The sequence below is a fragment of the Sphaerisporangium sp. NPDC004334 genome, assembly GCF_053602655.1.
Window position 1 is genome coordinate 111,976 of record NZ_JBSGDZ010000004.1, and the last position, 114,647, is coordinate 226,622.

Sequence of the window (114,647 nt, forward strand, 5' to 3'; positions counted from 1 at the left end):
GGGCCGGGTCGGCCGCCGGGTCGGCGCGCCAGGACGCGTACACGACGCCCGCGCCGAGCAGCGCCACGAGCAGGCTGATCACCGCCGAGGACCACTCGACCAGGCCGGCGCCGGCGAACCCGAGCAGCAGAGCCGGGACGACGAGGACGCCGATCGGCCACAGCATCGACGCCGGAGCCTCACGCCCGTCCCAGACGTGGGCCACGCCCGGCTCGGGCTCCGGCAGCGGGACGTGGCGCACGCGGCTCGCCCCGAAGAACGTGCGGAGCCACGCGCGGGTCGCGTACGCGCCGGTCACGGCCACGGTCACCAGGGCGCAGGCGTACAGCAGCCACGCGGCGGCGTCGGTCAGCGGCGCGGCTCCGGTGGCCGCGTGCTCGATGGCGGCGAGCACGGCGTCCTTGCTGAAGAACCCGCTGGCGGGCGGCAACCCCATGAGGGCGGCGAAGCCGATGGTCATGGCCGGGAAGGTGAGGGTCATGGACCGTCGCAGCCCGCCCATGTCGCTCATCAGGTTGGAGCCGACGGCGTGGATCACCGCTCCCGCGCACAGGAACAGCAGCGCCTTGAAGGCGCCGTGGGTGACCAGGTGGAAGATCGCGGCCTGGTCGGACCCGGCGGCCAGGGCGCCCGCCATGTACGCGAGCTGGCTGATCGTCGAGTAGGCGAGCACCCGTTTCAGGTCGTCCTGGGCCAGGGCGGCCAGCGCCGCGCCGAGCATGCCGAGGGCGGCCATCACGGCGAGCAGGTCCAGCGAGGGACGGGCGCCCAGGAACGCCGGATACAGCCGGGCGACGACGAAGATGCCGGCCGCGACCATCGTGGCGGCGTGGATGAGCGCGCTGATCGGCGTGGGGCCCGCCATCGCGTCCGGCAGCCAGGTGTGCAGCGGCACCTGGGCGCTCTTGCCGGCCACGCCGAGCAGCAGGAGCAGCGTCGCCGCGACCAGCGTGCCGGTGGACATGTGGGGCACCCGGTCCAGCACCGTGGAGACGCGGAAGCTCCCCGCGGCCAGGCCCAGGGTGAACAGGCCGAACAGGAAGCCGACGTCGCCGACCCGGGTCACCAGGAACGCCTTGACCGCCGCCCGCGAGTTGGCGCGGTCCTCCCACCAGTGGCCGATGAGCAGGTAGGAGCACAGGCCCATGACCTCCCAGCCCACATAGAGCACCAGCAGGTCGGCGGCGTAGACGACCAGCAGCATGGCGCTGGTGAACAGGCTGATGAACGCGCTGTAGGAGGGGTAGCGGCGTTCGTCGCGCATGTACCCGGTCGAGTAGATCTGCACGGCGAGCGCCACGCACCCCACCAGCACCGCGATGACGGCGGCCAGTTCGTCGACGCGCAGGCCGATGGTGATCGGGGCGGCTCCGGTGCCGACCACCGACAGGGTGCTCTCGATGGCGCCGGCGGGCTGCCGGGGGCCCTCGTGCATCGGGACGTAGGTCGTGAAGCCGGACGGCAGGTCGCCGAGGTAGGTCACCAGCACCCAGACGGCGAGCACGGTGGCGAGCGCCGTGGGGGCGACGGCGAACCACGCCGCCCTCCGGTACACGGCCCGATCGACCGTCCCGGGCGGCCGGCCGCGGCGGGGCAGGCGGGTGCCCAGCAGACCGGCCACCGCACCGAGGAAGGGCAGCACCACCGCCACCGCCGCGAGCCCGGGCAGAGCGTTCATGCGCCACCGCCCACGACTCCGGCGTCCGCGGCCCTCATGCCGTGCCGCCTCGGGCTTGGATGTGACCGCAGCTCAGCCCGCACGGCCCCGGCGCTCATGCCGCACCGCCTCGGGCCGGGATGGTCTCGGCGTCGTGCGGGCGGTCCTGTGAGCCGGGGGCCGGGTCCGGGTCCGGATCCGGATCGGCCAGGTCGCGGAGGCGGTCGATCTCGACCGTGCGCCGGTTGCGGAACACCGCCAGGACGATCGCCAGCCCGACGCCCAGCTCCGCCGCGGCGATCACGATGACGAACAGGGTCAGCACCTGCCCGCCGTGCAGGGCGTCCTTGAGCCAGACGTCGAAGGCCACGAGGTTGAGGTTGACGGCGTTGAGCATCAACTCCACCGACATGAGCACGAGGATCGTGTTGCGCCGGGCCAGCACGCCGTACACGCCGATCGAGAACAACAGCGCGGCGAGCACGACGGGATAGACGACGTGCACGTCAGTCCTTTCCGCCGATGTCGGTACGGGAGAGCACGATCGCGCCGATCAGCGCCGCCAGCAGCAGCACGGAAAGCGCCTCGAAGGGCAGCACCCAGGTGCGGAAGATGCTCGCCCCCAGTGGCTTCGCGGCGCCCTCGCCCGGCTCCAGCGGGGCGTAGGCGGTGCGGAAGCCGTCGATCACGGTGGTGACCAGGACGGCGGCCGTCGCCACGGCGACCACCGCGGCCACCGTCTTGTTCCCCGAGTCCAGGTCGGTGGACGGGCCGATCGGCGCGCGGGTCAGCATGACGCCGAACAGGAGCAGCACGACGACCGCGCCGACGTAGATGAGCACCTGCACCCAGGCCACGAACTCGGCGGTGAGCACCAGGTAGCACCCGGCGAGCGCGCCGAAGGAGACGACCAGCCACAGGGCGGCGTGCACGATCTGGCGCGTGGTGACGACGAGCAGCGCCGCCCCGGCCGCCACCACGCCGAGCAGAAGGAAGACGATCTCCTGCCCCGTGGGGGGCCACAGGCCGGGCGGCGCGAAGCTCACGACTCCCCCACCGTCCCCGTATCCGGCCGCCCGTCGGACGGCCCTGGCTCCGGTCGCGCCTCGGACGCCCCTGGCTCCGGCCGCCCGTCCGACGGCCCTGGTTCTGGTCGCACCTCGGACGGCTCCGGCTCCGGCCGCCCTTCGGACGGCCCTGGCTCCGGTCGCGCCTCGGACACCTCCGGGCGCTCCCCTGTGCGCGGCGCCGCCTCCGGTCTCCGTCCCGGCTCTCGGCTGGTCCGCGGTCCCGGCTCGGAGCCGGTCTCCGGACTCGGAGGCTCCGCGGCCTCTTCCCGGGCGGCGGGGGGTGGGACCGCAGGGGGTGGGGCTGCGGAGGGTGGGGCGGCGGGCTTCTTGGGGAGCGCGCCCGGGGGCCTGATCGCGCGGACGGCGGCGTGCGCCGTACGTCCCGGCGACGCCCCGCCCGCCGTGGCCCCCGGTCCGGCGGCCCCGGGCTGAGCCTCGGAGGCAGCCGCGGGCCGAACCCCTGACGCGGCGGCAGCGGGGGCGCTGGACGGGGCCGCGGGCGGGGAGCCGGAAGAGGTCTCGGACGGGGCGGCGGCACCGGCCGAGGGCTGGGCGGGGCCGGAGGCGGCGCCGGGGCGGTCGAGGGCGGGGCCGGAGGCGGCGCTGGGACGGTCGGGGGCGGGGCGGGAGGCGGCGCGTTCGGCGGCGGCGATCTCTTTGGGGGGCTCGGCGTTCGGCTCGTGCGCGGGCGGGATCGGCACCGTCTGCGCCCACTCGCCGAGCCGGTCCTTCTCGTGGAGGAGGTTGCGGATGTCGTACTCCGCGTACTCGAACTCGGGCGACCAGAACAGGGCGTCGAACGGGCACACTTCGATGCAGATGCCGCAGTACATGCACAGGGAGAAGTCGATCGCGAAGCGGTCGAGCACGTTGTGGGCCCGCGGGCGTCCCCCCTCGGGGGCCGGCGCGGTCTCCTTGTGGGAGTCGATGTAGATGCACCAGTCGGGGCACTCCCTGGCGCACAGCATGCAGACCGTGCAGTTCTCCTCGACCAGGGCGATGACCCCGCGGCTGCGGGCGGGCAGATCAGGCTGCACTTCCGGGTACTGCCGCGTGTCCGCCCTGTTCAGCATGTGGCGGAAGGTGACGGCCAGACCCTTCGCCAGCCCTTCTCCTGGTATACGAGCCACGGTTCAACATCATGGCGCACATACGCTCCCCCGTGAATGCACGAGCCCCGGCCATCTCCGGGTTTTCCACAATCATCACGATTTCGGGGGACTAATCGGCCTGGGCATGTGGTCCTTGTGGCCGATGCGGGAGCCTACCGAAGGCCGTATTGTTCGCCGTATGCACCCCACCAACGGCCACGGGGGCCCAGGATCGGGGCCACCGGGAGGCTCTTCCCCCCAGCCTGGTGATCAGAATGGGCCGACGGTGCCACGTCCCCACCAGCTGGATCCGAACGGCCCCACGGCCCCCCGGCCCCGCCAGGCGGCCCGGCCGTTGCCGGAGCAGGGACGGCCGCACCAGGAGCAGGGACGGGCGCACCAGGAGCAGGGCCAGCCGTGGCCCGGCCAGGACCGGCCGCGCCCCGCGCAAGACCCCCCACAGAGGCAGGGGCCCGCACAAGGGCAGGGGCCCGCGCGGGGTCAGCGTCCCCGGCCCGAGCAAGGACGTCCCCCGTACGCCCCGCCGAACCCACGGCCGGCCGCCGACCCGTTCTTTCCGCCTCATCTCGACCAGCACGGCCTGGCCCCCTACTCCCGCCCGGCGCCCCCCGGCCCATACGGCGCGCCGGGGCCCGCCGGCCCGCACGGCCACCCCTACCAGCCGCCGTTCCCGCCCCGCGTCCCACCGCCGGCGCCGTCGGGCAACAGCGCCGCGAGCGTCCTGTGGGCCCTCGCGCCGCTGCTGACCTGCGGCGCCGCCACGCCGTTCACCATGGCTTACGCGGCGGCGAAGCTGCGCAGCACGATGCTGGCGCTGTCCGCGGCGATCTACGCCATCGGCATGGTCGCCGTCGTGGTCGGGCTGGCGGACAACGGCTCCGACTTCGCGGAGGCCCTCGCGGTCATCGGCTCGACCGGCAGCTGGCTCGTCGGCACGATCCACTCGCTGGTCATTCGCAGGAAGGTCTTCGAGCGCACGGAGACCCCCAACGACCATGCCGTGGCCTTCGCCCAGCACCGCCGCGAACTGCGCCAGCAGGCCCGCGAGCTGGTGGAGCGCGACCCGTCGCTGGCCCGTGAGCTGCGCATCGGGCGTCCCGACCTGCCCCGGCAGTACGACGACGGCGGGCTGGTCGACGTCAACCACGCGCCCGTGAACGTGATCGCCGGCCTGCCGGGCATGACGCCCGAACTCGCCGAGCGCGTGGCCGAGGTGCGGGCGAACGTCGGCGGGTTCATCTCGGCCGAGGACATGTCCATCGCCGTCGACCTGCCGCCCCGTCTCACCGCCGAACTCCTGGAGATGACCATCTACCTGCCCTGACCGGCAAAAACCTGCACAAGCCCGTCTATCCCCGTAATCTTCGCGATATGCACCCAGGCAGGCCCGCGCAGACCACCACCGCGATCAGCTTCGTATGGGCGCTGGCTCCGGTGTTCACCTGCGGATTCGCGACGCCCTTCACCATCGGGTACGCGGCCTACCGCAAGCGCGCCCCGATGATCGCGGTGGCGGCGATGCTGTACTTCCTCAGCCTCTTCGTGATGTTCGTGCTCATCGTCGCCTATGACAGCGTCGACAACTACCCCGACTGGGCGGGCCTGCTCATCGTCGTCGGGCTGTTCACGAACTGGATCGGCGGGCTCATCCACTCACTGGCCATCCGCACCACGGTGTTCGCCCCCAGGGTCGCCGCCGCCGCGCCCTACCCGCCGCCGCGCCGGGACCACCACCCCGCGTACGCGCAGGGGCCCTACCCGCAGCGCCCCGCCTCCGGGCCCTACCCGCAGCAGAATCACAACCCCCACCAGCATCCCGGCCAGAACCACGCCCAGAGCCGGCCCCACGCCCAGCGGCGGCCCGAACCCCCCTACCACCCCGGCGCCGTCCCCCCGCGTCATCCGGGCCAGGACTCCCACCCGTGGTCCCAGCACCAGCGGCCGCAGGACCAGCCGCAGCGGCCGCCGCAGGACCGGACGCGCTTCCTGACGCAGCAACACCAGGGACCGGCGGACCGGGCGCCGCAGAACCAGGGAACGCACGACCGGGGGTCGCAGGACCGAGCGCCGCAGAACCTGGCGCCGCAGGACCAGGGGCGGTATCCGCTGGACGGGCGGCCTCAGGACACCCCGCCCTCCGTACCCCCCTCAGCCGTGAACGCGCCCGTGGCGGCCCAGGTCACGGCCCCCGGCCCGTCCGGCTCGCGGGACGTCTCGACGATCCCCACCCAGGCGCCCGGCCCGCTGCCCGCCGGTGAGCCCGCCCGCATCGGCCGCTACCGCCTGATCGGCAGCCTCGGGCAGGGCGGCCAGGGCTCGGTGTACCTGGGCGAGACGCCCGACGGCACCCGGGTGGCCATCAAGATCCTGCACGCCCGGCTGGCCGCCGAGAACGGCGCGCAGCAGCGTTTCCTGCGCGAGGTGGAGGCGGCCCGTCGCGTGGCGCCGTTCTCGACGGCCCGGGTCATCGACGCCGACGTCGCCGACGAGCGGCTGTTCATCGTCAGCGAGTACGTCGAGGGCGCGTCGCTCGAGCAACTGGTCCGCGACCGCGGCCCGCGCGGCCACGATGGCCTGGTGCGCCTGGCGCTGGGGACGGCAGGCGCGCTCGCCGCGATCCACCGGGCCGGCATCGTGCACCGCGACTTCAAGCCGAGCAACGTCCTGATCGGCGCGGACGGCCCGCGCGTGGTCGACTTCGGCATCGCCCGCGTGCTGGACAACGCCACCGCCACCGGTAGCGGGGTGCTGGGCACCCCGGCGTACATGTCGCCGGAGCAGGTCTCGGGCGAGCGCGTCGGGCCGGAGTCGGACATCTTCAGCTGGGCCGCCACGATGGTGTTCGCCGCGACCGGCCGCCCGGCCTTCGGCGAGGACAACATCGCGGCGGTGTTCCACCGCATCTTCACCAAGCAGCCCGACCTGTCCGCGCTGCCGGAGGCGCTCGCCCGGGTGGTCGGCACCTGCCTGGACAAGCGGCCGGAGAACCGTCCCAGCGCCTCGGACGTGATGCTCGCGATCGTGCAGTGACCTGCGGAGGGCCGACCGAGGGACGACGCCGGCGGAGGAGGTAGATTGCCGTTCGCGCTGTTCGTCGTGTTCCGCCTACCGGAAGAGGTGTGAGGGTCATCTCTCAGCAGCCCGTCGATGCGACGCCCGACGCCGCCGCCCTGCACGAGGTCGTCCCCGGCGTGCTGGCCTGGGTCCAGCCGGACGGGACGTGGTGGCTGAACAACGCCGGAGTGGTGACGGGCGACGACGGCGTCGTCCTGATCGACACCTGCGCCACCGAGGGGCGTACCCGCCGCCTGCTGGACGCCGTGCGCGGGGCCACCGGCGACGCCCCGGTGCGCGTCGCCGTCAACACCCACCAGCACGGCGACCACGCCTACGGCAACAGCCTGCTGCCCGATTCCACCGTCATCGTGGGGCACGAGGCGATGCGCGAAGGGCTGCGGGTGGACCCGATCATCGACGGGTGCCCGCCGATCTGGGCGCCGGTGCCCGACTGGGGCGGCGTGAGGCGCCGGTTGCCGTCCATCACGCTGCGCTCGGAGCTGACGGTGTTCACCGGCGAGCGCCGGGTGGAGCTGCGCCACCCCGGATACCCCGCGCACACCACCGGCGACGTGGTCGCCTGGCTGCCGGAGGAGCGGGTGCTGTTCTCCGGGGACCTGGTCTTCCACGGACTGACGCCGCTGGTGTTCATGGGGTCGGTCGAGGGGGCGCTGCGGTCGCTGGACTGGATGGCGGCCTTCCGGCCCGACCATGTCGTCCCCGGGCACGGCCCGCTGGTGGACGCGCGGGCGCTGCCGGAGGTGCTGGCGGCCCACGAACGGTACTACCGCCTGGTGCTGGACACCGCCGACCGCGGGCGCAGGGACGGGCTGACGCCGCTGGAGGCGGCCAAGCGGTGCGACCTCGGCGAGTTCGCCGGGTGGGCGGACTCCGAGCGCCTGGTGCTCAACCTGCACCGCGCCTACCTGGACGCGGCCGGGGGCGGCGAGCTGGACCTGCTTCGGGCGTTCGGCGACGCCATCGCCTTCCACGGCGGCCCTCTGCCGACCTGCGTCTGATCGGGCGCGACACCCCGTGTCCGGGGCACGACGGGCTCAGCCGGTCGTGCCCGTGGCGGGGTGCAGACCGCCGGCGAGGAGCTGGAGCACCTCGACCAGGTCGCTTCCCGTCGGGACCGCCCGCGGGTCCACCAGCCACTGCGCCGCCAGGCCGCTGAGCATGACCTGGTAGAGCGCGCCGATCTTCTCGGCGGTGTGCTCGTCCGCGCCCACGCCGAGGTCGCCGATCAGCTCCGCCAGGCCGAGGCGCGCCTGCCGCCCGGACTCGGCGAACGCCTGGCGCAGCTCCGGGGTCTTGTCCATGTGGGCGACCAGCTCGAACTGGACGGCCCACAGCGGCCGGTTCTCCTCGAAGGACCTGACCACGGCCGTCCAGGCCGCCTCGAACCGCTGCCGCGGGGTCGCGGCCGGGTCCACCTGCGCCGACAGGATGCGGCCGAGATCTTCGCCCCACTCTTCGAGCGCCTGGAGCAGGGCCGCGTTGAGCAGCGCCTCCTTCGAACCGTAGTGGTAGCCGATCGCCGCGAGGCTCACCACTCCCGAAGCCGCGGCGATGTCGCGCGCCGTCGTGCGCGCGTACCCCTTCTCGTACAGGCAGCGCTTGGCGCCCGCCAGCAGGTCTTCTCGATTGCCCATGGCACCGAGTCTACACGCGTCTCATACATATGTCTCGTACATATGTATTGCACATCTGACTGATACAGATGTACTGTTCGAGCGGAACAGCACGCCGGGCCCGCACAGGGCCCGACGGACGAACGCCGAGGCCCGCGCCGAGCGGGAACGGCCGAGCCGATGGAGCCCCCCATGAAGAACCGCACCGTCCTGATCTCCGGCGCGGGCGTCGCCGGCACCGCGCTGGCCTACTGGCTGCGCCGCCACGGCTTCGCGCCCACCGTCGTCGAGCGCGCCCCCGCACTGCGGGACGGCGGCTACAAGGTCGACCTCCGCGGCGCCGCGGTGGAGGTCGTCCGGCGCATGGGCGTGCTCGACCAGATCCGCCGCGAGCGCACCGACGTCCGGCAGGGGTCGTTCGTGAACGCCGCGGGGCGGCGGGTGGCGAGCATGGAGGGCGACGACTTCGGCGGCCGGACCGGCGAGGACGCCGAGATCCTGCGCGGCGACCTCAACCGCATCCTGTACGACCTGACCAAGGACGACGTCGAGTACCTGTTCGACAGCTCGATCGCCGCCGTCGCCGACACCGCGGGCGGGGTGCGCGTCACCTTCGACAGCGGTGAGACCCGCGAGTTCGACCTGGTGGTGGGCGCCGACGGCCTGCGCTCGGTCACCCGCCGCCTGGTCTTCGGCCCCGAGGAGGACTACGTCCACGACCTGGGCTACCACGTCTCGATCTTCAGCGTCGGCAACCACCTCGGCCTCGACCGCGAAGAGGTCACCTACGTCTCCCCCGGCCGCACCGCGCTGATGTACAGCACCGCCAAGGACACCGGCGCCAAGGCCATGTTCCTGTTCGCCTCCGGCCCGCTCGACTACGACCGCCGCGACCGCGAGCGCCAGCAGAGCCTCCTGGCCGCCGCCTACGCCACCGACACCTGGGAGGTGCCCCGGCTGCTCGCGGCGATGAGCTCCGCGCCGGACTTCTACTTCGACTCGGTGAGCCAGGTGCGCATGGACCGCTGGTCGAAGGGCCGCGTGGTGCTGCTCGGCGACGCCGGATACTGCGCCTCCCCGGCCTCCGGCCAGGGCACCAGCCTCGCCCTCGTCGGCGCGTACGTCCTAGCGGGCGAGCTGGCCGCCGCGGGCGGCGACCACGGGGCCGCGTTCGACCTCTACGAGAAGGAGATGCGGCACTTCGTGGAGGAGAACCAGAAGCTCGGGCCGCAGAACGTCAAGCACATGGTGCTCGGCAGCAGGGGGCTGATCCGCTTCCAGATGACGATGCTGCGCATCATGCCGTACATGCCGGGCAAGGACCGCGTCATCGCTAAGATCCTGGAGCCGATCCACAAGGCCGCGAACGCCATCTCCCTCAAGGACTACTGAGGCGGCGGCTCCCGGAACGGCGCGGAGCGGAATGAATGATCTAGTAGTGCCACAAACGCCACCAAAAGAGGGACGAGATGGAACAGCGACGTGTGGTGGTCTCCGGAGGAGGCACCGGCATCGGCCTGGCCACGGCGGACGCCTTCGCCGCGGAGGGAGCCCAGGTGGTCATCCTGGGCCGGCGCGGCGAGGTGCTGAGGGAGGCGGCGGCCAGGCTGAACACCGCCTACGACGCCGACCTGGTGAGCTGGCGGGCCACCGACCTGTCCGATCCGGCGCAGGCGCAGGAGGCCGCCGAGGCGATCGCCATGCAGGGCCCGGTCGACGTGGTGGTCACCAACGCGGGCGGGAACGTCGCCGCCTCCGACGACGGCACGCTGGCCGGCATCGCCGAGGGCTACCGCCGCAACTTCGAGGCCAACGTGCTGACGGCCGTCCTGCTCACCGAGGGCCTGCTGCCGTACCTGCGGCGGCCGGGCGGACGCGTCGTCCACCTGTCCTCGATCGCCGCCCTCCGCGGCCCGGGGTCCTACGGCGGCGCCAAGGCGTCCCTGCACGCCTACACCTACGAGCTGGCGCAGCGCCTCGGGGCCGAGGGGATCACCGTGAACGCGGTCGCCCCCGGGTACGTCGCCGACACCGAGTTCTTCGGCGACCGCGCGACCCCGGAGTTCGTCCGGTCGCGCGTCGACCAGACCCTGGTCGGCAAGCCGGGCACGCCCGCCGAGGTGGCGGCCGCCATCAGGTACCTCGCCTCTCCGGAGGCCGGATACGTCACCGGCCAGATCCTGCACATCAACGGCGGCACCGTCTTCGGCCGCTGAGTACCACAGCCTGATTTCGTGATGCTGGAACCAGCGTCGCCAGTAGTGGCTGCGGCGGGCGCGGGCTTGGCGTTGTCGGCGACGCGCCCTGAACATCCTCTCCGAGCGGCGTCCCCTCAGACCACCTCACCATCGGCCAGGCCTCAACCGCCGCGCACCGGCCGGGCATGGGAACCCTGCGGAGCCGCGCCGCCTGACCGTCAGTCAAGGTGGTCGCGGATCAATCGGGCGTAGGCGTCGGTGCCCAAGCCTTTGGGGTGGAAGGACTCCCGGCTGGCGCACACACCGACGCTCAGCCAGAGCCAGCAGGGGCTGTGTTCGAGATCGCCGGGGTGGTAGTCGCCGTCGCCCTTGGGAGCGATGACGGCGTTGTTGATCCATTCCTCGCCGTTGCCGCACGTGCCGTGGTCGCCGAACCCCTCGATGGCGGCGGCGTAGGAGACACGATCGACGCCCGCTATGTTCAGCACCTCATGGTTCGCGCGGGAATTCAGGTAGTCGACCAGGTACCTCAGGGCCACGCGTTCACCGAGGCTGAACAGCGGGCACGTGTCCGCCGTGCCGAACAGGTACGGATACCCGACGAGCACGATCTGGGCGGTGGGAGCCCGATCCCGGATCTCCTTCACGGTGTTCACCAGATCCGGCATGCTGGCGTCGATCAGGGTCCCGAAGTACTGGCCGAACGCGACCCCGTCGATGTTCTCGGCCCGGCAGTCGAGCTTGGAGACGCATAGCTCGATGGCGTCGGAGAACCCGTCGCCGTCGTTGCCGCCGATGGTGAGCATGACCAGCGTGGTGTACGGGGTCAGCACTCCCGAGTCGACCTGGGAGACCTCGCGAAACTGCCCGTCGCCCCGGGGCCAGGCGCTCGAGGTGTCAGAGCGGACGCCGGAGGTCGTGGCGCCTGAGCAGGCGACGAACCCCAGCTCCACGCCGGTGCTCCAGCCGTCCGACAGCTGGCCGAGCGGAGCAGAGGTGCCGGGCAGCACCAGTTTGCGGCCCCAGGCGTTCGCGCTGCGGCGGCAGGCGTTCCAGCGGGTCTTCCCGTGTTCGGCGTCGCTCTCCGCGTAGTAGTCGCCGGCGCCCTCCCCTGAGGAGTAGGAGTCGCCGAGCACCGCGACCTGGTCGCGCGGTTCGCCGGGCAGGGGCTGGAAGGCCACCGCGTCGAAGGCGACGTCCTCCTCCCCGTAGCCGTCCATGGTGACGCTACTGAGCCGTACCCGTGGCGTGCCGCTGACCGGATGGACGCCGAGTGACACCCACGTGTTGGCCAGCCGCGCCTGCGACAGGTAGCGGATCGGCTTGCCGGCGGCGGAGCGTGTGGCAGAGTCGGGGGCGAAGCCGTTTCCCGTGTCGATCGCGTAGCGTGCCTGCTGGGTTTGCGCGCCGTGGTCCGGCAGGTGCACCAGCACCCGCATCCATCCGCTGAGCGGCCGGTCCAGCGTCCAGGTGCCGGTCACCTTCAAGGTGCCGCCGTTGGCGCCGCTCGTCCTGGTGTGCCCGAAGTAGAAGTGGCCGGCGTAACCCGCGCCGAGCTGGTGCAGGTCGATCTTGGCGGGATAATGGCCGTTACCGTCGCCGGCGAACGACAGGGCGAAGGAGCCCGATGAACCGGGATGGACGCACCCCGCCCGGGCCGGCGGGATCGACGCGGGCAGGTCGTCGACCACCAGGGCGTTGAGCGGCAGCCAGTTCCTGGTGCAGTTCGGCGGATAAGAGTCGCCGTCCTCCTGGTAGGCGTAGCCCGGGTCGAACCGCAGCAGCTCGTTGCCACACGTCGCGTCGCAGTCTCGCTTCCACGTGCTCGGCTGGTGGTACCAGCACTTGGAGTCGGTGCGACCGCACGCGGCCCTCCCCGCGGCGGGATCGCACTCGTTGGTGGCGTCGCAGAACTGGTACACCGGCGGTTTGACCTCTCGCCGGTTCTGCACGGAGGTGATGCTGTCACCAGCCCACCACGCGGCCCGGAAGCCGTATACGAGGGTGCCGGGCGACTCGACCGACTCCAGCGGGTGACCGGCGAATCCCAGCACCTTCTCCGGGTAGGGCCAGTTCTGCGGTTCGGCCGCGTCGGCGTAGGTGTACTCCATGAACGGCCGGCGAGTGACGTCGTACTGGGGGTTGAGCGGGTTGTTAGCCCAGCCGACCCCCCACGCGCCGTTGTTCGGCTGCCCGAACTTGTCCACACCGAACTTGTTCGACTCAGGGTAGTAGCCCGAGTTGTAGGCCCAGATGGCGTAAAACCAGTTCTCCAGCTTGCGGCTGTCGCCGTTGTTGATGACCAGACCGCCCTGACGCGTCTCGTTCCACTTGCGGCCGAGCAGTTGCACGCCCGCGGCGACGTTGGCGGCGAAGTCCAGGGCGATCGCCCGCTGGGTCTGGTAGGGCAGCGCCGTCTCGCCCGGAAGGGTGCGGCCGGCCAGGCGCATGCCGTCGGTCATCTGGGTGACCCCGTAGCCGCAGTCCGCCTTCGCCCAGTCGATGTCCCACGCCGTGATCTCACCGTCGGAGGTGTAGGTCAAGCCGTAGTAGTTGCCGATCAGAGGGTTGGCCGTCACCCCGGGCAGCGCGACCCGCGAGGCCTGCCACAGGTTCGACTCCTGCGCCAGGATGCCGAGCACAACTTGGGCCGGGATGTCGCTGTTCGGCGCGCCCGACAGGGTGGTGCGCGGGAACAATCCCTGCGGGCTGTACTCCGGCATGGCCAGCCCCTTCCAGCCGGCTGGGCGCCGTACGGTCAGCGCGCCGCGCACGGCCTGGTCGGCCGCCCATTCGACCTGCCGCGGTTTGGGCTGGGTGGCCTGGTTGCGGGGGTCGTTACGGGCGACCGAGCAGGTGCGTTCCTGCTCGACCGGGTCGGTCGGGTCGGCGGCCCGGGCCGCCGGGTTCCGGGATGCCTTCGCCTTCAGAGCGAGGGCGGGGTGGGCCGCGCGGCCGGCGACGGACGCCGTGTCGGGCTCGGTGCCGAGGGCCAGTCTGCTCCCGGTCCCGGTGGCGATCATGTCGATCCGCACGTGCCGGGCGGCGGCCGGATCTCCGGCCGGGGCCCGGGGGTCGGGCCGCCTGTCGTGGATCACCTGCGTCACCGCCGCGTGGCCGGCCGAGGACACCCCGGTCCCCTTGGGCACGCCGAGCCGGGTGACCGTCGTCGGCAGCGCCCGCTCGGTGGTGAGATCTCCGGTCAGGTAGACACGTCCCGCCGCGCTCTCGATGCCGATCTCGGTCAGCGGCCCCTGGCCGAGGGTGACCACCGGGGAGCCGGAGGCGGCCGAGGAGAGCCTGCGCACCCGCGCCCCGGCCGGCGTGTGGTCCAGGTAGACGACGCCCTCCTCGGCGTCCACCGCCAGATGCGAGGGCACGGACGTGGCTGAGGCAAGTTCGGTACGGTGCCCTGCCGCGTCCAGCCTCACCAGGCGGAGGCCGTCGGCGGCGACGATGGCCTCGCCCACCGGCACGGCGGAGGTGAGCTGACCGCTCACCTCAAGCGGCCTGCCCGGCATGGCCGTGGTGGCGTCCACCCGGATCAGCCGCGTCCTGGCCATGCGCTCCCCACCGCCCTGGCTGAGCACCGCGCTCTCGCCGTCGCCGCAGCCGGGGTTGTGATACGCGATCGAGGACTGCACGGGAACCTTGCGCACCCCGCCGTCCGTGAGGTCCACCACGGCGGTGAATCCGCCCCGGTTGAACAGGTCGTCCCTGTTGGTGAAGGTCCGGGGCGCGTAGACGATGACCAGGCGACGGCCCGACCGGGTCAGGCAGGCGTTGCCGATCCACTGGTCGGCGTCGAATCCCGGCTCCGACAGGGTCGTGACCGTCCGCCACGCGTACCCCGCCCGCTCCTCGGCGACCAGCACGTGGAAGCCGTCGGCGTCGCCGATCGTGGTCCACGCCCGGTCCTCGGACGTCCGCCACTGCCGGCCGAGGAGCCGATCACGCTGGGAGTCCTCGACGGCGCTTGGGACGGGCTCGGCCGGCACGCCGGGTCCGGGCGTCACGTCCTGCGCCTCCGGCCCGGGCGACGCGGCCCGCGCGGGAGGCGGAGTCAGCAACAGGGTGGTCACGACCAGTACGCGAAGCGCACGCGAGATCCCACGCCGCATCGGAGCCTCCAGGGGTAGGGCCGCCCTCCGCGCGGTGCGCCGGAGGCGTGGGGATCAGGCCCGGTGCCCGGCGCGCGCCGGGCACCGGGCACTCGCGATCAGGCGTAGGACGTGCAGTAGGTCGGTCCCCAGGGATCGCCGCCGATCCCGTAGATGTTCCGCCAGCAGGCCCGGACGTAGCGATACCCGTTGAAGCCGATCATCTTGGTGTAGCCGCTGAAGGTGCCGCTGGCGCCGTTGCCGATGTCCTTCGAGTACCCGCGCAGGTAGTTGTAGTCTCCGTCGTACTCCCGGATGTAGGCCCGGCGGTAGATTCCGCTGTAGGTGTCGACCGTTATACGCGTCCACTGGGCGTTGCACGCGGGTGAGTACCGAAGTTCAAGGGTGATGGCTCCGCCGACGGTGTCGTAGCGCGTCCTGGTGTTCCAGGCATCGGCGCCACATCCCTGGGCCTGCGGGTCCTTGCCGGTACAACTGGAGTTGTTGCACCCGACCGCCTGCACCGAGACGGCCGGGTCGTTCTCCGGGGTCGGGGTCGGCAGGGCGGTCTGCTCCGACGTCGGAGTGGCCACCGGTTCTGGATCCGCGTACGTCGGCGGCGCGCTGATCAGCGCGATGACGGCGGCGATGACAAAGGCCGCTACTCCTGTGGCTCCACGCATCCTCATATCGGCTCGTCGTTCCTCTCGTCCAGCGCGCCTTCGGCCGCTCTTACCGCCAGACGCTACGGACGCCGAGTGACCGGGTCGTCCAACCACGGGTTGGAGTCGGGGGTAAACCTTGGCGGTAGGCGCGCCAAGCCGTGGACGCCGGAGAACAGACCCTGCGGTTGACGACACCAGGCTGCGGGGCCTGCTCAGAGGGAGCGGGTGAGGCGGACTGCTGTCTGGTTGGAACTAGGCCGCTCAGCCCGCCAGCAGGACCTTCACGACACCGGTGAGGGCCAGTTGGACCAGGGCGAGGGGGACCAGGCCGATCCAGGCGAGCTTCTGGAGCTGGTCGGCGCGGAAGCGGGGGAAGCTGACGCGCACCCAGATCACCACGAACGCCAGCGCGAAGATCTTGATCAGCGTCCAGACCGGGCCGGGCAGCAGCGGCCCCTGCCAGCCGCCGAGGAACAGCACGGCCGTCAGCGCCGACAACACCACGATGCCGACGTACTCCGACAGCAGGAACAACGCGAAGCGGATGCCGGTGTACTCGGTCATCGGACCCATGATGATCTCCGAGTCGGCGATCGGCATGTCGAACGGGGGCCTGCGCAGCTCGGCGAGGCCGGCCACGAAGAACACCACCGCGCCGATGAGCTGCCACGGCAGCCACCACCAGCGCCACGCCTCCACGATGCCGGGCAGCGACAGCGTGCCCGCCGCCATCGCCGCCGAGGAGGCCGCGAGCACCAGCGGCAGCTCGTAGGACATGAGCTGGGCCGCCGCCCGCATGCCGCCGAGCGCGGAGTACTTGTTGGCCGACGACCACCCCGCCATGATCGAGCCGAGCACGCCGACGCCCATCACGGCGAGCACGAAGAACACCCCGACGTCCAGGTCGGCGCCGAACAGGCCGGGGCCGACGGGGATGACGGCCATCACCACCAGGTAGGGCACCAGCGCCACCGCCGGGGCGATGGAGAACACCCACCGGTCGGCCGCCGCCGGGATGACGTCCTCCTTCTGGGCGAACTTCACCCCGTCGGCGATGAGCTGCGCCCAGCCGTGGAAGCCGCCCGCGTACATGGGGCCGAGGCGCGACTGCATGTGGGCCATGGCCTTGTGCTCGGTCTGGCCGACGATCAGCGGCAGCGTCAGGAAGGCGATGACGATCACCGCGAGGCGCAGCGCGACGTCCAGCACCTCAGCCATCGCCGTCCTCCCGTCCCTGCGAGCCGGCGGCCGGGCCCGCTTCGGGCCCGGGCCGTTCAGTGCGCTCAGGCCCCGCCGGGGGCCGCCGGGGCGGCGTTTCGCGGACGGCGCGCGGGCCCCGCACCGGCGGGGGCGCGGAGGCGTTCGGCCCCCAGTCGGCGGGGACGCCGGGCGGCAGGGTCTTGCGGCGGCTCGGCGAGCCCGCGCCGGACTCGCCGGGCTCCTTGGCGCCCGGCCACGGCTTGGCGACGCGGGCGGCGAGGATGAAGTCCTTGCGGAGCGGGTGCCCCTCGAAGCCGTCGGGCAGCAGCAGCGGCACCAGGTTGGGGTGTCCCTCGAAGACCACCCCGAACATCTCGAAGGTCTCGCGCTCGTGCCAGTCGGCGCCCCGGTACACGCCCGTGGCGCTGGGCAGCCGCGGGTCGGCGCGCGGCACGCGGGTCCTGGCCAGCAGGTGGACGTGCTCGACGGGGTCGAACAGGTGGGCGACGACCGAGAAGGCGTCAGGCGGTTCCTCCACGCCGGTCAGCCAGTCGAAGAACGCGCACCCGAGGCCGTCGCGGGCGAAGGTGAGCAGGTCGACCCAGTCGCCGGGGGCGACGTCCACGGTGAGCTGCCCGAAGGCGTCGGAGAGCTCGGCGCGGTCGCCGTAGCGCTCCTCGATGGCCGCCCTCACGCCGTGCCGCCCTGCTCGGGGGCGGCGGCGTAGCGGTCGCCGAGGGACTCGCCGGCGATCTTCTCCTGGAGGCGCATGATGCCGTGCAGCAGGGCCTCCGGGCGGGGCGGGCAGCCGGGGACGTAGACGTCGACCGGGATGATCTGGTCGACGCCCTTGGTCACGCAGTAGGAGTCCCAGTAGGGGCCGCCGGAGTTGGAGCAGGCGCCGAAGGAGATCACGTACTTGGGGTCGGGCATCTGCTCGTAGAGACGCCTGACGGCCGGGGCCATCTTGTCCGAGACGGTGCCCGAGACGATCATGAGGTCGGCCTGCCTGGGCCCGTTGGCGAAAGGGATCACGCCGAACCTGATGAAGTCGTGGCGGCTCATCGAGGTGGCGATGAACTCGATCGCGCAGCAGGCCAGCCCGAAGTTGAACACCCACAGTGAGTAGCGCCTGCCCCAGTTGAGGATGAAGCGCATCGGTTTCGGGGCGAGCCGGGACACCGGCCCGACGGTCGGCATCGGGAGATCGCTGGCTGCCATGAGGGCATTGTCTCCTTTCCGGCACCTCCGTGCGAGTGCCCCCCACCTGCGGACGGGAGCGTCCCGCCGCGCGGGCGAGGGCGCGGCCCGTCAGGTCCAGGCGAGCACGCGCTTGCGCCAGGCGTACAGGATGCCGATGCCGATGAAGGCCAGGAAGACGAACATCTCGACCAGCGTGGCCATGCCGAACCCGGGTGCGGCGAAGACGGTCGCCCACGGGAACAGGAAGACGGCGTCCACCGCGAACACGACGTAGAGGTAGGTGAAGACGTAGTACCGGACCTGTGACTGCGCCCAGCCCTCGCCCACGGGGTCCACGCCGCATTCGTAGGTCGTGAGCTTGTCGGGCGTGGGACGGTCGGGCCGCAGCAGCCGGTTGACCAGAAGGCCGCCGGCGAACACGGCGACGCCGATCGCCATCAGCAGCGCCACAACGGCATAAGAGCCGAAATATCCGCCCACTCCGCCTCCTCCTTCGCCTCCATCGCCCGCCCGCAGAGCGCTCGCCCACGGCCTGACGTCGCGAGACCTCCAGCACCGGACAGGAAATAGCTATCCGTCACCCGTCCACTACCCGTCGCGGTCAAAACCCAGTCTCTCATCACCTAAAATCCCAGTAAATGGGTATCTAAGGGTGCCTAGTGTGGCAGTCATGTCCCGTTTGCCCCTTGCCGGAGGTGTCGCGGCCGTCATCGCGATCACCGCCGGATGCGGGATGGCCATGCCCCTCTCCTCCCCCGACCTGCCCGCCACCCTGCCCGCGCAGCCCACGACGATCAACTTCGTCGATCCCGCCTCCATCCCCGGACTGGCCGTCCACACCACCTCCGACGACTCGGCGGGCCGCCGCGTCTTCGCCGGGTACCCCGCGCCGGCCTCGGCCCCCGCCCTCGGCGAGCGGCTCCGGCAGGTGACCGCGGCGGCCGTCCGCCGGTTCGCCGCGCGCCCCGGCGCCCGCCGGGGCGCGGCCGGGCCGTCCGAGCTCAACATCGGCTGGCAGGTGACGGCGGCCTCCGGCGGGGTGTTCGGCGTGCGCCTGCGCACCGGGACCTTCACCGGCGGGACCTGGCGCACCTCGCTGGCCACCTACTGGTACGACGGCGCGGACGGACGCGTCCACGACTCGGCCGACCTGGTCAAGGACGCCAAGGCGATGGACACGCTCGCCACGGTCGTCCGCGCCCGCCTCGGCACGTTCGGCCCGGGGATCACCGCGGGCGCGGTCCGGCCCGACCGCACGCTGTTCGACTCGCTCAACTTCAACCCGCACGGCGACCTGGTGGCCGAGTTCGACGACGGCCGGGTGGCCCCGGCGCGGATGGGGCGCATCGCGGTCGCCGTGCCCGGGCACGAGGCCGCCGCCCTGCTCTCGGACCTCGGGCGCCGCGTCATGAAGGCGGTGGACTCGGCCACGCCGCCGACCCTGGCCGCCTCACCCCCGCCGGAGTTCTCGCCCTCCCCCGGGGACGACGACGGCGGCAACGGTGGCGGAGGCGGCGCCAGCGGCGCCGGTGGCGGGTCCGACTGCTCGGTCACCAAGTGCGTGGCGCTGACCTTCGACGACGGCCCCGGCCCGCGGACCGGCCCGCTGCTGTCCATCCTGGCCCGCTACGGCGCGCGCGCCACCTTCTTCGCCCTGGGCCCCAACGCCGAGGCGCGGCCCGACCTGCTGCGCCGGATCGCCGCCGCCGGGGACCTGATCGCCAACCATTCCTGGACGCACCGCGACCTGACCACGATGGACGTCCACCGGATCTCCGACGAACTGGACCGCACGCAGATCGCCGCCGGCATCGCCACCGGCCGCGCGCCCCGGCTGATGCGGGCGCCGTACGGCGACACCGACGCCAAGGTGGCCGCCGCGGCGCGCGCGCTGAACCTTTCGATCGTCGGATGGAGCGTGGACACCGCCGACGCCAGGGACCCCGACCCGCGGGCCGTCGCACGGCGGGCGGTCGACGGCGCCAGGCCCGGTTCGATCATCCTCATGCACGAGGCCGGCGCGGCCACCGCACGGGCGCTGCCGCTGGTGCTGACGGGGCTGGCGAAGAAGGGGTACGCCTTCGTGACCGTACCCGAGCTGTACGGCTCGCGCCATATGGGACCGGGGCAGGTGTACGCCGGCACGGACCCACCGCCGCGACGTGCGCGAACGCGGCGCCAGGAGCCCCCCGCGACCGTCCCGGACACCGACGGCGCCGCCTCTGGAATCACTCCATGAGGCGAGGCACTCGGAGTCATCGGGTGAAGGGACATATAGTTGGTGAGCGTGACCGGATACGTGCTCTACTCCCGCTTGCACGTTGATCTTTGCAGGCTTGCCGCGGGGCTGTGTACGAGGAACCGCCTCCGGTCGTGACCACGCCCCCCGCGGTGGTCACCGCCCCCGTGTCGATCTGAGCCACCCGGCCCACGGTGCCGGGCGCCTGCCATCGCCCCCGATGTCAGACCTGCTCCGGCACGCCCGAAAGATCGATGCCGTCACCAGGGGATCACGGTCACACCCCTGATCGACGCGCATGCGTAAAGAAGCCCGCGCAGCCCCAAGGGATCTAGCATGGAAATGAATACGTGCCACGAGCGACGGCGCCCAGGCGCGTCGAGGAGGACCGAGCTGTGACCAAGCAGGTTCAGCAACTCGACCGCGTGATCATTCGCTTCGCGGGCGACTCCGGCGACGGCATGCAGCTGACCGGTGATCGTTTCACGGCGGAGACCGCGCAGTTCGGGAACGACCTTTCCACCCTGCCCAACTTCCCCGCCGAGATCCGCGCCCCCGCAGGCACCCTCCCCGGCGTGTCGAGCTTCCAGCTCCACTTCGCCGACCACGACATCCTGACGCCCGGCGACGCCCCCAACGTCCTGGTCGCCATGAACCCCGCGGCGCTCAAGGCCAACATCGGCGACCTGCCCCGCGGCGCCGACCTCATCGTCAACACCGACGAGTTCACCAAGCGCAACCTGCAGAAGGTCGGCTACACCGAGAGCCCGGTGGACAACGGCTCGCTCGGCGAGTGGCGCGTGCACTCCGTCCCGCTGACCTCGCTGACCGTCAAGGCGCTCGAGGGCTTCGACATCTCAAAGAAGGACGCCGAGCGGGCCAAGAACATGTTCGCCCTCGGCCTGCTGTCGTGGCTGTACCACCGGCCCACCGAGGGGACGATCAAGTTCCTGGAGCGCAAGTTCGCCAAGAAGCCCGACATCGCCAAGGCCAACATCGCGGCCTTCCAGGCGGGGTGGAACTTCGGCGAGACCACCGAGTCGTTCTCGGTGTCCTACGAGATCAAGCCGGCCACGCTGGCCCCGGGCCTGTACCGCAACATCTCGGGCAACCAGGCTCTGGCCTACGGCCTGATCGCGGCCTCGGTGCAGGCGAAGCTGCCGCTGTTCCTCGGGTCGTACCCGATCACGCCGGCCTCCGACATCCTGCACGAGCTCTCCAAGCACAAGCGGTTCGGCATCCGCACCTTCCAGGCGGAGGACGAGATCGCGGGCGTCGGCGCGGCCCTCGGCGCGGCGTTCGGCGGCGCGCTCGGCGTCACGACGACCTCCGGCCCGGGCGTGGCGCTGAAGGCCGAGACCGTGGGCCTGGCCGTCACCACCGAGCTGCCACTGATCGTGGTGGACGTCCAGCGGGCCGGCCCCTCGACGGGCATGCCGACCAAGACCGAGCAGACCGACCTGCTCATGGCGATGTACGGCCGCAACGGCGAGTCGCCGGTGCCGATTGTGGCGCCCGCCACCCCGTCCGACTGCTTCGACGCGGCGGTCGAGGCGGCGCGCATCGCCGTGAAGTACCGCACGCCGGTCATGCTGCTCTCCGACGGCTACCTGGCCAACGGCTCCGAGCCGTGGCGGCTGCCCGAGGTGGACGAGCTGCCCGACCTGTCGGTCGAGTTCACCGTGGAGCCGAACGGCGAGGACGGCGAGACCTACCTGCCGTTCAAGCGCGACCCGCAGACGCTGGCGCGTCCCTGGGCCGTCCCCGGCACCCCCGGCCTGGAGCACCGCATCGGCGGCATCGAGAAGGCCGACGGCACCGGCGCCATCTCCTACGACCCGCACAACCACGACCTCATGGTCCGGCTGCGCCAGGGCAAGATCGACGGCATCGCGCAGGACATCCCGCCGCTCGAGGTGGACGACCCCGACGGCGACGCCCGCGTGCTGGTCATCGGCTGGGGCTCGACCTACGGGCCGATCGCCGCGGCCGTGCGGCGGGCTCGCGCGTCCGGCGGGAAGATCGCGCAGGCGCACTTCCGCCACCTGAACCCGCTGCCCGCCAACACCGGAGAGGTGCTGCGCTCCTACGACAAGGTGCTGCTGCCCGAGATCAACCTCGGCCAGCTCGCCCTGTTGCTGCGGGCGCGGTTCCTGGTCGACATCATCAGTTACAACCGCGTGCGCGGTCTTCCCTTCAAGGCCGAGGAGCTGGCCGGAGTGATCCAGGACGTGATCGACAGTGAGTGACATCGCGACGAACGGGCACACCGCGGACCCGATCGGCCGTGGCACCGGGCTCACCCTCATCCCCCGGGCCACCGAGAAGCAGACCCTGAAGGACTTCAAGAGCGACCAGGAGGTGCGCTGGTGCCCGGGCTGCGGTGACTACGCCATCCTCTCGGCCGTCCAGGGCTTCCTGCCCGAACTCGGGCTCAAGCGCGAGAACATCGTGTTCGTCTCGGGCATCGGCTGCTCCTCCCGCTTCCCGTACTACCTGAACACCTACGGGTTCCACTCGATCCACGGCCGGGCGCCGGCGATCGCGACCGGTCTGGCCGCCTCCCGCCCCGACCTGTCGGTCTGGGTGATCACCGGGGACGGCGACGCGCTGTCGATCGGCGGCAACCACCTGATCCACGCGTTGCGCCGCAACGTCAACCTGAACATCCTGCTGTTCAACAACCGCATCTACGGGTTGACCAAGGGGCAGTACTCGCCGACCTCCGAGGTCGGCAAGATCACCAAGTCGACCCCGATGGGTTCGCTGGACAAGCCGTTCAACCCGATCTCGCTCGCCCTCGGCGCGGAGGCCAGCTTCGTGGCGCGCACCCTGGACTCCGACCGCAAGCACCTCACATCGGTGCTGCGCGAGGCGGCGGCGCACCGCGGCACGAGCCTGGTCGAGATCTACCAGAACTGCAACATCTTCAACGACAACGCGTTCGAGGCGCTCAAGGACCCCGAGGTGCGCGACGACATCACGCTGCGCCTGGAGCACGGGCAGCCGATCGTCTCGGGCTCCAAGGCCGTGCGCCGCGGCCCGGACGGGCGCCTCGCGGTCGTCGACCGGGCCGGCGTGCCCGAGGACGAGATCGTGGTGCACGACGCGCACGACCCCGACCCCTCCGTCGCCTTCGCGCTGTCCCGGCTGGACGAGCCGGCGTTCGAGCACGTGCCGATCGGCATCTTCCGCTCGGTCGACCGCCCGGCGTACGACACGCTCATGAGCAGGCAGCTTCACGAGGCCGTCTCCGACCAGGGCGCCGGCCGGCTGAGCGACCTGCTGCGCGGCGGCGACACCTGGCGCGTCGGCTGACCAGGGGCGCATGACCCCGAGCATGACCAAGGAGGCCCTCCACGCCCTCGCGTGGAGGGCCTCCGGCGTTCATGGGACGGGCCGCCTTACAGGGACCGTCTTACGCGGGACGGCGCCTTATGCGGGACGGGCGCCTTGTGCGGGATCGCCTTACGCGGGATCGCCTTACGCGGGATCGCCTTACGCGGGACGGGCCCGTCTCGCCGGAGACGGGCCCGGGGCCCGGGTCAGCCGCCCTCGGGGACGGTCTTTCCGTCCTCCCAGACGTTGTTCTTCCACTCGTTGCCGGCGCCGCCCTTGTCCCAGTAGGCCACCGGGCCGTTGTAGCCGCCCTTGGCCCACACGTCCTTGCTGAAGACGTTGCCGACGACCTTGATGTTGGACGAGGTGCCCTTGCTGCCGGCGCCGCCGTAGACGGTGTAGCCGCCGCCGGCCAGGAAGTTGCCCTCGACGGTCACGTTGCGGACTACGCCGAAGTCCTGGAAGAGCGCGACCGCGCCGGTCTGCTCCAGCGTGTTGACCACCGTGTTGCCGCGGATCACCAGCTTGGCCCCGGACGGCGGCCCGCTGGTGCACATGATCATGTCGGTGTGGTCGCCGGAGTAGTACTTCGGATCGTGGATGTAGGAGTCCTCGATCAGGCCCTGCTCGGTCAGGATGCCGTTGCTGATGGTGTGGATGTCCACTCGGCGCACGGTCAGGTCGCCGCCCTGGTTGAGGATGCCGAACTGGGTGCGCTGCTTGCCGTCGCCGAACACCTCGGTGTCCTCGACGGTGAGCCCGCTGTGCCCGCTGCGCTGGATGATGCCCCAGTCGCCGGGCGCCGCGGCGACCCGGGTGTTGCGGATCGTCACGTCGTCGGCCTCGACGTTGATCTCGCCCTTGACCTCCATGCCGTCGATCACCGTGCCGTCCTTGGTAACCGTGATCGACTTGCTGTCCTTGAGGCTCACGCCGGACGGCACGCCGGTGTCACCGGCCCCGGGGAAGCCGCCGGCGGGCGGCGGGGTGGTGGTCTGGGTCGGCTTGGGGGTCGCGGACGGCTCTCTGGTGGGCTGCCTGGTCGGGTCCGGGCTCAGCGACGGCCTCGGGGTGGCGCTCGCGGAGGCCTTGGGCGTCGGGCTGCCGGACGGCTTCGGCGTGCCGCTCGCGGTCGGCGACTCCGAGGCGTCGGAGGTGTGGCTGCGCGTCGGACTCGACGAGGGGCTCGGGGACCCCTCGGCCGTGGGAGTGGTGGTGACCCCGCCGGTCGGCCCCTCGCTGACGGTCGGGCTCGCCGAGCCCTCGGGCGAGGAGGTCGGCGAGACGCTCGGGTCGCCCGGCGCCGGGGAGTCGGAGGGCCGCGGGTAGTGGCGCTCCCGGTGCCGGAAGATGACGTCGACCCAGTAGCTCACCCGCCTGTGGTGCACGCGCGAGGGGAAGGCCGCCTTGGCCGAGGGGGCGAACACCCCGGCCTGCGCGGTCAGCGGCCCCGAGACGACCGGCTCGTCGAACACGCCGGGCGAGGCGACGTACCCGCCGTTGGTCGTGTGGTACGACACCGTGTAGACGCGGCCCGCGACGATCGGCACGGGCCGGTCGAACATCGCCTGCTGCCAGCCGCTCTTGGTCTCGCCGGTGAAGCTCACCTTGGCCAGCAGCTTCCTGTCGGAGCTCCACAGGCTGCCGCGGTGCGTGCCGCGCTCGGCGGCCGGCTTGTAGAACCGCATGCCGGCGACCTCGCCGTCGCGGGCGGCCTTGAAGCGGGTGCCGAGTTCGAGCGGGGTGTGCTCGTCCTGGACGGCGGCCTTCACCTTGCGCGACTTCCACAGGCTGGTCTCCAGCGTCACCTCCGCCGCGACGGGGGCGGCGGCGACCGGCGGCGCGGTGGTCTCACGGTTGACGACCACCACGGTCACGGTGGCCCCGAGCACCGCCGCCCCGGCCAGCAGGGTCACCCATCCCGTGACGGGGAAACGGCGTGACCCGGTCGATCTCGTCTCGGCGGACGCCGCGCGGCGCCGGGGGCGCCGTCCGTCCGCGTGCCGGGAATCGCTCACTGGCCCGAGCCTCCACCTCCGGCGCTCGCGGACGCCGGACTCCGATCATGTTCAAGTCGAGGCCATTGTTGCGGTTGGGAAACGACGAGACAACCAGATCCCGCCTTTTATCCCGGCAATAGCGCTAAATCAGCATGAGAACCGGGATTTCGATGCCACAATCGCCGGATTCATCACACCCAAAACCGCCCGTCACCTCATGATCACTGCGTGTGCGCCACTCCGGCTCCGGCCCCGCGGGCCGCCCGCAGGCCGGCGTAGTGCGCGAGGCAGTCCTCGTACAGCGGCAGCATCCCCTTGTCGCGCGCCTCGGCCAGCGTGGGCGCGGCGGCGTCCTTGGGCGACAGCAGCGGCTCGACATCGGCGGGCCACTCGATGCCGAGGTCGGGGTCCAGCGGGTGCAGGCCGTGCTCCCCGGCGGGGTTGTAGGGCTCGGAGCACATGTAGACGACGGTCGCCCGGTCGCTCAGCGCCATGAAGGCGTGCCCCACCCCCTCGCCGATGTAGACGCCGCGCCGGGTGCGGTCGTCGAGCTCCACGGCCTGCCACATGCCGAAGGTGGGCGAGCCGACCCGGATGTCCACGGTCACGTCCAGGACGCTGCCGCTGACGCACGTGACGTACTTGGCCTGCCCCGGCGGCACGTCCGCGAAGTGCACGCCGCGCAGCACGCCGCGCCGGGAGACCGAGCAGTTGGCCTGCGCCAGCCTCAGGTCATGGCCGGCGAGGTCCGACAGCCGGTCCGCGCGGTACCACTCGAGGAAGGCCCCTCTGTCGTCCTCGTGGACGGCGGGGGTCAGCAGGTAGGTGTCTTCGATCTTCAATCGTTCCACGAGGCCAAGCGTGACAGCTCCGATCTCAGTGCGCTATCGAATGACGGCGGCGCGTGCTGCGTCCGGACCGGGTCGTGCGATAGTTGGGCGGTTCCGTTGGAACGTGCCCAACCAGCGGAGCCAATGGCAGCCAGCTCCACACCCCCCATCGCACTCCTCGCCAAGGAGAGACCATGAGCCGTCTGAACGCGCTGCGCAGCCGTTTCGTCGACGCCCCCGACTCGCTCGGCGCCAAGGCGCGGGCCCGTCGATGGAACTGGTTCGCGCAGAGCTTCCCCGACCTGTCGGAAATGTCGGTCATCGACCTCGGTGGCACGGCCAGCGCCTGGCTGCGCGCGCCGGTGCGTCCGGCCCACGTGCACGTCGTGAACCTCGAGAAGCCCCCGGCGGAGCTTCCCGGCTGGCTGAGGGCCGACGTGGCCGACGCCTGCGAGCTGCCGGCCGCCGTCCTGGACACCAAGTACGACCTGGTGTTCTCCAACGCCGTCATCGAGCACGTCGGCGGGCACCTCCGCCGCCAGATGTTCGCCGACTCCGTGCACCGCCTCGCCGGACGCCACTGGGTGCAGACGCCCTACCGCTACTTCCCCGTGGAGCCGCACTTCCTGTTCCCCGGCTTCCAGTACCTCCCCATCGCCGTGCGCACGTCCCTGCTGCGCCGCTGGCCGCTGGTGCACACCCCCACCTCCGACCGCGAGGCGGCGCGCAACATCGTGATGGAGGTCGAGCTGCTCAGCATCACCGAGATGCGGCACTACTTCCCCTCCTCCCAGATCCGGTTCGAGCGGCTCGGTGGTCTGGTCAAGTCGGTCATCGCGGTCCAGGCCCGCTGACCCCGGCCGGGCGGGCGCGGCACGCGCGTCAGTGCCCTCGTGTTACGGATGGGACGCATGTGACCGCGGTCGGCGGCACCGCGTAAACCGGTCCACACGCCCGGACGTCGTTCTCGTCGGGACCACGCTCCACAGCGTGAGCACCACCGGGGCAAGCGACCCTTTTCGAAATCACGTGGGAGCTTCATGAAATCGCGCAGTGCCGCGCGCCGACACAGGTCGGCTTTCGCAGCAGCGGCGTTGACTCTCGCCGCACTCCTGTCGACCCCCGCCGCGCCGGCGCAGGCGATGGGTCCTTGCGACGCGGGCGGCAACAAGATCACCTGTGAGAACGAGATCACAGGCAGCGACCGGTCGGAGTGGGACACCAATCCGCACGGAACGGTCGAGGGCTACGGCGACCAGATGAGCGTCAACGTCGGCCAGACCATCAACTTCAAGATCCGGTCCACCGCGCTGAACCTGCAGGTGGACATCTACCGCATGGGGTACTACCAGGGCAAAGGCGCGCGCAAGGTCATCACCGTGCCCGCCACCACCTCGGTCTCCCGCAACCAGCCGCACTGCCCTGAGAACACCACCACCGGCGAGGTCGCCTGTGGCTGGGGCACGGCAGCGAGCTGGACCGTTCCCACCACCTCCGTCTCGGGCATCTACTTCGCCCACGTGATCCGTACCGACACCAACGACGACACCCACATCGTCTTCGTGGTCCGCGACGACGCGAGCACCTCCGACGTGCTGTTCCGCACCTCCGACAGCACCTGGCAGGCCTACAACTCCTGGGGCGACATCACCGCCACCGAGGACAACCCGAACAAGGTGCTCAACAGCCTCTACCGGGGCGACAGCGTCATCGCGCCGGGCCGGGCGGTCAAGGTCAGCTACAACCGCCCGTTCAACACCCGTGAGTCCACGCCCTGGGGCCGCGACTTCGTCTTCGCCAACGAGTACCCCATGGTGCGCTGGCTGGAGGCCAACGGCTACAACGTGTCGTACATGTCGTCGCTGGACGCCGCGCGCAGCCCCGCCACGCTGCTCACCCACAAGTCGGTGCTGTCGGTGGGCCACGACGAGTACTGGTCGGGCGAGGAGCGCGCGGCCTTCGAGAACGCCCGTGACAACGGCGTGAACCTCGCCTTCTTCAGCGGCAACGAGGTCTACTGGAAGACCCGCTGGGAGAACTCCTACCGCACACTGGTCTCCTACAAGGAGACCCACGCCAACGCCAAGATCGACCCGACGGCGAACGTCTGGACGGGCACCTGGCGCGACCCGCGGTTCAGCCCGCCGGCCGACGGCGGCAGGCCCGAGAACGCGCTGACCGGCACGCTGTTCACCGTCAACTGCACGACCTCCGACAACGGCTGCGAGGGCATCCCGCTGACCGTGCCGGCGGCCGACGGCAAGATGCGCTTCTGGCGCGGCACCGGGGTCGGCGGCCAGCTCACCGGCTCGATGAACATCCCGGGCGTCGTCGGGTACGAGTGGGACGAGGACCTCGACAACGGCTCGCGGCCCGCCGGCCTGGTGCCCATGTCGAGCACGACCGCGACCGCCGAGCAGGTGCTCATCGACTACGGCACCAACGTCGCGCAGAAGAGCGCCACCCACCGCATCACGTTCTACCGCGCCCCGAGCGGCGCCCTGGTGTTCGGCGCCGGGACGGTGCAGTGGTCGTGGGGCCTGGACGGCGAGCACGACAGCTACGACGACAACGACTACAGCAACCTCAACATCAAGCAGGCGACGGTCAACCTGTTCGCCGACATGGGGGTGCAACCCAAGTCGCTCACCTCCGGGCTGAGCACCGCGGTCAAGTCCACCGACACCACCGCGCCGTCGGCCGCCATCAGCGCCCCGGCCGCCGGGGTGACGGTGAACAACGGCTCGACCGTCACCGTCAGCGGCACCGCCTCCGACGTCGGAGGCCAGGTCGGCGCCGTGGAGGTCTCCACCGACGGCGGCGCCACCTGGCACCCGGCCACCGGGCGCGGCGCCTGGACCTACACGTGGAAGGTCACCGGAGTCGGCGCGACGACCATCAAGGCGCGCGCCGCCGACGACAGCGGCAACATCGGCGCGCAGGCCTCACGCAACGTCACCGTCGACTGCCCGTGCAGCCTGTTCACCTCCTCCACCCAGCCCGCGAACCCGGCCGAGAACGACGGCAGCGCACTGGAGCTCGGCGTGCGCTTCAAGCCGGCGGTGAACGGCTACCTGACCGGCGTGAAGTTCTACAAGGGCTCCGGCAACACCGGCACCCACACCGGCACCCTGTGGGACACCGCGGGCAGCCCGCTGGCCACCGGCACCTTCTCCGGCGAGACCTCGACCGGCTGGCAGAAGCTCAACTTCGCCTCGCCGGTGTTCGTCACCGCCGGCACCGAGTACGTGGCCTCGTACTACGCGCCGAACGGCCACTACGCCGCCGACGCGAACTTCTTCCGCTACCAGCCGCTGACCAACGCGCCGCTGACCGCGCCGGCCACCACCGGCACGGCGGGCAACGGCGTCTACCGGGCGGGGGCGGGCTTCCCCAACCAGACCTTCAACGGCGGCAACTACTACGTGGACGTCGTGTTCACCGTCAACGACGTCTACCCGCCGGCGGTCACCTCGGCCGTGCCGGTGCCCGGCTCGTCCAGCGTGCCGACCGGCGTGCAGCCGAAGGTCACCTTCGGCGAGCCGGTGCAGGCGGGCACCGCGACGTTCACGGTGAAGGACGCCACGCAGGCGACCGTCGCCGGCGCCGTGTCGCTGGACGCCTCGCGCAAGTCGCTCACCTTCGTGCCGTCGGCGCCGCTGGCCCCCGGCGAGCGGTTCACGGTCGCGGTGTCCGGCGCCAAGGACGACGCGAACAACACCATGACCCAGCCGTACACCTTCGCCTTCACCACGGCGAAGACCTGGACGGCCGGGCTGTGCCCGTGCACCATCTGGCCGGACGTCACCGTGCCCGACACCCCGAGCGTCAACGACACCGGCTCGGTCGAGGTGGGCGTGAAGTTCCAGCCGGCGACCGACGGCTTCATCGAGGGCATCCGGTTCTACAAGGGCGCGGGCAACACCGGCACCCACACCGGCACCCTGTGGTCCTCGACCGGCGCGGAGCTGACCACGGCGACCTTCACCGACGAGTCGACGCAGGGCTGGCAGGAGGTGTACTTCGGCACGCCGTGGCCGGTGACCAAGGACACCACCTACGTCGCCTCCTACCACGCGCCGAACGGCCACTACTCGGGGACGGGCAACGGGCTGGCCTCGGCGGTGACCGCGACTCCGCTGCGCGCGCTCGCGAGCGGCGCCAGCGGCGGCAACGGCGTCTACAAGTACGGCACGCGGTCCTACCCCGACCAGTCGTGGGGGGCGACCAACTACTGGGTGGACGTCATCTTCACCCGGCTCGCCGACACCACCGCGCCCTACATCACGCTCAAGTCGCCCGACCACGGCGGCACGGGCGTGGCCACCGGCACGGCGGTGACCGCGACGTTCAGCGAGCCGATCAAGGAGAACACCGCCACGATCACGGTGAAGAACGCCGCCAACCAGGCGGTCGCCGGCACGCGGTCGCTGAACGAGGCGCGCACGCTGCTCACCTTCACCCCCGACTCCCCGCTGGCGCAGAGCACGACGTACACGGTCACGGTGAGCGGCGCCCTCGACGACGCCGACAACTCCATGACCACGACGTCGTGGTCGTTCACCACCGGCGGCCCGGCGAGCTGCCCGTGCTCGATCTGGGCGAGCAACGCCGTCCCGGCCAACCCGTCGAACGCCGACGCGGACGCCGTCGAGGTCGGGGTGAAGTTCACCGCCGAGATGAACGGCCAGGTCACCGGCGTCCGCTTCTACAAGGGGGCCGGCAACACCGGCGCCCACGTCGGGAACCTGTGGAGCGCCACCGGCACCCCGCTGGCCACCGGCGCCTTCGTCAACGAGTCGTCCTCGGGCTGGCAGACCCTCCAGTTCGCCACCCCAGTGGACGTCGTGGCCGGGCAGGTGTACGTCGCCAGCTACCACGCGCCGAACGGGCACTACGCGGGCGACGGCGCGTACTTCAACGCCGGGCCGTACGCCAACTCCCCGCTGACCGCGGCGGCCAACGGCGGACCCGCGGGCGGCAACGGCGTCTACCGGTACGGGACCGACTCGGGGTTCCCGTCGGCCAGCTTCAACGGGGCCAACTACTGGGTGGACGTGCTGTTCACCCCGTCGAGCTAGTCCCGTCATCCGGGTGCGCTTCGATCGCGGCGGGACCCCGCGGCGACCGGATCGCACCCGGCCCGCACGACCCGCGTCACCGAAGACCGACACACCACCCGATCCCCGACCTACAGGACAGGAGAGCCGCCTTGACGTCGATCGGCCTTGCCGTGATCGGTGCGGGCTACTGGGGCCCCAACCTGGTGCGCAACGCGATGGCGACCCCGGAGCTGCGCCTTGAGTGGCTGTGCGACCTGGACGAGGACCGCGCCAGGGCGGTGCTCGGCCGCTACACCACCGTGCGGCCCACCTCCTCGGTCGAGCAGGTGCTCAAGGACCCCGACGTGCGGGCCGTGGCCATCGCCACCCCGGCGCGCACGCACTTCGACCTGGTGCGCGCCGCCCTGGAGGCCGGCAAGCACGTCCTGGTCGAAAAGCCGCTGACGCCGACCTACGAGGAGGGCGCCGAACTGGTGGCCCTGGCCGAGGAGCGGGGGCGGGTGCTCATGCTCGACCACACCTTCTGCTACACGCCCGTGGTGCGCCGCATCCGCGACCTGGTCTCCTCCGGCGAGCTGGGCGAGGTGCAGTTCGTCGACTCGGTGCGCATCAACCTCGGCCTGGTGCAGCCGGACGTGGACGTGCTGTGGGACCTGGCGCCGCACGACCTGTCCATCCTGGACTTCGTGCTCCCCGAAGGCGTGGCCCCGGTCGCGGTGGCGGCGCACACCTCCGACCCGATCGGGGCGGGCCGGCCGTGCCTGGCGTACCTGACCCTGTGGCTGTCGTCGGGGGCCATCGCCCATGTCCACGTCAACTGGCTCAGCCCCACCAAGATCCGCACGACCGTGATCGGCGGGTCGCGCCGCACCATCGTGTGGGACGACGTCAACCCCGCCCAGCGCCTGTCGGTGTACGACCGGGGGGTGGACCTGGCCGCGGCGGGCGAGGACGAGCGCCGGGCGGCCCTGATCTCCTATCGCACCGGTGACGTCGTCGTACCCGCCCTGCCCGAGCGCGAGGCGCTGCGCGGGGTGATGGCGGAGTTCGCGGCGTCCATAACCGAGGGCCGGGCCCCGCTCACCGACGGCAGGTCGGGACTGCGCGTGCTCGCACTCCTGGAAGCGGCGGGGCGAAGCATCCAAAATGACGGCAGACGAATCGACCTTGGGGGAACCACTCGATGATCTCGGCACTTGAGAACAGCCGCTGCCTGGTGACCGGGGGCGCGGGCACGATCGGCTCGACCGTCGTGGACCAGCTCCTCGCCGCCGGCGCCGGCGAGGTGGTCGTGCTGGACAACTTCGTCCGCGGGCGCCGCGCCAACCTGGCCGCCGCCGAGGCCGCGGCCGGGGACTCCCGCCGGCTGCGCGTCGTCGAGGGGGACATCCGCGACACCGCGCTCGTGCGCTCGCTCACCGAGGGCATGGACGTGGTGTTCCACCTGGCCGCCATCCGCATCACCCAGTGCGCCGAGGAGCCGCGCCTGGCCCTGCAGGTGCTGGTGGACGGCACCTACGAGGTCGTCGAGGCCGCCGCCGACGCCGGCGTGCGCAAGGTCGTCGCCTCCTCCTCGGCCTCGGTGTACGGCCTGGCCACCGAGTTCCCGACCCGCGAGGACCACCACCCCTACGCCAACGACACCCTGTACGGCGCGGCCAAGACCTTCAACGAGGGGCTGCTGCGCAGCTTCCACGCGATGCGCGGCCTGGACTACGTGGCCCTGCGGTACTTCAACGTCTACGGCCCCCGCATGGACATCCACGGGCTCTACACCGAGGTGCTGATCCGCTGGATGGAGCGCATCGAGGCCGGGCAGCCGCCGCTGATCCTCGGCGACGGCCTGGCCACCATGGACTTCGTCTACACCGAGGACATCGCCCGCGCCAACCTGCTCGCCGCGGCGGGCGACGCCACCGACGAGGTCTTCAACATCGCCAGCGCCACCGAGACCAGCCTGCGCGGGCTCGCCGAGGCGCTGATGGCCGTCATGGACGCGAGCGACCTCGGCCTTGAGTTCGGCCCGGCCCGCGCCGTCAACGGCGTCACCCGGCGCCTGGCCGACGTCGGCGCGGCGGCCGAGCGGCTCGGCTGGAAGGCCGAGGTGGACCTCGAAGAGGGCCTGCGCCGGCTGGTCGCCTGGTGGCGCGCCGAGAAGGCCCGGTGAGCGACCTGCTCGTCTACGGCGCGGGCACCCGGTACGACGGGGTGAGCGGCACCGACCGGCACATGGCCGACCGGCTGAGCGCGTTCACCGACGTGCTGTACGTCGACCCGCCGCGGCCGGTCCGTTCCGGGCTGCGCGACCCCGAGACCGGGCAGGCCGGGCACGTGCTGCGGAGCGTCCACGCCGGCCTGTGGCGGCTCAGCCCGGTCGCGCCGCCCGCGGCCTACCGCAGGGGCGTCGAGCGGGTCACCGCGTCGCTGACCCGCCGTGCCGTGCGCGCCGCCGCCCGCAGGGTGGGCGGCGCCGTGACGGCGGTGGTCGTGGCCGGGACGACCGACCTGCTGGACGTCGCTCCGCGGGCGCGCACGGTGCGGTACGTCACCGACGACCTGGCGGCGGGCGCCTCGCTGATCCGGATGTCGGCCGCCCGGCTGTCGGCGGCCGAGCGGCGGATGACCTCGCGGGCGGACGCGGTCGCCGTCGTCTCGCCCGACCTGGTGGAGCGGCTCGGCCGGGAGGGGCGCACCGCGGCACTGGTGCCCAACGGGTGCGACGTGTCGGCATACCGGGACATCGACCAGGCCGCTCCGCCCGCGGACCTGCCGGCCGAGCTGGCCACGACGCCGGCCGCCGGGTTCGTCGGGCACATCAACGCCCGCATCGACATCGCCCTGCTGGAGGCCGTAGCGGCCACCGGGGCGCCGCTGGTGCTGGTCGGCCCCCGGTCCGGCGACTACGAGCCCGAGCGGTGGCCGCGGCTGCTCGCCCGCCCCAACGTGCACTGGGTGGGGCGCAAGCCGTACGAGGAGCTGCCGTCCTACCTGCGGGTCATGGACGTCGGCCTCACGCCCTACGCCGACAGCGCCTTCAACCGGGCGAGCTTCCCGCTGAAGACGCTGGAGTACCTGGCGGCCGGCCGGGCCGCGGTCTCGACCGACCTGCCCGCCACCGCCTGGCTGTCCGCCGGGCCGCTGATCGCGGTCGCGCGGACCCCGGCGGACTTCGCCGCCGCCGTGACGGCCGAGCTCGGCACCCCCCGCACGCCCGCGCTCGCCGAGACGCGGCGGGCGTTCGCGGCACGGCACGACTGGAACCAGAGGGTCCGCCTGCTGGCGGAACTTCTCGGCCTTGAGATCAGGGAGGTGGCCGGGCGATGATCCCGGTGATGCGGCCGTGGTTCGGCCCGGAGGAGCAAGCCGCCGTCGGCGAGGTCATCGCCTCCGGCTGGGTCGCGCAGGGGCCGAGGGTGGCCGAGTTCGAGCGCGCGTTCGCCACGAGCGTCGAGGCCGGGCACGGGGTGGCGGCCTCCTCGTGCACCACCGCGCTGCACCTGGCCCTGGTGCTCGCGGGCGTCGGCCCCGGGGACGAGGTGGTCGTCCCCTCGCTGTCGTTCATCGCGACGGCCAACGTCGTGCGGTACGTCGGGGCCACTCCGGTGTTCGCCGACATCGACCCGGCGACCGGCAACCTCACCGCCAAGACCATCGACGCCGCCCGCACCCCCCGCACCCGCGCGGTGATCATCGTGCACCAGGGCGGCGTGCCGGCCGACGTGGACGACATCCGCCTGGTGCACGAAGGGCTCGCGCTCATCGAGGACGCCGCCTGCGCCGCCGGGTCGTTCTACCGCGACCGGCCGGTCGGCGCCGGCGCGAGCGTCGCCGCCTGGTCCTTCCACCCCCGCAAGCTGCTCACCACCGGCGAGGGCGGGATGCTGACCACCGACGACCCCGAGTGGTCCGCCCGCGCGCGGCGGCTGCGCGAGCACGGCATGAGCGTCAGCGCCGCCGACCGGCACGCCAGCGGCTCCACCGCGCCGGAGGAGTACACCGAGGTCGGCTTCAACTACCGGATGACCGACCTGCAGGCGGCGGTCGGCCTGGTGCAGCTGCGCAGGCTCCCCGAGCTCGTCGCGCGCCGGCGGGCGCTGGCGGGCCGCTACCAGGAGCTGCTGGCCGACATCCCCGGCCTCACCACCGCCGGCGACACCGACCACGGCCGCACCAACTACCAGTCGTTCTGGATCGCCCTGCCGGCCGGCTTCCCGATGAGCAGGAACGATCTGCTGGGCTTCCTCGCGGAACGGGGCGTCTCCGCCCGGCGCGGCATCATGGCCGCCCACCTGGAACCCGCCTACGCGGACGTCCCGGCCGCCGAGCTGCCGCACACCGAGTGGCTCACCGCCAACTCGCTGATCCTCCCGCTGTTCCACGCCATGACCGAGGCCGAGCAGGACCAGGTCGTCGAGGCCCTGCACGCCGCCGCGCGAACCTGACCTCCCGCCCCCCACGGGGAGCCCTCCGGCGGATCCGTCCAGGGGGCCTCCCCCCGGGGGCGTCCCGCGTACCGCCACCTTCGAGGAGACCGACCCGGTGACCTCCCACCCCATGGAGACCTGACCGTGCGCATTCTGGTGTACCCGCACGCCATGGAGGTCGGCGGCAGCCAGCTCAACGCCGTCGAGCTCGCCGCCGCCGTCCAGCGGCTGGGCCACGAGGTCAGCGTGATCGGCGAACCCGGCCCGCTGGTCGCCCACCTCGCCGACGCGGGCCTGCCGCACCTGCCGCTGGACCCCGGGCGGCGCAGGCCCTCCCCCGCGACCGCGCGGATGCTGCGCGACCTGGCCGTGCGGCGCGGCATCGACGTGATCCACGGCTACGAGTGGCCGCCGGGCGTCGAGGCGTTCTACGCGAGCCTGCGCGGCCCCTCCGCGGCGGTCTGCACGATCATGTCGATGTCGGTCGCCCCGTTCCTGCCGCCCTCGCTGCCGCTGGTGGTCGGCACCCGGGAGATCCAGGAGCGGGCCGCGCCCGGACGCCGCCACGTCCACCTCATCGAGCCGCCGGTCGACGTGCACGCCAACGCCCCCGGGCACCCGGCGGCGGAGTTCCGCCGCGCCTTCGACCTGCCGGAGGGGCCGCTGGACATCGTGGTCGTGGGACGCCTGGTCGCCGAGCTGAAACTCGAGGGCCTGCTCACCGCGATCGACGTCGTCGGCCGGCTCGCCGCCGAGCTGGACCTGCGGCTCGTCATCGTCGGAGACGGACCCGCCAGGGCCGAGGTGGAGGAGCGCGCCGCCGCCGCCAACGCCGCCGCCGGCCGCCGCGCCGTCGTCCTGACCGGCCAGCTCCTCGACCCCCGCCCCGCGTACGCGGCGGCGGAGGTGTGCCTGGCCATGGGCGGCTCGGCGCTGCGCTCGCTGGCCTTCGCCAAGCCGCTCATCGTGCAGGGCGAGCTGGGGTTCTTCGAGCTGCTGACCCCCGAGAGCGAGAAGACCTTCCTCGGTCAGGGGTGGTACGGCCTCGGCGCGGGCCGCGAGGAGGGCGCGCCACGCCTGGAAGCCATCCTGCGCCGCCTGCACGCCGGCCCCGGCCTGCGGCACGAGCTGGGCGAGTACGGCAGGCGCCTGGTCGTGGAACGCTTCAGCCTGGAGCGCGCGGCGCGCGTCCAGGTGGAGATCTACGAGCAGGCGGTCACCGAGCGCCCGGCCGCGCTGGACGCCGTCGGCACCGCCGCCGGCGTGCTGGGCCACAAGCTGCGCCGCCGCTACGCCCGCCTGCGCGGCACCGAGGCCCGCGACGACTTCAACGCCGTCGCCCGGAGCAGGCCGTGACCGCCCCGGAGGTCGACGCGCCGTCGCTCGGCAGCCGGGCGGGCAGGGCGCTGGGCTGGAGCCTGCTCAGCACGATCGCGGCGCGGCTCGGGACGCTGGCCGTCGGCATCACGCTGGCCCGGGTGCTCGGGCCGGCCCAGTTCGGCACGTTCGCGGTCGCGCTGGTCGCGTTGCTCGCCATGCTGAGCATCAACGAACTCGGCGTGAGCCTCGCCATCGTGCGCTGGCCGGGCGACCCGCGGTCCATCGTGCCGACCGTGGCGACGATGTCGGCCGGGTTCAGCGTGCTGGTCTGCGGCGCGTTCGTCGCGGCGGCGCCCGCGTTCGCCGCGGTGATGGGCAACCCGGCCGCCACCGGCCCGGTGCGGGTGCTGGCCCTCAGCGTCGTCACCAACGGGCTGGTGTCCACCTCGGCGGCCCTGATGCAGCGCGAGTTCATGCAGGGACGCAAGATGATCGCCGACCAGGTGGACAACTGGCTCGGCGCGCTGATCTCCCTCGCGCTCGCCCTGCTCGGCTGGGGGGCGATGAGCCTGGCCGTCGGCCGGGTCTGCGGCTCGCTCGCGGGCGGCGCCCTGCTGGTCTCCTTCGCGCCCCAGCGGCTGCGGTTCGGCTTCGACCGTGAGGTGGCCCGCCGGCTCGTCCGGTTCGGACTACCGCTGGCCGGTGCGTCCCTGCTGGTCTTCGCGGTGGGCTACGCCGACCAGATCGTCGTCGGCCACGTGCTCGGCTCCACCGCGCTCGGCTTCTACGTGCTCGCGGTCAACCTGTCCGGGTGGCCGGTCGCGGTGTTCTCCCAGCCGGTGCGCGCGGTCGCGCCCGCCGCGTTCGCCCGGCTCCAGCACGACCGGCCCACGCTGAGCCGCTCGTTCGTCACGGTCGCCGCCCTGCTGGTCGGGCTGACGCTGCCCATGTGCCTGCTGCTGAGCGGCGCGGCTCCCGCGATCATCCGGTTCGTGTACGGGGACCAGTGGGGGCCGGCCGCCGTCGCGCTCGCCGGGCTCGGCGTGCTCGCCGGGCTGCGGATCTTCTTCGAGCTGGTCTACGACTACCTGGTCGTCCTGGAACGCTCGCGCGCCGTGCTCGCCGTCCAGGGGCTGTGGCTGGCCGTGCTGGTGCCCGCGATGTGGCTCGGCGTCACCCAGGGCGGGCTGCGCGGGGCCGCCGTCGCGCTGGTCGCCGTGGCCGGCCTGGTGGTGCTGCCCGCCTATCTGTGGATGCTCGGCCGGGCCGGCGTCCGGGCGGCGGACCTGGCGCGCAGCCTGTGGCCCGCGGTGCTCGCGGCGCTCGCCGTCGGGGCCTTCGCCGTGGGCGCCGGGCGGGTCATCGTCCCCGATCTCGGCGTCCTCGCGGCGGCCGGCGCGGCGGGCGTGCTCGTCGTCGGCCTGTACGGCTACCGCAGGCGCCGGGTGCTCGCCGACCTCAGGCGGGCCGCGTGAGCCCGTATCGCGACCAAGGAGACCGCATGACACCCTCTTCCCCGCCGGCGGCGCTTCCCCGGGAGGCCGCGTGACGCCGCTGCTGATCGTGGGCGCCGGAGGGTTCGCCCGCGAGACCGCGCAGCTCGTCCACGCCGTCAACGACGTCTCCCCGACGTGGGAGCTGCTCGGGCACCTGGACGACGACCCGGCCAAGCACGGCGCCGTCGTGGACGGTGTGGCGGTGCTCGGCGGCTCCGACCTGGCGGTGAAGCGGGAGGACGCCCAGGTCGTGGTCTGCACCGGAAGTCCCCGCGACCACACCAGTCGGGCCCGCATCGTCGCCCGTCTCGGCCTGCCGCCCGCCCGGTACGCCACGCTCGTCCATCCGGCGGCGAGCGTGTCCCGCACCTCCACCATCGGCCCGGGGTCGGTCGTGCTGGCGCAGACCGTGCTGACCGCCGCCGTCACGCTGGGAGCGCACGTCAGCGTGATGCCGCACGTGACCTTGACGCACGACGACGTGGTCGACGACTTCGCCACGCTCGCCGCCGGTGCGCGGCTGGCCGGCGCCGTCCGCGTCGGCGCCGGCGCCTACGTCGGCTCGGGCGCGCTGGTCCGTGAGACCTTGACGATCGGGTCCTACGCCCTGGTCGGCATGGGGTCGGTCGTGACCCGCGACGTTCCCGCCCGCGAGGTCTGGGCCGGCGTGCCGGCCCGCTTCCTGCGCCCCTCCACCGTCCCCGTCCCTCCCTTCCCCTCTCCTGGAGCACTGACATGATCCCGTTCGTCGATCTGCGCGCGGCCCACGCCGAGGTGGCCGAGGAGGTGCGCCAGGGCTTCGACCGCGTGCTCGCGACCACGGCGTTCGTGCAGGGCCCGGACGTCGCGGCGTTCGAGCAGGAGTACGCCGCCTTCTCCGGCGTGCCGCACTGCGTGGGCGTGGGCAACGGCACCGACGCCGTCGAGCTGGCGCTGCGCGCATGTGACCTGCCGCCCGGCGCCGGGGCCGTACTGCCCGCCAACACCTTCGTCGCCACGGCCGAGGCCGTCGTCCGGGCCGGCCTGCGGCCGGTGCTGGCCGACTGTGACGAGGAGTTCCTGCTGCTGGACCCGGCGTCGGCCGCCACGGCCGCCGGGACCGGCACGGCGGCGGTGCTGCCCGTCCATCTGTACGGCCAGCAGGCGCCGATGGCGGCCGTCCACGAACTGGCCGCGCGCCACGGGCTCGCCGTGGTGGAGGACGCCGCGCAGTCACAGGGCTCCGAGCAGGCCGGGCGTCCCCCGGTCGGCCTGGCCGCGACCAGCTTCTACGCGGGCAAGAACCTCGGCGCGTACGGCGAGGCCGGGGCGGTGCTGGCCTCCTCGGCCGAGACGGCCCGCGCGGTCCGCCTGCTCGCCAACCACGGCAGCGAGGTGAAGTACCGGCACGAGACGCTCGGCTTCAACTCGCGCCTGGACACCCTCCAGGCGGTCGTGCTGCGGGCCAAGCTCGCGCGCCTGGCCCGGTGGAACGAGCTGCGCCGCGCCGCCGCCGACCGCTACGCGGACCTGCTGTCCGGCATCGACGGGGTGCGGGTTCCGCGCACCGCCCCGGGCAACGTGCACGTGTGGCACCTGTACGTGATCCGCGTGCCCGAGCGCGACCGGGTGCTCGCCGGGCTCCAGGAGGCCGGGGTGCAGGCCCAGATCCACTACCCGGTGCCGGTGCACCTGCAGCCCGCCTTCGGCGATCTCGGCCACGGCCCCGGTGACTTCCCGGTCGCCGAGAAGGCCGCCGCCGAGATCCTGTCGCTGCCCATGCACCCCCACCTGACCGCCGGCCAGCAGGAGCGCGTCGCCGAGGCCCTGGACAAGGTCCTGCGGCAACTGTGACGCCCGGCCGGGCGCGATCAGGCGAACTCGCGACGCCCGGCCGGGGGGATCAGGCGAGCTCGCGGCGCCCGGCCCGGTGGCGATCAGTCGCCGAGCTCCTCGAACAGGGTGAGCTGCAGCCCGGCGGGGGACGCCAGCCGGGCGTTCAGCGAGTTCCACGGCGTACGCGTGGGCGGTGCGATGATCTCGGCTCCGGCGCCGGCGAGCTCGGCGGCGGCGCCGGCCGCGTCCGCCACCTCGAAGGCGACCCTGATCGGCCCGGCGACCCGGCGCCCGACCTCCACGCGGTCGATGAACTCCGCCTGCCGGGAGTCGATGATCTCCAGGGTCGCCCGTCCCGCGTCCAGCAGCCGCACCCTGCCGTCCGGCGAGGAGAAGTCGGCGAGCTCGGGCAGGCCCAGCACGTCGCGGTAGAACCGCAGCGCCTCCTCGTAGTCCTCGGCGGTGACGACCAGGCGAAGCTCGCGAACGCTCATGGCCGCCCATCCTACGATCACGCCGAAGGCCGCCACTAGGCGAAGGGGGGGCGGCGCCGACGCCCTCCGGCGGCTGTCAGGGGCGGCGCGCGGCGGGCAGGATGGGGCCATGGCGTGGATCGAGGACATCGTCGTCGACTGCCGCCACCCGGCCTCGGCCGCGCGCTTCTGGACGGCCGTCCTAGACGGGTACGCGGTGGCCCCCTACGACGAGGCCGAGCTGGAACGGCTGAGGAACAAGGGGATCATGTCCCCGGAGGATGACCCGACGGTGCTGATGGAGCCGGGCCCGGGAGGCGGGCCGCGCTTCTTCTTCGTGCTCGTGCCCGAGCCCAAGACGGTCAAGAACCGCCTCCACCTCGACCTGGCGTGCGACGACCTGGACGCCGAGGTGCGGCGGCTGACCGCCCTCGGCGCCCGCGTGCTTCACACCCGCGGCGACTGGGTCACCCTGGCCGACCCGGAGGGCAACGAGTTCTGCCTGCGGCCCTCCACCTGGACGCCGCCGCCCTGACGGACCGGTTCCAGCGCTTCGCGGAGGCGAGGCCGGGGAGACGCTCGAGCGGATCGCGGCGGAGGTGAGTGCGGTGACGCTACGTCCGACCTCGTGGACCGGCCCGCCCGTGGTCACGGTGACGGCTCGAGGTCGAGCACTGCTCTGCCACTCTGGATGTCGATCGGCACCGAGACCTGGTCGTGTGCGATCAGCCAGTCACCGTCGATCTTCCGGAAGCCGTACGTGACCCTGACCCACATGCCGCTCGTCGCCGCCCCGTCCTTCAGCGTGCCGCTGAGGCGAGCGAAGGCGTGCCCGAACGCCACGTCATCGCCCACGGCGAGCGTCAGGTCGCGAACCTCGTAAGTCACACTCTCGAAGACCAGGAACACGTTCGCCCAGTTCTTGAGTTTCGCCTCCAGCCCCACATGCTGGAGCGGCGGCTCGACGTCGAAGGACACGACGTCCTTGGCGTAAGGCCGCTTCAGGCCCTCGAGATCCTTGGCTCGGAGCCCCTCGACGATCTTGTGGACCTGCCGGCGAATCTCGGCTTCGTCCACCTCGCGTTGCGTAGACATCGCTACCCGCACCTTTCCTTCGGGGGGGAATGCTGCCTTCTGGCACACGCGACTCTATGGCTTACAAGTTATCTTGACTAAGATCAATATTGTTATGGCGTTATGCATACGGAGGCAAGATGGAACTGAACTCGCTCAAGCAGTTCCTGGTGGTGGCGCGGCTGGAGCACCTCAGCCGGGCAGCCGACGAGCTTCACATCGCCCAGCCGTCGCTGAGCCGTACGATCGCCCGGCTGGAGAGCGAACTGGGCATACCGCTGTTCGATCGCAGCGGCCGACTCCGGCTGAACGACACGGGCAGGCTCTTCCGCGATCACGTCGAACGCGCCCTCGGAGAGCTCGACGCGGGACGACGCGCCGTCGCCGAGGCCGCCGGCGAGGGCTTGGGCACCGTGAGGCTGGCGTCGGAGACATTCCTCACGCTGACCGGGCCACTGGCGGCCTACAAGCGAGCCCATCCCGCCATCGAGATCGAGCTCCACTGGTCACCAGCCGATGACATGGCCCGCCACCTGCGGGCCCAAGAAGTTGATCTGTGTGTCGCCTCGCAGCCGATCCATGCCGACGGCCTTGAGTCCGTGCGGCTGTTCGACGAGGCGGTCGGGGTGGGCACGCCACTCGATCACCCGCTGGCGGGCCGTACGTCCGTGAGCATCGACGAACTCGCCGACCAGCCCTTCATCACCGCCCGCAAAGGGCACTGGCTACGCGGACTGCTCGATCGGCTGTTCGCCGCACGAGACCTCACCCCGAAGATCGTCTGCGAGACCGACGAGCACAGCGCCATCGCGGACCTGATCGTCGCGGGACTCGGCATTGGTCTGGTCCCCTCCGTCGCCCGCCGCTTGGCCGGTGGCAGCGCCGCACATCCGCCCGCCGCGTGGATCGGCATCGACAGCCCCGACTGCCGTCGTACGGTCACCCTCTACTGGGGGGCCGGCAGCCACCTGTCCACCGCCGCCCGACTGATGCGCACCACGATCACCAACTGGGACTGGGGCGTCGGCGAACCCCAGGAGAAGCGCTGACACGAACCGCTCAGCACGAACTCGAGGTCCATCATGCGTCCACGGTCATAACACCATAGCAATATTAATCTTGGACAGGATAACCACCAGGCCATAGCGTCGGGGTTCGTTCATATAGGGAGATCACAGTGAGGAGGATCCCTCATGGTCACCAGCAGCCTGGGGTCCGCTGCCGCGCCCCGGACAATGCCGGCCGGGTGGATTCTCCGGGCCGTTGTCACCGCGCACGTGGCGGCGGTCGCCGGCCAGCCGGTGTTCGCCGGGGTGTATCTGACCGGTGACTTCGACAGCCTGCGCCTACACGCGGTCGGCGCCGACGTGGTCACCTCCATCGGTTACCTGCAGGTGATCGTGGCGATCATCGTATGGGTCCGGCTGCGTCAGGCCTGGCCGTTCCTGCCCACGGTGGCGGTGGTGGCGGCCGAGACGGTGCAGTACTTCGCCGGCGTGGACGGCGCGTTATGGCTGCACATCCCGCTGGGGGTGATGATCGTCGCCGCGCTCGTCGTGCAGTTCATCGCGGTCTGGCGCCCGCCCCTTCCGCGGTGTCCGCGTGCGCGGGGGGAGGCCCGCGATGCGTGAGCACGACGAGGACCGGTCCGGCCGTGCCCAGGGCCTGTCCAGACGCCGGGCGCTGAGCATCGGCGGGGCGCTCGGGCTGGTGGCGGTCACCGGGCTGTCGACCGCGGCCGCGCTGGCCCGCCGCCCGTCGATCACCGGTGCCGAGTTGCGCAGCGCTGTGCCGCTGCCGCCCGCGTTCCAGGTGCCACTGCCGCTCCCCGCCGTGCTGGCGCCGGTCAGCACCTCGGGTGGCGCCGACCGCTACGAGATCACCCAGCGCGAAGCGAGTGCGGAGATCCTGCCCGGCGTCAAGACGCCGCTGTGGACGTATGAGGGCGCCTTCCCCGGGCCGACGATCGAGTCGCGCCGCGGCCGGCCCATCACCGTGACGCACCGCAACGAACTGCCCGTGCCCACTGTCATGCACCTGCACGGCGGACACACGCCGGCGGCCTCCGATGGGTACCCGACCGACCTCGTCCTGCCCGAAGGCCGGCACGACGCCGCCATGCCCGCCGGGCATGGCTCCGGGCACGGCATGGACGATCCGCGGGCCGTGGTGACCCATCTGACGCGGGACCACGACTTCCCGCTGGACCAGCGGCCGACGCTGCTGTGGTACCACGACCACCGGATGGACTTCACCGCCCCCGCGATCTGGCGGGGCCTGGCCGGTCTGCACATCGTCCGCGACGACGCGGAAGACGATCTCGGCCTGCCCGCGGGGCGCCGCGAGCTGCCTCTCATGATCACCGACCGTGCGTTCGGCGCCGACGGCGGCCTCGCCTATCCCGCCCTCGACCCCACCCTGCGGGAGCGGCCGGGCGTGCGCGAAGCCTATCTCGCGGGCGTCCTCGGCGACGTGATCCTGGTGAACGGCGCCCCGTGGCCCGTACACGAGGTGGACACGGCCCGCCACCGGCTACGCGTCCTCAACGCCTCCAACGCCCGGCACTACGAACTCGAAGCGGTCGCCGATGACGGTCGCAGGCTCGACCTCGTCCAGATCGGCGCCGACCAGGGACTGCTCGCAGCGCCGGTCACCCACCGACTGCTGCCGATCGCACCCGCCGAACGCTACGACGTGATCATCGACTTCTCCGGTGTCCCGGCCGGCGGCCGCGTCCGACTCCTCAACCGGCTCGGCGTGGGCCGCACCCGCGACGTGATGGCCTTCCAGGTCGCACGCCACGCCACCGACGACAGTCGCATCCCCCGCACCCTCTCGGACGATCTGCCGGCCTGGCGACGGTCGGACGCCGTCAGGGTGCGCGACTTCTCCTTCCGCACCGGGCGGATGGACGGCGATCACGGATGGCTGATCGGCGGCCTGCCGTTCGACCCCGCCCGCACCGATGTCACCGTCCGTCTCGGCGACGTCGAAGTGTGGCGGCTGGTCGCCGACGTCCACCATCCCGTCCACTTGCATCTGGTCGGCTTCCGGGTGCTGTCGCGCGGCGGCCGCGCGCCGCTGCCACACGACGCGGGCCTGAAGGACACCGTCTCCCTACGACCGGGCGAAGCGGTGGAGATCATCACCCGTTTCGACGGCTACCGCGGCCGCTACCTGTTCCACTGCCACAACGCCGAGCACGAGGACATGGGGATGATGGCCAACCTCGAGATCATCTAGAAGAACGACGGCGTCCTCGTCGAGAGCACCTTTGATCAGCGCGACGGCCGACGGGCAGGCGCGGCCGTCGGCCGGCGCCTTCGGGGGATCACCGCGGGCTTCAGAGCCCCACGGGGCCGGGCTCCGGAGCCCGGCGGCGGCCGATTCCAGAGCCCAAAGCCCGGCGAGAACCGATTCCAGCGCTCCGGCGCAGGTGGGTTCCAGTGCTCGGCGGAGGTCGGTTCTATCGCTTCGTGGAGGCGAGGCCGGGCGGGGCGGCGGCCAGGGTCTTCTGGATGGCTTCGATCAGAGCGAGCGCCGACTCCTCGGTGAGCTCGACGGCCACCCGAGCCGACGGGCCCTCCGAGGGATTGGTGAAGTCGATGTTCACGGTGTGCTCGTGGGTGGCGTGGTAGGGGTGGTCGACGTAGACGGCGCCCTGGCTGACGGTGAACCAGCCGGTGGCGCCCTTGCCCGCGCCGTCGAGCTCGAACTTCTCGGTGAGATAGGTGCACATGGCGGACTCCTGTCAGGCGGCGAGGTGGCGGCCGTAGAAGGCGAAGATCTTCTTCCAGCCCTCGACCGCGGCGACGGGGCGGTAGGCGGCGCGGTCGGTGGAGAAGAACCCGTGCCCGGCGTCGGGGAAGATGTGGAACTCGTGCTCCTTGCCGAGCTTGTCCAGCTCGGCCTCGATCACACCGACCTCGGCGGGCGCAGGGTAGGAGTCCTGCTCGCCGAACAGCCCCAGCAGCGGGCACGACAGGTCGGCGGCCCTGGACAGCAGCGAGCGGGCCTTGAGCGGGAAGTCCGCGGGCGGGTCGGCGGCCACGAACGCGCCGTAGCAGTCCACGGCGGCGTCGATCTGGAGGGAGCAGGCGGCCAGGAACGACTGGCGGCCGCCCGAGCAGTACCCGATCACACCGATCTTGCCGTTGGCGTGGTCGAGGGAGTTGAGGTACGCCGCGGCCCCGGCGACGTCGCCGACGAGCTGCTCGTCCGGCACGCCGCCCTTGGCCCGCGCGGCGGCGGCCTGGTCGTCAGGGCTGACGCCGGCGCCCTCCCGGGAGTACAAGTTCGGGCACACCGCCGCATATCCGCCGGCGGCGAACCTGCGGACGATCTCCTTGGTGCCCTCGTCGTAGCCGGGCATGTGGTGGATCACGACCACCCCGCCCCGGGGCCGGTCACCGAGTGGCCGGGCGAGGTAGGCCTCCAGTTCAGCCTGCTCGTGTCCCGTGAAGCCCACCGTGCCGGCCCATATCGCGTCGCTCATCAGACTTGCCTCCTCTTTCTGGTCCCTTATTCAACTACCAGAAGAAGATGGCGTTTCCCTGAGCGCCCCGGGGCCCGCCGGGCGTGCGCGGGAGCCGGGCCGACTCACCGGCTCCCGCGGCGCGTGCCTAGGACACCTTCGTCGACTTCATGATCCAGTTGGTCTCCCACGTGCGTTCGCCGTCGTAGGAGAACGCCTGCTCCCACCGGCACGTCGTGGGCGTGATGTCCGACCAGGTGTACCGCACCCTGATCGGCTGCCCGTCGTCGGTGTCGTCGGCGTAGAACGCGCCGATCCCGTCCACGAACCGGCCGACGACCGGGACCGCGTCCAGCCCGCGCGTGCTGTTGCCCCAGTACAGGGACCACTCGCCGGTCGCGGGATTGAGGACGCGGACCGTCACGCCGTTGAAGTCCTTGTCCGGGAAGGTGATCTCGTCGAAGTTCCCGGCTCCGCCCCAGAAGCCGTGCGCCACCGAGACGCCGGAGAACTCCTCCCACTCGGTGCACCCGGCGTTGCGCTTCAGCAGCCGCCGGTTGGCGACCTCCCAGGTCCCGACGTAGAAGTCGAAGTCGCTCACAGTCCCACCATGCCTTCCGGGCGCGTGTCGGCGAGGTAGCCGCCGAGGTCGGGGGTGTCGTTGACGAACATGTGCCGCACCCACGAGGACCGCTCGTGCTCCAGAGCGGGCAGCTCCCACACACAGCCGACCCAGGGCCGGTCCTCGGACACGAAGTGCGTGGGATCCTCGTCGGGACAGTCCACGGCCGGCTGGCCCGCGGCGGCGGTCCGCGCGTCGACCACGTTGTCCCACACCCAGGTGTAGACGCACAGGTAGGCGCCGGTGTCCCCGCCCCTGTGGAGGACGATCCAGCCGGCCGGCGCGTCGGGAGCGGGCGCGGGCGCCAGGGTGGGCAGGAACTCGTAGGCGGCCTTCTCCACCTCCGGCTCGATCGGCCGGTCGGCCCGGTCGACGTGATATCGCTTGTACGGACGGCCGCCGACCGTGATGGGGGCGAGCGGCCGCATGTGCTTCTCGATGAACGGCATGGCCGCACCGTATGCCTCCTCCACTGACACGTATTGTCAGCAGATATGCGAGCTTCCCGGCTTCTGTCCGTCCTGCTGCTGCTCCAGTCGCGCGGCCGCCTGACCGCTCAGGAACTGGCACAGGAGCTGGAGGTCAGCGTCCGCACCATCTACCGTGACGTGGAGTCGCTGCACACCGCCGGCATCCCTCTGTACGGAGAGGCCGGGCACAAAGGCGGCTACCGGCTGCTGGACGGCTTCCGCACCCGCCTGACCGGGCTGACCGGCCAGGAGGCCGAGGCGCTGTTCCTGGCCGGACTGCCCGGACCGGCCGCCGAACTCGGCCTCGGCGCGCTGGCCGCCGCCGCGGAGCGCAAGATCGAGGCCGCGCTGCCCGCCGACCTGCGCTCCAGCGCGCGCCGCCTGCGCGAGCACCTGCTGTTCGACGCGCCCGGCTGGTACTACGACGGCGACCAGGTGCCCCACCTCCCGCAGGTCGCGGACGCCGTGTGGAACAAGCGGGTCGTCACCGTGCTCTACCACCGCTGGGCCGAGCCCACGGAGGTCGAGCGGACGCTGGAGCCGTACGGGCTGGTGCTCAAGGCCGGCAAGTGGTACCTGGTCGCCCGGTGCGACGGCACGCTGCGCACCTACAGGGTCAGCCAGATCCTGCGCCTGCGGGTGTCGCAGGAGACCTTCACCCGCCCGGACGGCTTCGACCTCGGCGGCTACTGGCGCGACCACCTCGCCGGCTTCCGCTCACGGCTCGTCCAGGGCCACGCCGTCATCCGGCTCTCACCGGCCGGACGGGAGCGGCTCGCCGAGGTGATGAGCTCCGCCGTGACCGCCGCCGTGGCGGACACGGCCGGCCCGCCCGACGAGCGCGGCTGGGTCACCGCCACCGTCCCCATCGAGTCGCTCACCCACGCCCACGGCCAGTTCCTCCAACTGGGCGCCGAAGTCGTCGTCCTCGACCCTCCGGACCTCCGCCACAAACTAGCCCGAACCGCCCACACCCTCGCCACCCTCTACCCCCGCCCGCAGAACTGACCTCTCACCAGCCTGAGCCGGGGGCAGGGATCAGAGCCCGAATTGCAGCTTGACGCCGCCGATGAAGGTGGCGTCGTCGGTGGCGGCGCGGGTGGCGATCAGGTCGGCGGCGTACGGGCCCGCGGTGTAGCGGAGCCGGTCGGTGCCGTCGGTCACCGCCTGGTAGACGGTCTCGGCGACGACCTCGGGTTCGTCGCCCCCTGTGCTCATCTGTCCCTGTGCGGCGAAGAACGCTCCGACGAGCTTCTGGTACTCGGTGAGGCCGTCGTCGTTGGTGAAGTCGAACGAGCGGCCGCCGAAGTCGGTGTTGACGAAGCCCGGCTCGACGATCTTGACCTTGACGCCGATCGCCGCGAGTTCGTAGTGGAGTGCCTCACTCAGTCCTTCGACGGCGAACTTGGTGCCGTGATACAGCGTGCCGAGCGGGAAGGTGACCTTGCCGCCGATGGAGGAGATGTTGACGACGGTGCCGCCGCCGTTCGCGCGCAGGTGCGGCAGGACGGCCTTGGTCGTCTCCAGCAGGCCCATGACGTTGACGTCGAACTGCCGGCGGATCTTGTCCATCGGGGTCGCCTCCAGCAGGCCGTAGGCGCCGTATCCCGCGTTGTTGAGCAGGACGTCGATCCGGCCGAACCGCTCCAGGCCGGCGTCGACGGCCCCGGTGATCGACGGGGAGTCCTGCACGTCGAGCCGGGTGACGAGCACGTTGTCCAGCGCGGTGAGCCCGGTCTCGTGCTCGGGGCGGCGCATCGTGGCGATGACGTTCCAGCCCTGCTCGTGGAAGTGCTCGGCGGTCGCCCTGCCAATACCGCTGGAGCTTCCGGTGATGAGGATCGTGCTGGTCATGGTGGTCTCCATCCGGTGGTGGCGTCCACCGCCTCAGTGGCGGTGTCTGCAACGTTAGGGGCGACGGCGCGCCAGGGAACTAGCGGATGACGCCTTCCTTCTTGCCGTTCACGCCAACGGAAGGTGGCGTGATCTGCGAGTGGAGTGGCGCATCCGGCATGCGTACGACTGACGCGCGGACCTAGCATGGAGGGATGGCGTCAGAGCGGTTCACCCTCGACCCGGGCACTCGTGCGCTCCTGCACGACCTTGGGATCTCCGTCGCCCGGGTGCTGCGGCGGGCTCGGCTGCCGGCCGGCGTCTTCGCGCACGGTCCGGTCACCATGACGCCCGATGAGTACTACCGGTTCTGGGATGCCATCGACGCCGAGGCCGCCGATCCTGACCTGGCGGCAAGGATCGGACGCACCCTGTCGGTCGAGGCGTTCAACCCGCCGATCTTCGCGGCGCTGTGCAGCGCAAACCTGCGCACCGCGGCTGAGCGCATCGCCGCGTTCAAGCCGCTCATCGGCCCAGTGCACCTCGATGTGATCGCCGCCCACAACGGGCTGACGATCGGATTCCGCTGGCCCGGCGGGCAGGCGCCGCCGCGACTGCTGGTCGCCGCCGAGTTCGCGTTCTGGGTCGCGCTGGCCCGCATCGGCACGCGACGCGAAGTGCGCCCGACCCGGGTCGCGATGCGTCGGGCTCCCCGACCGTCGGCCGCGACGACCTCGTACTTCGGCACGCCGATCCGCGAGGCCGAGGCCGACAGCGTGACGTTCTCCACCGAGGACGCCTCGCTTCCGTTCCTCACCGAGGACGAGTCCATGTGGACCTTCTTCGCGCCGGAGCTGCGCCGCCGCCTGTCCGAGCTCGAGGCGTCCGCCACCACGGCCGACCGCGTCCGCGCGGCACTCCACGAGCGCCTGCCGGCCGGCGAGAGCTCGATCAACGCCATCGCCGCCCAGCTCATGCTCAGCCCGCGCACCATCCAGCGGCAACTCCAGGCGGAAGGCACCAGCTACCAGGCCGTCCTCAGCGACACTCGGGAGAAGCTCGCCCGCCGCTACCTGACCGACCGATCGCTCACCACATCCCAGATCGCCTACCTCCTCGCCTACGACGACGCCAACTCCTTCTACCGGGCCTTCCGCCGTTGGACCGGACTCACCCCCGAGGCCGCCCGCATCTGAGAACACGAGAAGCGAGGGCCATCTTCCGAGGCGTGTGGGCTCTACGGGATGACGGGGTGGGCGCTTTGGGTCTGGAGGCGCCAGAGGGCGCCGCAGCAGCCGACGAGGAGGAACATGACGTTCGTGATCATCGGGAAGCTGAAGGCGTCGAAGGTGCCGAACCCGAAGATCGCGACGGCGACGGAGGCCGCGAAGCACTGGGCGAGGTGGCGGGTCTCGGGGTCGGCGGCGGCCTTTCGGGCCCCCCGGGCGAGGATCCAGCCGGTGAGCAGGAAGATGATCAGCGCGGCCAGCCCGACGAGGCCGGTCTCCAGCGACGACATCAGGTACTGGTTGTCGATCACGCGGTAGATGCGCGGCAGGTAGGTGGCGAACCCCTGGCCGAACAGGGGGCGCTGGGTCACCGCCTCCACCACCGCGTCGTAGTCGCCGGTGCGCGTGGTGGAGTTCTCGTCCGACCCGATGACCGAGACGAGGTTCAGGACGGTGCCGATGAGCCCCGGGATGAGCACGCGCATGACGATGGCGGCGGCGCCGAAGATGAGGATCGCGCGCAGCCGCCACTCCGACGGCCAGGTGGGCAGCAGCACCACCATGACGACGAACAGGCCGAGGATCGCCGAGCGGGAGACGCTCATCGGCAGCGCCCCCGCGATGAGGGCCACCATCATCCACCGCTTGCGGCGCTGCTCGGGGATGCGGCAGTAGATCGCTCCATGCAGCGCGAGCGGCAGCACGGCGGCCAGCACCACGCCCAGTTCGATCGGATGGGTGGCGGTGCCGGCCGGGCGGAAGAAGCCCTCGCGCTCGAACAGCACGGCCGACCCCTTCTCGACCAGGCCGGGCAGGGCGAGGTACTGGGTGACCTCGATGCCGGTGAAGAACTGGATCATCGCGACGAACGCCGGGAACGACGCCCCCATCACGATGCGGTGGCGCAGGGTCTCCAGGCGGTCCATGGTGTTGATGCCGTCGGCGGTGACCAGGGCGATGCCCGCCCACCCGGCGACCAGCACCAGGCCGAGGTCGGCGGCGTTCACCTCGTCGCCCGACAGCGGCCGGGTCGCCGCGGCGACGTAGCTCGCCAGCACCGACAGCGCCATGAAGACGATGACCGGACGCAGCGGCTGCCTGCCCCGGATGGGCGTCCAGCGCGGCGACAGCGTGGACAGCAGGTACCACACCAGCAGCAGCACGGCCACCATGGACGACGGCGAGCCCGCGCCGCCCAGCGGGCCGACCACGTAGCGGGCCGGCATGACGAACAGGACGATCAAGAAGAAGGTGATGATCGTCACCGGGTCGACGCGGGTCTTCTGCAGCCTGGTCCTGCGTACCGGCCTGCCCGCGGGATGGTGGACGGGTGCGGCGGCCTCGGAGGTGCTGGTCACCGCCCCGGCCTGGTCGGGTCGAACACGACGTACGGCTCGTCGTCGGCGTCGTCGGGGGCGGAACGCGAGTGGGAGCCGGGCTTCTTGCGCCCCGCCGAGGAGGAGGACTCGGCGCTGGAGGAGGACCGCGACACCCCACCCGAGCGCGACGCCGCGCCCGGCCGCGAGCCGTTGCCCGGCGAATCGCTCGCACCGGAGCCCGAGCCGCGGCGCGGGCGCTCCTTGTCGTCGGTCCACACGTACAGGTCGTCCTGCGGCTTGACCGTCGGCATGGGAGCGGTGTAGCCCTCCTCGATCTCCTGCTGCCCGGCCCACGGGTCGCGCGGCTCGGGCGGGGGCGTGTGCTTCGACGGCGCCGAGGAGGACGAGGGGGAGGACGGTGAAGAGGCGATGCGCCGGTCGTAGAGCGTCGGCTCGGGCGGGTCGAAGGGCCGCGGCGACCGGGCGGATGGCCGGCCGCGGGGGGCGCCGCCCGCCGGACGCGGCGAGGCGCCGCCACCGGCGGAGCGCGGGACGCGCTGGGGGTGGGAGGGCCCGGCGGGCGGCTGGCCCACTCTGGTGCCCCCGTGGTCGGGCTGGGCGAGCCGGCGGCGCTTCTGCGCGAGCGACTCCAGGAACAGCGGGACGCCGATGGTCACGAGCATGCCGCCCGCGAAGATGATCACCAGGAGGCGGATCTTCTTCTCGGGGGTCAGTTCGGCCTTGTCGCTGGAGGTGACCAGTTCGGCCCGGATGGTGGCGTCCGGGAGGATGGCGGACTTCTGCTGCATCTCGGTCAGGCGCTGCTGGCTCAGAGTGGCGAGCGTCTCCATCGTCGCCTGGGCGACCTTCGGGTCGGGACCGGTGGCCGTGATGTCGAGCAGCGGGCCGCGCGAGTCCTGGGCGAGGCCCACGGTGAACTCGGCCGTCTTGCCCTCGTCCTTGAGCGTCTGCAGAGTGCGCTCGTCGCTCATGCCCCGCGAGATCACCTCGGCGGTGATCGTCAGCGAGGCGTCGAACGCGAGCCAGGGGTTGCCGCCGACCGGTTGCGACCCCTTCCTGGACGACAGGAAGACCACGGTGGCCTTGGACTCGTACTGCCAGGGGATGGCCATCAGCGCCCCGACCGTCGCGATGATGGTCACCGCCAGCAACGCGACCGTCACGGGCCATCGCCGCAACAGCGCGCGCAGCGAATCAAGCAGGTCCATAGTGTCCCTTCACCCCTGCCGGCCGGCCATGTCTGTCATTCCCACCCCGCCGAGCCGCCGAAGATAGGACGCCCGAACACCTCGGCGCGTTGTCATTCGCCTTCAAGTGTTTCCTCTGAGCGCTTTCTTTACCAGGCCCGCACCAAACTCCGTACGCCTGTGCCACGATGTGTCGGTGCGAAGGCGAGTGGTTGCGCGGTGCTGCTGCCTGGCGCTGATCTTCCTGGTCGCCGCCTGCGCGGTGATGTGGGTTCGCTATCGGTCACCTCTTTACCAGAGTTCGGTCACGGTCGCGTTCATCACCAAGACCTCCCACTTCCAGGGAGAGGTGTACGACCACTTCACCGACAATCACATCTACATGGCGCTCGCCACGGCGCGGTTCTTCGACAACCCGAGCACCAAGGAGCGCCTGCGTGCCATGGGGGGCACGGCGGCCTTCCACTACGAGGTGGCCCACTGGGGCAACGAGGAGCTTCCCGTGTACGGCCAGCCGTACGCGAGCCTGCAAGCCCTGTCGGACGACCCCAAGCAGTCGATCGACACGCTCAACCTGGCGCTCAAGCTGCTCACCCAGAAGCTCCAGCGCCTGCAGACGTCCGCGGGGGCCAGCGGCAAGGTGATGATCAAGTGGCAGCCGATCGGCGACATCATGGGGCCCGAGCGGCAGTCCCTGCAGAGAAGCCGCGCCATGGCCGGCATCGTGCTGCTCACGCTCCTTTCGTCGGTGGCCGTCCTGTTCGCCACGCGTGACAGGAGCGCCGACCGGCACCGGCCTGGGCCGCCGCCGGTCGCGCCGCTCCCGCCGAGGCGCTCCCGGCCACCGCGCATCGGGGCGAGCACGACCTTCTAGATCTGATCGGGAACAGCACAGCACGCTCCGCCGAATTCGTTGTGGAGCGTTCCGCAGACCTACCACCTGGAGTTCTTCGGTGTTCTCTCCGCTGTCGCGCCGGTTGACCCTGCTCGCCGTCTCGCTCGCGCTCACCGGCGCGGCCGCCGCGGGCTGCGGCAGCGGCTCGGCGGACGACGGACGCGAGCCGGTCCCCGGGCAGACCCGCCAGCCCGGCACGCCCTCCTCGCCCGGCACGCGCCCCTCGCCCACCGGCGACGGCTTCCCCTCGGCGGCGACCACCGGCGTGCGGCCGGGCACCCCGCTGAAGAAGGTGGGCGAGGTCACGGTGCTCAAGCCCGGCGCCGTGGTGGAGAACCTTGAGGTGCACGGCAAGCTCAACATCAAGGCCGCCAACGTGACCGTGCGGAACGTACGGGTGGTCGGCGAGGGCGACTGGTCGGTCATCCAGGCGGCGGGGGCGTCCGGCGCGGTGATCGAAGACTGCGAGATCTCGGGGAACGGGGTCGTCAAGGCGCAGTGGGGCGTGCTCAACCAGGGCGGCGACATCACCGTCCGGCGGGCGAACATCCACACCGTGTCCAACTCCGTGGGCACCGACCACGGGCTGATCGAGGACTCATACATGCACGACTTCAAGGAGTACCCCGGCGACCACGTGACCGGCCCGCAGGTGAACGGGTCACCGCAGAAGGGGCTGACCCTGACGATCCGCCACAACACCATCCTCAACCAGATCTCGCAGACCTCGGCCATCTCGATCTATCAGGACTTCAGCCGGGCGCACGACGTGCTCATCGAGCACAACCTGCTGGGCGGCGGCGGGTACGCCATCTACGGCGGCGAGGGCAAGTTCGGCAAGGCCACCGGCATCCGCATCGTCGGCAACGTCTTCACCCGCCGCCTGTTCCCCAAGGGCGGCTACTGGGGTCCGGTGACGTACTTCAACGCCAAGGGCAAAGGCAACGAGTTCAAGCGCAACACCTGGGAGGACACCCGCGAGCCCGTCACCCCTTGACCGGGGGGTGGGTCACATGGCGGCGGGCGAGTAGGCGTCCTTGAGCAGGAGCCGGGAGGTGCCCGATCCGTCGGCCGGGACCTGCCAGACGTCGGAGCTGTCGCCGCGCAGCCGGCCGTACATGACGGTGCGGTCGTCGAGCCAGGCCGCCTGGTCGTCCACGTTCGCCGTCTCCGCGAGCGCCGTCTCCCGGCCCGAGCGCAGGTCCAGCGTGTACAGCCGCCACGGGTCGGTCGCGTCGCCGACGCGCTTCTTGTACGCCACGCGGGTGCCGTCCGGGGAGAGCGAGGGGCACTCGGCGTTCTCCCGCAGCACCCGCATGCGGCGCGCGGCGAAGTCGCCCTGCACCAGGTAGGTCTTGCCCGCGCTCGACACCGTCGCGTAGAAGCGGTTGTCGTCGGCCGCGAACGTCACACCCCAGTAGTTCAGGTCGGCCGCGCTGTGCACGCGGCCGTCCTTGACGAGCGTGAAGTCCTCCAGGCTCTTGACGAGCGTGCCCGTGCGGGTGTCCAGGATGCCGGCGCGGGTGGAGAAGCCGATGCTCAGGTAGGAGTCGCCCGCCACGAAGAACGTCCAGGCCGCCATGCGCCCGCTCGCCGACACCCGCGCCCGGCTCGGGATGCCGGACAGCGGCACCTTGCGCAGCTCGCGCAGGCCACGGTCGAGCACGATGGCCTCCGACCGGGTCACCAGGCCGGCGCTGACACGCAGGCACAGCGCCGTGCCGGCCGCCGCGTAGAAGCGCTTGCAGTGCAGGCCGGTGGGACGCTGCTCGCCGCCGTCGCCCCGCCCGATCGCGAAGACCTGGCCGCTGTCGGCCGCGGGGCCCGCGCGCACCGCCAGCAGGTCGCCCGCGTCCAGCGCGGTGGCACTGGGCGCGGGACGGGCGGCCGGCGCCGCGGCCGGCGCGGGACGGGCCGCCTGCGACCTGGCCCGCAGCACGTAGACGGTGCCGACCGCGCCGGCCAGCAGGACCGCCACCACGAGGATCGCGACCCGCGCCCGCCCCGACAGGCTTCCGACCTTCACGACGTCCCGCCGGGCGCAACCTCAGAAGGGTCCGCGGACGCCGCCTGGAACGGGCCGCCGGGCACCGTCTCGGACGGCTCCCCGGGCGCCACCTGGGACGGGTCGCCGGGCGCCGTGTGAGACGGGTCCTCGCGCTCGGGAGACGGGGTCGCGGGGGACTCCGGGCCGGTGAGCAGGCCGTCGGCCTCGATGTAGGTCTCGCCGGTGCGGGGGCACCGCCAGCGGCCCGGGGACTCCTCGCGCAGGGTGACGCCGGCGCGGCCGACCCAGCCGACGCGGCGGGCCGGGGTTCCGGCCACGAGCGCGAAGTCCGGGACGTCCCTGATCACCACGGCGCCGGCGGCGACCAGCGCGTACCGGCCGACGGTGCGCCCGGCGAGGATCACCGCGCGCGCGCCGACCGAGGCGCCCCGGCGCACGACCACACCCTCCGCGCTCCAGTCGCCGTCGCGCTTCAGCGTGCCGTCGACGTCGGTCGAGCGAGGGTAGACGTCGTTGGTGAGCACGGCGGCCGGGCCGACGAACACCCCGTCCTCCAGCACCGCCGGCTCGTACACCAGCGAGTAGTTCTGCAGCTTGACCCGGTCGCCGATGCGGACGCCCGGCCCGACGTACGCGCCGCGGCCCAGGATGCACCCCTCCCCCAGCGCGGCGTGCTCGCGCACCTGGGCGAGGTGCCAGATCACGGTCCCGATGCCGATCGTGGCGCTCGGATCGACATCGGCGGTGGCCGCTATTCGCGGTTCGGTCATCGGAGACTCCCGTTAGGGGTGAATACTTCGGAACTATGCCAAGCGCGAGCGTCATCATCCCCGCCCACAACGAGGCGCGGGTCATCGGCCGGCTTCTTTCCCGCCTTCTGGCGGAGGCGTCCGAGGACGAGTTCGACGTGGTGGTCGTGGCCAACGGGTGCGACGACGACACCGCGTCCGTGGCGCGCGGTTTCGGGGTCCGCGTGGTCGAGACGCCGTTGCCGTCCAAGCGAGAAGCGCTGCGCCTTGGCGACGAGGCCGCGGCCGCCCATCCCCGCGTGTACGTGGACGCCGACATCGAGATGGGCACCGCCGACCTCCGCGCCCTCCGCGACGCCCTGCTCGACGGCACGGCAGAAGCCCCGAACGGCGACGCGGACGGTGGTTCGGAGGATGCCCGGGGCTTCGCCGCGCTGTCGCGTGGGACCGCTCCAAAGGCGCTCGCGGCGGCTCCTGAGCGGGCGCTGGTGCTGAGTGACCGGCCGTGGCCCGTGCGGGCCTACTACGCCGTCTGGAGCCGCCTGCCGGCCGTCCGCGAGGGACTGTTCGGCCGGGGCGTCATCGCGGTGTCGGAGGAGGGCAACCGCCGCCTCATGGACCTGCCGCCCGTCATGGGCGACGACCTGGCGGCCTCGCTCGCCTTCGAGCCGGCCGAACGGCGCGTGGTGCGGCACGCGCACGCGGTCATCCACCCGCCGCGCACGCTCGGCGACCTGCTGCGGCGCCGGGTGCGGGCCGTCACCGTGGTGGCGGAGATCCAGCAGGGCGCCATGTCCGGGCAGGAGGCCCGCACGGGCCTTCGCGACCTGCTGGCCATCGCCGGCCGCGCGCCGTGGCTCCTGCCCCACCTCGGGGTGTTCCTGGCCGTCACGCTCGTCGCGCGCGCCCGGGCCCGCCGCGCCGTACGGGCCAAGGACTACACGACGTGGCTGCGCGACGAGAGCAGCAGAACCTGACGAAGCGCTCACCGGCGCCCCCCAGGCCGCCCGCCGCACAACGGCGCCGGCCTCGCCGACCTCACCGCCCACCTTCCCACCGCTCCGGCGCCGGAGAGCACAGCAAGGGACGGAGACTGTGCGCTTTCGGGATGGAGCGGGGTGGTCAGGGTGGGGGGTGGTCATGGGTGTTTGCGGGCGTGGAGGTACTCCTTTGCCACCATCCAGGCGAAGCGGGTGTTGGTGGACAGGTAGCGGGGGCCGAGGCGGAGGGGTTCCTGCAGGAAGCGGTAGAGCCACTCGGCGCCGAGGCGCTGCCACACAACGGGGGCGCGGCGCACCTTGCCGGCGAGGACGTCGAAGGACCCGCCCACGCCGTGGTTGACCCCGGCGCGGATGTCGTCGGCGAAGCGCGCGAGGAAGATCTCCTTCTTCGGGGAGGTCATGCCGAGGAACAGCAGGTCGGGCTTGGCCTCGCCGATGCGCGCGGCGACTTCGGGCGCCTCCTCGTCGGTGAAGTAGCCGTCGCGGGCCCCGGCGACCGTGAGGCCGGGGTAGCGGCGGCGCACCTCCGCGACCACCCGTTCGAGCACCTCGGCGCGGGCGCCGAGGAAGTAGGCCCGGTAGGAGCGCCGGGCGCCCTCCTCCATCAGCGCAGTGAACAGGTCGATGCCGGCCACCCGCTCGGGGAGGGGATGGCCGAGCAGCCGGGAGGCCCACACGACGGCCTGGCCGTCGGCGACGACGAGGTCGCAGGAGGTCACCGAGTCGCGCAGCGCGGGGTCGTGGCTCATGTTGACGGCCTTGGCCGCGTTGACGACCCCGATCGTGAGGTTCTCGCGGTTCTCGACGGCCTGGACGCACCGGGCGACGGTCTGCTCCATGGTGAGGGCGTCCAAGGAGAACCCGAGCAGGGCCCGGCGCGGCGGCGCGGCGCTCACCCCTGCTTCCCCGGCGTGTCGCGGGGCAGCGAGAACAGCCACGCGTACAGCAGCCATCCCAGTTCGTAGGGGCGGCACTCGCGGTCGACGGCGAGCGGCGGGTAGATGCGGTCGAGCACGCCGATGCGGGAACCCTGGTTGATCGCGGTCGCCACCGCGCGCACGCCGCGCACGATCTTCTTGGGGTCGTCCCGGGCGGCCTTGCGCCACGTCAGGTCGAGCTCCTCGATGATCAGCTCGTCGTCGATCTCGGGCCGGGACGTCATCCAGTGCAGCCCGAGCGCGATCTCCTTCAGGTAGGAGGCGCCTCCGGCGTCCGCCAGGTCGAGCAGCGCCATCGGGGCCATGGAGAGCTGGTGGACGCTGTAGACGGGGTAGCCCTCGACCACCCCGCCGGTGCGGGCGTCGTAGTGCCACCACCACTGGCCCTCCGGCCCCTGGGCGGCGCAGATGCCCGCGGCGATCTGTTCGGCGGCCTTGAGCGCGTCGCCGTCCCCGGTGTGCGCGTGCAGGCGCGCGAGGGCCTGCAGGGGGTACACCTGGTCGGCGAAGCATCCGACGTGGGCGCGGTACCAGGAGGCGGGGCCGAGGACGTGCCGGTAGAGCCGGTCACCGCGCAGGCCGGTGAGCAGCCGCTCGCGGGCGTGGTCCAGCCGCCCGGAAAGGCCGTCGCCGGAGCCGGCGACGCGGTGGGCGGCGACCAGTGCGGCCAGCGCCCAGGAGACCTCCACGGTGTAGACCGGGTCGCCGGGGCGCACGGCGCCCTCCAGCTCGGCGAGCCGGCGCAGGCCGGCGTCGAGGTCGGGGTGGCCGCTCTCGGCCGCCGCCCACGCGATGAGGGCGGCGTCGCCGAGGTTGGCGACGGCGGGCAGCTCCTTGAGCAGGTTGCCGACCAGGTCGTGGACGGTGTCGCCGGCGAGGGCGTCCCGCTGGCGGTCCTCGGGCAGCGCGGCGGCGCCAAGGGCGACGATCGCGCTGTAGCGCACACTGCGTCCCTCGGGCACCGCCGTCCAGCGTCCGTCCTCCCCGCGCCTGCCGCGCCTGGTGAAGACGAACATGCCGTCGGCGTAGCCCGGAGGAAGCCCGCGGACCGACAGGCCGACCATGCGGTCGGCGAGCTCGGCCGCGGGCGCGTCGACCGCGGCGAGCGCGCCGAGGCGGCCCTCATGGCGAGTCATCACTCACCCCACATCTCTGACTCGAATTAACGAAGGGAATTGATTAACGGCCCAGCGAAACCCAACGGGCACGACAAATTCCCATTGATAATGACATTTCACGATTTAGCGGCATCCCAGCCTCCGCGCCACCGGTTTCGGACCGTCCACAACTCGGCCCAGTCGCCGCGCTGCGCGGTGGGACGTCCCTGCCGCCGCATGTCCGGCGGGGCCACCCCGCGGCTCAGCGCCGCCCGCAGCCAGACCCCGAACAGCAGCATGGACACCCCCGCCCGGCGCAGCCCGCGCGGGAAGTGCCGGCGGACCACGGTGGCCTTGCCGGTGAACAGCAGCACCAGCTTGCCGAGGCTGGAGGACGACATGCCGCCCGGGTGAACGAACACGGCCCGGTCGGTGACCATGGGCCGGTATCCGGCGGCCCTGGCCCGCAGGCACAGGTCGGCGTCCTCGCCGTACATGAAGATGCGGGTGTCGAACCCGCCCACCTCGTCCCACACCCGCCGGTCGACCAGCATCATCGCGCCGGTGACGATCGGCACGTGCCGCTCGCCGCTCCACACCGTCGGCGACTCCGGGTCGAACAGGGCGCGGCCCGGGAAGACGGTGGAAAGGCCGGTGGCGAAGCAGAACACCGACCAGGGCGTCGGGCGGCCCCACCACGAGCGCGGGTCGTTCTCGCCGGTCTCGGTGACGCAGCGCCCGCCGACGATGCCCGCCCGGGGATTGCGGGCCGCGCAGTCGAGCAGGGCGGTGAAGGTGTCCGGCTGGACCTCGGCGTCGGGGTTGACGAAGACGACGTGGGCGCCGCGCGCGGCCCGCGCCCCGGCGACGCAGCCCTCGGCGAAGCCGCCGTTCTCCTTGCGGTCCAGGATGGTCGCCCACGGAGCGGCGGCCCTGGCGACCTCCACGGTGTCGTCGGGAGAGTTGTTGTCCACGACGATGACCTCGGCGTCGAGCGCTTTGATCGCGCGCTCCACGGCCGCGAGGCAGCGGGCGATGTAGCCGGCGCTGCGATAGGTCACGATGATCACAGACAGGTTCATCCGCGCGCCTTTCTGAGCATCGGGACGGCGACGGCCAGGGCCAGACCCAGGCCCGCCGCCATCGCCACGACCGCGGCCCGCGGTCCCTGGGCGGTCCACAACAGGCCGAAGGCCCACGAGGCGGCCATCGCGCCGAGCGCCTGGGCGGTCTGGACGACGGCCAGGCCGGTGGCCCGCCGCTCCTCCGGCAGCAGCGGCCCGGCCAGCGCGCTGACCACGCCGTCGGTCGCCGCGTACGACAGCCCGCGCAGCACCAGCGCCGCGACCAGGACGGCCGGGCCGGGCGGGAGCAGCAGGAGCACGTAGCACGCCAGCAGGGCCAGGTAGCCGCCGATCACGACCGTGGAGCGGCCGGCGCGGTCGGCGAGCCGCCCGAACGGCACCGCCGCGAGCAGGTACGCGGCGGCGACCCCGACCGGCAGCAGCGGCAGCCATCCGGCGTCGATGTCCAGCCTGCGCTGGAGCAGCAGGTAGAGGAAGGAGTCGCTGATCGTCGCGAGTGACAGGGGCGTCATGGCCACCAGCACCCGGCGGAACGGCCGCTCGCGCACCAGCTCGGCGGCCCCGCGCAACGACACTCCGCGCCGCCGCCCGCGCGCCGCCCGCTCCGCCTGGCGGCCGTCCGGTGGCGCCGCGTCCGATGCCGTCGCGGCCACCGCGCCGGTCGCAACGTCCACGTGCGGCTCGGTGACCGCCCGCGGTGATGCCGCGGAGCCGGGCGTCGCGGGGCCGGACATCCCCGCGGCGCCCGGCTCGCGGACAAAAAGGGCCAGGACCAGCACGCCGATCGCGGCGACGCAGCCGCTGACCACGAAGACCGCGTCGTAGCCGGAGGTGGCGCCGACGGCGGCCACCACCCCGAAGGCGGCGAGCGGGCCCATGAGCGCGCCGGCGGTGTCCATGGCGCGGTGCAGCCCGAAGGCGCGGCCCTGCGCCTCGGGCGGGGCGCTCAGCGAGATCATCGCGTCCCTGGGCGCCGTGCGCAGACCCTTGCCCGCGCGGTCCAGCCCGATGACCAGGCCGATCAGCGGCACGGACCGCCCGGCCAGCAGGTAGCCGAGCTTGCACACCGCCGACAGCGCGTATCCCGCGCCCGCGACGAGCTTGCGGCGGCGGAAACGGTCGGCGACGTGCCCGCCGGCCAGCCGCAGCACGGCCGTCGCGCCGGTGTAGACGCCGTCCAGCAGGCCGAACTGCATCGGGCTGAGCGCGAGCTGGTAGATGAGGTAGAGCGGCAGGACGGCGGTGACCATCTCCGAGGAGATGTCGGTGAACAGGCTGACCGTGCCCAGCGCGACCACGTTCCCGGCGAGCATGCCGCCCACCCGCGGACCGCCGGCGGCGGCCTTGGAGGCGTCCGACCGGCGGGTCTCCGACAGGTACATCAGATCGGGCCTCCGACCAGCGAGGGCCAGGCGTCGTGCAGCGCCTCGCGCCAGTGGCGCAGGGGCCGCATGCCGGCGACGGCCCAGCGGCCGTGGCCCAGCACGCTGTAGGCGGGCCGGGCGGTCGGCGAGGGGAAGGCCGCGCTGGAGACGGGCCGCACCCGGGACGGGTCGGCTCCGAGCAGGGTGAAGACCTCGCGGGCCAGCCCGAACCAGGTCGTCTGGCCGCCGCTGGTGCCGTGGTAGACGCCGGGCGGGGCGTCGGAGCGGGCCAGAGACAGCAGGCGCGCGGCCAGGTCGCCGGTCCACGTCGGCTGCCCGCGCTGGTCGTCGACCACGTTGACGGTGTCCCGCGACCGCTCCAGGGCGATCATCGTCTGGACGAAGTTGCGCCCGCCCGCGCCGTACAGCCATCCGGTGCGCACGACGTAACCCGTCCGCGGCAGCAGGCCGAGGACGACGGCCTCGCCGGCCAGCTTGCCCCGCCCGTAGGCGTTGATCGGCCGGGTCGGCGCGTCCTCCGGGTAGGGCGTGCGGGCCGTCCCGTCGAAGACGTAGTCGGTGGAGATGTGCAGCAGCCGGGCGCCGATCTCTTCGCAGCCGAGGGCGAGGGCGCGCACGCCGCTGCCGTTGACCACGAGCGCGTCGATCTCGTGCGTCTCGGCGTCGTCCACGGCGGTCCAGCCGGCGCAGTTAACCACGACGTCCGGACGCTCCTCGCGCAGGAGTTGCCGCACGCCGTCGGGGTAGCGCAGGTCGAGGAGGTCGCGCCCGCAGGCCAGCACCTCGGGCGCCTCGGAGGCGCGTTCGGCCTCGGCCACCACGGCGCCACCCAACATGCCCTTGGCGCCGGTGACCAGCAGCCGCTTCACCGAGCGCCCTTCAGTGGCTTCCACCAGGACGGGTTGTCGGCGTACCAGCCGACGGTGGCGGCGATGCCCTCGTCGAAGCCGGTGCGCGGGGCGTACCCCATGCCGCGCAGCCTGGCGTCGTCCAGGGAGTAGCGGCGGTCGTGGCCCTTGCGGTCGGGGACGGGCTCGACCGAGCTCCAGTCGGCGTCCAGCTCGGCGAGGATGCGCCGGGTGAGCTCGAGGTTGCTCAGCTCCGCCGTGCCCGCGATGTGGTAGACCTCGCCCGGCTCCCCCCGCTCGGCGACGAGCTGGATGCCGCGGCAGTGGTCGTCCACGTGCACCCAGTCGCGCACGTTGCCGCCGTCGCCGTAGAGCGGGACCTTGCGGCCTTCGAGCAGGTTGGTGACGAAGAGCGGGACGACCTTCTCGGGGAACTGGTAGGGCCCGTAGTTGTTGCCGCAGCGCGTGATCGACACCGGCAGCCCGTGGGTGACGGCGTAGGCGCGGGCCATCAGGTCGCCGCCGGCCTTGGCGGCGGAGTACGGCGAACGCGGCGCCAGCGGGGCGTCCTCTGCCCAGGAGCCTTCGTCGATCGAGCCGTACACCTCGTCGGTGGACACCTGGACGACCTTGGGCACCCCGGCGTCGAGACACGCCTGGAGCAGCGTCTGGGTGCCGAGGACGTTGGTGCGCACGAACGCGCCCGGCCCCTCGATGGACCGGTCGACGTGCGACTCGGCGGCGAAGTTGACCACCACGTCGTGACCGGGGACGACCTCGGCGAGCAGCCCGGCGTCGCAGATGTCGCCGCGCACGAAGGCGTAGCCTCCCTCGACGGGGGCGAGGTTGGCGAGGTTGCCCGCGTAGGTGAGCAGGTCGAGCACGGTGACCTGCGCTCCCGCGAACGCGGGGTAGCCGCCGCCGAGCAGCGTGCGGACATAGTGCGACCCGATGAAACCGGCCCCGCCGGTTACCAGAACCCTCATGAGCTGATCTGCACCTTGCTGTGATCTCCGAGCACCAGCCGATGGGCTCTGGGCGTGTTGGGAGCGGGCGTGACCTCGACGTCGTGCCCGATCAGGGACGCCTCGATGCGGCGCACCCCCTGAATGGACGCGCGCCTCAGCACGATCGAGTACTCGATTTCGCTGTCCACGAGCCGGCAGTTCTCCGCCACAGAGGTGAACGGGCCGACGTAGGAGTCGCGCACGACCGCGCCGGCCCCGATGATCACCGGTCCGACGACGCGGGAACGGGTGACCCGCGCTCCCGCCTCGACCACCACCCGCCCGATGAGCTCGCTGTCGTCGTCGACCTCGCCGTCCAGCCGCCGGTCCAGCTCCTCCAGCACGAGCCGGTTGACCTCCAGCATGTCGGCGACGTTGCCGGTGTCCTTCCAGTAGCCGGAGATCACGGTGGAGGCGACCGGGCGGCCGGCGTCGATGAGCCACTGGATCGCCTCGGTGATCTCCAGCTCGCCGCGCCAGGACGGCTTGAGCGCCGCGACGGCCTCGTGCACCGCGGGACTGAACAGATAGACGCCGACCAGGGCCAGGTCGCTCTTGGGGTCGTCGGGCTTCTCCTCCAGGCCGACCACCCGGCCGCCGGCGTCGAGCTGGGCGACGCCGAACTGCCGGGGGTCGGGCACGCGGGTCAGCATGATCTGGGCGTCGGGCCGCTCCCCCGCGAACCGCCGCACCAGGGGCTCGATGCCGCCGACGATGAAGTTGTCGCCGAGGTACATGACGAAGTCCTCCTCGCCCAGGTACTCGCGGGCGATGAGCACCGCGTGGGCGAGGCCGAGGGGGGCCTGCTGGCGCAGGTAGGTGACCTCCAGGCCGAAGGCCGACCCGTCGCCGACGGCGGCCTCGATCTCCTTGTGGGTGTCGCCGACCACCATGCCGACCTCGCGGATGCCCGCCGCGGCGATGGCCTCCAGCCCGTAGAACAGCACGGGCTTGTTGGCCACCGGCACGAGCTGCTTGGCCGAGGTGTGGGTGATCGGCCGGAGGCGGGTGCCTGACCCGCCGGCGAGCACGAGCGCCTTCACTAGTACGCCCCTCCGCCGCGGGTGACGGCCGACCAGGTCTTCCACACGATCTGCAGGTCCAGGATGAGCGACCAGTTCTCGACGTAGCGCAGGTCGAGGCGGACCGACTCCTCCCAGGACAGGTCGGACCGGCCGCTGACCTGCCACAGGCCCGTCATGCCCGGCTTGACGACCAGGCGCCGGCGCACGTCGGTGCCGTACTGGGCGACCTCGTCGGGAAGCGGCGGGCGCGGGCCGACGAGCGACATCTCGCCGCGCAGGACGTTCAGCAGTTGCGGCAGCTCGTCCAGCGAGTACCGGCGCAGGAAGCCGCCGACGCGGGTGATTCTTGGATCGTTCCGCATCTTGAACAACACGCCGTCAAACTCGTTGTCATCCAGGAGCTCCAGCTTGAGCTTCTCGGCGTCCCGCACCATGGTGCGGAACTTGAAGACCTGGAACTCCCGTCCGGCACGACCCACCCGGGTCTGCCTGAACAGGGCGGGCCCCGGGCTGGTGGTGCGCACCAGCAGCGCGATCACCAGCATGGGCAGCGCCAGGACGGTCAGCGCCGCCGTCGCCAGCAGCCGGTCGAACAGGCTTTTGACGATCTGGCGCGTCCCGTCGAACTCGGGGTGCTCGACGTGCAGCAGGGGCATGCCGGCGACCGGCCGGATGCTCGTGCGCGGGCCGGCGACGTCCATGAGGGCGGGGGCGACGAACAACTCGGTGCCCTTGCTCTCGATGCTCCAGGCCAGCCGGCGCAGCGCGGCGCCGTCCAGCTCGGGGCAGGCCAGCACGGCGACCGCGTCCGCGGAGACCTTGTCGGCCACGATGGCGACGTCGGCGAAGTCGCCGTAGACCGGGACGCCGTCGACGTCGAGCCCGTTGCCGGGGTACTGCCCCGGCGGCAGGCACGCCGCGACGACGCGCATGCCGTGGTACGGCTGGCGCCGGAACTGCATGACCAGGTCGAGCACGGCCGTCCTGTGCCCGACGGCGACGACGCGCCGGAGGTACTCGCCCTCGGCGCGCCGGCGGTGCAGCCGCTTGCGCATGCGGTAGCGGAACACCAGCGTGAGCGCCGTCGCCAGCGGCAGCATCGCCATGACGTAGCTTCGGGCGATCATCGTCTGGGTGGCGTACGCGGCGATCGCCACGGCCGCCGTGAGCCCCACCCCGCCCTCGAAGACCGCGCGGAACTCCTCGCTGCCCTCGCCGTGACTCTTCTCGCGGTACACCCCGGCCAGCACCATGGCGCCGGGCCAGGCCACCAGCGCGAGGCCGAAACCGAACAACAACTCCGACCACGGGATGAAGGCGCCCACCCAGAGCCTGAATCCCATGACCGCCTCACAAGCGATCAAGGCACACGCCAGATCGCCCGCCAGTAGAGCCCGCATATAGGAGCGCGTCCAGATGCTGGACGCCGTCAGCGGGCCTACTTCAAGGAGCGCGGCGTCACGCTCCTCCAGCCCCACCCTCATGCCCACCCCTACCCTGCTCACGCCAGACCGCGGCTGCTGCCGGACCGTGCAGATACCAGACGGCCATTGCGTCCCTTTGGTTGACACGTGGCTCAAACATCACGAGCGCGGGTACCCGTTCACATACTAAAGATCGTTACATCGGCGCGAAATAGCAGTGCAATGGCCACAATCGGCCTCAAACTCCGGACCGAGGTCGCTTGACGGAACGGTCCAAAACCGTGTAGGCGGCCCCGGCCTCGCTAGATTCGGCACATGTCTGGTATTCGCCTGGAGCGGTCCGGCCCGGTCACGACCGTCGTCCTGTCACGCCCGCAGGTCCGCAACGCGGTGGACGGGCCGACCGCCACCGCGCTCGCCGACGCCTTCCGCGCCTTCGAGGCCTCCGACGCGGCCGTCGCGGTGCTGTGGGGCGAGGGGGGCACCTTCTGCTCCGGCGCCGACCTGCACGCGATCGGCACCGAGCGCGGCAACCGCGTCGAGCCGGACGGGGACGGACCGATGGGCCCGACGCGCATGCGCCTGTCCAAGCCGGTGGTCGCGGCCGTCGAGGGGTACGCGGTGGCCGGCGGGCTGGAGCTGGCGATCTGGTGCGACCTGCGGGTGGCCGCCGAGGACGCGACCTTCGGGGTGTACTGCCGCCGCTGGGGCGTTCCCCTGGTCGACGGCGGCACCGTGCGGCTGCCGCGGCTGGTCGGGGCGGGCCGGGCGATGGACATGATCCTCACCGGACGCCCGGTCGATGCCGCGGAGGCCCTGCGCATCGGCCTGGCCGACCGGGTGGTCCCGCCCGGGACGGCGCGGGCGCACGCCGAGGAGCTGGCGCTCCAGCTCGCCGGGCAGCCCCAGGAGTGCATGCGGCAGGACCGGCTCTCCGCCCTGGAGCAGGAAGGACTGACCGAGGAGGAGGCCCTGCGCAACGAGTACCGCCACGGCCTGCTCTCGCTGCGCGGAGCGGTCGCCGAGAACGTCGGCCGCTTCAGGTCGGGCGCGGGCCGGCACGGAAGCCGGCCACCGGACGCCGGCCCGTGAACCGGACGGCCCGCCCCCCGCGGCCGTCCGCCGGAGCTCACGCGGACGACCCGGCACCCCTTGGTACCGGGTCAGTCGTATTCGAGGTCGGGCAGCGGGGCGGGCGGGTCGGGGCTGCGCCACACGACCACGTAGGTCGGCGTGGCGGCCGTGAACGCCTCGCTCAGCCGCTCGAGGTCGAAGTCCGGCAGATAGCGCAGCCGCGCCAGGAAGGTGGCGTCGGTCGCCGAGCGCGGCACCACGCATCCTTGCCCGTCGCGGTCGAGCAGGACGATCAGGATGTCGGATTCCGTGACCCCGCCGACCCGGACCTCGACGACGTCCTCCCACGCGAGGGCTTCCACGCTGCCATCGGCGTAGTGACGTGTGACGCCCTCTTCGGTGACGTAGACATAGGTATCCGGCACAGAGTTGCCGTGCATGGGCGCGATTGTGACGACTTACGAGCACTCCATGCAAGGGAAGCCGCTCATCAGCGCCATTTCACCGCCCGCGCGGACCGTCATTCATCGCCCCAAGTGTGGTCCAGATGGGCGGCCACGGCCGCCCGGGCGGCCTCCGCCGGGCCCCGCGCGATGGCGTCCAGCAGGTGCCGGTGCTCGGCGACCAGCGTCGCCCGGTCGGGATAGACGGTGCGCAGCCGCACCAGGCCGAGCCGGGTCTCGGCGGCCAGGACCCCGTAGAGGCGCTGCAGCCGGGGGCTGCCCACGGCGACGATCAGTTCCTCGTGCAGCGTCATGTGCTCGGCCACGACGTCGGCCCACGGGGCGTCCCGCTCCAGGGCGGCCATCCGGGTGAGCGCGGAGTCCGCGCGGGGCACCCGCCGGCCGGCCAGCCTGACCGCCATGAGGTCCTCCAGCGGCCGGCGGACGTACATCAGGTCGTCCAGGTCGGTGCTGGTCACCTCCGGGACGTAGGCGCTGCGGTTGCGCTCGCGCCGCAGCAGGCCCTCGTGGACGAGCAGTGCCAGGGCCTCGCGGACGGTGGGACGCGCCACGCCGTAGAGCGTCCCGAGCTCCTGCTCGGGCAGCGCGGTGCCTGGGGGGATCTCACCGGAGAGCACGCGCCGGCGCAGGGCGGCGGCGAGGGCGTCGACCGTGGATACCGGGCGCAGCTTCACGCCGACGATTGTGCCCCCTCGCCACGGGCGCGGGGCCGCGGCCCCGCCCCCGGGACGCCGGTCCGCGCGGGAAGTGCCACCACGACCAGGCCGGCGCCGAGCAGGGCCAGCCCCGCCCAGGAGACGGCGGTGAGCCGTTCGTGCAGGACGGCCACGCCGAGCAGGGCCGCCACGGCGGGCTCGGTGAGGGCCAGGGTGGCCGCTCTGGCCACCGGCGTGGTGCGCAGCCCGCGCCCGTAGAGGTAATAGGACAGGGCGGTGGTGGCGCAGCCGAGATACAGGGCGGTGAGCAGCCCTCGCGGATCGGCCGGCAGGGGCGTGCCGCCCCAGAGCAGCACCGGCAGCATGACCACCGCCGCGCCGCCGAACATCACGCCCATGACCGCGCCGGAGGCCGCGCCCGCGGTGATGGACCGGGCGGCGGTCACGGCGTAGAAGCCGTAGAGCAGGCCGCCCAGGAGGGCGAGCAGGACGCCGGCCGGATCGACGCCGACCGCCTGCCCTCCAAGGACCAGGGCGGCGCACCCGGCGACGGCGGCGGCGGTCGCGGCCGTCCAGCGCCGGCCGGGGCGCGCGCCGTCCTGCAGCCAGGACAGCACCCCGGTGAAGGCCGGACCGCTGCCGATCGCCACCACGGTCCCGACGGCGACCCCGGTGCGCCCGACGGCGGCGAAGTAGCAGAGCTGGTAGGCGGCCACGGCGAGCGCGGCGGCGGTCAGCGGCAGCAGGCGGCGCCGCCCGCCGGTCAGCAGGCGCCAGGCGGCCGGCCCGGCCGCCGCCGCGAGGACCGCGCCGCCGATGACCAGGCGGGCGGCGGCCAGCGTCACGGGGTCGGCCGCGCCGCCGGCCGCGAGGGCGCCCGCCGTCCCGGCGGTGCCCCACAGGACGGCGGCGGCCACCACGGCGGCCGTTCCGGCGAGTTTCGAGGAGGGGTGGTGGTGCATGGGAAATATTGTCTGACAACCAGACGAAGCTGACTAGTATGGGATGGTTACTACTCCGAAACAGCCCCGTTTAGTTACTCAAGGGCCCTACCTCCCCCTCACCCACGTTGATACTGTTTCGCCACCAATAACCCGCGTGTAACGATGCGGTTCCCCTGCGAGGTCACATGGGCGGGCGTAAAAGGTCCATCAAAGTTAAGATCCTGACCCTGGTACTGGTGCCGTTGCTGTCCCTGCTGGGGATCTGGGCGTACTCGGCGATGATCACCGTCCAGAGCGGTCTCGATCTTCTCCGGGTCCGGACGATCTACGAGACGCTGGTCGTCCCCACCGGAAACGTCGCCTCGCAGATCCAGGAAGAGCGCTACCAGTCGGTCATCTACCTCAGCTCGGGCGCCGCCACCGACCGGAGCGATCTCGAGGCGCAACGCGTCAGGACCGACCAGGCGCGGGCCGCCCTGGAGAAGGCCGTCCTGGACAGCGCCGCCGAGCAGGAGTCGAGCCCGCAGATGTACCAGCGGGTGACCGAGCTGATCGAGACCACCCACCGCCTGCCGGACATCCGGGCGCGGGTGGACTCGCGCAGCTTCAGCCGGCTGCTGACCCTGGACGCCTACCGCCTGATCTCCGACGCCGTCGGCCGCGTCTACGACAGCCTGAAGTTCGCCGGCGACCTGGAGATCGGCCCGCCGACCAGGGCCGTCACGCTGATCGACCGCAGCCGCGACCTGATGAGCGAGCAGGCCGCCCTGCTCGCCGGCGTCGTGCGCGCGGGCTCGATGACCAGCGACGAGCGCACGGTGTTCACCACGATGGTGACCAAGCGCAGGATGGTCTACGACATGGGCTTCCAGCTCCTGGACCCCGACCTGCGCCAGCCGTACCTGGTGCTGCAGAACTCCCCGACCTACACCCGGTTCGCCTCCGTGGAGGACCAGGTCACCCAGGACGTGCAGCCCGGCAGGAGGCTGCCCGGCGGCTCGGGCAGCTGGGGACCCAACATCCTTTCGCTGACGCAGGCCTTCGACCGGCAGAACGCGATCGTGTCGCAGCGGATCGCCGACCGCGCCGTCCCGCTCGCCGGCGTGATCCTGTGGCGCATCGTCCTCACCCTGTTGCTGGGCATCATCGCCGTGGGCGTCTCGCTGTACGTCTCGGTCCGGTTCGGCCGGCGCATCACCGGCGAGCTGATCGGACTGCAGCGCGCCGCGCTGGAGCTGGCCAACCAGCGCCTGCCCCGGGTGGTCCAGCGGCTTCGCCAGGGCGAGGACGTCGACGTGGCCTCCGAGACCCCGCCCATCGCCGCCGGGCCGACCGAGGAGATCGCCAACGTCGGCGAGGCGTTCACCTCGGTGCAGACCACCGCCATCGAGGCGGCCGTGGGTCAGGCCGAGATCCGCAAGGGCGTCGGCAAGGTCTTCCTCAACCTGGCCCGCCGCAACCAGTCGCTGCTGCACCGCCAGCTGACCATGCTGGACGCCATCGAGCGCAAGGTCACCGAGCCGGAACTGCTCGACGAGCTGTTCGGCATCGACCACCTCACCACCCGCATGCGGCGGCACGCCGAGGGCCTGATCATCCTGTCCGGCGCCGTCCCCGGACGCGGATGGCGCACTCCGATCCCGCTGTACGACGTCGTCCGCGCCGCCGTGGAGGAGGTCGAGGACTACCTGCGCGTGCACGTGACCATGCCGGAGAGCATGTCCCTGGCCGGGACGGCCGCCACCGACGTCATCCACCTACTCGCCGAGCTGGTGGAGAACGCGACGATGTTCTCGCCGCCGCAGACCCACGTCGAGGTCCGCGGCGAGATGGTCGCCCGGGGCTTCGCGATCGAGATCGAGGACCGGGGCCTCGGCCTCAGCCCGGAAGAGCTGGAACAGATCAACCAGCGGCTGGCCGACCCGCCGGAGTTCGACCTGGCCGACAGCGACCGGCTCGGCCTGTTCGTCGTCGGCCGGCTCGCGGCCCGGCGCCAGATCCGCGTCTCGCTGCGGCCCTCGCCCTACGGGGGCACCACGGCGATCGTGCTGGTGCCCGAGAACCTGGTGATGCCCAGCGAGCCGTCCCCCGAGCCGTACTCGGTGCGGGACCTCACCGGGCAGGAGGGATGGTTCGGCGCCGGCCGGAGCCTCACCGCGGCGCTGGGCGCCGGCAACGGCCAGCCCTCCGCGGCGAACCGCTCCACCGCCGAGGCGGGCGGCGCCCACCAGGCGAACGGGAGCGGCAAGGCCGGCAGGACCAACGGGGCGAACGGCGCCGGCGACGACGGCAAGGGACGCCGCCGTGCCACCGGCCTGCCGCACCGGGTGCGCCAGGCCAGCCTGGCGCCTCAGCTCCGCGAGGCGGCTCCGGCGCCCGGCCGGGCGGCGGAGCAGGCGGGCGGCCCGCGGGAAGATCGCGCCGACGCCGAACCGCTCCAGCCCTCTCCCGACATGTTCTCTTCATTCCGGGCGGGCTGGGAGCGGGCGCACGAGGGTGAGGGGAACGCGTCATGAGCGAGGGAGAACGCTGGCTGGACCAGGACGCCGGTCCCCTCATCCGCCCTTACACCGTCACCCGGGGCCGCACCCGGCCCACGGGCCCCGCGTTCGACATGGTCGCGATCGTCAGGGCCGAGCCGGGCGGCCGGCCGCATCCGGGGCTCAGCCCCGAGCACCTGCTGATCCTGCGCATGTGCGCCCAGCCCATGTCCGTGGTCGACCTGGCCTCCGAGAGCGGCCTGTCGCTCGGGGTCACCCGCGTCCTGCTCGGCGACCTGCGCGACCACCAGCTCGTCTCCGTCCGGCCGCCGGCGACGGTGTCGCAGCTGCCCGAGGAGCGCCTGCTGCGCGAGGTGATCCAGGGTCTGCGGGCCCTGTGAGCTCCCCCGGCACGCGCCCGCCGGCCCGCTGAGGCCGCCTCACACGCGACACGGGCCCCCACCGGTCTTTCCGGTGGGGGCCCGCCGCGTTCGTCCGCCGGGGCGGCCTAGGAGGCGATGTGGTAGCTGTCGCCGTAGACCTTCCAGGACAGCGGGGGGTCGAGGTCGAGGTTGCCCGCCTTGAGGAAGACCCGCTGCTCGGTGTCCACCCTGCTGGTGTCGCTGTGGGCCTCCTCGGTCTTCATGGCCGCCTTGCGGGCGTCGAGGAAGGCGTTGAGGTAGGTCTTCTCGTCGCCGCCCTGCGCCGGCGGCTTGGCCTTCTTCAGGGCGGTCTTGCGGATGCCGCCGAAGCTGACCGAGTCGTTGCCTGGGCCGTGCATGACGATGGCGTCGTAGTAGATGAACTGGCCGAGGGCGCGCAGGCCGTCCGCCTTCGCCTGCTTGACCGCCGGGTTGAAGTACACCCGGTCACGCTCGTCGTTCTGGGCGGTCTGGAAGGCGGTGTCCTTGGCCGCGGTCTTCCAGTCCTTGGTGAAGTTCGGGTCGAGTCCCTTGTGGGAGTCGGTGCCGTCGACCGAGCGCAGCGCGGGCAGGTACTTGGCCAGGACGTTGCCCGGCTTGCGCTGGGTGTAGAGCTCGACGAGCTCCAGCATGTCCCCGGTGCCGGAGCAGAACCCGATGATGCCGGCGGTGTACCCGCGCCCGTCGTCGATGTCCTCGATGTAGCCGTACTGGGCGCGCCAGTCGAGCGAGGAGTTCTCCGCGCTCGACACCAGTTGCATGGCGATGTCCTTCTTGTGCGGGTCGGTGAGGTCGACCGCCGCTGCCTTCACCTGCGCTTTGCCCACCGCCGTCGCCGCGTGGCCGGCGGTGGCCGCGACGGCCGCGTTCCCGCCCGCGCCGCAGGCCGGGATCAGTGCCACGGCCAGCGCCGGCGCCACCAGGACGCGCGCGCGCAAGTGCCGTAGAGCCGGGGGGATCGGCATCTGGCCTCCTCTACTCGTTAGGAAACTTTACTAACGAATGGAAGCACTATCCGCGAAGGCGTGTCAACGGATTCCGCGAGAAGGTCCGCACGAGGGGCGCGGCCACCGATGGTGAGGTAGATCGCCCGGGCCGGGTTCGTCTCCCCCGGTCAGGCCAGACACCCGCCAAGGTAAAGAATGAGTACCCGTTTGCGTCGAATGGGTATCAATGGGGGTAGTTGTCCCGTTACTAGGTATGTGCCCGTTGGGCGATGCTCGACATGTCGGCAAAGACCACAGCCCACCAACGAGAGATCACATCGGATTCAGGTGCCAGCCATGTGTCAACACGAACCGCAGTGCCCGCCGGCCAACGCTGTCGATCACGAAGCGGCCTGCCTCGTGGCTTTCCACCCGGAACAAGGGTGGGGGTTGCTCTGCAACGGTGTGGTCGTCTTCGACGACACGGGTGAGCTGCTCCCCGACGGCCGCAGCGTCCCTCCCGTCCACCGCTTCGCCTATGGATGTGCCGCATGACCACGACCTACACGCCCGGGGCGTCCTCCCACAGGTACGCCCGAGCCGCCGTCCATCTCTGGCCGGCGCGCGAGAGCGGCAAGCGCGCGTCATGGGTGCTGGTCCCCGAGCCGACCACCGTGCCGAAGACCCGCAGGCGGGTGCGCGGCAAGCTGTCCGACTGGGGGCTCGCGGCACAGTCCGACGTGGTGGAACTGCTGGTCAGCGAGGTGGTCACCAACGCCATGCGCCATTCGTGGGGCGCGGTCATGTCGCTCGCCATGGACGACGGGACTCTGCGCTGCGAGGTCCAGGACACCAACCCCGCCCTTCCCCAGGTCCGGGAGGTCCACGAGGGGGATGAGGGCGGACGCGGCATGTACCTGATGCAAGCGCTTTCCACATCCTGGGGCAGCCACCCGCTGTCCACCGGGAAGGTCGTCTGGTTCGAACTGGCCTGCGAGCCCGCGGGCACGCCGGCCGGCGCCGAGGGGAACGGGGACGATGACTGACGATCCGCGCCGCGGCCGGACCGATCCCGCAGCGGTCCCCGCCGACGGGCAGGCGTACCGGCCGCGCCGCTTCCAGATGCGCCGGGCGCGGCGCCGCCCGGCCGAGGAGGTCCAGGACCTGCGCACGCCGTCCGGGCGCAGGATGCTCCCGTACTGACGGCGCGACGAGCCTCCCGGGCCGCCCTCTGGGCCCGCCCCCTCCCCCGGTGACGCCGGGGCGGCCGGTGGGGCCCGCGCCCGCCGGCCCCGGCGTCCCGCGGCAATTCCGGCTTGTCGACCCCCGGCCGGTCTCGCCCCGGGCGGTTCGCCCTCCGGCGGTTTCGCCTCCCTGCGGTTTCGCTCCCTGGCGGTTTCGCTCCCTGGCGGTTTCGCCCCCGGCGGTTTCGCCCCCGGCGGTTCGGCCCCCGGCGGTTCGGCCCCCGGGCGGTCCGCCGTCAGTGCCGGCGCCGGGCCCCGCCGGCCGCCCGGCCGTCCGGCGACGCCATGGCCGATGAGAGGCCGTGGCTGTCCTGCGCCGCCGCGCGCCGATCCTGCTCGGCCACCCACACGGCGATCTGCGCACGCGAGTGGAAGCCGAGTTTGCTCAGGATGTGCTCGATGTGCCCCTCGGCCGTGCGCTGCGCGATGACCAGCGTCGTGGCGATGCCCTTGTTGCTCAGCCCCTTGGCGACCAGCCGGGCGATCTCCATCTCCCTGCGGGTCAGCGGCGAGGAGGCGTCAGCGGGCCGCACGCTCGGGACGGCGGGCGTGCTCTCCTCCATGGCGTAGGCGAGCGCCTCGTCGAACGACAGCCGCGCGCCCTGGCCCAGCGCCGACCGGAAGGCGGGCTCGCCGAGCGCCTGGAGGATGCCCGCCTCACACTCCTCGTGGTAGACGAGCAGGTGGCCGAACTGCAACAGCGGCCTGCCGGACGTCTGCCAGATGGTCCACAGTGCGCCGATCAGCCGGGCCGCCCGCTCGTAGTCGTGTTCGGCGGCGGAGACCCAGGCGAGCACGTCCAGGTTGATCCCCACGCCGAGCCGGTCGTCCAGCGTGCCGTTGAACCGGAGGCTCTCCTTCTCCAGGGCGACGGCGCGCGCCATGTCGCCCTCGCGCCAGGCCAGCACGCCGAGGGCCATGACGGCATAGGCGCGGTGCCAGCCCTCGCCGCGGGCGTCGCAGATGCGGATCGCCTCCTCGCCTGCCGCGGCCGCCCGCTCCTTGTCCCTCTTGCGCCCGTAGCTGAGGCACAGCCTGGTCAGCGTCAGCACCTGACCCCGCTCGTCCCCCGCGGCGCGATGTCCGGCGAGCGACTGCTCGTAGAGCTCGACCGCCGCGTCGATCTCGCCGCGGTAGACGGCCGCCATGCCCGAGAACAGGGAGGCGTAGGCGATCAACGAGGGCAGATCCAGCGTCTCCCCCAGTTCCCGTGCCTCGTCGGCCATCGTGGCCGCCGCCTGGTCGTGGCCCATCATGATCGCCATCCAGCTCGCGCAACACAGCGCCCAGGCCCGTGACTCGCACGGCGCGGTGACCTTGGCCAGGCCGTCCTCCAGCCAGCGGCGTCCCTCCCCGACCAGGTACATGGTCTTCCAGTGGTAGAGCAGGTCCGTGGCCATGCGCAGGCCGTCCTCGGCATCGTCGTCGTCGAAGCAGGCGTGCAGGGCCACCCTCAGGTTGGGGTGCTCCAGCCGGAGCCTGCGCTGCCAGTGGAGCTGGGCGCTGGTGAAGACCAGCGCCTGCGCCTGCCGCGCCAGCGCGCGGTAGAACTCGCGGTGCCTGCGCCGTAGCGCCGCCTGCCCACCGGACTCGGCCAGCCGGTCTCTGCCGTACTGGCGGACGGTGTCCAGCAGCCGGTAGCGCACGCCCACGGAGTGCTCCTCACGCACCAGCACGGACTTGTCCACCAGGCCGCTGATCACGTCCACGACGTCCTCGCGGGCGATGCCGTCGCCGGAGCAGACCGCCTCTGCCGCCTCCAGGTCCAGACCGCCGGAGAACACCGACGCGCGGGCCCACATGAGCCGCTCGGGCTCGGTGCACAGCCCGTAGCTCCAGTCGACCAGGCCGCGCAGCGTCCGCTGGCGCGGGGCGGCCGTCCGTGACCCGGTCGTCAGCATCCTGAACCGGTCCTCCAGCCGGTCGAGGAGCTGCTGGACCGACAGCGCACGCAGCCGTACCGCCGCCAGCTCGATGGCCAGAGGGATGCCGTCCAGGCGCCGGCAGATCTGTTCCACGGCATCGCGGTTGTCGTCGGTGACCGAGAAGCCGGGCAGCACCGCGTCGGCGCGCTCCACGAACAGGCGCACCGCGTCCACCTCGGCGAGCGCCTGCGTCGACAGGTTCACACCGCCGTCGCCGGGGACGGGGAGAGGGCGCACGACGAGGGTGCGCTCGCCGTGGATGCGCAGCGGCTCCCTGCTCGTGACGATGATCCGCAATCCGTCCGCGACGGCCAGGAGGTCATCGGCGAGCATCGCGCAGTCGTGCAGCATGTGCTCGCAGTTGTCCAGGATGAGCAGGGCCTTCTTGTCGGCCAGGTGATCGGCGAGCGCCGCCATCGAAGGACGGCTGGACCGCTCCTCGATCTGCAGAACCTCCAGCAGGGTCGGCACGAGCAGGTCAGGATCGTCCACGGCGGACAGGTCGACGAACCAGACGCCGTCGGCGAAGGCCCGTTGCACGTCCTGGGCGGCCCGTGCGGCCAGCCTCGTCTTGCCGACCCCGCCGAACCCGGTGAGGGTCACCAGCCGGGACCTGGACAGCAGCGTCTTGACCTCGGCCATCTCCTGCCGGCGTCCGACGAAGCTCGTGGCGTCGGCGGGCAGCCCTTGTGCCGGCCGACGGTTCGCGGAACTCGATACCATTTCCTCACCCACCAGGCCGACCCCGGAAAGCGCACTTTGCTCCGCAAGTCGGCATCATCGACCCCTACCCTCCGCGGGTCGCCCGCGCACCGCCGTATCGCCCGGATAACGTCAGGTGCCCGCAAAACTTTGATGGGGAGCGCATTCCGCAGGCGGCCGGCGCCCTTTTCCGCCCGGCGGGAGAACGCCGGAAAAGAGGCATCCGCGCACGGGACGCCGAATGCGGCACTTGCCGTAATGCGAGGCGGATTGAGGAGTTTGTGCAGGTAAGCCGGGTGGAATCGTAACCGTGTACCTGAGGCCATGACTCGCGAAGGGCCTCTTCGACCGTCGATACCGGACCAAGCCACTACTTATGCGAAGCCGGCCGGAAAGCAGCAGAACAGGAGAAGCGAACACGTCGGCCCGCGTTGAAAGGAACCAGCACGTCGGCGGCCTTGAGAGGAGAGCCCGATGAGTCTGGCCGATCCCAGCGCCAAATCCGATATTCTTCCCCACCCCTATGTAGAGTGCGACCTGCCCGGTCCCCGTTCCGCCGAACTGCTCGGCCGGCAGGCCGTCCGCGAGTCGAACGCGCGCACCTACCCGCGCCGCCTGCCCATCGCCATCGCGGAGGCGTCCGGCAGCTTCGTGCGCGACCTGGACGGCAACGTCTTCATCGACTTCCTGACCGGCGCGGGCGTGCTCTCCCTCGGGCACAACCATCCCGAACTGGTGCGCGCCGCCACGGCCCAGCTCACCCGGCTCACCCACGGCCTGGACTTCCCCACCCCCGCCAAGGACGCCTTCACCGAGGCGCAGCTTTCCATGCTCCCCGCCGGGATGCGCGACCGCATGAAGGTCCACTTCTGCGGGCCCACCGGCGGCGACGCCGTCGACGCCGCGGTCAAGCTGTGCAAGATCGCCACCGGCCGTGGGGACGTCGTGGCGTTCCAGGGCGGCTTCCACGGCAGCGGCCACGCGGCCATGGCGCTCACCGGCCTGGTGCGGCAGAAGCAGCCGGTGGCCAACGGCGTGCCCGGCGTCCACTTCTCCCCCTACTCCTACTGCGCGCGCTGCCCCCTCGGCCTGGTCCCGAGCACCTGCGACACCAACTGCGCCGGGCAGCTCGAACGATCGCTGCGCGACGGGAACGGCGGCGTCCCGCTGCCCGCCGCGGTCATCCTGGAGATCGTCCAGGGTGAGGGAGGCGTCATCCCCGCCCGCCGGGCGTTCGTCCGCCGGGTGCGCGAGCTGACCCGCGAGCTGGACATCCCCCTCATCGTGGACGAGGTGCAGACCGGCTGCGGGCGCACGGGCACCTGGTTCGCCTTCGAGCGGTACGACATCGAACCGGACGTGATCGTCGCCTCCAAGGGCCTGAGCGGCATGGGCCTGCCCGTCGCGATCATCCTTTACGACCGGCGGCTGGACGTGTGGGCGCCCGGAGCGCACATCGGCACCTTCCGCGGCAACCAGCTCGCGTTCGCCGCCGGGGCGGAGGCCGTCCGCGTCATGCGCCGCGACGACGTCCTGGGCAACGTCCGGCGTCGGGGCGAGCAGATCGCCCGGCGGCTGGCCCCGCTGACCGTCGGCCCGTGGGTCCGCGAGGTGCGCGGCGTCGGCCTGATGTGGGGCGTCGAGCTGGCCGACCCCGGCGACGGCGCCCCGGCCACCGACCTGGCGCACCGCGTCCAGGAGGTCGCGCTGCGCAGGGGGCTGATCATCGAGGTCGGCGGGCGCGCCGACTGCGTCGTGCGGATCCTGCCTCCCCTGAACGTGACCGCCGACGTCGTCGAGACCGGGTGCTCCATCCTCGTCGAGGCCATCGCCGCGTGCTGCCCGGTGCCGGCCTGACGGCCGGTCGCCACGGGGGTCCGCGGGAGGTTGATGGAGGCAGCATGACCAGACAGGCCGAGGTCCAGGACGCCCGGCGCGCCGACCGGCCGCCGCCCGGGCACGTGCTCGTCGGCGCGAGCGGCCCGTACACGTCCAGGCGGTGGGACGGCGAGCGGCTGCACCACCTGTTCGAGGACCTGTGCGACCGGCTGCGCACCGCGGGCGAGCAGGACCGGCGGGCGGTGGACACCGGAGAGGTCACGCTCACCTACGAGGAGCTGGACGCGCGGGCCAACCGGCTCGCCCGCCACCTGCTGGGACGGGGCACGCGCCCCGGCGACCGCGTCGCGCTGGTCTTCGACCAGGCCGTGTGGTCCTACGCCGGCATGCTCGCCGTCTCGAAGATCGGCGCGACGTACGTGCCGCTGGACCCGGGCTTCCCCGCCGACCGCATCGCCTACATCGTCCAGGACGCCGGCGTGCGCGCCGTCCTGACCCTGACGCACCTGCGCGACCGGGTCGAGCACGCCGGCGCCCCCATCCTGTGCCTGGACGAGGCCGAGCCGCTGATCGAGGCCGAGGACGGCCGCCGGCTGACCTGCGACGAGCGCGGCGAGCGCGGCGAGCACGGCGAGCACGGGCGACCGGCCGGCGAGCTGTGCTACATCGTCTACACCTCCGGCTCCACAGGCCGGCCGAAAGGCGTGGCCGTCGAGCACACCTCCATCTGCAACTTCGTCCGCGTCGCCGTCGACGCCTACGGCATCGCGCCGGGCGAGCGGGTGTACCAGGGCATGACCATCGCCTTCGACTTCTCGGTGGAGGAGATCTGGGTGCCCCTGCTGTCGGGGGCAACGCTGGTGCCCCGGCCGCCGGGGGCGACGCTGCTCGGCCGCGACCTGGCCGATTTCCTGCGCGCCCGGCGGGTCACCGCGCTGTGCTGCGTGCCGACCCTGCTGGCCACCCTGGAGGAGGACCTGCCCGGCCTGCGGTTCCTGCTGGTCTCGGGAGAGGCGTGCCCGGCCGACCTCGTGCGCCGCTGGCACCGTCCCGGCCGCCGGTTCCTGAACGTCTACGGCCCGACCGAGGCCACCGTCACCGCCACCTGGGCGGTGCTCGACCCCGCGCGGCCGGTGACGCTGGGCGTCCCGCTGCCGACCTACGCGGTCGCCGTCCTCGACCCGGCAGGGCCGCGGGCGCTGCCCCCCGGTGAGCTGGGCGAGATCGGCATCGCCGGCGTCGGGCTGGCCCGGGGGTACGTCAACCGCGACGACCTGACCGAGCGGGCGTTCATCCCCGACTTCCTCGGCATCCCGGACAACCCCTCCGGCCGCATCTACCGGACCGGGGACCTCGGGCGGATCAACGCCGACGGCGAGATCGAGTACCACGGCCGCATCGACACCCAGGTGCAGATCAACGGCTACCGGGTCGAGCTGTCGGAGATCGAGTCGGTGCTGCTCCAGGTGCCCGGCGTCGCCCAGGCCGTCGTGGACACCCACGAGCCGGAGCCGGGGGTGGTGGAGCTGGTCGCCTACTACAGCTCCCGCGGCGACGCGCCCGAGGTGGACCCCGAGCGCGTCTACCGCGAGCTGCGCGGACGCCTGCCCGGGTACATGATCCCGGCCTACCTGGAGCCGCTGCCCGGCATCCCGATGCTGCTGAGCACCAAGGCCGACCGCAGGAACCTGCCGCCCCCCACCGGCCCCCGCGCCCTGTCCACGGCGCGGCCCCGCGTGCACCCGGCGACCGCCGCCGAGCGCACGCTCGCCGACGTGCTGGCCGGCGTGGTCGGCGTGGAGCAGGTGTCGGTCGACAGCCACTTCTTCGACGAACTGGGCGCCAACTCGCTGCTGATGACGCGGTTCTGCGCCCGGGTGCGGGAACGCGGCGACCTGCCCCCGGTGTCGATCAAGGACGTCTACCTGTGCCCCACCGTCCGCGACCTGGCGGCGGCCCTCGACGGCGCCCGCGACGGCGCCCTTGACGAGGCCTTCGACGGCGCCCTCGATGGCGTCGCGCCCGTGGCCGCCTCCGGCGCTCCCACCGTACCGGCGACTCGGGCCGCCGCCCGGGCGGGCACCGCCGCGTACCTGCTGTGCGGGCTGGCGCAGGCGCTGCTGTTCCTCGGCTACTCCTGTCTCGGCGCGCTGCTGCTGGTCCGCTGCTACCGCTGGATCTCCGGCGCGACCGGCGTGGCCGAGATCTACGCGCGGTCGGTGGTGTGCGGGGCGGGCGTTCTGCTGACCCTGTGCGCGGCGCCGATCGCGGCCAAGTGGGCGCTCGCCGGCCGCTGGAAGCCCGGGGCGATCCGGGTCTGGAGTCTTGCCTACCTGCGGTTCTGGGCGGTGAAGACGCTGGTGCGCAGCAGCCCGCTCGCGATGTTCCCCGGCTCCCCGCTGTACGTGCTCTACCTGCGGGCGCTCGGCGCGCGGATCGGCCCCGGCACGCTGATCCTGTCCAGGAACGTCCCCGTCTGCACCGACCTGCTGACCATCGGCCGTGGCACGGTGATCCGCAAGGACTCCTTCTTCACCTGCTACCGGCCCCGCGCCGGCATGATCGAGATCGGGCCGGTCACCATCGGCGAGGGCGCGTTCGTCGGCGAGCAGACGGTGGTCGACATCGGCGCCTCCATCGGCGACCGGGCCCAGCTCGGCCACTCCTCCTCGCTCCAGTCGTCGCAGTCGGTGCCGGACGGCGAGCGCTGGCACGGCTCACCCGCCCAGCCGGGCGCCCCCGACCACCTGGCCCTGGAACCGGCGGACGCCGGCCGGTGGCGCAGGACCCGCTTCGGCGCCATGCAACTGCTGACCCTGCTGGCCGTGTGGATGCCGCTGGGCATCGGCGGCCTGTACTGGCTGGGCACCCGGTTCCCGGTCCTGTCCGGGTGGGCCGACACCGCACGCCCCAGGGATCTGGCCGCGTGGGCGCCCTACCGGGACGCGCTGGCCGCCTCAGCGGCGATCTACTTCGGCGGGCTGATCGCCGCGCTCGCCTTCCTGGCCACCGTGCCGCGCCTGCTGCACCGGACCCTGCGGGAGGGACGGGTCTACCCGCTCTACGGCTTCCACTACTGGGCGCACCGGGTGATCTCGCGGGTCACCAACGCGCAGGTCTTCACGCACCTGTTCGGCGACAGCTCCTGGATCGTCCCCTACCTGCGCGTCCTTGGGTACGACCTGTCCAAGGTCGAGCAGACCGGGTCCAACTTCGGCCTGCAGCACAAGCACGAGTCGCCGTACCTGGCCACGATCGGGAGCGGCACGATGGTGTCGGACGGGCTGTCGATCGTCAACGCCGACTTCTCCGCCGGGACGTTCCGGCTGTCGCGCGCGGCGATCGGGGCGCACACCTTCGTCGGCAACGACATCGCCTACCCCGCCCAGAGCCGCGCCGGCGACAACTGCCTGCTGGCGACCAAGGTCATGCTGCCCATCGACGGGCCGCTGCGGCAGGACGTCGGCCTGCTCGGCTCGCCCTGCTTCGAGATCCCGCGCTCGGTGCAGCGCGACAGCCGCTTCGACGACCTGAAGACCGGCGACGAGCTGCGCCGCCGCCTGGCCGCCAAGAACCGGCACAACGCGGTGACCATCGCGTCGCACCTGCTCACCCGCTGGCTGCACGTCCTCGGCCTGCTCCTGCTGGTCATGGCCGCCGCCCGCCTGTACGAGACGGTGGGCCCGGCGGCGATCGCGGCCGCCCTCGGGGGCGGCGTGGTCTTCACCATCGCCTACTTCGCGCTGGTCGAACGCCTGGCCACCGGCTTCCGGACGCTGCGCCCGCGCTTCTGCTCGATCTACCAGCCCTACTACTGGTGGCACGAGCGCATGTGGAAGCTCACCAACCCGCTCTACCTGGACCTGCTCAACGGCACCCCGTACAAGAACCTCGCCTGGCGGCTGGTCGGCGTGCGCGTCGGGCGCAGGATCTTCGACGACGGCTGCTACATACCGGAGCGGACGCTGGTCGCCGTCGGCGACGAGTGCACGCTGGCCCAGAAGAGCCTCATCCAGGCCCACTCGCTGGAGGACGGCACCTTCAAGTCCGACCGCATCGCCATCGGCGCCCGGTGCAGCATCGGCACCAACGCCCTGGTCCACTACGGCGTCCGCATGGGCGAGGACGCCACGCTCGACCCCGACTCCTTCCTGATGAAGGGCGAGGAGGTCGGCGCGGGCTCCCACTGGCGGGGCAACCCCGCCACCCAGCTCAGCGCCGCCGCGACCGTCAGGGCCGTGCCACGGTGAGCGGGATCCCGCCGGCGGCGTGACCGGTCTCCGCGCGCTCGCCGTGCTCGGCGGCCCGGCGCCGGCCCGCTTCACGGCGGGTCAGGGGGCGGCGCCGAAGCGCAGGGCGTCCAGGAGGAGGTCGAGCAGACGACCGGCCTGGTCGCGCTGCGCGGGGGCGCCGGCGGCGAGGGTCACGCCGCCCAGGGCGGCCAGCACGTCGGCGGGCGCGACATCGCTGCGCAGCGTGCCCGCCTCGGCCCCGGCGCGCAGCAGCGCTTCGACGGCGCCGGTGAGCCGGTCGCGGCTGTGCGCGTACGGGTCGCCGCCGGAGGCGATGACCGCGCGCAGCGCCTCGGCCATGCCGCGCTTGGTCGTCATGTAGTCGAGGAAGCGGTCCATCCAGTCGCGCATCGCCCCGACCGGCGGCAGGGCGGCGAGGAGCCCGGGCACCGCGTCGCACAGCCGGGCCAGCTCGTTGCGGTAGGCCGCCTCGACCAGCGCCTCGCGGGTCGGGAAGTGACGGTAGAGGGTGCCGATGCCGACGCCCGCGTCCTTGGCGATCGCGTCGAGCGTCACGTCCGGCCCGTCGTGGGCGAACGCGCGCACGGCGGCGGACAGCAGGCGGTCGCGGTTGCGCTGGGCGTCCGCGCGCAGGGGCCGCGGACCGGTGACCGACACAGCGCATTCCTCCTCATCCCCGCAGGGACCTCTCCTCGGGCGGCGCCCTCGGCGCCGGCGGCCGCCGGCTCGGCGTCCGCCCGACCGGCGGGACCATCGCCGACCATTCCATCACGGGACAAGATTTGCTAACCGGAGGAAACTCCGATTAGAGTGCCACTTACTGGAGGATCCTCCGGTTTCAGCGTACCGCCTGGACCTCCGACCGCGACCGCCGAGTGAGAACAGGCAAGGCATCACCATGACCGCGACATCACGCATCACCACGCCGTTCAACGCCGCGTCCACCGCCGCCGAGGTCGTGGACGGCATCGACCTCACCGGTCGCCGCGCCATCGTGACCGGCGGGGCCTCCGGCATCGGCGTCGAGACCGCCCGCGCGCTCGCCGGCGCCGGCGCGGAGGTCACCCTGGCCGTCCGCGACCTGGACGCCGGCCGGCGCACCGCCGAGGACATCACCGCCACGACCGGCGCCGAGCGGGTCGGCGTCGCGCCGCTGGACCTCACCGACCCCGCCTCGATCGCCGGCTTCGTGTCCGCGTGGGACGGGCCGTTGCACATCCTGGTCAACAACGCCGGAGTCATGGCCGCCCCCGAGACCCGGACGCCCGAGGGCTGGGAGCTGCAGTTCGCCACCAACCACTTCGGTCACTTCGCGCTCGCCACGGGCCTGCACCACGCGCTGGCCGCGGCCGGCGGCGCGCGCGTCGTGTCCGTCAGCTCCGCCGCCCACCTGCGCTCCCCGGTCGTCTTCGAGGACATCCACTTCCGGGAGCGCCCGTACGACCCATGGACCGCGTACGGCCAGTCCAAGACGGCGAACGTGCTGTTCGCGGTCGAGGCGGCCACGCGCTGGGCGGACGACGGCATCACCGTCAACGCCCTGCACCCGGGCGGCATCCGGACCAACCTGCAAAGGCACGTCACCATGGAGGAGCTGGACCGGCTGCGCGCCCAGATGAGCGCGGGCGGCGCGTCCACGCCCGACTGGAAGACCCCCGAGCAGGGCGCCGCGACCTCCGTGCTGCTGGCCGCCTCCCCGCTGGTGGAGGGCGTCGGCGGGCGGTACTTCGAGGACTGTGACGAGGCCGGTCCGAACGAGCCGGGCACCCGCACCGGCGTGGCGGCCTACGCCCTCGACCCCGAGGCCGCCACCCGCCTCTGGAAGGTCACCGAGGAGACCCTCTCCGCCTGATGTGACCACCGGGTCGCCTGATCGGGGCATCAGAGCCGACCTCTCCTGCCGGACCCGTTCCGGCCGCGTGTCCACGGGGCCACCCATCCCGTGCCGAGCACCCGGCGGGCGCCGTGCCCACCAGAGCGCGGCGCCCGCCGGGCCGTCACCGGGGCTCGGCCGCGCGGCGGCCACGGTCCACCGGAGCCGGATAGTCGGGAAGGCTGATGTTCGTGGCGAACATGTCGGTCATCTTGATCATCGTCTTCAGCAGGAGACTCCGCCGGAAGAACTGGTCGCGCATCCAGATCCCGGCGCGCGAAGCCGGGGCCAGGAAGCCGCCGGCGTTGCCGCCGCTGCGCGCGACCTTCGCGTACGGGCTCATCACCTCCTCGTACCGCCGGAATGCAGCGTGGTGGTCGCCGTCGGCCCGCGCCAGCTCACCGGCCAGCACGTACGCGCCGACCACCGCCACGCCGGTGCCGAACCCGCCCAGCGTGTTGCCGGAGACGGCGTCCCCGAGCAGCGCCACGCGACCTTGCGCGTACCGGCCGGCCCGCACCCGGCTGATCGTGTCGAGGTGCAGGTCCCGTGCCTGCCGCACCCGCTCGAGGATCTCCGGGGTACGCCACCCCATCCCGGCGTAGACGTCGATGATCAGACGCTTCATCTCCTCGGTGTCGTACCGGTCGTACGCGAGCTCCTGCGAGGCGAAGACGAAGAACGCGGGCGCCTTGGGGCCACCGACGGAGACCATCCGCCCCGGCTCGTTGTACATCACCCCCGTCCCGTCCCCGTCGCCGTCCGATCCGCCCGGCGGAAGCTCGGCCAGGGCGTAGTAGTAGCCGAGGAACCTCACGAAGTCGCGCTCCGGGCCGAAGGCCAGCCGACGGACGTTGGAGTGGATGCCGTCCGCGCCCACCACCAGGTCGAACGTGCGGGGGGCGCCCCGCTCGAAGGTCACGTGGACGCCGTCCGCCGTCTCGGTCAGCGAGGTGATGGAGTCGCCGAAAACGTACGCGCAGCCCGCGGCCACGCTCTCGTCGTACAGGATCTCCGACAGATCGCCGCGCCGGATCTCCACGTCGCCGCCGGTGAACTCGCCCGGCATCACGGCGATCGACCGGCCGTCCGCGTCCACGATCCGCACATCGGCGCCGCCGGTCTGCCTGCGCCGCACCTCGGCGAGGATGCCCATCCGCCGCAGCACCGACAGTTGGTCCTCGCCCTTGAAGTCGATCGCCTGCCCGCCCGGGCGCGGGCCCGGAGCCTTCTCCACGACGGTCACGCCGAAGCCGTAGCGGCGCAGCCACCACGCCAACGCCGGCCCGCCGATGCCCGCCCCCGAGATCAGAATGTTCGTGTTGTCCATGCCCCCGACCCTCCCGCCCCCCGCCGACACCCCACCGACACCCCACCGACACTCCCGCAAGCCCGTGTCGGCCGTCGCGCACGGCCGGGTTCACGCCTTTGCCATCCGCGGAAGTGAGCACTTCTCCTGAGACCTACGGCCGGTCAGGAGGAGGTTGAGAGAGCCTGGGCGGCCTGGAGGCGGGGGAGGGCGGCGGCTGTGGCGAAGTGGGTGGCGAAGGCGTCGGGACCGATCAGGTCGGTGACACCGGCGGTGACCCGGGCCACGTCGGCGTCACCGGCGACCGCCGTGCCGCGCAGGGCCACTCCGACGCCGAGCAGGAAGGCCGCCCGCTCCCCCGCGCCGGCCAGCAGGGCCGCCCCCGCGCAGCCCTCGGCGACGTCGGCGAGGTCGGCCGGCGCCGCGCCCGTCGTACGAGCCAGGCGCAGCGCCTCGCCGTGACACCGCTCGGCCTCGGCGCGGTCACCCTCGGCCTCCGCCAGCCGGCCGAGCGCGGTGTGCACCGCCGTTCTGATGCCGTCGGCGCCGAAGCCGCCGCCCGCGGACGAAAGGGCCGTGCCGTAGCGTCGCCGGGCCTCGTCGTGGTCCCCGGACCGGCGGGCCAGCTCGCCCAGCCCGAGCTCCACGGACGGGGACCGGGCCGCCGGGCCGGTGACCCGGGCCAGGCCGGCGGCGCGGTCCAGGTCGGCGCGGGCCGCGGCGAGGTCGCCCTCACGTAGGAGCCCGCCGGCTCTGCGCCACAGCACGTCCACCATCTCCTCCAGGGCCCCGAGCTGCTCGTGCAGGTCGAGTGCCCGCCCCCACAGGCGCTTCGCCCGTTCCCACTCGCCGCGCCGACCGGCGATCAACCCGAGCCATTCCATCGCCTGGGCCATGCCCCACCGCTCCCCGAGGTCACCGAAGGCGGCCAGCGCCGACGCAAGCCCACGCTCGGCGCCGGCGGTCTCTCCGTCGAGCAGGAGCAGCAGCGACTCGCCGAGCCGGGCGGTGGCCCTGCTCCACGGGTCGGCGCCGAGCATTCGCGCTCGCTGGACGACGTTTCCGGCGCCGGTCGGCCCGGCGGCCATCCCCCACAGGGCGTTGAGGAACGGGTAGCGCACCACCCCGCTCAGCGACCGCATGATCTCCTCGGCGCGCGCCCACCGCTCCGGGGTGGCGTACGGCACGGTCTGCAGCACGCACAGGACGTACTCCTCCTCCAGCCCGGCGGGCGGCTCGTCGCCGAACCGGTCGAGCAGGCGGAGCGCGAAGGATGTCGCCTGGCCGCGCCGCCCGCTCAGCCACCAGTACGCCGCGAGCGCCGCGACCAGCCGCAGCCCGTTCGCGGGTTCGGCTTCCGCGGCGTGGCGCAGCGCGGCGCCGAGATTGGCGTGCTCGGCCGACAGTCGTGCCAGCCAGTCGAGCTGCTCGGCCCGGCGCAGCCCGGGATCGGCGCGTCGCGCCAGGTCGAGGTAGCAGGCGGCGTGCGCGGCCCGCACCCGGCTCTGCTCGCCTGACTCTTCCAGCCGCCGCGCGCAGAACAGCCGGATGGTGTCCAGCATGCGATAATGCCCGCCTTCTGCCTCGACGAGCGACTTGTCGACCAGATCGGCGAGCAGCTCGCCGGAGCCGCAGACCCGCTCGACGGCCGAAAGCGTCGCGCCGCCGGCGAACACCGAGAACCGGCGGGCGAGCGCCTGCTCCTCGGGCGTGAGCAGGCTCCAACTCCAGTCCACCACCGCGTGCAGGGTGCGGTGGCGGGCCGCGGCGGTGCGGTCGCCCTTGGACAGCAGGGCGAAGCGCCCGTGCTCGGCCAGCCGGGCGGCGATCTCATCGGCGCCGAACGCGCGCAGCCGCGCGGCCGCCAGCTCGATGGCCAGCGGCAGGCCCTCCAGCGCGACGCAGATCTCGGTGAACTCCGGCCGCATCGTCACGCCCGGCCGTACGGCGGCGGCCCGCTCCAGGAACAGCCGCACGGCGGGATAGCCGAGCGCCGCGGCCTCGTCCGTACCCGGGGGCGGCACCGCGAGCGGCGGCACCGGGACGAGGGTCTCGCCGGTGATGCCGAGCGGCTCGCGGCTGGTGCACAGCACGGCCAGCGACGGGCAGGCGTCGAGCAGCCGGCGGGTGAGCGCCGCGGCGCCCGCGACCAGGTGCTCGCAGTTGTCCAGGATGAGCAGCAGCTCGCGGTCGGCGAGCGCCACGAGCAGCCGCTCTTCCGGGTCGCCGCCGCCGGCCAGGGGTGGATGCAACCCCATCTCGCGCAGACCCAGGGCCGCGAGTACCGCCGGCGCGATCTGGCCGTCGTCGTCGGTGGCCGACAGGTCCACGAAACAGCTCTCCCGCCCCTGGCGACGGACGGCCTCGACGGCGAGCCGGGTCTTGCCGGTGCCGCCGGGGCCGGTCAGGGTGACCAGGCGGCGGTCACGGAGGGCGTCGATGCGGGCCAGCTCGTCTTCGCGTCCGACGAAGCCGGTGAGCGGCGCCGGCAGCCGGGACGGCGCACGCCGCCGCACCTCGCCCCCGTCACCGTCCCGCAGGAGGGCCAGGTGCAGCGCGGAGAGTTCCGGCGAGGGGTCGGCGCCCAGCTCGTCCGCGAGCAGCCGCCGCGCGTCCGCGAAGACGGCGAGCGCCGCGGCCCGCTGCCCCTCGGCGTGCAAGGCCCGCATCAGCTGGCCGGTGAGGCGCTCGCGAAGCGGGTGGGCGGCCACCAGCCGCCGCAGCTCGCCGGAGGAGGTGCCCGCGGGCAGCGCCAGCTCGGCCTCGGCGAGGTCTTCGCGGGCCGACAGCCGCAACTCCTCCAGCCGGGACGCCTGCGGCGGGGCGAACGGCGCGTCCGCCACGTCGGCCAGGGCCGGGCCACGCCACAGCGCGAGTGCTTCGCGCAGCACGGCGACGGTCTGCTCGTACCGCCCGGCCGCGAGCGACTCGCGGCCTTCGCGGGCCAGCAGCTCGAAGCGGTGCGCGTCGACGTCCGAGGGGTCCGCGGCGAGCCGGTAGCCCGCGTCGTGGAACTCGATGGCGCCGGGGGGAAGCACCCTGCGCAGCCGGGACACGTGGGCCTGGACGGCGCCCGCCGCGTCGGCCGGCGGCCGGTCGCCGTACTGGCCGTCGATCAACCTCGCCACGCTGACCGGGCGGCCCGCGTCGAGCAGGAGCAGGGCGAGCAGCGCCCGCGGCCGGGGACCGACCACCGGGATCGGCTCCCCCGCCTCCGTGCGCGCCTCGACGGGCCCGAGGATGCCGTACCGCACGAGCCGATCGTATTACCGGTATCACCGTCCCAGCGCCGGAGCGGGTGCACCCGGGGCGACGGGGGAATCCGGTCGAGCAGGCGTCACACGGTTCGGGTCTGGCGAGTGATGAAAGTTTCAGCTCGGTCGCGTTTCTCCAGTGGCCAGTTCCGGACATGTCACGACATGTCAGCCGAGATCCCGGGCTCACCGTACAACCGGGGGCCGCGCGTCCGCGGGCCTCGCAGGGAAATCGGCTGTACACCTCGGCGATCACTCGTCGAATCTTGAAGCAGAGCGCCACTCATGTAAGAGGGACGGTGCCGGCCGAGGGCCGCACTTTCCCGCAAGATCCCTTCTACGGCATGGAGCGATCTATGGGATTCGGCACAGGCCGAGCAGCGCGTGGCTTCGGGGCGGTGGCGACGGCGACGGCGCTCGCCACGGCGGGGCTGGTCCTCGGGACGGTGACCGCGGCCAGGGCCGCGCCGGCGTGCGAGGTGACCTACACCGTCAATCAGTGGGGCACCGGATCGGGCGGCTTCCTCGCCATGCTCGACATCCGCAACAGCGAGCCGGTCGCCCCCGGCTGGACGCTGAACTTCTCCTTCCCCGGCTCGCAGTGGATCACGTCGGGCTTCCTGGCCCAGTGGAGTCAGACCGGCGCCGACGTCACGGCGAAGAGCAACACCTGGGGTCCGTCCGGCACCGCGTTCACCATCGGCTTCAACGGCGCCTGGACCGGAAGCAACCCCCCGCCGACGGCCTTCACCCTGAACGGCGTTTCCTGCAAGGTCACTCTGGTGCCGAGCCCGTCACCGAGCCCGAGCCCGTCACCGAGCCCGAGCCCGAGCCCGACTCCGACGCCCGCGGCCCCGCTGCGCATCGTCATCTCGCCCACCTCGATCACCGTGCGCGAGGGGCGGTCGGCGAGCGTCCAGGTCACCCTCAACCGGCAGCCTCCCGGTGACGTCACCGTCGGCACCGCGCGGGTGTACGGCGACACCGATCTCAGCCAGTCCTCGTCGATCACCTTCACCCCGGCCAACTGGAACAGGCCGCAGTTGATCACGGTGACCGCGGCCGAGGACGCCGACATGACGAACGGCACGGCCACTTTCGACTCGCGCAGCAGCCAGATCACCGGCAGCAGCGCCGTGCTGTGGCAGGCCACCGAGTCGGACAACGACCTGCCCACCCCGACGCCCGCTCCCCCCGCGAAGTGAGCGCCCGCACGCTCGGCGGCCGGTGACCTGAGCACCGCGGGCGCCGTCCCCCCGGACGGACGTCCGGCCGCGGGCGAACCATGGTCAGGAGCGCCCGCAGGGGTCCTTCCTCGTCGGTCCCGCACGCCCCGGCCCCTTTCGATGGGCCGGGGCGTGCGGCGGCAGGGCGTGACGGGCGCCGGGTCAGGCGCGCGGGCCGGAGTACCGCTTGGGGAGCTTGAAGCCGCGGGCGTCGAGCACCGTGCGCAGGCGGTCGGGGTAGTCGGTGATGAGGCCGTCGACGCCGTCGTCGATGAGCTTGTTCATCGTGGGCTCGTCGTCGACGGTCCAGGGGATCACCTTAAGGCCGAGGCCGTGGGCCTCCTCCACCATCGCCTCGGTGACGTAGGGCCGGTACCCGGGGTCGGTCACCTTGCCGTTCTGCGGGAACCCGTGCACCGGCGAGAACGCGTCGGCGCCGAACGACTTGATCGCCTTCAGCGGGTCGCCGCCGAAGTCGTCCACGTCGATGCCGCCGAGCCAGGGGGAGGCTCCCGGCTGCCCGGTCTGCAGGAAGGTGTAGTCGGTGAGCGCCACGAGCGGCAGCCGCGGCTCCACCTCGCGCATGCGCATCAGCGAGCCCCAGTCGAAGCTCTGGATGGTGACCTGGCGCAGCATGTGCGCCCGGCGGATCTCCTGGGCGGCGACCTGGACGAACTGCTCGCGCGGCGCGGTCTGCTCCGGCGCTCCGGCCTCGACCTTGGTCTCCACGTTCAGCATCACGTCGTTGGCGTGGAAGCGCTTGACCAGGTCGAACACCTCGCTCAGCAGCGGCATCCGCGCGCCGGGCGCGGGGCGCTGGCCGGGGAACTCGGCGAGCGGCTTGGAGCCGCAGTCCAGGCTCCGCACCTGGGCCAGGCTGAGGGTGTTGATGTACTTGCCGACGTAGGGGTACTCGGGGTCGCCGGGGGACACCGGGCCGGTGTCCTGGCACTTGCGGCCGTCCACCTTGCGGTCGTGGGTGACGACGGCCTTGCCGTCCTCGGTGATCTGGATGTCCAGCTCAAGGGTGCTGACGCCCACGCGCAGGCCGTTGGCGAAGGAGTCCAGGGTGCTCTCCACCACCAGTCCGAGCCCGCCCCGGTGCGCCTGGAGGTCGAAGCTCTTGTGGTGCGCGGCGGACACGCCGGGGTCCGCCATCGCGGCGCCGGGGAAGGCGAGGGCGGCGGCCCCGGCCAGGACCGCGGCAGCGGCGGCCGAGCGAAAACCGGTCATCAGTGTGTATCTCGTTCCATGCGGGAGCCGCTTCCCCCTGATCGGGCGGCACGGCGACGGTCACGACGGTGGCCCGCGACGCCCGATCCCGCGTGAGCGGGAAGGGCCTCGACGGTGCCACTCGTCCAACCTGCCGATCACGCATGGCCTCCGGGGAAACACCCGACGAAGGCTGAACGGGGAGGAAGTGGCGCTCATGGAAGACGGCCGCGGCGCGTCGCCGCCGCGCCGGCGGAAAGCAACGGCCGGCGGCGACCGCTCAGGCGTGTGTTCGGACGTGTGTCAAGGTGTGTGTTCGGACGTGTGTCAAGGTGTGTGTTCAGACGATGGCCGCGGAGAGGTTCTGCTTGACGCCGCGGCTGAATTCGTCGGCGATGATCTCCGGCGTGCCGGCGGCGATGCCGTCCAGGCCGGCCTCGGCCACCAGCACGGGGTCGATCTTGTTCTCCGGAGCGACGTAGGCGGCCATGTCGGTGTCCATGTAACCGACGTGCAGGGCCGACACCTTGATGCCCCTGGGGGCGAGCTCCTGGCGGACCGCGTTGGTCTGCGCCCACTCGGCGGCCTTGGCCGCGCTGTAGCCGCCGTACTGCGGCAGGTGCACCCATGACAGCACCGACAGCACGTTGAGGATGGCGCCGCCGCCGTTGGCCTCGATGACCGGCACGAAGGCGCGCGTCACGCCGAGCGTGCCGAAGAAGTGGGTGCGCATCTCCAGCTCGATGTCGCCGAGGTCGCCGTCGATCAGGGAGGCGTGTGTCGAGACCCCCGCGTTGTTGATGAGCAGGGTCGCGTCGGCGGCGATCCCGGCGGCCCGCGCCACCGACTCGGGGTCGGTGATGTCCAGCCGCAGCGGCACCGCCCCGGGCACGTCGACCTTATGGGGGTCGCGGGCCGCCGCGTACACCTTGGCGCCGCGCTCGATCAGCCGCGCGACGAAGGCGCGGCCGAGCCCGCGGTTGCCGCCGGTCACCACGGCCACGGCGTTCTCGATGTTCATTGTCGTCGCTCTCCTCTGGTCCATCTGGCTTCGTTAAACCAAGCTAGCTACCTCGCTTGGAAAAAGCAAGCTAGGGGGTATCCTCGGGGGGTGAGAAGGACGACACGCCGCGCCATGCTGGACACCGAGTGCTCGATCCAGCGCAGCCTCGAGGTGATCGGCGACCCGTGGACGGTGCTGGTACTGCGTGAGGCCTTCAGCGGCGGCACGCGCTTCGTCGACTTCCAGACCCGTCTCGGCATCTCCACCGACCTGCTCACCGACCGGCTCGCGCGCCTCGTCGAGGCCGGCATCATGGAGCGGCGCCCCTACAGCGAGCCCGGCAAGCGCGCGCGCAACGGCTACCACCTGACGCCCGCAGGGGAAGACCTGCGCGTCGTCCTCGGCTCGCTCCAGCAGTGGGGGGACCTCCACCGCCCGCACGAGGCCGGCCCGTCCGTGGAGCGCCGCAGCCGCGAGACCGGCGAGCACCTCGCCGTGGCGTTCGTGAACGAGACCGGCAACGCGGTGCCGCTGGAAGAGGTCGTCTTCGTCTGGACCCGTCCCGGAACCGAAGCCGCCGCGCACGGAAGTGAAGCCGCCGTGTCCGAAAGCGAACCCGCCCTGTCCGAGAGCGAACCCGCCCCGTCCGAGGGCGAACCCGCCGCGGCCGAGAACACGGCCGCCGAGCCCGAGACCGCGCCTGCCTGACCCGGCGGCGAGCCCGCCGACGCGGCGGCGTCCCGAGGCGGCCGAAGCCGGCCGCGTCCGGAGCCCGCCGACGCGGCGGCGTTCAGCACCACCTGAGCCGGCGGCGTTCCGAGCCGGCTGAATCTTTCACCGCGTCGCGCGTCCCGCCATGGTCCGCCCGGCCGCGTTTCCCGAGGTGCCCGGGCCGCCGGCACGCCCGTGCCCCGCCGGCCGCCCCGCCGCCGCGGGCCCGTGACGGCGGATCCGCCGCCGCTGTTGTAGACCTCTAGGCAGGCACCGAACAGCGGGCACCGAACGGGCAGGCTTTGGACCCGCGAGCGCCACCGCCTCGTACCAGACCGGGATGGAGACCGGCGGCCGTCGCGACGAGACGGCGCGATCCGCCCGGCCGCGTTCATGGAGTTGATCTTTCATGGGACTGGGCAAGGGCCGATTACGGCGCACCGTCGTGACGACGATCATGGCCGCCGCCCTGGCCGCGGCGGGGCTCGTCACCGGCACGATCACGGCGTCCGGCGCCGCTCTCACGTGCGAGGTCACCTACACCACGGTCCAGTGGGGCACGGGGTCGGGCGGCTTCACGGCGGGCATCACCGTGAGGAACGGCGAGCCGGTCACGAACTGGACGCTGACCTTCACCTTCCCCGGCTCCCAGCGGATCACGCAGGGCTGGTCGGCCCAGTGGAGCCAGTCGGGCGCCCGGGTCACCGCGCAGGGGCGGTCGTGGAGCGGGCCGAACTTCACCATCGGCTTCAACGGGTCCTGGACCGGGGACAACCCGCCGCCGACGGACTTCGCCGTCAACGGCGTGCCGTGCAAGGTCATCCTCATCCCGAGCCCCAGCCCGTCCCCGTCACCGTCACCGTCACCGTCACCGTCACCGAGCCCGACGCCCACCCCCACACCCACACCCACACCCACACCCACACCGACGCCCGACGTCCCGGTGGACAACCCGTTCGCGGGCGTCACCGGGTACGTCAACGCGGACTGGACGGCCAACGTCGAGAGGTCGGCCGCCGCCGCGGGCGGGACGGCCGCCGAGCGGATCCGCGGCCTGAAGACGGCCTCCACCGCGGTCTGGCTGGACCGCATCACCAAGGTCACCGGCGGGGCCGGGGTCACCAGGACCCTGGAGGACCACCTGGACGCGGCGCTGGCGCAGAAGGCCGGCTACATCACCGTCGTGCTGTACGACCTGCCGGACAAGAACTGCTGGTCCCTGGTGTCGCCCGCCGAGCTGCACGCCGCCGAGGACGGGCTGAACCGGTACAAGACCGAGTTCGTCGACGCCATCGCCGGCATCGTCGGCAAGCCGAAGTACCGTGCGCTGCGCATCGCCGCGATCGTCGAGCCGCGCTCGCTGGCCGACCTCGTCACCGGCAGGCACACCGCCGGCTGCACGGCCGCCGGGCAGTCGGGGGTCTACCAGGCCGGCATCAGGTACGCCCTGGACAGGCTCGCGCCGCTGCCCAACGTCTACACCTACCTCGACGCCGCCCACTCCGGCCTGGTGGGCTGGGACGACGAGTTCCAGCCGCTGGCCGACCTGATCACCTCGACCGTGCAGGGGTCGGCGGCGGGAGTCAACGGCGTGGACGGCATCGCGACCAACGTCGCCGACTACATCCCCACCGAGGAGATCTACCTGCCCGACTCGTCGCTGACCATCAACGGCGTCTCCATCAGGACCAGCCGGTTCATCGACTGGAACCCCTACATCGACGAGCGGGACTACGCCACGGCGATGCGCCAGGCCCTCGTCACCAGAGGCTTCCCCGGCTCCATCGGCATCGTGATCGACACCTCGCGCAACGGCTGGGGCGGGGCGGCCCGGCCGACCTCGGTGAGCGTCTCGGGCGACGTGAACACCTACGTGGACCAGAGCCGCCTGGACCGGCGCCCGTACCGGGCCAGCCCCTGCAACCAGAAGGGCGCGGGGCTCGGCGCCCGGCCGGCGGCCGCCCCGCTGCCCGGCGTCGACGCCTACCTGTGGATCAAGCCGCCGGGCGAGTCCGACGGCGCCGGCGGCCCGGTGCTGCCGCCGGACACCGACCGGCTGGTCGACCCGATGTGCGACCCCACCGCAATGAACCGGTACTTCCGGACCGCGCCCACCAACGCCCTGCCGAACGCGCCCGCCGCCGGCGACTGGCACCACGACCAGTTCATGATGCTGGTAGGCAACGCCTTCCCGGCCCTGTGACCCCCTCAGGCGCCCGCGCCGCCGGCGCGGGTCACCACGGGGAAGGGGCCGGTGGCGCCACGACCGGGGGACGGTCGTCGCAGGTGATGGTGTTGGGCAGCTCCCAGGGGGCCAGCCAGGGGCCGGTGGTGCCGCCGCCGTCGTTGCCGCCGAGGTCGGTCAGCGAGAACTCCGAGCCGGTGGCGGGGAACCCGAACGAGCCGCAATTGTTGACGCCGACCGCGCCGACGTCGCGCGCGTCCACGTTCTCGAACGACGCCGAGCCCTTCACCCGGGCGCTGATCACCGAGGTGCCGGTGCCGTCCACCCTGATGTCCTTGAAGCGCACGTTGTCGATGGAGTACAGGTCCTTCACCGACCACTCGCTCACCAGCATGATCGCGTTGTAGGTGTTGTCGAGGAAGTGGTCCCCGGTCACCTGGATGTCGGCGTCGATGCTCCTCTCCAGGGCGTAGAACCAGATGGCGCCCAGGCCGATGTTCCAGTTGAGCTCGTAGGTGCCGGCCCTGACCGTGGTGTTGTCGGTGACCTTCAGGTGCCCGGCGAACGGCTCGGCGCCGAACCGCGACCCCACCTGGATGGCGCTGCCCTCCCTGATCGGGTCGGCGACCAGGTTGCCGGAGATCGTGGTGTCGGTCCCGCCGTAGACGGCGATGCCGTTGGCCAGCACAGGGGTCTGCACGGTGTTGTGGTCGAAGGTGTTGCGGGCGTTCGCGGTCTTCTCCGACCACATGGCCAGGGCGTCGTCCCCGGAGTTGCGGACGAAGTTGTGCGCGGCGAGCGAGTCGGTGACGCCGGTGTGGAAGTTCAGCCCGTCGGCGATCTGGTCGACGATGACGTTGCCCGTGATCCGCAGGTTCTTCATCGGCCCGTCGAACCACATGCCGACCTTGGTGTGCCGGATGTGCAGGCCCTCGACGGTGGAGTCGCTCAGCGCGCCGCCGACGCCGTTCACCTGGTCGGTGTCGACGCGCTCGCGTACGTCACCCTCGATGGCGAAGCCGGACAGGTGGACGTTCCTGCTGCCGCCGGCCGAGGCGTCCTTGCCGTAGAAGCCGACGCCGGTGTGCACCGACCCGTCCGGGGCCGGCGTGCTCAGGGCGACCTCGTGGCCCTTGATGATCGTGTACCAGCTCCCGGCGCCCTCGATCGTCACCTCGTCGACGATGATGTGGCGGTTCACCTGGTAGGTGCCCGGCGGGATGTAGACCTTGAGGTGATTGCGCCTGGCGAAGGCGATCGCCTTGTCGAACGCGCCCGCGGAGTCGCGGCGGCCGAGCGGGTCGGCGCCGAAGGCGAGCACGTTCGCCGCGACGAGCCGGACGTGCGGCGCCCCGACCAGCTCGGAGTCCAGCAGGTCGATCACCGTCCACGCGGCGGCGCCGCCGGCGGGGGCGGTGAGCCGCACCTTGTCGCCCGCCTTGTAAGTCCTGCCCAGCAGGAGCCGCTGCTCGTCGTAGAAGTGGCTCGGGCGGAACGGCTTGGCGATGGTGGGCGCGGGCGTGGTGGCGGCGGGCACGCAGCCGCACTCGGTGATCCACCAGTCGGGGTGCAGCAGGTCGGCGCCGGGATCGTTGCTGAAGGGGTACTGGTTGTAGAGCCAGGAGTACTGCGAGGTGAGCGTCATGGTCTTCTTGGCCCCGCCGTTCACCGTGACGTCCAGCGGCGCGGTGATGCCGCCGCCCGCCGGCGCGTCGGGAATGCTGTAGCGCACGGTGATGGCGTTGGCGGCGGCCGGCAGCGTGAACTCGACGTACCGTCCGGGGGTCAGCCTGACCGCCTTGCGGCCGGACGCCTCGGCGGGCAGCGTGTAGGCGGTGCGCTCGGGGCCGATGAGCGTGCCGTTCGTCGCGGCGTTCTCGGCCTCCTGCTCGGCGAACCGGACATCGGCGCCGCGGCCCGCGACGAGCGCGGGGTCGAGCGCGGCACGGGTCACGGCGGGGGCCGGGACGCCCGTGGCGCGCGTGCCGGCGAGGGCTGAGCCGCCGCCGAGCGCGACGCTGAGGGCGACCCCGGCCGCGGTCGCCGCCGCGATCGCCCTGCTTCGTGGTGGCCCGCCGTACGACCTGGTCACGGTACCGGTGATGCTGCGCACCATCGCGTGCTCGTTTCTCTCGGGGGGTGAGCGCCTTCAGGACGCCGCGGTGGGCACCCTGAGGGTGAGGTGACAGTAGGTCCCCCGTCCCCCACCCCACAAGACCCTGCGAATTACTTTCGTGATTCTGCTGACTCGGTGCAGAAACCCACCGATTTCTTGCGAGACTTACCGCAAGCACGTGCCCTTCCCGGGCTAGCCGACCTGCGGGGGCGCGTAGGAGCCGGCGGTCAGCTCCTCCAGGAGCCCGGGCTCCGACGGGGCCCAGCCGAACAGCCGCCGGGCCCGCGAGGAGTCCAGCGGCGACGAACGGGTGAGCACGGCGGCGAGCGGCCCCATCGCCGCCACCGCCTGCTCCAGCGTGATCGACACGGCGCCGGCCCCGGCCGAAGCGGCGACCGCCTCGACGATCCGCCGCATCGGCGCCGACTCCCCCGCGGCGGCGTTGACGACGACGCCGGACGCGGGCCGCTCCAGCATGGTCAGGTACAGCTCGGCCAGGTCGTCGACGTGCACCGAAGACCACGCGTTGGAGCCCTCGCCGACGTAGGCGGCCACGCCCTGCTGCCGGGCCGAGGCCAGCATGCCCTGCAACAGCCCGGAACCGCCCCGTCCGTAGACCAGCGACGCCCGGATCACCATGCCCCTGACGTGCCCGTCCGCCAGCACCCGCCGTTCGCCGAGGATCTTGTACGGCTGCGGCGAGGCGTCCGGGTCCACGGGGTGGTCCTCGTCCACCGTGACGCCTTGGGTGTCCGGATAGACCAGCCCGGTGCTGGTGTAGAGGAACACGCCGCCTTCGCGCAGCCCGCCCAGCAGCGCCCCGAGCGCGTCGTGCTCGATCGCGCCCATCTCGGGGTCGGCGTAGTCCACCGCGGCGTGGACGACGGCGCCGGCGTCCGCCGCGGCGGCGCGCAGCACGTCCAGGTCGCGCAGCCCGCCGGGCACCGCCGTGGCGCCCAGTTCCTCGACACGCTCGCGCGCCTGGCCGGACCTGGCCAGGGCGGCCACCTCGTGACCTGCCTTGACCAGACGCCCGGCGACGACCCCGCCGAGATACCCGCTCGCTCCGGTGATGAAGATGCGCATGGATCGCCGTCCCTTTCGTGATGATGCGCCGCTGCCCCGGGTGCGGTGGCCGGGAGACGGCCGCCGCGGGTGGGCGCACCATCACCGTCACCCCTCGCGGCACCGCGGAGCCAGGGACCGGGAGTCCGTGGCTGGGCGCCGGAATCCGGCATACCGTGGACGACATGGACAGACGTGCCCTGGCGGAGTTCCTGCGCAACAAGCGCGAACGGGTCGCGCCCGCGGACGTGGGACTGCCCCACGGACCCCGCCGGCGCACACCGGGCCTGCGCCGCGAGGAGGTCGCCCAGCTCGCCTACATCTCGGTCGACCACTACAGCAGGCTGGAGCAGGCCCGCGGCAGGCATCCGTCCCGGCGCGTGCTCGACGGCATCGCCCGCGCGTTGCGCCTGTCCGGCCAGGAACGCGCCCACCTGTTCCACCTGGCCGGCGAGAGGGACGAGAGCGACGCCTCCGGCCCGGTCCGCGAGGTGCAGCCGAGCACGCTCAACCTGGTCAACCGGCTGACCGACGCCGCCGCCATCGTCGTGGACCAGACCTGCCGCGTGCTGGCCTGGAACCCGCTGGCCGCGGCCCTGTTCGAGGACTTCTCCGCCCTGGCGGGACAGGAACGCAACATCATCCGGCGGTACTTCCTGCATCCGGACCCGGAGCGGCGGCACTACGGCATGGGCACCGAGGAGCGGTTCGTCGTCACGGCCGTCAGCTACCTGCGCATGGCGGTCACCCGCTATCCCGGCAACCCCGAGCTGGAGGGCCTGGTGGCCGAGCTGATCGCCGGGAGCGAGGAGTTCGCCGCCCTGTGGAACTCCCATGGGTTCCACATCGAGCGGCATCTGCGCCAGACCGTCCGCCACCCGCAGGTGGGGCCGATCGAGCTGGACTTCGACGTCCTGACCGTGCCCGACCAGGAGCAGCAGGTGGTCGTGTTCACCGCCGAACCCGGATCGTCCGCCTACCAGGCCCTCCAGCTCCTCAGGGTCATCGGCACCCAGCGGATGACCGCCGGCACCTGACCGCCGTCCGCGAACGGCCGGGCCACCGCGGAAGGTGCGCCGGTTCTCCTCCTTTGGGCCGGTCACAAGGAACGCGAGCTCTCGTACGATGACCTCGTGCGCGCCCTCCTTCGCTCGGTGTGGGACGAACCCCGTCCTCCGGATCCGCCGCGGCGGGTGTGGCGTGACTGGGCGCTCGTGGGCGTGCTCGTGCCGCTCGCGGTGCTCGAAGGCATCGTGCGATCCGACCTGCCGTGGCGCGCCCTCTCGGTGGCCATCACGCTGGGGCTGGTGCCCACGCTGCTGTGGCGCCGCACCCATCCGCTCATGATGATCGTCATCGTCTTCGGCGTCACGAACCTCGCCCCGCTACTCGCCGGCGGAGCGTCGCCGGAGACCAACACCCAGGGCTACCTGCTGCTCGTGGTCTACGCGCTGTTCCGCTGGGGCTCGGGCCGCGAGGCGGTCACCGGAGCGCTGATCATGCTGGCCTCGCTCGCCCTCGCGCTCGCGACCCACCGCATGGCGTCCGGCGACGCGGGGGGCGGGCTCGCCATCATGTGCGCGGCCACCGCCCTGGGCGGCACGTTCCGGTACCGGACCACGGCGCGGATGCGGGAGCTGGACCAGGTCAAACTCCTCGAACGCGAGCAACTGGCCCGCGACCTGCACGACACCGTCGCCCATCACGTCTCGGCGATGGCGATCCGCGCCCAGGCGGGCCTGGCGACGTCTGCCGCACGCCCGGGCGCCGCGACCGAGGCGCTCCAGGTGATCGAGGCCGAGGCGGCGCGCGCCCTGGACGAGATGCGCGCCATGGTGCGCGTCCTGCGCCGTGACCGGCCCGCCGACCTGACGCCCGGCCGGGGCCTCACCGATCTCCGGGAGCTCGCGAATCCGGGCCGTTCCGGGCCGCCCGTCGAGGTGGAGATGGCGGGCGACCTCGGCGACGTCCCCCCGTCGGTGGCGGCCGCGGTCTACCGGCTCGCCCAGGAGTCGGTCACCAACGCCCTGCGGCACGCGCGTAACGCCACCCGCGTACAGGTCCACCTCACCGCCGACGACACGACCGTGCGCCTGCGCGTGCACGACGACGGCGACACCGGCCCGGTACGCCCCTCGGGCTCCCCCGGGTACGGGATCATCGGCATGGTCGAGCGTGCCGACCTGCTCGGCGGCGCCTGCGTGGCCGGGCCCGATCCCGAAGGCGGCTGGACGGTCGAGGCCACGCTGCCGCGCAAGGGGTCGGGGGCGTGACCGTCCGCGTGCTGGTCGCCGACGACCAGGAGATCGTCCGCACCGGGCTCACGATGATCCTGGACGCCCAGCCGGGCATCGAGGTGGCGGGCCAGGCCGCCGACGGGCGGCGGGCCGTCGAGCTCGCGCGGCGCCTGCGCCCCGACGTGTGCCTGTTCGACATCCGCATGCCGGGCCTGGACGGCATCGAGGCCACCCGCCGGCTCGCCGGGCCGGGTGTCGAGGACCCGCTCGCCGTCGTCGTCATCACCACCTTCGACCTCGACGAGTACGTCTACGCCGCCCTGCGGGCCGGCGCCCGTGGTTTCCTGCTGAAGAACGCCGGCGCGGAGCTGCTCACGCAGGCCGTCCACGCCGCCGCCTCCGGAGACGCGCTCATCGCGCCGAGCATCACCGCGCGGCTGCTCGCGACCTTCGCCCGCACCGGGCCCGCCGCACCGCCGGTGCGGCCCATCGAGACGCTCACCGACCGGGAAGAGCAGATCCTCGCCACCGTGGCGAGCGGACGGACCAACACCGAGATCGCCGACGAGCTGCACATCTCGCTCAGTACCGTCAAGACCCACATCGCCAGCCTCATGGCCAAGCTCGGCGCCCGCAACCGCGTCGAGATCGCCATGTGGGCCTACGAGACGAACCGGGCGCCCTTCACCGGCCCGCGGGACGAGCCGCGGGGACGCCGCTAGGCCGCCGTCGGCCCCCGGCCGGCCCTCTGCGGATGACCCATTCGGCGACGGCGAGGTTGAGCACCCAGGCGCCGCCCAGGAGCAGTGCCCGCGGAAGCTCCCCCGGCATGCCGGCGACCAGGATGTAGGGCAGCTGGGTGACGCCCTGCGTGCCCGCGGCCATGCCGATCGCGTAGCCGCGGATCATCCAGGCGCGGTGCCCGGCGAAGTCGCGCCGCCGGATCGCGGCGAACCCCAAGGCGATGGACGCGAGCATCGCGGTGCCGAACACGAGGCGGAACACGGCCAGCAGGTCGCCGTCCCCCACGGGCCGCGGATAGAACAGGGTCATCCACAGGCCAGAGCCCGCCGCGACCAGCCCGCAAACCACCAGCAGCCGCCCGGCGGCGCGATGCCAGGCGAGCCGCCGCCGCCGGAAACCGGGGGCGAACTGGAAGGCGCCGAGGACGCCATACAGGGTGACGCCGACGATGTGCAGCATCACCGGTACGGGCGCCGCGAAGAAGCGCGCGTTCTGCGGGGTGATCGCCGCGCCGCCGGTCAGCTCGGTCATGCGGACGGCGCCGGCGATCACCGGAATGGCGGCGAGCAGGAGCAGCGAGGCGGGTATCAGCCACCCCGGCCTCGGCCGGGAAACCGTGGCGGAGCCGGCCGGCGGCGGCGGGAACGGGGGGCGCACCATGGAACTCTCGTGGGTCATGAGCCGATGGTGCCGGTCGCGGCCGTGGCCGCTCATCGGCGTACCGGCCCGGCTCTTCCCGGCCGTCCGGCCATCGAACGGGCGTACTTTCGGCTGATGAGCCCTGTCGCAGGCGCTTCTTACATTGATCCTGCCCCTTCGTGGATGAGGAGAATGTGATGAAGGCGTTCGTCCTGCGTTCGTACGGCTCACCCGGCGACCTCCGCCCCACCGACGTGGACCGGCCCGTCCCCCGCGACGACGAGGTGCTGGTGCGGGTGCGCGCCACCTCCGTCCAGCCCTACGACTGGCACCACCTGCGAGGACAGCCGTACGTCGCGCGCCTGATGGGCGGCACCCTCGGCCTACGCGGCCCGAAGATCGACATCCTGGGCGCCGACATCGCGGGACAGGTCGAGGCGGTCGGCGGCGACGTGACGACGTTCGGCCCCGGCGACGAGGTGTTCGCGATGCCCAAGCGGGGCGGCTTCGCCGAGTACGTGTGCGTCCGGGCGGACGAGCTGGCGCCCAAGCCGCCCAGCCTGTCCTTCGCGCAGGCGGCGGCGGTGCCGGTGGCCGCCTGCACCGCACTGCTGGGCCTGCGCGACGCCGGCCGGATCCAGTCCGGGCACAAGGTCCTGGTCAACGGCGCCTCCGGCGGCGTGGGCACCTTCGCGGTACAGCTCGCCCGCGCCTTCGGCGCGAAGGTCACCGGCGTCTGCGGTCCGCGCAACGCCGAGCTGGTCCGCTCGATCGGCGCGCAGGAGGTCATCGACCGCACCCGGCAGGACTTCACCCGGAGCGGGCAGCGCTACGACCTGCTGCTCGACAACGCCGGAGGCCACTCGGCGCTCGCCTGCCGCCGGGTGCTGACACCTGGAGGAACCCACGTGGTCGTCGGCGGCCCGGCGGGCCGATGGCTGCAGCCGGCCGGCCACGCGTTCGCGACGCTCGCGCTCGGCCCGTTCGTGCCCCAGCGCGTCGCCCTCGCCGACGTGGTCGGCTGCCCGGACATCCGGAGCAAGCTTCTGGCCCTGACCGAACTCATCGAGGACGGAAGCCTCAGCCCGGTCATCGACCGCTGCTACCCGTTCGAGCAGATCCCCGAGGCCGTCGCCTACGCCGAGGAGGGCCACGCCCCCGGCAAGATCGTCATCACCATCGGCTCCTGAACCGCGTGGCCGGTTCCGCCGGCGTCCTGCCAGTGGCCGGTTCCCCGCGGGGGGCTCCTCGGCCGTGGGCCGGTCACATCGGTCCCTTTCTGGCATGCTGGACGGACGGCGATCACAAGGAGACCAGCGATGTCCCACCCCCTCGGCACGCGGCCCGCGGTCCGGCGCACGCCTCTGGACGCGGACGAAAGGGCCCGCGGCGAGGCGAACTTCGCCCCGTACGTCGCCGAGCAGCTTCTCGCCAACGGGCGGTTCAGGGTGAGCGCCGACACCGAGGAGATGGTGGAGCTGTTCCAGGCGGTCGCCCGCAGAGTGGGCGAGATGCTCCAGCGCCCCGTGATCAGCTACGCCAACGGCAGGTACATCGTGATCACCTTCGCCCCCGAGTCCCCCCACCTCCCCGGCGGCGCCCCTCGTCCGACGCTGCAGTAGCCACCGCACTCGCGTGGACGCCGCAGCGGCGTCCCCCTTCACGGGACGCCCTGGCGGACGCCGCGCATGAGGGCATCCACCTGCCGCTCACCCCGTTGACGGTGAGCCCGGTCGGCCACGACCTGCCTCGGAACCGGCCAGAGCGGTCACCTGTGCCGCTTCGAGCGGGGTACGAGGCCGCGAGCGGATGCTCGTCGCCTCGTACCAATGCGGATCTTCGTCGGCATCCGGCCCGCCCAGCCCTTCTCAATCCGGGTCGAAAGAGCATCTGGCGCCCCCTCCCGGTCGAATCCGATTCACATTCGACCTATTGGCGCGAAAGCAGACGCTCTATGCGATATGTGTACGTCGTATCTTGAGGCGGCAGACGAAAGAGGGGGGCGTCGCGATGGGGATTTCCGGATGGCCGCAAGGATCATTGATGGCCAACCTCGAACCGGATATAAGGGACGAATTGCTCGCCTTGGCTCCACCCGCCATACGTAAAAGGGGGCAGGTGCTGATTCGCCAGGGCGCCCATGATCGTCATGTGTTCCTGCTGCGCTCGGCCGCTGGGGGACACGGCGTCCTCGCCAAGGTGACAGCAGATCTGGCGAACGGCGAGCAGACCCTCCTCGGAGTCCGGGTCAGCGGAGACCTCGTCGGCGAGATGGCCTCCCTCCGGGGCCTGGCCAGGTCAGCCACCGTGACGTTGTGCTCGGACTCGTTCGTGCACGTGATCTCCGATGAGGTGTTCACCGCCTTCTTGCACGCGCACCCTGCGGCCTGGCACGCCGTGACCCAGATGGTCGCCGACCGCCTCGACTGGGCCAACCGCCGTAGAGCAGACATGGCAGGACTCGACGTGGTCGGCCGACTGGTGCACGTCCTCATCGAACTAGCCGCCCAGCACGGCCACCCCGTCGAAGAGGGGTTCGACCTGGGCGTCCCCCTCACCCAACCCGAATTGGGCCGGCTCATAGGAGCCAAGGAGGACGCGGTCGGCAAGGCCATGCGCCACCTGGCGAGGCTACGCCTCACCCGGACCAGGTACGGCCGAGTGATCATTCTCGATCTGGACAGACTACGTCGCCATTGCTGATACGGATCATCCCAAATCCGTATCAGTCCGCCATTTCGAATTTCCCCCTGTGGCAAACTGTCCCATCTCCATCCGTAATGATCTCCGCAGGGGTGACCGATGCCGATAAATCATGGGCGGCGTCTTGTGATGGCGACAGACGTCGTCGGATACGGCAAGGGCGACGACCAGCGCCATCAATCAATACAACGCTCTTTGCTCGATGTTCTGAACGAGGCCGCCGATGCCGCCGGGCTCAGCAGACGCGGCTGGGATCGGCAGCCGTCCGGTGACGGCGAGTTCGCCGTCCTTCCACCCTCCGAATCAGAGCCGCAGGTCCTCGACGCGTTCGTCCGCCAGCTCGACCGCGTCCTCGCCCATCACAACCGCCCGTTGAAGCGTTCGGCGCGCCTACGGCTACGCGTCGCGGTGCATGTCGGCGTCGTCGCGAAAGCGGCCAATGGTTACGCCGGTCAGGCCGCCACCCAAGTCGGCCGGCTGGTCGATTGCGCCCCCCTGCGGCGAGCCATCGAAACGGCCAAGAACGCCAACCTCGCGCTCATCATCTCCGATGAAGTTCACAGTGGAACGGTCAAGCAGGGCCACACCTCCTACACCCCCACCGACTTCGTGCGAGTGGAGGTCAAGCAGAAGGAGTACCAGGCACCTGCCTGGATCCACGTGCCGGCTGCCCAGCACCAACCTGATGGCGCCGATCTCTCGGACCCTGCCGAGCTTACGCGCGATCCGGAGCCCACCAGGGCCGCCGTCAACGAGTTCCACGGCAGCGTCAGTATCAACGGGGGCGTCTTCGGCATCTCCAACGCCCCGATCACCAATCACGTGTACAGGAGTCGGCCATGACCGGCAACCTTCCCGAGATCGCCACAGCGCTCTGGGCGGCGGTGTCCGCGGGCGGCCTGGAGCGGGCCGGCGCGTACGGCACAGAAGCCGCGGCCAGGGGTCTCGGCCTTCTCTGGGGCAAGATCCGCGCGGACCGGCGGGAGAAGGGCCACCCGGAGGTGCCCGGCAGCCGTGAGGAGCTGTATCTGAGCCTGCTGGCGCTGCTCGCGGAGGATCAGGAGGCTCGCTCACTCGCCGGACAGATCAGGGCCGAGCAGGTGGTGACGAACACCTTCCACAGTCAGGTCACGGTCCACGGAGGGACGATCGGCATCAATAATGGCCCGGAGGGGTGATGACGTCCTCGTCCCACGAGGCGGAACCGGAACAAGCCGGGCAGGTGCCCTCAGGCGTCGGCACGTCCGGCACCTCTCAGACCGTCAACATGGAGTTCCATGAAGCGGTGCACATCAACGGGCCGGCGGGAATCGCCTGTGCCCTCCCCAACAAGGCGGAGCGAGCGCTCGGACGCGTGCCCGCCGGCGTCATCAGGCGAGCGCTGTCGGCGTACGCGTCCCCGCATCCCTACGAGGAGGCCTTGCACGCGCTGAGGCGCGACCGCGTGGTCGTCCTCTACGGCACCAGGGGGTTGGGCAAGCGCACCTCGGCCATCCATCTCATGCGCGCCACCACGGACGCCCCGCTCGTCACACTGCTTCCCGATCAGTCACTGAAAGATCTGGGCGGTCACACCTATACCAAGGGCTTCGCCTACCTCGTGCTCGGCTGGTCGGGAGAGGACGGCAACTCGGAGAGCGGAGACTTCGGTCTGGACGCCCTGGTGGAGAAGACCCAAGGCGTCGACGCCTTTGTGATCATCACAAGCGAGAAGCCGATCAGCGGTGTCCAGTCCTCGGTGATCCAGCAGGTCGCGTGGTCACGCCCGTCGGATCGAGCCGTACTCGAGGCGCACGGCATCCGTGGTGACACTCTCGCCAGGGCCGTGGCGGCGATCACGACCGAGCACGGCCTCGGCGACGTCGTCGAACTCGCCCGGCGGCTCCGCGAAGGCGTCGACCTCGAGACCGCCGTGACCGGGCTCGATCTGGCGGAACGACGACGGGTGGAGGAGTGGTTCGCAAAGGGCCCTACGCCGCGGGAGATCCTCGAGGTCACCGTGCTCTGCTTCCTGGCCGGGGTTTCCGAACGACGATTCGAGGAGTGGCTGGGGCTGCTGCTGATGACGGTGGACACCGGGGTCGACGCGGAAACGGATGGACCCATCAGCCGAGATCCGGCCTTCCTGCCGGTCCGGCAGCGTCCCGCCGACTCGCTGATCACCATGGAGCGCCTCTTCGCCGACACCGAGGACGCCATTCCGGGCCAGACGCGACGCTGCCTGCTCTTCAAGTCCGAGGGCTTTCACGCACACGTCGTCTCCGCCCTCTACAGCCGCTACCCGCAGACCTTCTGGGAACCGGTGTTCGCCTGGTTGCACCGGATCATCGCCTCCGCCGACCCGGTCACCCGCACCCGGATCGCCTACGGCCTCGCCCTGCTCGCCTCTGAGGACTTCGACACCATCCGGGAGCGGTTCCTGCAGCCCTGGTCGGCGGAGACGGACTGGCGCCCCTGGCGAACGGCCTCGTTCGTCCTGTGGTTCATGTGCGGCGATCACGATCTCGCACCGCTCGCCCGTCAGACCGCGATCCGGTGGGCCCGTAGCGCGAACGGACTGCGTCGCAAGGCGTCCGCGGTGGCGTTCTCCGGCGGCCTCGGCGTGCTGTATCCGAGCGAGGCCGTGCGCTTCCTGTGGTACCTGGCCGAGCACGACATGTCGGATTCGGCACGGAGCGCGATCGCTCAGCTTTACGCCACGCTGAGCGACGCGGGCACCGGTGACCACCGGGTGGTGCTCAACGACCTGCTCTCCCGCCTCAGCAGGCACTCCGGAGTGGGAAGCCCGCGACTGGTGCTCACCATCGATGTCGCCCTCGACGTGCTCGCATTCCGAAACGGCGACGAGCTGCTCATAGCCTCCCAGATCATGTCCGGGAGCACTGAGCCTGCCATGCTCGCCCGGTTATGGGCGCACTGTCTGTGCAACAGGCCCCGCCGTACGGCGAGCTTCGCGACCCTCTATGACGTGCTCAGCGCTCTCGGCGCGATGGGGTCGAAGACGCAGGAACGGACCCGATGCCTTCTGCACCGTCTGGCCGAGACGCTACCTCGGACAGAGCGCGAGCCCTTCATGCGGGATTTCTCCCGGTATCTCACTCAGCGGCGGAACGGCACGATCCCCGTGAGCCTCTTCCTTCCACTCCTTGAATCGATCTTCTCGAACTCCCAGGAGACCGAATGAACGACCCATATCCCATAAACGCCCAGTCCCGCCTGCTCCCAGTGGAGAAACGGAGCCGGTTCGGCTTCGGCACGCGCCGGCGCCCAATATCGGAAATCCCCATGCCGCTGCCCCATCAGGTCGTGGTGCTGTCCGACGGGAGCAGGTTCGACGGCAGCGACCGGAAACCGCTGGGCTCCCGCGAGCATCACGTGATCAACGCGACGAGCTACAGCGTCATCGACATCACGCGTGAGCGGCCCGTCGCCGTACGCGTGTGCGTGCCGTCCAGCGGCGCCGACGAGTTCACCCTGGAGGTCACTTTCGCCTGTACGGTGACCGACCCGGCCACCGTGGCCAAGAGCGGCCATAGGGACCTCACCATCCCGCTGCAGACCTACCTGAAGAGCTACCACCGCCTGCACCAGATAGGGCTACGGCAGTCCACGGCCGAAGTAGCCGACGTCAAGGACAACGCGATCATCGAACTCGGGATCTACGCCGAGGCCAAACCACCCATCTTCGCGGGGATGCACGTGCAGATCGCCAGCGTCGAGGTGCTCACGCCCGAGGATGTACGGGAGGAGCGGCGGGCGGCCGAACGACGTCGCAGGGAACACGAAAAGCAACAGGAGGAGCTCGACCAGAGGCACGAACTGACGGTCAGGCGCCGGAACCACGAGAAGTACGAGGAGTGGGACGAGCTCCAGTACACGTACCGGCGCGCAGAGCAAGAACGGCGCTTCAGCCGAGAACTCGATCGTGAGGACGAAGAGTACCGGCAGGATAAGGAGCACAGCAGGAGTGCCGCTCTGCTGGACGACGTGAAGATGTACCGCGACGCCCTGTCCGATGACCGTGACATCGAACTGCTGAGCATGGTCGCCGGCAGGATGAACGAAGGCGACTTCGTGCTCCGCCGGGATAGAGAGCTCGAACACCGGCGGGCCGAGGATGCGGACGTTCGCAGAGAGAACGCCGAGCGCGATCGCATCCTGGAGGAGCGCAGGTGGGAGGAGCGCCAGGAGCGCTTGCGTGCGGAGCACGCGGAGCGCATGCGCGCGCAGGAGCTCGAATCCGAGCGCATCCGGCAGGAGCGTGAGGAGCAGCGCGAGCGGCTGCGAGGTGACCTGGTGCGCGACGAGCGCGACCGCGAGGAGCGCAAGGAGACCCGGCAACTGGAGTACGACAAGGAGATCCGCGCACGAGAGCTTAAGGCGAGCAGGCGGCGGCAGGAGCGTGAGGACCGCCGCGAGGACCTGCAGTTGCAGCAGCAGCGCGAGATGAAGAACGAGGAGAGCCGTGCCGACCTGGCACGAGAACTCGTCAAGCGAGGCCATCTGGACCAGACCCCTCTGGGCGAGTTCGTCGTCGAGCAACTGGTGGAGCAGAGCACCGGCGTGAACAGCGAGAGGGCGGCGTACGCCCCGGCACAGGAACTCGCGGGGGAAGAACGTTCAAAGATCCCCCCTCCCGCCTCCACCGAGGAGTCGGTGCCTCCGCCGAGGCCGGAGGACGTCGGTGAGTTCGATGGCTGAGGTGACGCGGACACGCAGGACACGGCCCGAGCCGCAGGCGTCTCGCCCCAGGACGGCGGCGGGCGTGGTGCGGACCCGTCCGGCGAGCGTCTCCCGGATGCTCCGCCGGCTCATCGGAGTCAACGAGGGCATCATGGACTGGGTCCCAGAAGATCGCCCTAAATACACCCGTACCGGGGCGGTGGTCCTGTTCACGGCCTTCATGGCGGCGCTCGCGGCATGGGTCGTCCTGCACGAGATCCTGAGCGTGCCCGTCGCCGGTTCGCTGGCTGGGGCCCTCTTCTGGGGAGCGCTCATCGCCGTGTTTGACAGCTGGCTAATCGCCAGCACACACGGGGTTGTAGGTCGTTACCGGATCGGACTGTTACTGCCGAGACTCGCCATCGCCATGCTGGTCGGCGTCGTCATCTCCGAGCCCGTCACGCTGAAGGTGTTCGAGTCCGCCATCGCCGAGCAGATCTCGGTCGCCCGGCGCGAGGCCGACAACGCCGTGATCAACGGCTACCGCCGGTGCTACCCCGAGGACGCGGACGCTCCACGCCCGACCGGCTGCGACGCGTACAAGCTCAATGTGACGACGCCGCGCAGCGTTCGGGAGGCTCTACGGAAGGCGGAAGCGACACAAGGCGCGGTCGCTGAGCAGATCGACAAGACGCAGACGTACCTGGACGGCAAGAAGGAGCGCGCGGACGACGAATGCAAAGGCAAATTCGGTCCGCTTCTCACTGGTATCAAAGGCGAGGGGATCTCCTGCCGCCGTGACACGCAGGACTGGCGGAACGCCGTCGCGTCGCACCCTCTGGGCGATCTGGTCGACCATCAGGAACGGCTGGCTCAGGAGATCGATGATCTGCGCGGGAAGCTGAGCACCGCCAAGTCCACGTACCAGGCCGAGGTGCGTGAACAGATCAACGAGCAGGTGAGGAAGGTCGCCCGGGCCGCCAACCCGGGGGTGCTCGAACGACTCGAAGGCCTCGCCTCGCTCTCCGGTCGCCACCCCGTGGTCTTCTGGGCGCATTGGTTGCTCGCCCTGCTTCTCCTCTTGATCGACTGTTTCCCCGTGCTGACCAAACTGATCAGCCCTCCCTCGGCCTACGACCGGCGGATGGCGCTCCAACTCGAGAGCAAAGAGCGACTGCACGACAACGACATCCGGCTCACCGAGCGGGTACGTACGGGCGACACCGAGATCGCGATGCACCAGAAAGACCTGCGCGTCCGGCATGCGATGGAGGACAGCGACCAGGAGGTGCGCCTGCACGCCGCCGAACGAGAGGCCGAGCTGAGGGCTCGGATGGATCGCCTCGCCGAGACGGCCAAGACCGCGCGTCACCCCTGATCCGCTCTGGACGCTCGGGCACGGCTGGTGCGGCGTGTGGGGGATACGACAGATTGGTCCCATGGAACGCCAGATGATCAGTCGTCTCGCCCATCGGGACCATCCCATCGCCGCGCCGGTCTCGGGCGCCCACGTGACCCGGCTGCTGCGCCGGGCCCGGCTGCCCGAGGGGGCGCGGATCCTCGATCTCGGCTGCGGGGAGGCGGCCTGGACGCTGCGGGCGCTGGCGCTCTACGAGGACGCGACCGCCGACGGCGTCGACATCTCCGCCGACGCGATCAAGGCGGCCGAGGGGCACGCGGAGATGCAGGGCGTCTGGGAGCGCATCCGGCTCCACGAGCGGCCGGCCGCCGACTTCCCCGTGGCCGAGCGGTACGACCTGGTGATCTGCGTGGGAGCGACGCACGCGTTCGGCGGGCTCAAGCCCACCGTCGGCCACGTGCGGCGCTACCTGAGGCCGAACGGCCTGGCGCTGGTCGGCGAGGCGTTCTGGGAGCGCGAGCCGACGCCCGAAGCGCTCACCCGGCTGGGCGCCGAGCCGTCGGAGTGGCTGGACCTGCCAGGTACCGTCGCCGCCGCCGAGGCCGCCGGTTTCGACACCGTCTACGGCTACACCAGTGATCTGTCCGAATGGGATGACTACGAGTGGTCCTGGACGGGGACGCTGCTGCGCTGGGCCAACGAGAACCCCGGCCCGGACGCCGAAGCGGTTCGCGCGACCGCTCTGGAGCACCGCGACATGTGGCTGCACGGCTACCGCGGAATCCTCGGCTTCGTCACCCTTCTCCTCCAGCGAACAGGCTGACCGTCCGCTGGGCGGCCTCCGGCCGGCGACCGCTCACGCCGGCGCGCCGAACGGCTTCGCGACCCGGCCCAGGCCGGCCGCGACCCGGACCAGGCCGGCACCGCGAGGAGGGCGACGTCGTACGCCCGGGCCGCGTCCCTGCGGGGACACGGCCCGCGGCCTGGCGGGTCGGCCTCGCCGCCGGATCAGGGCCTAGGAAACGGCCGACGCCGCTGCCGTGTCGACGTCACCACCGATCCGCCGGAAGGTACCGGGAGGACTCAGCGTTCGTAGAGGTTCCAGTTGGTGGGCGTCTGCTCGCAGTAGTACCAGTCGCCGGAGTGCCCTTCCTCCTGGGCCTTCTTCTGCTCGAAGTAGTTCTCCACCGCGTGGCAGAAGATCCCGCCGGCCTCGGAGTTGGCGAAGGTACTGATCAGCGTGGCCGCGTGCGCCGGGGCGGAGAGCAGGCCGGCGCCTGCGGCGGCTGCGGCCGCGACGACGGTGATGCGTGTTCTGAGGTTCACAACTCGACTCCCATCGATCGGGTGTTGGACGCGGTCCGGGGCCCACGGCGAGTTGATCTCGTACCGCCGACTGTAGGGCCCGCGACAGAGGGCTCCCTGGATCTTGTGAACCACGGTTCGGCAGGGCCACCGACAAGCCGTGATCCTGCGCTATACGCGGCGGAAAGCTCCTGCGGTGGTTCGGGGAATCCCCAGGTGAGCGATGCCGATGGCGCCTGACCGCGTCCGTGAGCCGTCGGCCGGCGGTGTGGCCGGGGGCCGGTGCGCGGCGGGCATCCCGGTGAAACTTGCAGAAATGGCGGGGGCCGGACTCGCGACTCCGGACGCCGCGGACGCGTCGCGGCGGCACCAGGGCGTCAGGCCGGCACCAGGCCGGCACCAGGCCGGCACGGTCGCGGCGGGCGGCCCCGCGTCCGGTGGAGCCGAGCACGACCATCGGCAACCGCCTGGTGGAGCGCGGGATCAGCGGAGCCGGCGGGAACCGGCCGCGCATACCCGAGCCGAGGTGTCCCACGGGTTCATGGCCGCGTCCGCCGGCAGGACATCGGACGGTGAGCGTTCCGCGCATCTTGATCGCGACGAAGCCCCCCATCGCGACGCGACGGTAATGCAAACTTCAGGCATGGGCGACGAGCGGTCAGCGGCCAGGGAGCTCGGCATGTTCCTGCGCTCTCGGCGCGAGAGGACGACTCCGCAGGACCTCGGGCTGGAGCCCGGTCCGAGAAGGAAGGTCGAAGGACTCCGCCGGGAAGAGGTCGCGGCTCTGGCCGGGCTGAGCACCGACTACTACCAGCGCCTGGAACAGGGCAGGAGCGCGCGCCCCTCCGACGCGGTGCTGAACTCGATCGCCGACGCGCTCGATCTGGACGAGGTGGACCGACGTCACCTGATGAGGCTGGCGCAACTCGCGCGCAGGCCCCGGCCGCCGGCCCGCCGTGCGGCGGACCGGGTGCCGAGGAACACCAGGCTGCTGCTGGCGGCGATAGACCTGCCGGCGTTCGTCGCCACCCGGCACCTGGACATGCTCGCATGGAACGACCTGGCCGCGGCGCTGCTGGGCGATCCCCACGCCTTCCCACCGGACCGGCGCAACGTGCTCCTCTCCCTGTTCCATGAGCATCTCCAGCTCGGGTGCCCGGGATGGGAGGCCATGGCGCTGGACTACATCGGCATACTGCGCGCCGCCGTCTCCGCCGACCCCGATCACCCGCGGGCGGTCGAGGTCGTGACCGAACTGCGCATCAGCAGCTCCGAGTTCCGCCGGCTGTGGGAACGGCACGACGTCAGGGAGGCCGTCCACGGCGCCAAGACCTTCCCGAACCCGCGCGTCGGTGACATCGCCGTCGAATGGGACGCCTACCCGCTGCAACCCCCGCCCGGACCGCTGCTGATCGTGTTCACCCCCGAAGCAGGGCATGAGGAGCGATTACGCCTCCTGAAAGTGATCACAGCGGCCGGCGAGGACCGTGACCCGTACGCCGCGCTCTCCGAGGAACCCGCGGAACCG

99 protein-coding genes (2 of these 99 only partly in view) are annotated in these 114,647 nt (G+C 71.9%); 53 read left to right on the forward strand and 46 right to left on the reverse strand.

Features of this window, described 5'->3' with window-relative positions; genetic code table 11:
* The 4 genes from ACWEN6_RS05945 to ACWEN6_RS05960 all read right to left on the reverse strand — a co-directional run.
* Window positions 1–1,678 carry the 5' portion of an NADH-quinone oxidoreductase subunit 5 family protein gene (locus ACWEN6_RS05945; protein WP_452569181.1) on the reverse strand. The gene continues 275 nt to the left of window position 1, outside the view, so 1,678 of the gene's 1,953 nt are visible here — the first part of the coding sequence; the start codon lies at window positions 1,676–1,678; the stop codon falls past the left edge of the window.
* A gap of 94 nt (window positions 1,679–1,772) precedes the next feature.
* Window positions 1,773–2,162, reverse strand: coding sequence for an NADH-quinone oxidoreductase subunit NuoK (gene nuoK / locus ACWEN6_RS05950; RefSeq protein WP_452569182.1), 390 nt, complete (start codon window positions 2,160–2,162; stop codon window positions 1,773–1,775).
* A gap of 1 nt (window position 2,163) precedes the next feature.
* Window positions 2,164–2,703 (reverse strand): NADH-quinone oxidoreductase subunit J family protein, encoded by a 540-nt coding sequence (locus ACWEN6_RS05955; RefSeq protein WP_354838085.1) that lies wholly within the window; start codon window positions 2,701–2,703, stop codon window positions 2,164–2,166.
* Entirely contained in the window at window positions 2,700–3,857 is a 1,158-nt protein-coding gene (locus tag ACWEN6_RS05960; RefSeq protein WP_452569183.1) for a 4Fe-4S binding protein, read from the reverse strand. Before ACWEN6_RS05960 ends, ACWEN6_RS05955 begins: the two co-directional genes overlap by 4 nt.
* 247 nt (window positions 3,858–4,104) lie before the next feature.
* Between ACWEN6_RS05960 and ACWEN6_RS05965 the strand changes: the two genes are divergently transcribed.
* The 3 genes from ACWEN6_RS05965 (at window position 4,105) to ACWEN6_RS05975 (ending at window position 7,915) form a co-directional block, all read left to right on the forward strand.
* Window positions 4,105–5,163, forward strand: a complete 1,059-nt coding sequence (locus ACWEN6_RS05965; protein ID WP_452569184.1) for a hypothetical protein — start codon at window positions 4,105–4,107, stop codon at window positions 5,161–5,163.
* A 47-nt stretch (window positions 5,164–5,210) separates the two neighbouring features.
* Window positions 5,211–6,869, forward strand: coding sequence for a protein kinase domain-containing protein (locus ACWEN6_RS05970; protein ID WP_452569185.1), 1,659 nt, complete (start codon window positions 5,211–5,213; stop codon window positions 6,867–6,869).
* Window positions 6,870–6,958: 89 nt separating this feature from the next.
* The gene (locus tag ACWEN6_RS05975) at window positions 6,959–7,915 is read left to right on the forward strand and encodes an MBL fold metallo-hydrolase (RefSeq protein WP_452569186.1); all 957 of its coding nucleotides are present in this window, start codon (window positions 6,959–6,961) and stop codon (window positions 7,913–7,915) included.
* A gap of 36 nt (window positions 7,916–7,951) precedes the next feature.
* Here the strand turns inward: ACWEN6_RS05975 and ACWEN6_RS05980 are convergent, their stop codons facing one another.
* Window positions 7,952–8,551, reverse strand: a complete 600-nt coding sequence (locus tag ACWEN6_RS05980; protein WP_354838075.1) for a TetR/AcrR family transcriptional regulator — start codon at window positions 8,549–8,551, stop codon at window positions 7,952–7,954.
* A 171-nt stretch (window positions 8,552–8,722) separates the two neighbouring features.
* On the opposite strand from ACWEN6_RS05980, the gene ACWEN6_RS05985 reads away from it, so the two are divergent.
* Both ACWEN6_RS05985 and ACWEN6_RS05990 read left to right on the forward strand, forming a co-directional pair.
* Window positions 8,723–9,922, forward strand: a complete 1,200-nt coding sequence (locus ACWEN6_RS05985; protein WP_452569187.1) for an FAD-dependent monooxygenase — start codon at window positions 8,723–8,725, stop codon at window positions 9,920–9,922.
* A gap of 77 nt (window positions 9,923–9,999) precedes the next feature.
* Complete coding sequence (locus ACWEN6_RS05990; RefSeq protein ID WP_452569188.1) at window positions 10,000–10,746, forward strand: SDR family NAD(P)-dependent oxidoreductase; 747 nt, start codon at window positions 10,000–10,002, stop codon at window positions 10,744–10,746.
* A 200-nt stretch (window positions 10,747–10,946) separates the two neighbouring features.
* Here ACWEN6_RS05990 and ACWEN6_RS05995 read toward each other — a convergent pair whose 3' ends face one another.
* From ACWEN6_RS05995 to ACWEN6_RS06020, 6 genes are all read right to left on the reverse strand, one after another.
* Window positions 10,947–14,810, reverse strand: coding sequence for a hypothetical protein (locus tag ACWEN6_RS05995; RefSeq protein WP_452569189.1), 3,864 nt, complete (start codon window positions 14,808–14,810; stop codon window positions 10,947–10,949).
* 137 nt (window positions 14,811–14,947) lie between these two features.
* The gene (locus tag ACWEN6_RS06000; RefSeq protein WP_452569190.1) at window positions 14,948–15,517 is read right to left on the reverse strand and encodes a DUF2690 domain-containing protein; all 570 of its coding nucleotides are present in this window, start codon (window positions 15,515–15,517) and stop codon (window positions 14,948–14,950) included.
* 237 nt (window positions 15,518–15,754) lie between these two features.
* Complete coding sequence (locus ACWEN6_RS06005; protein WP_452569191.1) at window positions 15,755–16,711, reverse strand: complex I subunit 1/NuoH family protein; 957 nt, start codon at window positions 16,709–16,711, stop codon at window positions 15,755–15,757.
* Window positions 16,704–17,387 carry an NADH-quinone oxidoreductase subunit C gene (locus tag ACWEN6_RS06010; protein ID WP_452569192.1) on the reverse strand — a complete coding sequence of 228 codons (684 nt, stop codon included), beginning with the start codon at window positions 17,385–17,387 and terminating at the stop codon, window positions 16,704–16,706. Before ACWEN6_RS06010 ends, ACWEN6_RS06005 begins: the two co-directional genes overlap by 8 nt.
* Window positions 17,384–17,914: an NADH-quinone oxidoreductase subunit B gene (locus tag ACWEN6_RS06015; protein WP_452569193.1), complete on the reverse strand. Its 531-nt coding sequence runs from the start codon at window positions 17,912–17,914 to the stop codon at window positions 17,384–17,386. Before ACWEN6_RS06015 ends, ACWEN6_RS06010 begins: the two co-directional genes overlap by 4 nt.
* Before the next feature lie 90 nt (window positions 17,915–18,004).
* Window positions 18,005–18,376, reverse strand: a complete 372-nt coding sequence (locus tag ACWEN6_RS06020) for an NADH-quinone oxidoreductase subunit A (protein WP_354838065.1) — start codon at window positions 18,374–18,376, stop codon at window positions 18,005–18,007.
* Between the two features lie 190 nt (window positions 18,377–18,566).
* On the opposite strand from ACWEN6_RS06020, the gene ACWEN6_RS06025 reads away from it, so the two are divergent.
* From ACWEN6_RS06025 to ACWEN6_RS06040, 4 genes are all read left to right on the forward strand, one after another.
* A complete protein-coding gene (locus tag ACWEN6_RS06025; protein WP_452569194.1) occupies window positions 18,567–20,135 on the forward strand; it encodes a polysaccharide deacetylase family protein in 1,569 nt (522 codons plus the stop codon).
* Between the two features lie 60 nt (window positions 20,136–20,195).
* Window positions 20,196–20,273: a putative leader peptide gene (locus tag ACWEN6_RS06030; protein ID WP_354917348.1), complete on the forward strand. Its 78-nt coding sequence runs from the start codon at window positions 20,196–20,198 to the stop codon at window positions 20,271–20,273.
* 257 nt (window positions 20,274–20,530) lie between these two features.
* On the forward strand, window positions 20,531–22,384 hold the full coding sequence (locus ACWEN6_RS06035; RefSeq protein WP_452569195.1) for a 2-oxoacid:acceptor oxidoreductase subunit alpha: 1,854 nt from the start codon (window positions 20,531–20,533) through the stop codon (window positions 22,382–22,384).
* Window positions 22,377–23,453 carry a 2-oxoacid:ferredoxin oxidoreductase subunit beta gene (locus ACWEN6_RS06040; RefSeq protein WP_452569196.1) on the forward strand — a complete coding sequence of 359 codons (1,077 nt, stop codon included), beginning with the start codon at window positions 22,377–22,379 and terminating at the stop codon, window positions 23,451–23,453. Before ACWEN6_RS06035 ends, ACWEN6_RS06040 begins: the two co-directional genes overlap by 8 nt.
* Window positions 23,454–23,680: 227 nt before the next feature.
* Here the strand turns inward: ACWEN6_RS06040 and ACWEN6_RS06045 are convergent, their stop codons facing one another.
* Entirely contained in the window at window positions 23,681–25,390 is a 1,710-nt protein-coding gene (locus tag ACWEN6_RS06045; RefSeq protein ID WP_452569197.1) for a DUF4082 domain-containing protein, read from the reverse strand.
* Window positions 25,391–25,695: 305 nt separating this feature from the next.
* Window positions 25,696–26,325: a dTDP-4-dehydrorhamnose 3,5-epimerase gene (rfbC, locus tag ACWEN6_RS06050; protein WP_452569198.1), complete on the reverse strand. Its 630-nt coding sequence runs from the start codon at window positions 26,323–26,325 to the stop codon at window positions 25,696–25,698.
* A gap of 173 nt (window positions 26,326–26,498) precedes the next feature.
* On the opposite strand from rfbC, the gene ACWEN6_RS06055 reads away from it, so the two are divergent.
* From ACWEN6_RS06055 to ACWEN6_RS06100, 10 genes are all read left to right on the forward strand, one after another.
* Complete coding sequence (locus tag ACWEN6_RS06055) at window positions 26,499–27,158, forward strand: hypothetical protein (protein WP_452569199.1); 660 nt, start codon at window positions 26,499–26,501, stop codon at window positions 27,156–27,158.
* Between the two features lie 240 nt (window positions 27,159–27,398).
* A complete protein-coding gene (locus ACWEN6_RS06060; protein ID WP_452569200.1) occupies window positions 27,399–31,385 on the forward strand; it encodes a DUF4082 domain-containing protein in 3,987 nt (1,328 codons plus the stop codon).
* Between the two features lie 131 nt (window positions 31,386–31,516).
* The gene (locus ACWEN6_RS06065; protein WP_452569201.1) at window positions 31,517–32,554 is read left to right on the forward strand and encodes a Gfo/Idh/MocA family protein; all 1,038 of its coding nucleotides are present in this window, start codon (window positions 31,517–31,519) and stop codon (window positions 32,552–32,554) included.
* Entirely contained in the window at window positions 32,551–33,534 is a 984-nt protein-coding gene (locus ACWEN6_RS06070) for an NAD-dependent epimerase/dehydratase family protein (RefSeq protein ID WP_452569202.1), read from the forward strand. Before ACWEN6_RS06065 ends, ACWEN6_RS06070 begins: the two co-directional genes overlap by 4 nt.
* Entirely contained in the window at window positions 33,531–34,691 is a 1,161-nt protein-coding gene (locus ACWEN6_RS06075; protein ID WP_452569203.1) for a glycosyltransferase, read from the forward strand. Before ACWEN6_RS06070 ends, ACWEN6_RS06075 begins: the two co-directional genes overlap by 4 nt.
* A complete protein-coding gene (locus ACWEN6_RS06080; protein ID WP_452569204.1) occupies window positions 34,688–35,809 on the forward strand; it encodes a DegT/DnrJ/EryC1/StrS family aminotransferase in 1,122 nt (373 codons plus the stop codon). Before ACWEN6_RS06075 ends, ACWEN6_RS06080 begins: the two co-directional genes overlap by 4 nt.
* A gap of 126 nt (window positions 35,810–35,935) precedes the next feature.
* Window positions 35,936–37,147: a glycosyltransferase gene (locus ACWEN6_RS06085; RefSeq protein WP_452569205.1), complete on the forward strand. Its 1,212-nt coding sequence runs from the start codon at window positions 35,936–35,938 to the stop codon at window positions 37,145–37,147.
* Window positions 37,144–38,586 carry an oligosaccharide flippase family protein gene (locus ACWEN6_RS06090; protein WP_452569206.1) on the forward strand — a complete coding sequence of 481 codons (1,443 nt, stop codon included), beginning with the start codon at window positions 37,144–37,146 and terminating at the stop codon, window positions 38,584–38,586. Before ACWEN6_RS06085 ends, ACWEN6_RS06090 begins: the two co-directional genes overlap by 4 nt.
* Before the next feature lie 70 nt (window positions 38,587–38,656).
* Entirely contained in the window at window positions 38,657–39,346 is a 690-nt protein-coding gene (locus ACWEN6_RS06095) for a NeuD/PglB/VioB family sugar acetyltransferase (RefSeq protein ID WP_452569207.1), read from the forward strand.
* The gene (locus tag ACWEN6_RS06100) at window positions 39,343–40,440 is read left to right on the forward strand and encodes a DegT/DnrJ/EryC1/StrS family aminotransferase (RefSeq protein WP_452569208.1); all 1,098 of its coding nucleotides are present in this window, start codon (window positions 39,343–39,345) and stop codon (window positions 40,438–40,440) included. Before ACWEN6_RS06095 ends, ACWEN6_RS06100 begins: the two co-directional genes overlap by 4 nt.
* A gap of 83 nt (window positions 40,441–40,523) precedes the next feature.
* Here ACWEN6_RS06100 and ACWEN6_RS06105 read toward each other — a convergent pair whose 3' ends face one another.
* A complete protein-coding gene (locus ACWEN6_RS06105; RefSeq protein ID WP_452569209.1) occupies window positions 40,524–40,916 on the reverse strand; it encodes a VOC family protein in 393 nt (130 codons plus the stop codon).
* Window positions 40,917–41,025: 109 nt separating this feature from the next.
* Between ACWEN6_RS06105 and ACWEN6_RS06110 the strand changes: the two genes are divergently transcribed.
* Window positions 41,026–41,430, forward strand: coding sequence for a VOC family protein (locus ACWEN6_RS06110; RefSeq protein WP_452569210.1), 405 nt, complete (start codon window positions 41,026–41,028; stop codon window positions 41,428–41,430).
* 113 nt (window positions 41,431–41,543) lie between these two features.
* Here ACWEN6_RS06110 and ACWEN6_RS06115 read toward each other — a convergent pair whose 3' ends face one another.
* Window positions 41,544–41,972, reverse strand: coding sequence for a YybH family protein (locus tag ACWEN6_RS06115; RefSeq protein ID WP_452569211.1), 429 nt, complete (start codon window positions 41,970–41,972; stop codon window positions 41,544–41,546).
* 137 nt (window positions 41,973–42,109) lie between these two features.
* On the opposite strand from ACWEN6_RS06115, the gene ACWEN6_RS06120 reads away from it, so the two are divergent.
* The 3 genes from ACWEN6_RS06120 (at window position 42,110) to ACWEN6_RS06130 (ending at window position 45,212) form a co-directional block, all read left to right on the forward strand.
* The gene (locus ACWEN6_RS06120; RefSeq protein ID WP_452569212.1) at window positions 42,110–43,018 is read left to right on the forward strand and encodes a LysR substrate-binding domain-containing protein; all 909 of its coding nucleotides are present in this window, start codon (window positions 42,110–42,112) and stop codon (window positions 43,016–43,018) included.
* A gap of 228 nt (window positions 43,019–43,246) precedes the next feature.
* The gene (locus ACWEN6_RS06125) at window positions 43,247–43,600 is read left to right on the forward strand and encodes a hypothetical protein (protein ID WP_452569213.1); all 354 of its coding nucleotides are present in this window, start codon (window positions 43,247–43,249) and stop codon (window positions 43,598–43,600) included.
* A complete protein-coding gene (locus ACWEN6_RS06130) occupies window positions 43,593–45,212 on the forward strand; it encodes a multicopper oxidase family protein (RefSeq protein WP_452569214.1) in 1,620 nt (539 codons plus the stop codon). Before ACWEN6_RS06125 ends, ACWEN6_RS06130 begins: the two co-directional genes overlap by 8 nt.
* A 223-nt stretch (window positions 45,213–45,435) precedes the next feature.
* Here ACWEN6_RS06130 and ACWEN6_RS06135 read toward each other — a convergent pair whose 3' ends face one another.
* From ACWEN6_RS06135 to ACWEN6_RS06150, 4 genes are all read right to left on the reverse strand, one after another.
* The gene (locus ACWEN6_RS06135; protein WP_452569215.1) at window positions 45,436–45,708 is read right to left on the reverse strand and encodes a DUF6295 family protein; all 273 of its coding nucleotides are present in this window, start codon (window positions 45,706–45,708) and stop codon (window positions 45,436–45,438) included.
* 12 nt (window positions 45,709–45,720) lie between these two features.
* Window positions 45,721–46,464, reverse strand: a complete 744-nt coding sequence (locus ACWEN6_RS06140) for a dienelactone hydrolase family protein (protein WP_452569216.1) — start codon at window positions 46,462–46,464, stop codon at window positions 45,721–45,723.
* A gap of 127 nt (window positions 46,465–46,591) precedes the next feature.
* Window positions 46,592–47,044 carry a hypothetical protein gene (locus ACWEN6_RS06145; RefSeq protein ID WP_452569217.1) on the reverse strand — a complete coding sequence of 151 codons (453 nt, stop codon included), beginning with the start codon at window positions 47,042–47,044 and terminating at the stop codon, window positions 46,592–46,594.
* Window positions 47,041–47,514: a hypothetical protein gene (locus ACWEN6_RS06150; protein WP_452569218.1), complete on the reverse strand. Its 474-nt coding sequence runs from the start codon at window positions 47,512–47,514 to the stop codon at window positions 47,041–47,043. Before ACWEN6_RS06150 ends, ACWEN6_RS06145 begins: the two co-directional genes overlap by 4 nt.
* 45 nt (window positions 47,515–47,559) lie before the next feature.
* Here ACWEN6_RS06150 and ACWEN6_RS06155 point away from each other — a divergent pair, with 45 nt between their 5' ends.
* Window positions 47,560–48,543, forward strand: coding sequence for a helix-turn-helix transcriptional regulator (locus ACWEN6_RS06155; protein WP_452569219.1), 984 nt, complete (start codon window positions 47,560–47,562; stop codon window positions 48,541–48,543).
* 30 nt (window positions 48,544–48,573) lie between these two features.
* On the opposite strand, the gene ACWEN6_RS06160 is transcribed toward ACWEN6_RS06155, so the two are convergent.
* On the reverse strand, window positions 48,574–49,389 hold the full coding sequence (locus tag ACWEN6_RS06160) for an SDR family oxidoreductase (RefSeq protein ID WP_452569220.1): 816 nt from the start codon (window positions 49,387–49,389) through the stop codon (window positions 48,574–48,576).
* A 194-nt stretch (window positions 49,390–49,583) separates the two neighbouring features.
* Between ACWEN6_RS06160 and ACWEN6_RS06165 the strand changes: the two genes are divergently transcribed.
* Window positions 49,584–50,564: an AraC family transcriptional regulator ligand-binding domain-containing protein gene (locus ACWEN6_RS06165; RefSeq protein WP_452569221.1), complete on the forward strand. Its 981-nt coding sequence runs from the start codon at window positions 49,584–49,586 to the stop codon at window positions 50,562–50,564.
* Window positions 50,565–50,605: 41 nt separating this feature from the next.
* Here ACWEN6_RS06165 and ACWEN6_RS06170 read toward each other — a convergent pair whose 3' ends face one another.
* A complete protein-coding gene (locus ACWEN6_RS06170) occupies window positions 50,606–51,955 on the reverse strand; it encodes an O-antigen ligase family protein (protein WP_452569222.1) in 1,350 nt (449 codons plus the stop codon).
* Window positions 51,952–53,145: a hypothetical protein gene (locus ACWEN6_RS06175; protein ID WP_452569223.1), complete on the reverse strand. Its 1,194-nt coding sequence runs from the start codon at window positions 53,143–53,145 to the stop codon at window positions 51,952–51,954. The genes ACWEN6_RS06170 and ACWEN6_RS06175 overlap by 4 nt, the downstream gene beginning before the upstream one ends.
* A gap of 175 nt (window positions 53,146–53,320) precedes the next feature.
* Here ACWEN6_RS06175 and ACWEN6_RS06180 point away from each other — a divergent pair, with 175 nt between their 5' ends.
* On the forward strand, window positions 53,321–53,998 hold the full coding sequence (locus ACWEN6_RS06180; protein ID WP_452569224.1) for a hypothetical protein: 678 nt from the start codon (window positions 53,321–53,323) through the stop codon (window positions 53,996–53,998).
* A gap of 79 nt (window positions 53,999–54,077) precedes the next feature.
* Window positions 54,078–55,016 carry a hypothetical protein gene (locus tag ACWEN6_RS06185; RefSeq protein WP_452569225.1) on the forward strand — a complete coding sequence of 313 codons (939 nt, stop codon included), beginning with the start codon at window positions 54,078–54,080 and terminating at the stop codon, window positions 55,014–55,016.
* Between the two features lie 12 nt (window positions 55,017–55,028).
* Here ACWEN6_RS06185 and ACWEN6_RS06190 read toward each other — a convergent pair whose 3' ends face one another.
* Window positions 55,029–56,045, reverse strand: a complete 1,017-nt coding sequence (locus tag ACWEN6_RS06190; protein ID WP_452569226.1) for a hypothetical protein — start codon at window positions 56,043–56,045, stop codon at window positions 55,029–55,031.
* Window positions 56,042–56,797 (reverse strand): acyltransferase, encoded by a 756-nt coding sequence (locus tag ACWEN6_RS06195; RefSeq protein ID WP_452569227.1) that lies wholly within the window; start codon window positions 56,795–56,797, stop codon window positions 56,042–56,044. Before ACWEN6_RS06195 ends, ACWEN6_RS06190 begins: the two co-directional genes overlap by 4 nt.
* A gap of 35 nt (window positions 56,798–56,832) precedes the next feature.
* Between ACWEN6_RS06195 and ACWEN6_RS06200 the strand changes: the two genes are divergently transcribed.
* Entirely contained in the window at window positions 56,833–57,753 is a 921-nt protein-coding gene (locus ACWEN6_RS06200; RefSeq protein WP_452569228.1) for a glycosyltransferase, read from the forward strand.
* A 161-nt stretch (window positions 57,754–57,914) separates the two neighbouring features.
* On the opposite strand, the gene ACWEN6_RS06205 is transcribed toward ACWEN6_RS06200, so the two are convergent.
* From ACWEN6_RS06205 to ACWEN6_RS06240, 8 genes are all read right to left on the reverse strand, one after another.
* On the reverse strand, window positions 57,915–58,673 hold the full coding sequence (locus ACWEN6_RS06205) for a WecB/TagA/CpsF family glycosyltransferase (RefSeq protein ID WP_452569229.1): 759 nt from the start codon (window positions 58,671–58,673) through the stop codon (window positions 57,915–57,917).
* Window positions 58,670–59,851, reverse strand: coding sequence for a hypothetical protein (locus ACWEN6_RS06210; protein ID WP_452569230.1), 1,182 nt, complete (start codon window positions 59,849–59,851; stop codon window positions 58,670–58,672). Before ACWEN6_RS06210 ends, ACWEN6_RS06205 begins: the two co-directional genes overlap by 4 nt.
* Before the next feature lie 98 nt (window positions 59,852–59,949).
* Window positions 59,950–60,894, reverse strand: a complete 945-nt coding sequence (locus ACWEN6_RS06215; RefSeq protein ID WP_452569231.1) for a glycosyltransferase family 2 protein — start codon at window positions 60,892–60,894, stop codon at window positions 59,950–59,952.
* Complete coding sequence (locus ACWEN6_RS06220) at window positions 60,891–62,279, reverse strand: MFS transporter (protein ID WP_452569232.1); 1,389 nt, start codon at window positions 62,277–62,279, stop codon at window positions 60,891–60,893. Before ACWEN6_RS06220 ends, ACWEN6_RS06215 begins: the two co-directional genes overlap by 4 nt.
* A complete protein-coding gene (rfbD, locus tag ACWEN6_RS06225) occupies window positions 62,279–63,175 on the reverse strand; it encodes a dTDP-4-dehydrorhamnose reductase (RefSeq protein ID WP_452569233.1) in 897 nt (298 codons plus the stop codon). Before rfbD ends, ACWEN6_RS06220 begins: the two co-directional genes overlap by 1 nt.
* Window positions 63,148–64,116: a dTDP-glucose 4,6-dehydratase gene (rfbB, locus tag ACWEN6_RS06230; RefSeq protein ID WP_354837985.1), complete on the reverse strand. Its 969-nt coding sequence runs from the start codon at window positions 64,114–64,116 to the stop codon at window positions 63,148–63,150. The genes rfbD and rfbB overlap by 28 nt, the downstream gene beginning before the upstream one ends.
* Window positions 64,113–65,180 carry a glucose-1-phosphate thymidylyltransferase gene (locus tag ACWEN6_RS06235; protein WP_354837983.1) on the reverse strand — a complete coding sequence of 356 codons (1,068 nt, stop codon included), beginning with the start codon at window positions 65,178–65,180 and terminating at the stop codon, window positions 64,113–64,115. The genes rfbB and ACWEN6_RS06235 overlap by 4 nt, the downstream gene beginning before the upstream one ends.
* Entirely contained in the window at window positions 65,180–66,646 is a 1,467-nt protein-coding gene (locus ACWEN6_RS06240) for a sugar transferase (RefSeq protein ID WP_452569234.1), read from the reverse strand. The genes ACWEN6_RS06235 and ACWEN6_RS06240 overlap by 1 nt, the downstream gene beginning before the upstream one ends.
* 255 nt (window positions 66,647–66,901) lie before the next feature.
* On the opposite strand from ACWEN6_RS06240, the gene ACWEN6_RS06245 reads away from it, so the two are divergent.
* Complete coding sequence (locus tag ACWEN6_RS06245) at window positions 66,902–67,678, forward strand: crotonase/enoyl-CoA hydratase family protein (protein WP_452569235.1); 777 nt, start codon at window positions 66,902–66,904, stop codon at window positions 67,676–67,678.
* Window positions 67,679–67,749: 71 nt separating this feature from the next.
* Here ACWEN6_RS06245 and ACWEN6_RS06250 read toward each other — a convergent pair whose 3' ends face one another.
* The 3 genes from ACWEN6_RS06250 to ACWEN6_RS06260 all read right to left on the reverse strand — a co-directional run bounded on the left by ACWEN6_RS06250 (window position 67,750) and on the right by ACWEN6_RS06260 (window position 69,742).
* On the reverse strand, window positions 67,750–68,100 hold the full coding sequence (locus tag ACWEN6_RS06250) for a hypothetical protein (RefSeq protein WP_354837977.1): 351 nt from the start codon (window positions 68,098–68,100) through the stop codon (window positions 67,750–67,752).
* A gap of 80 nt (window positions 68,101–68,180) precedes the next feature.
* Entirely contained in the window at window positions 68,181–68,798 is a 618-nt protein-coding gene (locus ACWEN6_RS06255; protein ID WP_354837975.1) for a GntR family transcriptional regulator, read from the reverse strand.
* A complete protein-coding gene (locus tag ACWEN6_RS06260) occupies window positions 68,795–69,742 on the reverse strand; it encodes a DMT family transporter (protein WP_452569236.1) in 948 nt (315 codons plus the stop codon). Before ACWEN6_RS06260 ends, ACWEN6_RS06255 begins: the two co-directional genes overlap by 4 nt.
* A 167-nt stretch (window positions 69,743–69,909) precedes the next feature.
* On the opposite strand from ACWEN6_RS06260, the gene ACWEN6_RS06265 reads away from it, so the two are divergent.
* Both ACWEN6_RS06265 and ACWEN6_RS06270 read left to right on the forward strand, forming a co-directional pair.
* Window positions 69,910–72,240: a nitrate- and nitrite sensing domain-containing protein gene (locus ACWEN6_RS06265; protein ID WP_452569237.1), complete on the forward strand. Its 2,331-nt coding sequence runs from the start codon at window positions 69,910–69,912 to the stop codon at window positions 72,238–72,240.
* A complete protein-coding gene (locus ACWEN6_RS06270; protein ID WP_354837969.1) occupies window positions 72,237–72,605 on the forward strand; it encodes a DUF742 domain-containing protein in 369 nt (122 codons plus the stop codon). The genes ACWEN6_RS06265 and ACWEN6_RS06270 overlap by 4 nt, the downstream gene beginning before the upstream one ends.
* Window positions 72,606–72,712: 107 nt before the next feature.
* Here ACWEN6_RS06270 and ACWEN6_RS06275 read toward each other — a convergent pair whose 3' ends face one another.
* The gene (locus tag ACWEN6_RS06275; protein WP_452569238.1) at window positions 72,713–73,591 is read right to left on the reverse strand and encodes a chitosanase; all 879 of its coding nucleotides are present in this window, start codon (window positions 73,589–73,591) and stop codon (window positions 72,713–72,715) included.
* Between the two features lie 318 nt (window positions 73,592–73,909).
* Between ACWEN6_RS06275 and ACWEN6_RS06280 the strand changes: the two genes are divergently transcribed.
* From ACWEN6_RS06280 to ACWEN6_RS06290, 3 genes are read left to right on the forward strand one after another with little or no spacing between them, the layout of a single operon-like run.
* A complete protein-coding gene (locus tag ACWEN6_RS06280) occupies window positions 73,910–74,107 on the forward strand; it encodes a DUF5999 family protein (RefSeq protein ID WP_354837965.1) in 198 nt (65 codons plus the stop codon).
* The gene (locus ACWEN6_RS06285; protein ID WP_354837963.1) at window positions 74,104–74,598 is read left to right on the forward strand and encodes an ATP-binding protein; all 495 of its coding nucleotides are present in this window, start codon (window positions 74,104–74,106) and stop codon (window positions 74,596–74,598) included. Before ACWEN6_RS06280 ends, ACWEN6_RS06285 begins: the two co-directional genes overlap by 4 nt.
* Window positions 74,591–74,755, forward strand: a complete 165-nt coding sequence (locus ACWEN6_RS06290; protein ID WP_452569239.1) for a hypothetical protein — start codon at window positions 74,591–74,593, stop codon at window positions 74,753–74,755. Before ACWEN6_RS06285 ends, ACWEN6_RS06290 begins: the two co-directional genes overlap by 8 nt.
* 277 nt (window positions 74,756–75,032) lie before the next feature.
* Here ACWEN6_RS06290 and ACWEN6_RS06295 read toward each other — a convergent pair whose 3' ends face one another.
* Window positions 75,033–77,444, reverse strand: a complete 2,412-nt coding sequence (locus tag ACWEN6_RS06295; RefSeq protein WP_452569240.1) for an ATP-binding protein — start codon at window positions 77,442–77,444, stop codon at window positions 75,033–75,035.
* 453 nt (window positions 77,445–77,897) lie between these two features.
* Here ACWEN6_RS06295 and ACWEN6_RS06300 point away from each other — a divergent pair, with 453 nt between their 5' ends.
* Window positions 77,898–79,280: an aspartate aminotransferase family protein gene (locus tag ACWEN6_RS06300; RefSeq protein ID WP_380831547.1), complete on the forward strand. Its 1,383-nt coding sequence runs from the start codon at window positions 77,898–77,900 to the stop codon at window positions 79,278–79,280.
* A gap of 44 nt (window positions 79,281–79,324) precedes the next feature.
* Window positions 79,325–83,512, forward strand: coding sequence for a Pls/PosA family non-ribosomal peptide synthetase (locus ACWEN6_RS06305; RefSeq protein WP_452569241.1), 4,188 nt, complete (start codon window positions 79,325–79,327; stop codon window positions 83,510–83,512).
* Window positions 83,513–83,593: 81 nt separating this feature from the next.
* Here the strand turns inward: ACWEN6_RS06305 and ACWEN6_RS06310 are convergent, their stop codons facing one another.
* A complete protein-coding gene (locus tag ACWEN6_RS06310) occupies window positions 83,594–84,172 on the reverse strand; it encodes a TetR/AcrR family transcriptional regulator (RefSeq protein WP_452569242.1) in 579 nt (192 codons plus the stop codon).
* Between the two features lie 241 nt (window positions 84,173–84,413).
* On the opposite strand from ACWEN6_RS06310, the gene ACWEN6_RS06315 reads away from it, so the two are divergent.
* Entirely contained in the window at window positions 84,414–85,367 is a 954-nt protein-coding gene (locus ACWEN6_RS06315) for an SDR family NAD(P)-dependent oxidoreductase (protein ID WP_452569243.1), read from the forward strand.
* Window positions 85,368–85,512: 145 nt separating this feature from the next.
* Here the strand turns inward: ACWEN6_RS06315 and ACWEN6_RS06320 are convergent, their stop codons facing one another.
* Together ACWEN6_RS06320 and ACWEN6_RS06325 are read right to left on the reverse strand one after the other, a co-directional pair.
* Window positions 85,513–86,718, reverse strand: coding sequence for an FAD-dependent monooxygenase (locus tag ACWEN6_RS06320; RefSeq protein WP_452569244.1), 1,206 nt, complete (start codon window positions 86,716–86,718; stop codon window positions 85,513–85,515).
* Window positions 86,719–86,861: 143 nt separating this feature from the next.
* Window positions 86,862–89,951: a BTAD domain-containing putative transcriptional regulator gene (locus tag ACWEN6_RS06325; protein WP_452569245.1), complete on the reverse strand. Its 3,090-nt coding sequence runs from the start codon at window positions 89,949–89,951 to the stop codon at window positions 86,862–86,864.
* 356 nt (window positions 89,952–90,307) lie between these two features.
* Between ACWEN6_RS06325 and ACWEN6_RS06330 the strand changes: the two genes are divergently transcribed.
* Window positions 90,308–91,156 carry a cellulose binding domain-containing protein gene (locus ACWEN6_RS06330; protein ID WP_452569246.1) on the forward strand — a complete coding sequence of 283 codons (849 nt, stop codon included), beginning with the start codon at window positions 90,308–90,310 and terminating at the stop codon, window positions 91,154–91,156.
* A gap of 183 nt (window positions 91,157–91,339) precedes the next feature.
* Here ACWEN6_RS06330 and ACWEN6_RS06335 read toward each other — a convergent pair whose 3' ends face one another.
* The gene (locus ACWEN6_RS06335; RefSeq protein WP_354837943.1) at window positions 91,340–92,410 is read right to left on the reverse strand and encodes a glycerophosphodiester phosphodiesterase family protein; all 1,071 of its coding nucleotides are present in this window, start codon (window positions 92,408–92,410) and stop codon (window positions 91,340–91,342) included.
* Between the two features lie 319 nt (window positions 92,411–92,729).
* Window positions 92,730–93,410: an SDR family oxidoreductase gene (locus ACWEN6_RS06340; RefSeq protein WP_452569247.1), complete on the reverse strand. Its 681-nt coding sequence runs from the start codon at window positions 93,408–93,410 to the stop codon at window positions 92,730–92,732.
* Window positions 93,411–93,500: 90 nt separating this feature from the next.
* Between ACWEN6_RS06340 and ACWEN6_RS06345 the strand changes: the two genes are divergently transcribed.
* Window positions 93,501–94,100 (forward strand): winged helix-turn-helix transcriptional regulator, encoded by a 600-nt coding sequence (locus ACWEN6_RS06345; RefSeq protein ID WP_452569248.1) that lies wholly within the window; start codon window positions 93,501–93,503, stop codon window positions 94,098–94,100.
* 412 nt (window positions 94,101–94,512) lie between these two features.
* Window positions 94,513–96,306: a glycoside hydrolase family 6 protein gene (locus tag ACWEN6_RS06350; protein WP_452569249.1), complete on the forward strand. Its 1,794-nt coding sequence runs from the start codon at window positions 94,513–94,515 to the stop codon at window positions 96,304–96,306.
* A 31-nt stretch (window positions 96,307–96,337) separates the two neighbouring features.
* Here the strand turns inward: ACWEN6_RS06350 and ACWEN6_RS06355 are convergent, their stop codons facing one another.
* Both ACWEN6_RS06355 and ACWEN6_RS06360 read right to left on the reverse strand, forming a co-directional pair.
* Window positions 96,338–98,404 carry a glycosyl hydrolase family 28-related protein gene (locus ACWEN6_RS06355; protein WP_452569250.1) on the reverse strand — a complete coding sequence of 689 codons (2,067 nt, stop codon included), beginning with the start codon at window positions 98,402–98,404 and terminating at the stop codon, window positions 96,338–96,340.
* A gap of 192 nt (window positions 98,405–98,596) precedes the next feature.
* The gene (locus tag ACWEN6_RS06360; RefSeq protein ID WP_452569251.1) at window positions 98,597–99,490 is read right to left on the reverse strand and encodes an NAD-dependent epimerase/dehydratase family protein; all 894 of its coding nucleotides are present in this window, start codon (window positions 99,488–99,490) and stop codon (window positions 98,597–98,599) included.
* Window positions 99,491–99,654: 164 nt separating this feature from the next.
* On the opposite strand from ACWEN6_RS06360, the gene ACWEN6_RS06365 reads away from it, so the two are divergent.
* The 3 genes from ACWEN6_RS06365 (at window position 99,655) to ACWEN6_RS06375 (ending at window position 102,428) form a co-directional block, all read left to right on the forward strand.
* The gene (locus ACWEN6_RS06365) at window positions 99,655–100,506 is read left to right on the forward strand and encodes a helix-turn-helix transcriptional regulator (RefSeq protein WP_452569252.1); all 852 of its coding nucleotides are present in this window, start codon (window positions 99,655–99,657) and stop codon (window positions 100,504–100,506) included.
* Window positions 100,507–100,602: 96 nt separating this feature from the next.
* Window positions 100,603–101,742 (forward strand): sensor histidine kinase, encoded by a 1,140-nt coding sequence (locus tag ACWEN6_RS06370; RefSeq protein ID WP_452569253.1) that lies wholly within the window; start codon window positions 100,603–100,605, stop codon window positions 101,740–101,742.
* Window positions 101,739–102,428 carry a response regulator gene (locus tag ACWEN6_RS06375; RefSeq protein ID WP_452569254.1) on the forward strand — a complete coding sequence of 230 codons (690 nt, stop codon included), beginning with the start codon at window positions 101,739–101,741 and terminating at the stop codon, window positions 102,426–102,428. Before ACWEN6_RS06370 ends, ACWEN6_RS06375 begins: the two co-directional genes overlap by 4 nt.
* Here the strand turns inward: ACWEN6_RS06375 and ACWEN6_RS06380 are convergent.
* Window positions 102,391–103,128, reverse strand: a complete 738-nt coding sequence (locus ACWEN6_RS06380) for a DUF2306 domain-containing protein (protein WP_452569255.1) — start codon at window positions 103,126–103,128, stop codon at window positions 102,391–102,393. The two genes, ACWEN6_RS06375 and ACWEN6_RS06380, sit on opposite strands and share 38 nt — an antisense overlap.
* Before the next feature lie 158 nt (window positions 103,129–103,286).
* Here ACWEN6_RS06380 and ACWEN6_RS06385 point away from each other — a divergent pair, with 158 nt between their 5' ends.
* The 9 genes from ACWEN6_RS06385 to ACWEN6_RS06425 all read left to right on the forward strand — a co-directional run bounded on the left by ACWEN6_RS06385 (window position 103,287) and on the right by ACWEN6_RS06425 (window position 112,637).
* Window positions 103,287–104,279, forward strand: coding sequence for an NAD(P)-dependent alcohol dehydrogenase (locus ACWEN6_RS06385; RefSeq protein ID WP_452569256.1), 993 nt, complete (start codon window positions 103,287–103,289; stop codon window positions 104,277–104,279).
* Between the two features lie 129 nt (window positions 104,280–104,408).
* Complete coding sequence (locus ACWEN6_RS06390; RefSeq protein ID WP_452569257.1) at window positions 104,409–104,711, forward strand: hypothetical protein; 303 nt, start codon at window positions 104,409–104,411, stop codon at window positions 104,709–104,711.
* A gap of 421 nt (window positions 104,712–105,132) precedes the next feature.
* On the forward strand, window positions 105,133–105,792 hold the full coding sequence (locus ACWEN6_RS06395) for a Crp/Fnr family transcriptional regulator (protein ID WP_452569258.1): 660 nt from the start codon (window positions 105,133–105,135) through the stop codon (window positions 105,790–105,792).
* Between the two features lie 129 nt (window positions 105,793–105,921).
* Window positions 105,922–106,635, forward strand: coding sequence for a hypothetical protein (locus ACWEN6_RS06400; protein WP_452569259.1), 714 nt, complete (start codon window positions 105,922–105,924; stop codon window positions 106,633–106,635).
* Complete coding sequence (locus ACWEN6_RS06405) at window positions 106,632–106,970, forward strand: hypothetical protein (protein WP_452569260.1); 339 nt, start codon at window positions 106,632–106,634, stop codon at window positions 106,968–106,970. Before ACWEN6_RS06400 ends, ACWEN6_RS06405 begins: the two co-directional genes overlap by 4 nt.
* A 266-nt stretch (window positions 106,971–107,236) precedes the next feature.
* Window positions 107,237–108,976, forward strand: a complete 1,740-nt coding sequence (locus ACWEN6_RS06410) for a hypothetical protein (protein ID WP_452569261.1) — start codon at window positions 107,237–107,239, stop codon at window positions 108,974–108,976.
* Window positions 108,973–110,493 (forward strand): hypothetical protein, encoded by a 1,521-nt coding sequence (locus tag ACWEN6_RS06415; RefSeq protein ID WP_452569262.1) that lies wholly within the window; start codon window positions 108,973–108,975, stop codon window positions 110,491–110,493. The genes ACWEN6_RS06410 and ACWEN6_RS06415 overlap by 4 nt, the downstream gene beginning before the upstream one ends.
* Window positions 110,494–110,590: 97 nt before the next feature.
* Window positions 110,591–111,832, forward strand: a complete 1,242-nt coding sequence (locus ACWEN6_RS06420; protein ID WP_452569263.1) for a DUF4407 domain-containing protein — start codon at window positions 110,591–110,593, stop codon at window positions 111,830–111,832.
* A 61-nt stretch (window positions 111,833–111,893) separates the two neighbouring features.
* Window positions 111,894–112,637 carry an SAM-dependent methyltransferase gene (locus tag ACWEN6_RS06425; protein WP_354917258.1) on the forward strand — a complete coding sequence of 248 codons (744 nt, stop codon included), beginning with the start codon at window positions 111,894–111,896 and terminating at the stop codon, window positions 112,635–112,637.
* Between the two features lie 260 nt (window positions 112,638–112,897).
* Here the strand turns inward: ACWEN6_RS06425 and ACWEN6_RS06430 are convergent, their stop codons facing one another.
* Complete coding sequence (locus ACWEN6_RS06430) at window positions 112,898–113,140, reverse strand: hypothetical protein (RefSeq protein WP_452569264.1); 243 nt, start codon at window positions 113,138–113,140, stop codon at window positions 112,898–112,900.
* A gap of 622 nt (window positions 113,141–113,762) precedes the next feature.
* Here ACWEN6_RS06430 and ACWEN6_RS06435 point away from each other — a divergent pair.
* Window positions 113,763–114,647 carry the 5' portion of a helix-turn-helix transcriptional regulator gene (locus ACWEN6_RS06435; protein WP_452569265.1) on the forward strand. It continues 9 nt past the right edge of the window, so 885 of the gene's 894 nt are visible here — the first part of the coding sequence; it begins with the start codon at window positions 113,763–113,765; its stop codon lies beyond the right edge, outside the window.

What these genes read in the sequence shown, in the direction of transcription:
- ACWEN6_RS06215 (WP_452569231.1), bottom strand. Translation starts at nt 60,894, where the DNA reads ATGAACCTGTCTGTGATCATCGTGACCTATCGCAGCGCCGGCTACATC.
- ACWEN6_RS06270 (WP_354837969.1), top strand. Translation starts at nt 72,237, where the DNA reads ATGAGCGAGGGAGAACGCTGGCTGGACCAGGACGCCGGTCCCCTCATC.
- ACWEN6_RS06400 (WP_452569259.1), top strand. Translation starts at nt 105,922, where the DNA reads ATGGCGACAGACGTCGTCGGATACGGCAAGGGCGACGACCAGCGCCAT.
- ACWEN6_RS06055 (WP_452569199.1), top strand. Translation starts at nt 26,499, where the DNA reads ATGAGCCGTCTGAACGCGCTGCGCAGCCGTTTCGTCGACGCCCCCGAC.
- ACWEN6_RS05990 (WP_452569188.1), top strand. Translation starts at nt 10,000, where the DNA reads ATGGAACAGCGACGTGTGGTGGTCTCCGGAGGAGGCACCGGCATCGGC.
- ACWEN6_RS06300 (WP_380831547.1), top strand. Translation starts at nt 77,898, where the DNA reads ATGAGTCTGGCCGATCCCAGCGCCAAATCCGATATTCTTCCCCACCCC.
- ACWEN6_RS06245 (WP_452569235.1), top strand. Translation starts at nt 66,902, where the DNA reads ATGTCTGGTATTCGCCTGGAGCGGTCCGGCCCGGTCACGACCGTCGTC.
- ACWEN6_RS06100 (WP_452569208.1), top strand. Translation starts at nt 39,343, where the DNA reads ATGATCCCGTTCGTCGATCTGCGCGCGGCCCACGCCGAGGTGGCCGAG.
- ACWEN6_RS06290 (WP_452569239.1), top strand. Translation starts at nt 74,591, where the DNA reads ATGACTGACGATCCGCGCCGCGGCCGGACCGATCCCGCAGCGGTCCCC.
- ACWEN6_RS06005 (WP_452569191.1), bottom strand. Translation starts at nt 16,711, where the DNA reads ATGGCTGAGGTGCTGGACGTCGCGCTGCGCCTCGCGGTGATCGTCATC.
- ACWEN6_RS06305 (WP_452569241.1), top strand. Translation starts at nt 79,325, where the DNA reads ATGACCAGACAGGCCGAGGTCCAGGACGCCCGGCGCGCCGACCGGCCG.
- ACWEN6_RS06105 (WP_452569209.1), bottom strand. Translation starts at nt 40,916, where the DNA reads ATGAGCGTTCGCGAGCTTCGCCTGGTCGTCACCGCCGAGGACTACGAG.
- ACWEN6_RS06195 (WP_452569227.1), bottom strand. Translation starts at nt 56,797, where the DNA reads ATGACCGAACCGCGAATAGCGGCCACCGCCGATGTCGATCCGAGCGCC.
- ACWEN6_RS06395 (WP_452569258.1), top strand. Translation starts at nt 105,133, where the DNA reads ATGGCCAACCTCGAACCGGATATAAGGGACGAATTGCTCGCCTTGGCT.
- ACWEN6_RS06015 (WP_452569193.1), bottom strand. Translation starts at nt 17,914, where the DNA reads ATGGCAGCCAGCGATCTCCCGATGCCGACCGTCGGGCCGGTGTCCCGG.
- ACWEN6_RS06110 (WP_452569210.1), top strand. Translation starts at nt 41,026, where the DNA reads ATGGCGTGGATCGAGGACATCGTCGTCGACTGCCGCCACCCGGCCTCG.
- ACWEN6_RS06385 (WP_452569256.1), top strand. Translation starts at nt 103,287, where the DNA reads ATGAAGGCGTTCGTCCTGCGTTCGTACGGCTCACCCGGCGACCTCCGC.
- ACWEN6_RS06425 (WP_354917258.1), top strand. Translation starts at nt 111,894, where the DNA reads ATGGAACGCCAGATGATCAGTCGTCTCGCCCATCGGGACCATCCCATC.
- ACWEN6_RS06080 (WP_452569204.1), top strand. Translation starts at nt 34,688, where the DNA reads ATGATCCCGGTGATGCGGCCGTGGTTCGGCCCGGAGGAGCAAGCCGCC.
- ACWEN6_RS06160 (WP_452569220.1), bottom strand. Translation starts at nt 49,389, where the DNA reads ATGACCAGCACGATCCTCATCACCGGAAGCTCCAGCGGTATTGGCAGG.
- ACWEN6_RS06240 (WP_452569234.1), bottom strand. Translation starts at nt 66,646, where the DNA reads ATGAGGGTGGGGCTGGAGGAGCGTGACGCCGCGCTCCTTGAAGTAGGC.
- ACWEN6_RS05970 (WP_452569185.1), top strand. Translation starts at nt 5,211, where the DNA reads ATGCACCCAGGCAGGCCCGCGCAGACCACCACCGCGATCAGCTTCGTA.
- ACWEN6_RS06350 (WP_452569249.1), top strand. Translation starts at nt 94,513, where the DNA reads ATGGGACTGGGCAAGGGCCGATTACGGCGCACCGTCGTGACGACGATC.
- ACWEN6_RS06275 (WP_452569238.1), bottom strand. Translation starts at nt 73,591, where the DNA reads ATGCCGATCCCCCCGGCTCTACGGCACTTGCGCGCGCGCGTCCTGGTG.
- ACWEN6_RS06000 (WP_452569190.1), bottom strand. Translation starts at nt 15,517, where the DNA reads ATGAGGATGCGTGGAGCCACAGGAGTAGCGGCCTTTGTCATCGCCGCC.
- ACWEN6_RS06355 (WP_452569250.1), bottom strand. Translation starts at nt 98,404, where the DNA reads ATGGTGCGCAGCATCACCGGTACCGTGACCAGGTCGTACGGCGGGCCA.
- ACWEN6_RS06380 (WP_452569255.1), bottom strand. Translation starts at nt 103,128, where the DNA reads ATGACCCACGAGAGTTCCATGGTGCGCCCCCCGTTCCCGCCGCCGCCG.
- ACWEN6_RS06405 (WP_452569260.1), top strand. Translation starts at nt 106,632, where the DNA reads ATGACCGGCAACCTTCCCGAGATCGCCACAGCGCTCTGGGCGGCGGTG.
- ACWEN6_RS06330 (WP_452569246.1), top strand. Translation starts at nt 90,308, where the DNA reads ATGGGATTCGGCACAGGCCGAGCAGCGCGTGGCTTCGGGGCGGTGGCG.
- ACWEN6_RS06415 (WP_452569262.1), top strand. Translation starts at nt 108,973, where the DNA reads ATGAACGACCCATATCCCATAAACGCCCAGTCCCGCCTGCTCCCAGTG.
- ACWEN6_RS06120 (WP_452569212.1), top strand. Translation starts at nt 42,110, where the DNA reads ATGGAACTGAACTCGCTCAAGCAGTTCCTGGTGGTGGCGCGGCTGGAG.
- ACWEN6_RS06390 (WP_452569257.1), top strand. Translation starts at nt 104,409, where the DNA reads ATGTCCCACCCCCTCGGCACGCGGCCCGCGGTCCGGCGCACGCCTCTG.
- ACWEN6_RS06260 (WP_452569236.1), bottom strand. Translation starts at nt 69,742, where the DNA reads ATGCACCACCACCCCTCCTCGAAACTCGCCGGAACGGCCGCCGTGGTG.
- ACWEN6_RS05980 (WP_354838075.1), bottom strand. Translation starts at nt 8,551, where the DNA reads ATGGGCAATCGAGAAGACCTGCTGGCGGGCGCCAAGCGCTGCCTGTAC.
- ACWEN6_RS06220 (WP_452569232.1), bottom strand. Translation starts at nt 62,279, where the DNA reads ATGTACCTGTCGGAGACCCGCCGGTCGGACGCCTCCAAGGCCGCCGCC.
- ACWEN6_RS06175 (WP_452569223.1), bottom strand. Translation starts at nt 53,145, where the DNA reads ATGGACCTGCTTGATTCGCTGCGCGCGCTGTTGCGGCGATGGCCCGTG.
- ACWEN6_RS06280 (WP_354837965.1), top strand. Translation starts at nt 73,910, where the DNA reads ATGTGTCAACACGAACCGCAGTGCCCGCCGGCCAACGCTGTCGATCAC.
- ACWEN6_RS06340 (WP_452569247.1), bottom strand. Translation starts at nt 93,410, where the DNA reads ATGAACATCGAGAACGCCGTGGCCGTGGTGACCGGCGGCAACCGCGGG.
- ACWEN6_RS06315 (WP_452569243.1), top strand. Translation starts at nt 84,414, where the DNA reads ATGACCGCGACATCACGCATCACCACGCCGTTCAACGCCGCGTCCACC.
- ACWEN6_RS06285 (WP_354837963.1), top strand. Translation starts at nt 74,104, where the DNA reads ATGACCACGACCTACACGCCCGGGGCGTCCTCCCACAGGTACGCCCGA.
- ACWEN6_RS06360 (WP_452569251.1), bottom strand. Translation starts at nt 99,490, where the DNA reads ATGCGCATCTTCATCACCGGAGCGAGCGGGTATCTCGGCGGGGTCGTC.
- ACWEN6_RS06250 (WP_354837977.1), bottom strand. Translation starts at nt 68,100, where the DNA reads ATGCACGGCAACTCTGTGCCGGATACCTATGTCTACGTCACCGAAGAG.
- ACWEN6_RS06365 (WP_452569252.1), top strand. Translation starts at nt 99,655, where the DNA reads ATGGACAGACGTGCCCTGGCGGAGTTCCTGCGCAACAAGCGCGAACGG.
- ACWEN6_RS06200 (WP_452569228.1), top strand. Translation starts at nt 56,833, where the DNA reads ATGCCAAGCGCGAGCGTCATCATCCCCGCCCACAACGAGGCGCGGGTC.
- rfbB (WP_354837985.1), bottom strand. Translation starts at nt 64,116, where the DNA reads ATGAGGGTTCTGGTAACCGGCGGGGCCGGTTTCATCGGGTCGCACTAT.
- ACWEN6_RS06140 (WP_452569216.1), bottom strand. Translation starts at nt 46,464, where the DNA reads ATGAGCGACGCGATATGGGCCGGCACGGTGGGCTTCACGGGACACGAG.
- ACWEN6_RS06210 (WP_452569230.1), bottom strand. Translation starts at nt 59,851, where the DNA reads ATGACTCGCCATGAGGGCCGCCTCGGCGCGCTCGCCGCGGTCGACGCG.
- ACWEN6_RS06025 (WP_452569194.1), top strand. Translation starts at nt 18,567, where the DNA reads ATGTCCCGTTTGCCCCTTGCCGGAGGTGTCGCGGCCGTCATCGCGATC.
- ACWEN6_RS06135 (WP_452569215.1), bottom strand. Translation starts at nt 45,708, where the DNA reads ATGTGCACCTATCTCACCGAGAAGTTCGAGCTCGACGGCGCGGGCAAG.
- ACWEN6_RS06420 (WP_452569263.1), top strand. Translation starts at nt 110,591, where the DNA reads ATGCTCCGCCGGCTCATCGGAGTCAACGAGGGCATCATGGACTGGGTC.
- ACWEN6_RS05985 (WP_452569187.1), top strand. Translation starts at nt 8,723, where the DNA reads ATGAAGAACCGCACCGTCCTGATCTCCGGCGCGGGCGTCGCCGGCACC.
- ACWEN6_RS06295 (WP_452569240.1), bottom strand. Translation starts at nt 77,444, where the DNA reads ATGGTATCGAGTTCCGCGAACCGTCGGCCGGCACAAGGGCTGCCCGCC.
- ACWEN6_RS06265 (WP_452569237.1), top strand. Translation starts at nt 69,910, where the DNA reads ATGGGCGGGCGTAAAAGGTCCATCAAAGTTAAGATCCTGACCCTGGTA.
- ACWEN6_RS06155 (WP_452569219.1), top strand. Translation starts at nt 47,560, where the DNA reads ATGCGAGCTTCCCGGCTTCTGTCCGTCCTGCTGCTGCTCCAGTCGCGC.
- ACWEN6_RS06335 (WP_354837943.1), bottom strand. Translation starts at nt 92,410, where the DNA reads ATGACCGGTTTTCGCTCGGCCGCCGCTGCCGCGGTCCTGGCCGGGGCC.
- ACWEN6_RS06165 (WP_452569221.1), top strand. Translation starts at nt 49,584, where the DNA reads ATGGCGTCAGAGCGGTTCACCCTCGACCCGGGCACTCGTGCGCTCCTG.
- ACWEN6_RS06150 (WP_452569218.1), bottom strand. Translation starts at nt 47,514, where the DNA reads ATGCCGTTCATCGAGAAGCACATGCGGCCGCTCGCCCCCATCACGGTC.
- ACWEN6_RS06130 (WP_452569214.1), top strand. Translation starts at nt 43,593, where the DNA reads ATGCGTGAGCACGACGAGGACCGGTCCGGCCGTGCCCAGGGCCTGTCC.
- ACWEN6_RS06070 (WP_452569202.1), top strand. Translation starts at nt 32,551, where the DNA reads ATGATCTCGGCACTTGAGAACAGCCGCTGCCTGGTGACCGGGGGCGCG.
- ACWEN6_RS06320 (WP_452569244.1), bottom strand. Translation starts at nt 86,718, where the DNA reads ATGGACAACACGAACATTCTGATCTCGGGGGCGGGCATCGGCGGGCCG.